Raw genomic sequence first — 115343 nt, 5'->3', positions numbered from 1 at the left:
TATCACGTCAAAACCGTGTTTTTCCATACCTGGAAGGGCTTTGCGTCCCACCTCGAACACCAAGGCGAAGACCAACGCCAGAATCAGTACCACCCCTATTCGCGAAAGCGCGCGGAAAGTGCGATCAACCAGAAAGTCCTTCGCAGAGGGCGGTTGGCAGGCAGAGTCCGGGTTAACCGGTACGACAAATGGTGTGTTCATTGGCTAATTCCGGAGCAGGGGGGAAACTCACTCGGCATGGCTGAGCGCACATGCCGAGAGAGGCCTCACGAGCGTTACTGGATGTTGGCGGAAGCTTTGCGAACTTGTTCAACAACCGATTTCGGCAGTGGGATGTAGCCCATCGAGTCAGCAATTTTCTGACCTTCAGTCAGGCTGTACTCGACCATCTCACGCATGGCCTTGGCTTTAGCAGGGTTGTCGTTGTGCTTGCGGAAGATCATCCAGGTGTAGGAAGTGATCGGGTAGGACTTGGCGCCATCCGGATCTGGCAGCCAGGACACCAGGCTTTCCGGCATCTTCACAGCAGCCAGTGCTTCGGCACCGCTTTCGGCGTTAGGCACGACGTAGTGGCCGGCCTTGTTTTGCAGTTGAGCGAAATCAACTTTAGCCAGTTTGGCGAAGCCGTATTCGATGTAGCCAATCGCGCCTGGAGTCTGGCGTACGGTGGCGGTCACGCCATCGTTCTTCGGCGATTTGATGAACTTGTCGCTGGCTGGCCAGTTAACTGTGTTGCCTTCGCCCAGTTCCTTCTGGAACTCTGGGTTGATGGAGGCCAAGTGCTTGGTGAATACAGCGGTAGTGCCGCTGGAGTCAGCGCGCACAACTACAGTGATCGGCATATCCGGCAGTTTCAGGCCTGGGTTAGCGGCAGCGATCTGTGGATCGTTCCAGTTGGTGATCTTGCCCAAGAAGATGTTTGAGTACACATCACGTGGCAATTTCAGCTCTTTAGGATTGCCCGGCAGGTTAAAAGCCAGAACGATCTCACCGGCGGTCATTGGCAGCAGTTGCACGCCTTCTGCAACCTTGGCGATGTCTTCGTCTTTCATGGCCGAGTCACTGGCGGCGAAATCAACGGTTTTGTTCAAAAAGTCTTGTACACCCGCACCGCTGCCCTTGGACTGATAGTCCACGGTGACGCCAGGGGTTTTCTTGCTGAAATCCTTGAACCAAGTCAGGTAAATCGGAGCCGGGAAGCTGGCGCCGGAACCTGTCAAACGTACACTTTCAGCAGCAAAAGACATTGAGGTTGCACAAAGAGAAACCGCAACGGCCAGTGCAGCAGACTTCATTAAACTTTTCATCGAAGGAGTTCCGTGTGAGATCGGGCCCGAGAACTTTGCAACAATGATGTGACACTTTTATGAATGGCGAATATTCCTACAGGATCATCAGCGCCATGAATGGCCCTCGATCAGGGGCTTTCGCTCACTCAAACGAGCGGTTTACCTCACTCCTGTGCCTAATCCTAATGGTGGAATCTGCTGCTTTGATCGACGCCAGGGCGCCTTGGTGGGGCAGAGTCGAGTGACGGGGGAAGGGTGTAAAACCTAGGTCGGACAATTTACTAGGGGCTGTCGATGTCTTTTTGAGGGTTATGGGGTCATTTCCACTCAATTAATTCGATTGATCCGGCGCTCGCACAGTGACCGCTTGTATGACGTCAGATGCATGCCTAGCAGGGGTTGGTACGAAGCATATCAATCGGCTATTAGCCCATTTGTGTTAGTTATCCCGTACTTTTGCAATGATAGAGTCAGGCTTTAAGTGTGGCGCGGAGAAGTATTTATGTTTAGCAAACTGAGTCGGTTGTGTCTGGTTATAGCGATAGTTCCCGTTATTTTGGTTGTTAATGGGTGTCGTGTTATTGCTCAGGAACGATGGATGGGGAGATCTGATCAAGAGGCCTTGAATTTGTTTGGTAAGCCGTCTTCGGTCAAGAAGACGACGGGCATAAACGGAGAGGAACTTGTTGTTTTAACATGGGAAAAATCTTCAAGCTGGACAAACACAGAAGCGGCAGGCACTTCCATGGCGCATACGGGGAATGGGATGGTTTACACGGAATATTATCAAACGGTTGGTCATAGTTCTGACTGTACGATTGAAGCAGTCGTCAATAAGGCTGGATCTATTGTGGATTTCAAGATTGATAACGGACGTATTGTCAGTAATAAATGTAAGAACATACCGTATGTGCCGGGGTACATACCTCCGGGGTTTTAGGGGCGAAGGCGTCAGAAGCAGTAAGCCAGCGATTACGCCATCATCATCGTCGACTATGAAGTGGGCAACCACGCAACGGGCATCGCATACACCCCGATATTGTGGTTGGGCGGTGCCAGACTTGACACTCAGCGGGCATGACACCTATAAAAGCCGAGCGCCGTTACGAGAAAACCAGATCGCTATCCCCTCCTAACCTGTCGTATTACGCACCTAGGCCCATACCCATGGCGCCGAGAGCACCGTTAGGGCCTCCGTTGCAGGCCGTACATCCCACCATGAATATGACTAATGTTTCAGTGAAATCAATTCATTGTCCCTCATGCAATGGCTCAGCATAGAATGCGTCTTAACGAAAGACACTATCAATGCAGCTAATTAAAAAATAAAAAAATGCAGTAGGTAGTGTAAGTAAGGCCAGGGCTGGATCAGGCTATCTCAAAATTAAGGTGTCGGATAATCATGAGCGAAGATTTTACATTTACGATTAAGAGTATTTGTTTTGATGAGAATTATCAGCCCTCGGACAATACGCGGACTACCACCAACTTTGCCAATCTGGCGCGGGGGGAGAGTCGCCAAGAGAATTTGCGCAACACACTGACGATGATTGATAACCGTTTTAATGCGTTGGCGCACTGGGATAATCCTGAGGGCGATCGTTATGCTGTCGAACTTAACATTATTTCTGTCGAGATGGATGTTGCTGTCGAGAACAGTGGTGATGCCATCCCTTTGATTGAAATACTAAAGGCGACTATTGTTGATCGTAAAACCAATGAGCGCATTGACGGTGTTGTGGGGAACAATTTCTCCTCTTACGTCCGTGACTATGACTTTAGTGTTCTGTTGTTAGGTCACAACAAAGGCCGGGCTGAATTTAGCATTCCAGACGACTTTGGCGATCTGCACGGGAAACTGTTTAAGTGTTTTGTGAACTCAAGTGCCTACAAAGAGCATTTTAATAAACCGCCGGTGATATGCCTCAGCGTTTCGAGCGCGAAGGTCTATCAGCGCACTGAAAACCTGCATCCTGTATTGGGTGTTGAATACCAGCAAGATGAATACTCGTTGACGGATGACTATTTCGAGAAGATGGGCCTGAAGGTTCGTTATTTCATGCCTCCCAACAGTGTCGCGCCTTTGGCATTCTATTTTGCCGGTGATCTACTGGGCGATTACACCAATCTTGAACTCATTAGCACCATTAGCACGATGGATACGTTTCAAAAAATCTACCGGCCTGAAATTTACAATGCGAACTCTGCCGCTGGGAAATTTTATAAGCCAAGCTTGAAGCATCAGGATTATTCATTAACTCGAATTGTTTATGATCGAGAAGAGCGCAGCCAACTGGCTATCGAACAGGGACGGTTTGTTGAAGAGCACTTTATCAAGCCCTACCAAACGACGCTTGAACAGTGGTCCGCTAGTTACGCTCTCTGATTTATTAAAAATACCAGGCTATCTATTATGAAAAAGTTGTTACCGACCTCCACTGCTGGCAGCTTGCCTAAACCTTCTTGGCTAGCACAACCTGAGACACTTTGGTCGCCTTGGAAGTTGGAAGGCGAGGCGTTGATTGAGGGTAAGCACGATGCCTTGCTGTTGGCACTGCAAGAACAACAACACGCTGGGATTGATATTGTCAGTGACGGTGAGCAAACACGACAGCACTTCGTGACGACGTTTATTGAGCACCTTAGCGGCGTTGATTTTGAGAAACGAGAAACCGTTAGAATCCGTGATCGCTATGATGCGAGCGTACCGACGGTCGTGGGTGCTGTTACTCGGCAAAAGCCGGTGTTTGTTGACGATGCCAAATTTCTGCGTCAGCAAACCCAGCAACCCATTAAATGGGCTTTGCCAGGCCCTATGACGATGATCGATACGCTTTATGACAGCCATTATAAGAGTCGCGAAAAGCTGGCCTGGGAGTTCGCTAAAATCCTCAATCAGGAAGCCCTCGAGTTAGAAGCTGCCGGTGTAGATATTATTCAGTTTGATGAACCCGCCTTTAATGTGTTCTTTGATGAAGTGAATGATTGGGGAGTGGCAACCTTAGAAAGAGCCGTTCAAGGCCTTAAGTGTGAAACGGCTGTGCACATCTGCTATGGCTATGGCATCAAGGCCAATACCGATTGGAAAAAAACGCTGGGGTCAGAGTGGCGACAATATGAAGAAGCGTTCCCCAAGCTGCAAAAATCCAGTATCGATATCATCTCGCTGGAATGTCATAACTCTCATGTCCCCATGGACCTTATTGAACTGATCCGTGGTAAGAAAGTGATGGTCGGCGCTATTGATGTGGCATCGCATACCATCGAAACGCCCGAGGAAGTCGCTAACACTCTGCGCAAAGCACTTCAGTTTGTGGACGCTGACAAGCTCTATCCTTGCACCAACTGCGGCATGGCTCCACTGCCTCGCCGAGTGGCGAGAGGCAAGTTAAATGCGTTAAGTGCTGGTGCAGAAATCGTCCGCAGAGAACTGTTGAGTTAGTACCCAGTTGACGTCGTAAGAGGTGTCTAGGGAGCTGAAGCGGTCGGTGCACAATTATCGGGCTGCTTCAGGCCTTCCTTAGCCCTTTCGAGTTGCATCCCATGGTTAGGATTTCCTATGTCACATCTCAGTACGGCAATCGAGCCATTGAGCTTTCGCGAAGCGCTCGGGCATTACGCATCCGGTATCACGGTGATTACGTCACACCATGATGACGAGCCGATTGGTTTCACTTGCCAGTCGTTTTACAGCGTGTCGATGAGCCCGCCACTGGTGTCATTCAGTGTCATGTCCAGTTCCGCCAGTTATCCCAAAATTCGTCAGGCAGGTCGATTCGCGGTCAATATTCTGTCAGGTGAGCAGGTCAGTATTTCCAACCAGTTCGCCCGGCGAGGCGCGGACAAGTGGCACGGCGTCGAATGGCAGGCATCGCCGCTGGGTAATCCGATCATTGCCGGCAGTTTGCACTGGCTTGATTGCGAGATTCACGCCGAACACGCGGCAGGTGATCACCTGATCGTGATTGGAGAAGTGAAAGCGCTAAACCTGCAAGAAGCGGCTGCGACACAGCCATTGCTGTATTTCAAAGGGCAATATTGCAACCTCGCGGCACACTGCGCGGTGTGAGCGTTTACCTGCGCTGTCCTCTTTTACGCGTCAATCAATCGAGAGCTTTAGCCTGGCCGGGCGTCGATTTTTGCGGTTCGAACCATGCAGGCCAGGAACTGCGGTGCCTGTTATCTGCTTCTATGGCAGGAATCAACGTTTGCGCCAGTACGGGCAGCTGATGGGCAGATTTGGCAACCCGGTATTTGACACTGTGCACGCATTCCCGGTCGCCAAACTCGCAACGATTGAGCCGGGTACCGCCGCAAGGGCCGTTCGCCAAGCCTTTGGGGCATGTTTCGGGGCAGATGTAGAGAGTGTCCTGCAGGCGGCAAGTGCCGCAGGTATCACAACCGACCAGCGGCCGTTTTATCGCCCGCTCGACAGTATGCAGCGCATTCGCCGCCGCGCCGGTCTTCCAGATCGGCCGCGTCACGCTCCAGCCAAACGCTTGACTGAGCCATCCCGTGCGACTGAAAAACTGGCCATGCACCTTAGAGAGCAACGTGTATCGCAGGCGTTCGCGCCGGGTGGCGGTGACATTGGATTGCCCCATTTCCCAGGCATCGATTTGGGGAGCGAAGCCTACCTGGGGTGCCCCAGGCATCTGCCAACTTGCCTGCCATCGGTCGAGCCAATCGGTCATCGAGCTCGTACTGTCACGTTGCTCGGTAATCGCTTGCTCCAACGACAGCAGTTCGTCCAGCGTATGCAACCCGGACACATGAACACCGGCATAGCCCATCAATTGCAGGCCGACTATCTGTAACGCCAGACGCTCAAGGCTTCGCGCACTGGCGTAGGCCTTAGAAACCTGCTGCTCCCGTTCCAACAACGCACGCATGGACTCGGTAATCACAATACCGGGCACGCCCTGCAAAACGGCGGCGCGTTTGTCGGTCAATTCCATTACGCACGCTAGCATGGGTTTAACTCGCGACTGAGCGCGCATCCACGTCTGGGCCTCAATATGCTTGGCCGCGTCAAAACCCAGTTGCAGAGTCAGGAAGTCAGCACCCGCCAGAAGCTTTTTCTGCGCTTTCAAATACTGTGCACCGCCTTCTTCTTCGCGGTACTTAAATGGGTTCAAGGCAGCGCCCAACAGCCAGTCCGGGCAATGCTCACGGGCAATTTGCAGCGCGGGCACCGACTCCAGATAACGCACGGGTGCCTGACCAGGGTGATGGCCTGGCAAACGATCACCACTGAGCATCAACAATTGCTCCAAACCATGGGCCTTCATCACGTTCATCTGAAGCAGCAAATCTGCGCGCGAGCGATCCTTGCCTGAAAAATGCAGCAAGGATGAAGCCGGGTACCCCAATGCCCCAGCGCCTTCCAAAGGGCTCAAGTCCGAATGCAGGCCGACACGATCGGCGAAGGCGGGCAGCAACGGCCAGCCAGCCAAGTGCCCGCGTTGCACGATGTGCTCAAGCGCGGCCAAACGCGAAGGTGACTGTTGAGGAACGACCTCGAGCACACAGACGAAACGTCCATCGTTGAGTGCCTGTTTCATTGAACTCAAGACAGCTCGATTCCTTATCAATCAAAGGGGCACTGTTGTTGCGGACTCTTGGTGAGCGTGCGGAGCAACGACGGTGCGCTTGGCTGCGGTCAGGGTCGGGGCAGCATTACAGATGAACGCCTGATACCACGGGTTCGCGTGGCGCACAGGATAGCTTTGAGGGGGCAGCGTGTACATCGTTGGGGGCGAGCCGGCTGAGAGGTGGAGCGTTGGAGCACTTTTTGGGATGGGGGTATTTACGCTCCAATCCACGGCTGAAGCTGCGCACTGGGCTGTCCAATCCGTTGCGCAAGAGTTGAACGCTCGATGGCTAAGCCGGCTCGGCCAAAGATTTTCTCCTGCGGGTAAAGCAGCAAGTGGTCGGCGGACTTCGCTGCCCTCACACAACCCCGCAGGTCCCTTCTGATCGAGACTATTGGTATTCACACCCACTCCAGCTCCCGGCTCAGGCAGGACCGCTTGCCCGTGAGTGACGCATTCACAATTGCTGCAATGGATGGTCTTTAGCGTTTCCTTAGCGCCAACACGGGTTAGATCGAGAGGCTGCGGTCAAGCCAAGGTTTTAAAAATTGTTGAATACGTGGGGTGGCCGACTTCCCAAACAACCTCGCGGGGGGGCCAGCCTCGACGATTCGTCCCGCCTCCATAAACACGACATGGTCTGAGATTTTCGCTGCAAAGCTCATTTCATGAGTGACCATGACCATGGTCATTCCTTCGTGTGCAAGTTCACGAATCACGCTGAGTACTTCCTCGACCAGCTCGGGGTCCAGCGCCGAGGTGGGTTCGTCGAGGAGCATAACTTCTGGCTCGATAGCCAGTGCTCTGGCAATGCCGACTCGTTGCTGTTGGCCGCCACTCAGTTGCGCCGGATAGGCATCAACCTTGGCCGCCAAGCCAACGCGTTCCAAAGCAAGACCCGCCAGACGGTGCGCCTCGGTCTTGTTGATTTTTTTGGCCAACACCAGAGGGGCGGCGACATTTCCCAGCACGGTCATGTGGGGCCATAAGTTGAACTGTTGAAAGACCATAGAGACCGGGCGACGCACTTCTGCGATCACCGCTTCACTGTCTCGGTCCTGCGGGGTGCGGCCCTTGGAGTGATAACCCAGTAACTGGCCCTTGATCCAGACTTCACCTTCATCATAAGCCTCCAGAAAGTTGATGCAGCGCAGCAGGGTGGTTTTTCCGGAGCCGGAGGGGCCTATGAGTGAAACGATTTCGCCGCGCTTGACGTCTAGGTCAACACCTTTGAGGACGCGGACGGTGCCATATGACTTGCCGACGGCGCGCAACTGCAGAATGGGTAGGGTCATAGGGTTCTCTGGGGTGAGGTCAAAAGGGTTGCGCAGCCGCGTACTGCCAATGCAATAGTCTGGGCAAGTAGCCAATAGCACAGGATCAGCAGTGCGTAGGGGCCGACGTAGTCGTAGGTGGCAGACACGATTTCACCAGTGGTCATGGTTAGCTCAGGCAGCGTGATGACAGACGCCACGGCGCTTTCCTTGATAACCAGGACCGTCTGATTGCCTAACAGCGGCAGCGCGAAAATCAGCGCCTGGGGCATTTCGATATGACGCAGTGATTGCCAGCGGTTAATACCGAAGGCTTGCGCGGCTTCCAGATGCCCCGGCGCGATGCTGTTCCAGCCAGAACGAAAAATTTCCGCGAAATAGACCGACGAGTACAGCGCCAGGGATGCGACCGTTGCTTGAGTGGCACTCAGGGTGAGCCCAATCACTGGCAAACCGAAATAGACAATCATCAGTTGTGAAAAGTAGGGGGTTCCACGTATGAGCCATACCAGCAATCGATAGGGAATGCTCAACTGGCGGGGGTAGCAAATGCGCAAGACATTCAGGAGGAAGCCGATGGCCATACCAATGAATGCGGCGAGCAAGCTGACGCCAAGGGTCACCAACATCGCGTTGATATACCGCCAGAGCAATTCGATGTGTTCGGGGCTGACATTCATGACGGGGCTCCTTTACGACGCATCATGCGTTGTTCGAAGCAGTACCCGGCCAGCGATAATAACGAGGTAATGGCCAGGTAGAAGAGGGCCGTCAGGGTATAAACCTCCAGTGGCCGATAGCTGGACGAGGACAGTTGCTGGCCGACCCTCATTAGGTCGGTCACCGCGATCACCGAGACCACTGCGGAGGCTTTTACGATGTCGATCATCTCGCTGATGAGCGCCGGGAGCGTCAAGGCGACAACTTGCGGAATTTCAATGTGCCAAAGTCGCTGGCGGCGCGTCAGGTTGAAGGTTTGGGCCGCTTCGATTTGACCTTGCGGAATTGACTTGAAACCGGCGCGTAATATTTGCGACTGATAGGCCGCCGTATTCAGTGTCAAGCCGACGACAGCGACAACGATGCCGGGAAGGCTTAAACCCAGCGCCGACGGCAGGTAGTAGAGCACCAACAGTTGCGCGAGCACCGGTGTGCCTCGAAACACACTGATATAGGCTTTTATCGCCCAAACGATCGGACGACTGCCATGGGTCGATAGGGTATGAATCAGGATGCCGGCAAAGAACCCGCAGACAACGGCCACCCCCGATAACATTAGCGTTGTAAGTGCACCCTCATACAGTTGCGGTGCATAGGCCACGCATCGGGCGATAAGATCAGTCAGATTCATGTCGGCTACCTGATGGATGGAATGTGGGCTCAGGGCGTTACGCTGGCGGGAATGTCCATGGTGGTACCGAACCATTTCGTCTGCAGTTGCGTGAGCGTGCCATTGGCCGCTGCGCGAGCAATGCCGTCGTTGAACAACTTAACGAGGGTTTCACTGTCGGCATCCTTGCGGGCCGCCCAAGCGAAGTAGCTTTGTTCGCCGATTGAGCCAGGGAGCACTTTGAATAGACCTGGGCGCGACTTGAGCAGTGGGCCGAGGTTGGCTATAGATTGCGCGACTGCGTCGAGTCGCCCAGAGGCAAGGTCGGCATAGGCTTCGTCGAAGCTTACGTATTGCTTGATGGCTTTGAAGCCCGGCGTGCCGCTGTCCTTCAGTTGCTTGTCGAGTGCGATCAAGGCTTGCAACTGCACCGAACCGCTTTGCGAGCCCACGGTTTTATTGTTGAGGTCGGCTATTGCGTTAAGCGCGCCATCTCGCTCCTTGACGAGTAACCCAGTCATGGAAATGGCCACCGGCGAGGTAAATGAAAAGTGGCTGGCACGTTCCTTATTGATGGTGATGGCAGTCACCACGATATCGAAAGCCTTGGTGTCCAGGCCGGGCAACAAGCCCTGGAACGGCAGGTCCAGTTGCCGAACATTGACATCCGGTAACTGCGTCATGACGAGGCGCATCAGGTCGGCGTTGTAGCCGACAATTTTGCCGTTTTCAATGAATTCGAACGGGGCGTAACGGGCTTCTGTGGCGATCACAATTTCTTTCTTGGCTTTGATGCGATCAAGCAGGTCGGGTGTTTGTGCATAGCTTTGGATGCTGAGGCCCAGGCCAATGGCGCCCACCAAAGAGAGAGCGGTTACACGAAGGAAAGTTTTCATAAATGCTCCATGAGTAATGTAAAAACACGTAGTTGCTAACGTCATAGCAATGAATGCGTTACGCCATGCTTGGGCGCCGTTTAGCGCGCGCTCCGGGAGGCGAGGCTGTCAGCGAGCACACACAAAATTTCGAACAATAATGTGGCGGCGACCAGGGCGGTATTGCCGCTGGTGTCGAACGGCGGGGAGACCTCGACAACATCACCACCAATCAGGTTCAGGCCCCTGAGCCCGCGAATAAGGTGTTGTGCTTGCAGGGTTGTCAGCCCTCCGATTTCGGGGGTTCCAGTACCGGGGGCGTAGACAGGATCTAAGGCGTCAACATCGAATGACACATAGGTCTGACCGTCTCCGACGACTCTTCGGGCTTCTTTGATTACGTTCTCGACGCCCATGCTCTGGAACTCATCGATGTCGATGATGCGGATACCTTGCCGAGCCCCCCAGTCGTTATCGGCATCGCTGTACAGCGCGCCGCGAATACCGATTTGCACCGTTCGCTTAGGGTCCAGCAAGCCTTCTTCAATTGCTCTTCTGAACGGGGTGCCATGGGTGTATTTGCAGTCACCGAAATAGCGGTCCCAAGTATCAGTGTGGGCATCGAAGTGCACCATGCCGATGGGGCCGTCCTTTGCGAGGGCTCTCATAATTGGCAAGGTGACAAGGTGGTCGCCACCTACGGACAGAGGCGCAATGCCGGCTTTCACGACTTGGTCGTAGAAACTGGCAATGCGATTAAGTGAGTCCACCAGGTCAATCGGGTTAACCGGGGTGTCACCCAAGTCAGCACAGGCACACAGCGAGAACGGGTTGATCCCGCTGGCCCGGTTGATATTGCGCACCATGGTCGAAATGTCTCGGACTTGCCGTGGGCCATGTCGAGCACCGGGGCGGTTGGTGGTCCCGCCATCCCACGGCACACCGATCAAACCGATGTCAACTTCGTGGATGCGAGGGTCCGTCAACTCTGTATAGGGTAAGCGCATCAATGTGGCGATACCGGCGTAGCGGGGGATCACAGTCCCGGTTGCGGGTGCAAATGGCTTCTCTTGCATGGAAACTCCTAGGCGATGTCTTCAAGCGCTGAGGGAGCCGGTGCCCCACTCGTGGTGAGCAACAATGCAAGTTGTCGACCAAGCTGTGGTGCCAGATGAGAGTTTCGATAGAGCCAGTGCATGGGCCAGCAGTACTGTGGGTTTGGCGTAGATGAGGTAATGACAGCCCGATGTGTAGGCCTGTAGACGTCATGTTTATGCGCCCGTTCGAGGGTGGGGCTAGAGGTGCGGCGCACCAATGCGGGGCGTCAACAGGTCCATCAGGAGGCGTTCCCGGAAAGGGCGGCCGGTTGCAGTCCGAGTAACGCGAGTGGCTGACGATTAAACAGACGCCTATGGTCAACCATTCGCTGTTTATTTCGGTCAGCAACCAGATACCGCAGGGCACACCACAAGCGGCGGCAATCAACAGGCGTTTGAGTTGCGGGTAGTTGGCTTGTGGCAGGCGCCGCGCAAGAGCATCAGGCTATATGCGGCACACTTGGTTACTGCCTAAGGCTGCGATCTGCTTTGATGGACAGTCGCAGTCTTTTGGCAGTGTTTACAGATTCGCGGTGGACTCAACCTGCACGTTGCATTTCATCTCTCGCCAAGCATCTCCCAGCGCCGAAATTCCCGGCTCGATCAACGCCTCTGCAATCGCTCCAAACCCCAGCCTGAAATGGTATTGCGGGCGTTCGCGTCCTAAGAAATGGATATCCCCCGGCTCGATCAATACGCCGCGTTTGGCCACCAAACGTTGTAACACCCACGCATCCAGTTCTGCTGGGCAGGTCACCCACACAGACGAGCCGCCGGCCATGCCACTGGCGTGAAAATCAGGCAAATACTCGGCCAGTGCACGGCTTATCAATCGCCACTTGCGCGCTAAACTATCCCGCTGCCGACGGGCATGGGCATCGTAGTGTCCCATCGACAGGAACAGCGCCAGCGTGCGCTGATTGTTAGACGGGGGATGACGGTAGATGTAACGCCGTAACGCCCGCAGTTCGTGAATCAGCACCGGATCTGCCGCAATAAATCCCAGACGCAGCCCAGGCAGTAAGGTTTTGGTCAGGCTGCCTAGGTAGATGACTCGACCGCTGTCATCGAAACTCTTCAACGAGGGGTGGTTGTTCCCCAAATAGTTTTGTTCACTTTCGTAATCGTCCTCGATCACTAAGAAGTCCCGCTCTCGTGCGCAGGCTAGCAATTCCAAGCGGCGATACACCGGCATCGTCACACCCGTAGGCGATTGATGGCTAGGCGTGCAAAACAACATTTCACAGCCATTGAGTTGCTCGTCCACGACGAGACCTTGACCGTCGATGCGCAAGGGCCTTAACTCGCAACCAATCAAGTCGAAAATGTTGCGAGCGTCTACGTAGCCAGGGTCTTCCAGACCCACGATGAGCCCGGGTCGTCCCAACAGTTGTGCGAGCATGTATAGCGAGTTTTGTGTTCCGATGGTCACCAGAATTTCTTCCGGCCTAGCCTTTATTCCGCGCTTGGGCAGCACACGTTGAATGATCTGTTCCACTAGCAGCGGATCATCCAGCGTCACCTGATCGTCGACCCAAGAACGCATGTGCGCCCCCATGGCCGCGATGCGTGCGCAGTCGCGCCATCGCGCTGCGGTTTGTTCGTCTGCTTCAATTTGCCCATATATAAATGGATAACGGTACTCACGCCAATTGCGCGGTTTGACTATCGCGAGCATCTGCGCCGATTCCGTTTGCATTCGACTTTCCCAGTTCGGGGCATGATCCGGCCGGTCGAACAGCTTCTGACTGGAAGGACGCAGACTGATGTTCAGTTGCTGACGCAGGAATTTCTCGTTGATGAAGTAACCCCGTCGTTCGGATGGAGTCAGATAACCGTCCTGCGCAAGCTGCTCATAAACCAGAACCACGGTGTTACGCGATACCTTCAGCAATTTGCTGAGTTTGCGCGATGACGGCATCACCTCGCTGGGCAGCATCGCGCCATCAAAAATCGCGTTGAGCAGTCGCTCGCGCAATTGTTCCTGCAAGCCCCTGCCTGCTTCGAAAGGATGAAAATAGCGCTCCAACATAGTCCGGGCTCCAGCTTTGGCGCACCCTAATGACGCACCGAAAACGCTACGGGCCTTGTTGCGCAAGGGGGTGAAACCCGCTGGCACTAAAGGCCGTAGCAACTGGATCTCAAGCAAGCTTCGAGCCGACGTTTAGGTCGCATCGCGGGGCGCTATATCAAAGAGTTCAGCAGCGAAAACGCTGCCTCGTCGATTGCGAGCTAATGGCGACTCAAACGCCTCACAAAGACAGGACGTTGGTCTTCCAACTCATTGACGAGTCGCTTTAGTCCAGGGTAATACCCCCATTTCTAATACACGTCAGAAATAGAGGTCAGGCCACTAGGGCCAGCTTCTGTTTAGGGGTGATGCCGCTGAAGGCCATATTCGGGCGTTCGTGATTACATGTCCAGATCCAGTGCGTGCCGTAATCCTGAACCTCCGCTATTGATTCAAACAGATAATGATCCAGCCAGTCGTAACGCATCGTGCGGTTGTAGCGTTCGATATAGGTGTTTTGCTGCGGGTTACCCGGTTGAAGATATTCCAAACGGATACCCATTTTCTCGGCCCAGCCAGTAAGTTTGGCACTGATGAATTCGGGGTCGTTATTACTGCGGATTACTTGCGGTTTCCCGTGCCATTCCATGACCTGATCCAGTGCCTGTACTACACGCTCAGCCGGAAGCGACAAATCAATATCCATGCTCAAGGCTTCCCGGTTGAAGTCATCAATCAGATTGAAAACCCGAAAGCTGCGTCCGTCCGACAACTGGTCGTGCATAAAGTCCATCGACCAGCACTGGTTGCTGGCTTGCGGAACAGCCAGTGGCTCGGGCTTATCGCGCACGATACGCTTGCGCGGCTTGATCCTCAGGTTTAGCTCCAGCTCGCGGTATATCCGGTACACGCGCTTGTGGTTCCAGCGGTAGCTTTTGACGTTGCGCAGGTACAGAAAGCATAAGTCGAAGCCCCAGTTTCGCTGGTTATGTGTCAGGCGAATTAAATGATCGGCAATCTCGGCGTTTTCAGACGCCTGGCGTGGCTGATAGCGATAGCTGTTGATGCTGACCACGAAGGCCAGGCATGCCAGCCTGATGCTACACCGACCGTAACGAACCACTTCCTGCGCCATCTCTTGTAGTAGAGATGGCGTCACCACTTTTTTGCCATGGCTTCCTAGATAATTTTGGCTTTGAGGCGCTCTTCGGCGTACATTTTTTAAGCCGTCGGTTCTCTTCCTCTAGCTCGCGCAAACGGGCCATCAGCGAGGCGTCCATGCTACTGAACTTGATGCGCCACTTATAGAACGTGTCCGAACTGATGCCATGCTCACGACATAGCTCTGGCGCAGGTATTCCAGCCTCAGCTTGCTTGGGGATGGCCATGATTTGACTGTCTGAAAAACGCGATGTTTTCACGCAAAATTTCCTTGATCTGGTCAGGAGAAATTCTACTTGTGATGCATACTTTTTCAGGAAGGATTACCGCATCTCATGGGCGCTCTGGCTGTGCGAGGCGAGCGTACCGATTCACGATGATATCTGTGCAATTCTGCACGAAGTGCTATGAGGATCGTCAGCGAGGCTTCGGCAGCATTAGGGGAGTCGCGAAGCGGCACGACCTGTAGATACGCGTAGAGCTGCACTGTGTGTATGCCGCTGTTAGACTTCAGTCGACTTTAAACGACTATGGCAGCTTGAGCGTAACTACCATGAATACTGAGCCTTGGGTCACTGGCGAGCAGGTCACACTTCATGTGGGTGTGGCTAAGGATACGGTCTATCGCTGGTGTGAGCGGCGGGGCATACCGGCTCAGCGCATTGGTAGGCTCTGGAAATTCAAGCTGTCAGAAGTAGATGGCTGGGTTTGTACTGGAGAGGCCGACTCATTGGCTTCTCTGTCAGGCCCTTCCGCTGCCTACAAGGAATGATTGATGAACATCCAGCAACTTGAAAATGAACTGTGGGAAGCAGCAGATCAACTGCGTGCTAATTCCAAGCTCACAGCATCTGAATATTCAATGCCTGTGCTCGGGCTGATTTTTCTGCGCCATGCGGATAACCGCTTCAAGGCCTATCTTCCTGAAATTGAGGATGGCATTCACCCAAAGATGCCTCCAACCCAACGTGAGAAACTTATCAAGTTGGGCTTCCAAGGAAAGGCGGCTATTTATCTGCCAGAGGAGGCACGATTTGATCGTATCGTCAGTTTGCCTCAGGGGGCTAACGTAGGCGAAGCCATCGATATTGCAATGGATGTCATCGAGGCTGAGTATGAAGTGCTCAAAGGGGCATTGCCGCGTGGCTACACTGCTTTTGAACCAGACCTGTTAGCGGATTTGGTCAAAATCTTTGACCGTCCTGCGATTAAGTCGGCTAGGGGGGATGTGTTTGGCCGTATCTACGAGTATTTCCTCAACAAGTTCGCGATGAGCGGTGCGCAGGAAGGTGGTGAGTTTTTCACGCCACCGTCACTGGTGCGGATGATCGTTAACGTGATCGAGCCTGATCATGGCTTGGTGCTGGATCCGGCATGTGGATCTGCTGGCATGTTTGTGCAGAGCGGCCACTTCATCGAAGACGTGCGCCATGAAGTGGTCAACGACGCCGTTACGTTCCACGGTCAGGAAAAGAGTGAGACCAACACCAAGCTGGCGCGTATGAACTTGGTGGTGCACGGGCTGGATGCTTCCAACATCCGTCAAGGCAACACCTTTTATGATCAGGCAGAACACTTAGTTGGACAGTGCAACTTCGTGATGGCCAATCCGCCATTCAACGTGGATGGTGTTGATACCAAGAAAGTAGCCGCCCAGGACGACCCCCTAGGTCGTCTGCCTTTTGGCCTGCCCGGTACTAATGCCAAGACGGGAGCCATTAGTAACGCCAACAGTTTATGGATTCAGTACTTTTACTCCTATTTGAACAAAACAGGACGCGCCGGTTTCGTCATGGCATCCAGTGCATCGGATGCGGGAAACAAGGATAGGGAGATCCGAGAGAAACTGGTTAAGACCGGTCATGTCGACGTGATGATGGCTATCGGCAACAAGTTCTTCTACACCCGTAGTTTGCCATGCACCTTGTGGTTCTTCGATAAGGGGAAGCCTCAACACCTGCAAGATCAGGTATTGATGATCGACGCACGCAATGTGTACCACGTTGTCTCTGCGCGTTCGCATGTGTTTACCGAAGAGCAACTGGCCAATCTCAATGCCATTGTCTGGCTGTATCGTGGTGAGCAAGAGAAGTTTGTTGCGCAGGTAGGGCGCTATCAGCGTCAGGTGGACGACTGGTTGGCGTCATTGCCCGAGCGCATTCTTGCCGATAACGCTGCTGTGAAGGATCTGGCGGCTAAGCTTTCTGTTTTTGCTGAAGATGCAACTTTGGTAGAGCTGAATGCTAACCAACGGGAAGACGACCAGATCACACAGGCGGCGTTAGACTCATTAAGGTCCGAGCTTACGACAGCGTGTGCTGATAAGGCAGCAGATGAGGCTATCGTTGTAACACTGGAGGCATGCTTGCAGGCCCGTAGTGCTATCGCTACAGCAGATATGACCGAGCACGATAGCCAGGTAGTGTTGCAATCTAAGTTGGATGCGTTGGCCCCCTTGCTTAAGGCAACGGCCAAGGTACTGGAAGTCCGGCATAAACAGTGGCTCAAATTGCTAGATACGGTTGAGAAGTCTTTTCGTGGCCGACTCTCGAATGTCTTTGATGGCAAAGCCAATCGTGAAGCTAAGCGTGCGTTATTGGCTGCTGACACTAAAAAGAACGAAGCTCCTACTGTTCGTGATGCGTTGCTAGAGGCGCTGAAGCAGGCTGTGTACTTTATCCACCAGGGGCATTGGCTGCATAGCCGCTTTCCAGACGGTACGTTTGAGAACGTGCCCGGTTTGTGCAGGGCGGTACCTATAGATGGTGAAAATAGCATTGCTGCCAATGACTACTCGCTGACTCCTGTACGCTATGTGGGTGTGGCTCCGGGCAGTGCGGAAGACGATGAGAACTTTGCGGAGATGCTGCGTGAGATTCACGAAGAGCTCACAGAGCTGAATGAAAAGGCGGAAGTGTTGGCTAATCGGATCGCAAGCAATTTTGGGGAGTTGATGGGATGACGGTCGGTTCTACTAGTTGGATCACCATCTCTGCGGAGGAGTTTTGTTTGTCCGTACGAGACGGCACTCATGATTCGCCAAAGTTTGTAGAGCAGGGTCATCCGCTTGTCACCTCGAAGAATATTAAACGCGGAAAAATTGATCTGAGCACAGCGTCTCTGATCTCAGTAACGGATTTCGACGAAATTAATCGACGAAGCAAAGTGGATCGGTGGGATGTCTTGTTCTCGATGATTGGCACGGTCGGAGAGGTGTGTCTTGTTGATACGCCTAATATCAATTTCGCGATCAAGAATGTTGGGCTCTTTAAGTGTGCGAGTGAAGAAGATGGTCGTTGGCTTTCGCTGTGGCTCAGATCGCCAGCCGCTAAAGCTCAAGTGGCCGAGCGTCTCCGAGGCTCAAGCCAACAATACATCCCGCTCGGAGAGCTGCGGAAACTACCGATTCCCGCTCCCGCAGATCGAATTGAAAAGCTACAAATAGTTACGGCGGCCCAGGTCTACGATGATCTGATCACCACCAACCAGAGGCGCATAGCGCTGCTAGAGCATTCTGCTCATCTCCTCTACCGAGAGTGGTTCAGGTACCTCCGATATCCCGGCCATGAGTCTGTGCCTGTGAAGGATGGGGTTCCAGAGGGGTGGAAACTGCAACCATTGAGCGACATTTTAACGCTCAATTACGGTAAGTCATTGAAAGCTACCGATCGTAAAGATGGGCGTGTGCCCGTTTATGGGTCCAGCGGAATCATTGGGAGCCATAATCAAGCTTTGGTGGGCGCAGGTGCAATAATTGTCGGACGCAAAGGGAATGTGGGAAGTTTGTATTTTTCGCATGAGCCGTGCTTCCCCATCGATACGGTATTTTTCATCTCGCCAGAGAAGTCGTCGTATCGCTTGTTTCTGGCTTTGCATCAACTGAACTTCATTAGTAGTGATGCTGCTGTTCCTGGGCTCAATCGAGCTTACGCCCATTCGCAACCAATACTATTGCCGAGTGAGGATTTGCAGGCGAGATTCGAGGATTTAGCTGCACCATTCTTCGAGCAGATTCATGGGTTATCTAGGTACAACAGCCAGCTTACTCAAGCACGTGATCTTCTGATCCCCAGGCTGATGTCTGGACAACTTGACGTCAGCAGGATCCCATTGCCTGAGGAGGAGATCGCATGATCTGCCACGGTGCGTGTGCTGCGCCCGGTGTGCGCGTTTGTGCGACGAGGATTTAGCTGCACGCTTTAGGGCTGCGACTCATGATGGCTTACGGAATTTTGAGAGTCGAGAAAGCAAAAAATTTGTGCTTGGGCAGTGAAGTAACGCTCTTCCAAATTTGACAGCGAGCAAGCCTTGTCGCTTCCGGCTTACAACAGCCGTATTGCTGACGGCTTTATAAGAGGAGCCCAGAGTGCAGGTACTTGCCGCTGGGGTGTAGGGGAGGGAAACCGATGGCCAAGAAAGACTACTCCGAAGATTTGCTGATTCAGGCTCCGACAGCTGAGTTCCTAGAAAATGAGCTGGGTTGGATAAGTGTCTTCGCGCAAGATGAAGGTGGCTTTGGGCCGAATAGCCTTCTTGGCCGCTCATCGGACAATGAGGTGGTGTTGACCCGAGAGGTTTTGGCTGCGCTCGAACGTTTGAATCCTGGTTTGCCGGGGGAAGCCTATCGCCAGGCGCTAACGCGGATCGTCCAGGACGATGTCACCAAAACTCTGATCGCTCACAACGAAGAAAAGTACAAACTGCTACGCGATGGCGTGCCAGTGAACTATCGTGACGCAACTGGCCGCTTGGTTGATAAGCGTTTGCGGCTGATTGACTTCAATGAAACAACCAACAACCGCTATCTCGCTGTACGCGAGCTCTGGGTACGGGGCAAACTATGGCTGCGTCGTCCGGACATCATTGGCTTTGTGAACGGGCTGCCCTTGGTATTCATCGAGCTCAAACGTTTTGAGGCGCACATCGATAGCGCCTACAAGAAGAACTATGCCGACTACCTAGACACGATCCCACACCTATTCCATTGGAATGCGTTGGTAGTCATCTCTAATGGCCACGATGCGCAGTACGGCTCAATCACCTCAACCAAAGAGCACTTCTATCGCTGGAAGCGTCTTGATGAGGATGATCCGGAGCCCAATAAAGATCAGCCCCTGCTGCCCATTCTTCTGGCCGGCATGCTGCATCAGCAGCGCCTCATGGACATCGTCGAAAACTTTGTGTTGTTCGATTCCAGTGAGGGCAGCACGAACAAGATAGTGGCCCGTAATCACCAATACCTCGGTGTGAATTGTGTTATTGATCGGCTGACTTCCACCGATCCTCAAGTCCAGACCGAAGTCATAGCTGGGCAACTTGGTGTGTTCTGGCACACACAAGGATCAGGAAAGTCGTATTCAATGGTGTTTCTAACCGAGAAGATTCACCGCAAGATTTCCAGCAGTTACACCTTTGTGATCATCACTGATCGTACTGAGTTGGACGACCAGATTGCATCGACCTATACCAACTGCGGACGAGCCAACAGCAAGACCGACCAGGCTAAAAATGGCGAAGCCCTGCGCAAAATGTTGCGTGATCAGAACCGCCGCTATGTATTCAGCCTGATCCAGAAATATCGGGAGCGGATCATCGAGGCTTACTCGGAACGTGATGACATCATTGTCATCAGTGACGAGGCGCACCGGAGTCAGTACGGGCGTTTGGCATTGAATATGCGCAAGGGGCTACCGCGTGCCAAGTTCCTCGGCTTTACCGGTACGCCGCTGATTGACTCGGGCGAGACGCAGCTGACTCGCGAGGTGTTCGGTGAGTACGTGTCGATCTACGACTTTCAACGTGCCGTGGCCGATGGCGCGACCTTACCTCTGTTTTACGAGAACGCTGGCGAGAAGTTGAAGATCATCGACCCTACGGTAAGTGAACGTATTGCTGACCACATTGAAGCTGCCAAGCAGGCTGCAACAATCGATGACCCGTGGAGCGACGAGAAAGAAGAAAAACTTTATCGTGAGTTGGCGCGGGACTACCCAATCCTGACTTCTCCTACGCGGTTGGATAAGGTTGCGCAGGATTTCGTAGATCATTTCCATCAGCGCTGGCGCGTTGTGGAAAACGGCGGCGGCAAAGCCATGATGGTGTGCCTCGACAAAATTACCTGCGTAAAGATGCACGATCTGGTTGTTGCTAAGTGGCAGAAGAAAGCTTCGCAACTAGACGCTGCGGTGGCTGCCGAAGAGGCCTTGTTTGCAGCCAAGGGCAAGACACCTACTAACCTGCTCAAGCAACGGCGTGAGCAGGTAGAGTGGATGAAGGCAACCGAGTGCTGCGTAGTAGTGTCCCAGGAGCAGGGTGAGGTAGCTCAGTTCGCTAAGTGGAAGAACTTCTGCGACCAGCCTTTGGACATCACGCCGCACCGCGAGAAAATGGTCAAGCGCGATCTGGAAAAAGAATTCAAGAAGGCCGATAACCCGTTCCGTATTGCTATCGTTTGCGCCATGTGGCTGACCGGTTTCGATGTGAAGTGTCTAGCCACGTTGTATCTGGATAAACCGATGCAGGGTCACACGTTGATGCAAGCTATTGCTCGCGTCAATCGCGTGGGAGGCGGTAAGAAGCACGGGCTTATTATCGATTACAACGGCATGATCAAGAGCCTGCGCCGTGCGTTGGCCACCTTTGCGCAAGGAGACCGGGTCGGAACGGGGAAGGGCGAAGGTGAGGAGGATACGGTGCGCGACGATACCGTCGCTCTGGCTGAATACGCCAACAGCCTAAAGGCCGCACGTGATTTCTTGACTGATCTGGGTTTTGATCTCGATGAGTTGATCCAGGCACGCGGATTCGACAAGCAACAGCAAATTTTGGTGGCAGTGAATCAGCTTTGTGAGAGCGACGAGCGTCGCAAGACCTATCAGGTTATCGTCGAAGATGCTCAGGCTCGACACCGGGCCTTATTCCCACACCCTGGGTTATTCGGCTTCGATGCTGAGGAAAGTGCGCTTACAGCTATATATAACAAGCTGCAGGATGCTCGTGTTACACCAGACGTGAGTACTCTACTGCAGGATTTATATGATGTGGTAGATGTAGCTGTTGCCACTGAGGTGCTAGCCGTCAAGGAGTCACGATCTCGCTACGACCTCTCGAATGTGGATTTTTCGCGGCTGCGTGCTGAGTTTGAGAAAACACCATTCAAGAACATTGTTGCGATGAACCTGATGGAGAAAATTGAAGAGCGCCTTGCAGCCATGGTGGCGCGGAATCCAACTCGGGTGGATCTATACGAGCGATATCAGGAAATCGTGCTGGCGTACAATAAAGACAAGGATTCCGCTGAAATCCAGAAGGTGATGGATGATCTTTTTTCCTTCAACGACACATGCTCTGACGAGGAAAAGCGCTATCTGCGTGAGGAATTGGAAAGTGAGGATCAGTTGGCGGTATTCGATCTGCTGCAGAAAGAGTCGCTCAGCAAGGGCGATCGCTATGCCATAAAAAAAGCTGCAAAGGAGTTGCTGGATAAATTGACTGGCGGGAAACTGCAGATCGACCGCTGGCGAGAGAAGGCTGCCGCTCAGGCACAAGTCAAAGCCGAGATTATTAGGCATCTGTGGGCGAACCTTCCCTTGGATACTTATGATGCGGATGAGATTGATCTCAAGGCGAGTGCAGTTTTTTCACATATCTACACCTCCGCTATCGGAGACGAGACCAAGGTGTATCACTGACCGTTATTTGATTAGGTATGCCCAAGAAAATTAAGCCGTAGATAGTCAAGAGGGAGGCTTAGCCTCTCTCTTGACTTATAAGATCACCTCTTACAATCGAAGATCTTGCCGATCTGCTCGCAGAACTGCGATCAGAAGCTGATGGACATGCGGGAGAGTTGGCGGCAGCGCTTACAGCAAGTCGTCGGGCCGGATTTGCCCTGGACCTGCCCCCCGTATTCACTGGATTCCAGGCACAAAAAAAGACGTCCGTGGACGTCTTTAGATGTTGAAGTGGTGGGCCGGGGCCGTTTGAACCTGATCATTAACTATCTGTATTTATTGGTTTTTTTGTTTGATCGTTTTTTGGGGGATACACCAGGGGATACATCGTGCTTGCTGCTGGGCCATTTTTGCCCGCTTTTCGCCCTTGGCGAGCAGCCCAAAAATCACGACGCCGGTTCAACCCCACAGTTAGGGATTCCAACCAGATTGTCTTGGGGCGCGTTGCATAGGCGCCATTGTTTGGGCTGCCACTTATAGAACTTTCGCCCTGCAGAGTGGCTAGAATGAGTAGAGCCATGAGCCGAACCGATGCCCGAAAGCATTCACTAGCGCGCCCACTATCGACACCACAATACCGACTGCAACATTGCTGCCGAGGCGAGGCTCCTCAGGGGTAGTCGTTACCGGCCGATCCGAGATAGTTTCTTTTGCTTGGTCGGTTCGTGAGAAATGAAGACCCCAGCCCGAATGTTGCCAAGTTCGCCCTGCGGCGGTATGGTTCGCCCGTCGCTGCAAATTCAGCGATTCGGGTTTGGTCACTCGATAAAGCAAAAGGCGCACAAGCGCCCCATAAGAACGCAGGCGCTTTTTTTGTGCCCGTCGTTTCGAGTTATGGCGGCTGTGTGTGGGAGGCGTACGCGCCTGCCGGGTTCCTTTTGCCCCGGTTGACCAACCTGCATACAGTCCGCCTCCATTCGTTTGGTCACGAAGGTGGCGGCTCCCCAGCAAAAGGAGCTGTACCCATGCAACATGACGCCCGCCCAATCATTGACAGTTTTGTCAGGCAATCCCAGGAGCCAACTATGAGCAAGAAAACGTTAATCAGTGCGGTTCTACTGGAGACGGATCGTGCCTGGGGGGACGATGGCTTTGGGGGCGAGCCTGATGAGTATGCTTGGCTTGCTGTGACGTTTGGCATCACTTATGACCAAGATGTGCAATGGCAGCTCATTCTGGATCACGCTTGCGATTGTCTGGAGGATGATGACCTCGAGGACGAAGAGTTGATGTCATTTCTAGCGAATGACGACGCTGTGATGCGTTTTCTCAATACATTCCTTGAAATGTACCAACGCTCATCAGCGGTATTTCCTCGTTCAGCATATTGATGACCTATCCCAGCCACACGGGTGGCAAAGTCGACGCGGTGGACGTTGTGATCCGCGAGAAAAAAGACAGGTGCCATTACTGGCACCATTTCAAATTGCGCGACAAAACTTAGCGCTAGAAACACAAAACCCCAGCAAGGCCGGGGTCTGTGGGGGTTGTTAAAGGTGCCTTCTGACGCCGATACCAGCCCCACTCAGCCGGCGTTAAGCAGTCAAACCTACTTTTCGCAACGACTTCAATTTACGCCTGATCAGAAAACTTGTCGAATGACTGCTGATTTATCGAGCACCGCCCTTACAGCAAAGCTGCCAGAAGGCGCTCGTTATCGCCTGCGCCTATGCGTTAGCACCTGCTCTAAAGGTATTGTCTCTGAGCGACCGGCCCGAATATCAGCCAGGCGCCGCTCAGCAATACTCAAATCTTCAATATCGTCGAGATGCAGCTCAATGGCTTGGGTGACGTAAAAGGCTGCGGACCTGCCAGTGGCTTGAGCGAGTTTTTGAAGGCGTTCTTCAAGATCAGGTGGCAATTGAACCGTAAGCATTGATGAGCTCCTGAGCTAACCATTACGCGAGTGTAGCAAAAGGCTGATTCCTCTCGGTCTATTTACGGTTGTCTCGGTGCTCGGGGTGAGTCGCCTCATGCAGATTATCGGCGCGGAATCGATGTCCTCTCCACTAGCTCCAGCAGCCCTGACAAGCCCATCCTGCCAATCTCCAACTGCAAACTGTAACTCTCCACGATTTTGCCACCCAGCTTGTTGAGCGCATGTTCAAGCAGCTGATAATGATGGTTGTGCTGATCCTCGTTTTGCCATTCACTGAGCATGTCTCGAGGAATAGGAGCAGAGGTAGAGACTGCTTGGGGGATGAAATATGGATAGAAAGTTTCGCTATCGATATCTAGGCCTGCTTCAGCAGCCACGGAAGCAAAGTTCATGGACATCGAGCGAGGCCGGTGCACAATCCATTTTGGAGCGTGTAGGACGTTTGCATCGATGAGCAGTTTGACTGGAGAAGCCTCGATATAGCTCTCTAGGTTAACAGGAATGAGATAGAGGTCGGGGCGGAAGCGGCCTAAGAAGCCCTTAGGATCTGGCTTGGGGGGCGCGTTGGTATCAGGCGCGGAGGGCCATATGAATGAGTCCTTTGCGAGCCTGTTGGACACGTCCACAAACACAATTTCCCCACGCGATGGGCGATATCCAAGGATCTTTTCTGGGCTCAAATCGGGACATTCAATCCGCAGTGGTTCGAGAAGCATTGGGACTATCTCAGCACCGTGCCGAGCTTCTTCATATTCAGCGTGAAGGTACTTTGTCTTCATGTGCAGTGACTTTGCGGTTGCGGCCAAATTCATGCATAGACTGGTCACGCCAGTGCCACCTTTCGGGTTGACCACTGCGATGATGAGCCCGTCCTTGGGCAGTTCAACCATCGGCTCGATGTTCTTGATGACCTTCGAACGTACTAGTTCTGTGATCCATCCCATTAGGAAAGGATCAACAGGGTTTGTACCGTTTAACCAACGACTGATCGTTTCAGGTGCAGTCCGCTTTTCATCTTCTCGCAACGCAGTGACCCGTTCTGCTAACGCCACGCCTGTCAGGTCGAGGTATTGCATCGCTTGTTTTAGAAGAGCCGCATTTGTCATGACATGATTCTCGGTCAATTGATGGCGCTGATAGATTGACCATAGATCAAGCTCCGTAGAGCGCAAGCTGATATGCCGGAGGGTTACGGAAAGATGACCCAGGGTAGTGTTGCAATCCAACAAAACTCGCTAAACCCGTGGGTTCGGGCAAGCAATAATAGAAGGACGTGCTTCGGGACCTCTTGGTTCGCGCAAGTAACTTGAAAAACGCCGTTGGAAAGCGCACCAGAAGTAAGCGTCTGGCGAACTCACCTTCCGAACTCCAGCTTTAAGGGCGATGGTGTCCGCGTATTTTTAAGCGGACGCGATTACCCTTATCGCCAGGATTCCCAAGCGCTGCACACGATCAGCGGCTTGTACGAGGTCGAACGCCAAGCGCGGGACATGAATGATGAAGATCGCTGGCGAATACGTCTGGAAATGGCGGTACCGATCATCAAAACACTGCATGACTGGATGTTGGCCCAGCGCGACTTGGTGCCCAACGGATCAGCCACAGCTAGAGCCCTCGATTACAGCCTGAAACGCTGGGTAGCGCTGACGCGCTACCTGGACGATGGGGCTGTGCCCATCGACAACAATCAGGTTGAGAACCAGATACGGCCATGGGCACTCGGACGCTCGAACTGGTTGTTTGCCGGGTCGCTGCGCAGTGGCAAACGGGCGGCTGCAATCATGAGTTTGATTCAATCGGCGCGCATGAATGGGCATGATCCGTATGCCTATCTTAAAGATGTGCTGACGCGGCTGCCGACGCAGCGGGCTAGTGATATCGGGCAATTGCTGCCGCATCAGTGGGTACCGGCCTGACTTACGCAAGGTGAGTTGGGCGGACGCTTACGCTCTTTCCGCGCCATCTGCTTCAAGCACGATGCCGGGTATAAACCAGCGATCCTCGGGGAGGACAAATCGAACGTTGGCATCGACTTCCGGATTCAGTAGCAAAGTGAGCGCCCAGCGAGGAATCGACAGGCTGGTGGAGATGTCCTCCAGAATATCTGTGCTGCTATAGGACACCCTATAGCGGGTCGACCAACGATACTCCTCTGGCGGAGCATCCATTAGAATTTGGCGTCCGTCGAGGGAAATCGATGTCAGTTTTCTTCGCTTACCGGCGTCGAGAACGTCTTGAGTTTCGACTGGTTCCGACTGAACGGCCACCGTATGCTGTTGGTCGTCACCAGGGGAGAAGAAGAGGTGCGCACCAGCGAGCTCCAGCTTTGATCTGATAAATGCGCGTACATCCGGATAGTCAGCTTTGGCGAGAAGGGACAACGGTTTGGCTATGTAGCCAGCTTTTGGCGAATCGCGCAGCGCGCCTTTGCTGTCGAAATAAATTTCGAAAACTATACCTGCTAGTACGTATTTCGAGATGGGGTCAGGGAACTGCTTAAGGCGAGTATCCAGGTTAGATATGAAATCCATAGCCTTCTGTGCGTTCCCACACGCGGCCTGATAGATGTTGCGACCTAAAACAAACCAAGAAGTGGGGGGGAAGTCTTCTCGGATGATCGTTCCTAGCTTTTCTATAGCAGGGTTCTGAATATACCAATTGTGTGATTGGAGAGAGCTGATTATGTCGTTGAGCTCACCAGGGGCATCCGCCTGATAGGTTGAATCTCGATAACCTTCCAACTGGATGGCGCCAGCTATCTCATCTCCAGGATCGGGAGCCGCATGGTCGGCCGGGGCTGCCTGGACAGGCGGCTCTGGGGCTACATCAGGAACCCTGACTGCATCGACCCCATGATCACCGGCTGCATGCTCCGCTGGAGGATCAACTTCAGGTATCGCTTCAGGAGCCGGTTCGATTTCCACTTCTGCATTTGCCTGTTCCAGCACGGACGTATTGATTTCAGCCGCTAGCCCTTCGCTTGCTACCAATTCGATCTGGATTGCAGCGGCGAGCTGGGCGACAGTCGTAGGGTCAGTTTTGGATAGACCCTGCACCAGGGTAGATAGGGTGCAAATCGAGACCTGCGGATGGCCGATTACCTGCTTGAATTCAGAAACCAGACGGGGATCGATAATCTTTAGATGAGGATTATTGTTTGGAATCGGTTTTAAGCCGGTACGCGTCATATCAAGTCGTTTTGCCGGCACGTAAACCCAGTCCGACTTCTCATCATTAGTCAAAAAGAGCACGTGAGCAAAGTCGTCTTTTCGCACAAGGCTATATTCAAGAATCTCCAACCAAATGATCAAATCGCCTAAGCGGTTTTCAGGTTTCGCTTCATCCCGAAAGCCAGGAGGCAACCGATGTTCAATCCGTGAAGGACCCTCTTTGGCCGCTCGGTCGCAGAGTTTGGCGATGGGCGATTCAAGCACAGCCGGCCCCAGATGCTCCTCAATTTCAGCGTGGATTTTGTCCGGGTCAAATTGGTGTTTGAACGCCTGCGTGTATTGTTTGAGGCCGTCTATAGCTTCACGGAAGCCCGCTAAATATTCAGTTCGGGTGCCGGAATAGGTGGTTGACCTGAGTACTGCGTCATCTACAAACAATGAGGCAGTATCGAGCATAGCCTCAAGGGCCTTCCTCGGCTGGTCGTCCCCTTTACTTTTTGGGGTGTAAGTATGAAGCAGGTTTTCTCTAACTCTTGCCAGATATTCACCTGCGCACCACGCTGGTAGATAAAGACGCTGCTCGCTAATTGCCACCACCGCCCAGTCAAAAAACTCTTGCCTCGCAGCGGAGTGGAGCTTGAAGAGGTATGACAGGATGTTGGTATCAATGAATATCAGGGTGTCTTTCGCTTTGGCCAGATTGGCAAGATCTGTGAGAAATTCGTCCTTGGTTTTCTTTAGAAGATTGAGCCCGAGCAGCATCGCTAATTCCTTGGCGTATTAATGTCCGCCCGAGCTTAACCCCACTCCCTACCCATATCCATACAGAATCGCTGCAAAACCTCACCCTAGAGGTACGACTTCATAGGCGACACGCCTTTAATGTCGGGGTCAGGAAGGTGCGTTGGCCGGACGCATACACTCATCGGCCTGGCTCGGAAGGTGTGTTCGCAGGCCCCTTACGGCGAAATTCGGAAAGCGTCCGGCGAACACGTCTTGCGTAGTTAAACGGGCGCCCACTTATGCGGCAGCAACTCCGTAATCTCACTTGCCCGCCGCGTCGGAAGGCGAGCCAGAATATCCTTCAGATAGGTGACTTCGCCGGACGCTTACCACCAGAAGCCTCTCTGGGTCGGTGAAACATTAGGTTTTATGTCTAGAGCACCGCTTAAAGTGGTCACCAAATTTGGTTATGGTCCCGGTTACTCGCCACAAAATGTCCCTAAAGGGCGAATGTATTACTGGTGTTGGTCATTGCTGGTCTGCGGCGTAGCCTCCTACGCTACTGGGCCTCCATCGTTTTGCTGTCGTAGCTAGCGCGCAGCTGGGAGCCAACCGTGCAATGGCGTCCGGTGGGCGCGTAACAGGAACGGCAAACCATGATGTGGTTGAGGTATTGATCGCGTGCGTTGCGCCACTCAGGCGTGGCACTGGCAGCGCTGGTGTGCGTGATAGCAACGAACGGGAGTAGACGCTCGACAGGTTTGGTCAGCACTAAGTGCGGGCGAGACTGAGGGCAACTCACCAGCTTCTGGGAGGTAGTCCCTGCAATGGTCGGTGGCACATGATCGAGCAGGCCGGATAGGAGGCTCATTACGCCGCCTCGCCTGATTCGCCATACATCCAAAATGTGTCTGTGAAAATAAGTTGGGGGAACGGGGGAACGGGGGGAACATCCGGTGTTTCCAAGGCTTTCAGAGGGGGTTTAAGTTCCCCATGTTTTTTTGTGGGGAACAGTGATAACCAGATGCTCATGAATGCAGAGTCTCTTATCTTCAAAAACATGTTTGTGTTCCCCCTGTTCCCCATACATCCAATAAGGGGGAACGGCTACAGGCCACGGATTTACTTGCCGTTCCCCCGTTCCCCCGGTTCCCCACAAAACTAGGTTCCTGTGAATTTGGGCATTGGCGTTTGGTGGTCATACACTGCCCCCTTCGGCGTCCATGACCTCGGGATCAATCACGTACAGCCGGAGCGAGCCGCCACCGGGAACGCGGTATTTCTTGGTCTTACGGCTATCCCGGTCGGTGTCGCGTTTAGCCAGGGCGCCAGCACCGTCGAGCGCCTTAATCACTCGGCTTAGGCCGTACCCGTGCGCGGCCTCGACCAGTGCCGACCTGTTGAACAGGTAGAAGCGCTTACCCATTGATAACTCCCAGTACCCGGCCCGGCTGAACACCTTGGTGTCATCTTCTGATGCGTTTACGTCGGAGAAGCGGCTGCTGCTGTGCTTGTCGAGGAAGTCGTGGATGCCGGATAGGATCTGGCGGTCTTCAGCATTGCCACTGCCCACGCGACTCAGCCACTCGCTATATAGCAACTGGCAATCGGCCAGGGAGCTGCCTTGCGTCCAAGGCAGCAGGCCGTAGTTGATGGCCATTTCTCCGGCCAGGGCAATGACGGCGAAGCGATCCGCTACACGTCCTGCTTGAGCGTTGTCCTCGGTGAACTTGGCGCGGATATCGGCGAAGTCTTCCAGCAATCCGGGGCGGTCATAACTAGCGAGTAGAGTCTCCACGAATGCTGGCCCGATATGCCCATGGTGGGCGCCGACAGCAACGGTCAGCAGGCGATGAAAGTCCGCTCCCATAAGACCGTGCAATTCATCGAAGGCGCGGTGGGTGCGAGTACCGGCGTTCACATCTACCATGCGCAATTCAGCGCCAGCGTGGGCCGCATTGCCGCCGATGGCCGCGTGTTCGGATAATGATCGTTCGCCGCTGGATAGAGTCAGCAGGCGCCAACTCAGCTTGGCCCGCCCCTCGCGCTCACGGGTCATGGTGCCTTTGCCCTGGCCGTTCGCCAGTGAGTAGGCCATTTCCTGCACGCGCTTGGGATCGGCGCGCTTGATCTCGTCCAGGGGTAACAGGGTGTCATTGCGTCCCGAAGCCTCGATCTCCAGCCCGCCCTTGGTCATATCCCATGACGCGGCAAAAATGCCGGGATCACCCCATACCGACGAGCCGATTAATTGTGCCAGCGACTTTCCGCTAGAGCTGTCGCCCACCAAGTGAACGCCACCGCCCAGCACGCCCACCAAACTCAGCAGTGGGCCAGCCAGCGCGCATCCCACCGCTAGGGTGAGTACCGGGTTGCCCTCGCATTTGGCCGCGACTTCGGTTTTCCAGCTCTCTAGGTCACCGCGCAGGCTGAATAGGTTCTGACCTTTGCCGCTGGCTTGATAGCGCACCTTGTCGCTGCCGATGGTGCGACCTGGCAGTACAAAGGCGCCCGACTCATGCCAGCCCGGTCGGCATGTAGTGGCGAATACCTCGGCGGGGCTCTGCTCCAACAAGTACTCCATGAACGCGCCACGTTTCTTGAGCGCAATGATTACGCCCATACCGAACAGTTGGCGCCTGGCGTCCTCGCCGCTACCGCCGAACACCTCCATGGGAATGATCCATTCCTTGATGCCGCTCTCGGTCACCAAGCGCAGCAGGCGTCCCTCGCTGCCGTCGTCGCTGTTGGTGGTGCGAGCGGTCACAGTCACGGGGGTGGAGATCCATTCGTCAGTGATCGGGCGGTCTGTCTTGTCTTCGTCGGCATCATCGGCGGCGGTGCGCTTAAAGCCATGCCAGTACACACCGGGTTTCAGCCTGCGGCCTTTCTCGCTGCTCACCCAATTCTCGTAAACGGCCCAGCATGGCCTGTCGGGAGCAACTCTCACTGTCCGATCAACGTCAAGTTCTGCGAGCTGATCATTGATCTCTCGCTCTCGTCCTACGGCAGTTTGTAACTGCTCCAGATCGATGGCGCTCAGAGCCTCTCCACGGTCTAGTTGAGCGGCAGCAATGGTCTGGATCAGTCTTGCCTGATTGCGGGCGCTCTCCAAAGACTTTCGCTTGTAGTCGAGTCGTGCTGTGTCGCTCAGATTTCCCGCAAACAAGTCCTTGAGTTCAAGGCCGACAGCGGTGAGGACATCAGAGGTAGCGCAGCCGCCGAAGCAATGAATCAGTACGCGACCGTCAACGCCAGACGCCACGCTTAACGATGGTGACTTGTCCTGGTGTGCAGGACATTTGGCCATGTAGTTATTCGTTGCTGACCGTCTCACTCCATCCAGTCTGGGAAGTACGAGACTATGAAGCGGATCGTCACCCATGGTTGGCGCTCCCGACGAAGGCTCGATAGCCCCGGCCATTGTTCACCGCATGCCAATAGGTCAGCTCGTCGATTGAGTCGACCAGGCAGGCCGTCGCCTGAGCGTCAGCGCTCCGCATAGCTACGTGCCCGCAATCAGCGTCGATCTCGGTCATAAATGGCTCCGGTAGCGCCTTGGGCGCCTTCGGTTTGGTGACGTAGAACAGTTCGGTGGCTTTCTTCGGGCAAGCCGATCCCGCCAGCGCATCAGCGCCGTTTTGAATTTTCATGGTTTACACCCTCAGGTCTTGGGCGTTGAGCGTGTTTTCTACAGTTTCTTTGGCAATGGTTGATTGCGTGCTCATTGGGCGTACCCAACAGACTCCAGGGTGCGTACCTGTTCCATGTGGTTGTTGTAGCGAGCGAGACGGACGGACAGGGATGAGTTTGCCCGGAGGGCGCTCAGGGCCATGCTGCGGTGAGCAAGTGCGCGGATTTTGTACGGATTGAGGCGGAGGATGTGTTGCATGGGTACAGCTCCTTTTGCTGGGGAGCCGCCACCTTCGTGACCAAACGAATGGAGGCGGACTGTATGCAGGTTGGTCAACCGGGGCAAAAGGAACCCGGCAGGCGCGTACGCCTCCCACACACAGCCGCCATAACTCGAAACGACGGGCACAAAAAAAGCGCCTGCGTTCTTATGGGGCGCTTGTGCGCCTTTTGCTTTATCGAGTGACCAAACCCAAATCGCTGAATTTGCAGCGACGGGCGAACCATACCGTCGCTGAGCGAACTTGGCAACACTCGGGAATGATTGAACGGGCGTCATACGGCAAACTTCCGTAGGTGTTTGTTCTGCAGGTTACGGACGTATTGATGCAATGCCGCCTTGCGCTCAGCAAAGTCCTTGCCCTGACCTATCAGGAGCGCATCACGGTTTTCTACCAGCATTATCAGCTCAAGCTCAGCCTGGCACAGCTGGTCACGGTCGCGCCCAGTGAAGGTCCCGGTAATGACCTCGTTGATAAGCCTGGCCTCGTTCATGTAATGGTGCGGCTTAGTGATCTTGCCTATGGCCTCATGGGTCAATGACAGGGCGTCACACAAGCTCCGGTATCCGATAGCGGCCTGGCGGCGAGCCATAGACCGCGAGTTGAGTTCGCCGCGTACCAAGGCGTCTACCTGTTCGTCGCACCAGATTTCAAAGTCTACTGAAAGCCATCGGGCAAACTTCACCGCCAGTTTTGGATGGAGCCAAGTGCCGCTGGTTGAGGTATTGCCACGCCGTGTGGTCACCAGTGTAATGTCGGATTCCCCGATATTACTTTCCGCCATCCGCTCGGAAAGCCTCTCGATATATTCCTTGGTCGAGTGGAGTTCTAGCCAGTGCGCTGGTTTCCTACCGAAGCGTTCCGCGATCTCGGTCGCATGAAGCCAGCCATCTGCGTTGAACCGCACGGCTTGACCCTCGTAGTCGAAGGGGATGATTCGAGCGCTCATACCCTAACCTCGGCTGGCGGGTTGGTACAGGGGAAGTAAAGAGCCATTCCTCGATGCGTGCGGCCTTGATCGTCAGTCAATGCAAGGGTGTGTTTCAGTATCTTGTGGCCCAGGCCGAGCAGCTCTTTGATGCGGGTACCAGGGCGGAAAATGTTCAACTCACGAATGGCGGTGAAGGTGTCGATAGGACCGGCTTGCAGGCGCTCTAAAAGACGAGCGCGCTTTACCGTTCCGCCGGTATTCTCTACGTGAGTATTTTCGAGGCTGGCCTGTTGGTCGGCCATTTTTTTGGCTTTCATTTATGCCGCCTCCCCTCGCAGGGCGATGCGCTGGCGCACCCAGGCCTGAACCTCGGCCAGCACGAAGCCAACCGGCGAACCGCGTGACTTGCTGTTGCTCAGCGGTACTGGGCGAGGGAAGGTCGGGTCATCTTTGAGGCGCTTGTACACGGTGGGGCGGGCGAGGCCGGTGATGGCCTCCAGATCTGGCATACGAATGAGTGTGTTGGCTGGGTCGAAGTGTTGCGTCGCTGCGACAGAGAACTGAGTAGGGGTATGAACTGTGTGCATTTTTTTATCCCGCTTTATGTTTGACGGGATAAGCATGTACAGGTCTAGATTCTAGATCGCCGCAATTGCGGTAACTTCTTCCGCAATTACGGTGCCGCCTGAATTACTCGCGGATCTTTCCGGCCTTGTTCGCCGCCGAGAAAATACTATCTAGGGTGCGTTTGCTAAGTCCTCGGCCCTCCCACCTTTCAAGGATTGCATCCTTTATCCCCGACTGCTTCAAGCCATTTGGTCTAGCGTTTTTCACGGGCTCCTCGAGCATCCCAAGAAGGGCCGAGATCGTCAGGAAATGTGAGGGTTTCGGGTCGTTTGGCGATATAGGGGCGGACACAGACTCATCCTTCAACAGTTGATCCTCCAGTTGCCTAATCGCTTCATTTCGCACAACAAGTCTGCAGTCTGATGGTAAGCGGGAAGCTGGATAGTAGTTATCTATCTTCTTGTTTGCTTTCATCCTTTCAGAAAACTGAACGCGTTGATTGCTATGCCACTCGCGTATTTTTTTCGCCTTTTCGGGCTCAATACCCTCGGCGGCAATATGATCTTCAAGGCTTCTCAGGTGTGCGAGAGAGCCAGAAGAATGTTCGTTTTGGTCGAAGCTTTCTAAAAGCTGATAGATCTGGCCATCATCCCCGCGCAGGAATGGCCCCTCCAAATTCATTAAGGCAATATCAGGGCCGTCTGTAAGTTTTTGATAAAAGTGCTCAATATCCAACTCTTCAGCGCCCCACATGGTCAGGTCAAAGACTCCGTGCATGACAAGTGGCTCTTGGTCGCCGTATTGCACAACCGGTTGGAGAACCTCTTCCTCATTAAGCAGCACGCCGATCAATACAGTGTAGGGTTGGCTGTCAGGAAAATGGCTTCCATCAGAAGTGAATGTCCGCGCAGACTCCAGCGGCACACGCTCCCAAAGCTTGCCTCTGGCGTGATTTACGAAGTCCGCTGAAATTGTCAGATGGCCATCCAAGGCGAGCCGTAACACGTCAGCCGGAGATACCTCCTCATCAGCAACGCTGGATAGGCGCCTTGCGGTCTCCTCAAGCGTAAGCCACTTCTTTAGTTTGAATAACTTCTTCATGCCCGCCCCCTGTCGTCGACGCATTGATTTGCCTCATCGAAGGGCAACCTTGAATAAATTTAGCTGTTCATTTGCACAGTAATATTTTCAATCTATATCTGTCTATGCGGACAATGGAAGGGCCGCATCAGGCCCTCTTGATCGACACGACATTGCCCTTGGCTAGGGTGTCCTGATAGTCGGCGTACCACTGCATCATGATCGTGCGCTGAGCCAGGTACTGGGCTTTGTTGTAAACACCGGCCACCCCCTCTTTGATGTGCGATAGCTGCGCCTCGATGTGGTTTTCGTCGAAGCCGTGTTCGTTGAGGATCGTTGAGGCGATGTGTCGGAAACCATGCCCGGTTTGGCGCCCTTCATAGCCCAGACGGCGCAGGGCCATCAGAAACACGGTGTTGCTGCGGGGCTTGGTAGTGTCGCTGCGACCAGGGAACAGCAGTGGATAACCTCCAGTGAGATTGCGCAGGCCACACAGCAATTCGACAGCCTGATGGGGCAGGGGCACAAGATGTTCGCGGCGGCGCTTCATTCGCTCGGCAGGGATGGTCCATAGCGCTTTGCCCAGGTCGAACTCATCCCACTGTGCCTCTCTCAGTTCAGATGGACGACAGGCGAGCATGGAAAGCAGTTGTAGGCCGATACGAACGTCAATTGCGCTCGGGTAGGCCCGGATGGCTCTCAACAGCGGAGGCAACTCATCAAGGGATACATGGGCGTAGTTCTCGACCGGCTTGGTTAGCAGGAACTTATGCAACCCCTCAAGCGGGTTATGAGTGGCGCGACCGGTGACACGCGCTAGGTCATAGATTTCTCGGCACATACCACGTACGCGGCTGGTCTGCTCGACGATGCCGGTTTGCTCCATGCCACGCAGAAGCCCCATCCATTCCATTGGGAGAATGGCGGTATAAGGGCGCTTGCCTAACACGGGAAATACATGAAGCTCCAGCGCGCCGATGGTTCTGACTGCCGTTCCATCCGTCCAGCTTTTACGCTTGTTGGCGTACCACTCACGGGCCAGATGCTCGAAGGTATTGTTGGCGGCTTCAGCTTCGGCAGCCTTTCTGGCGAGCTTGGTTGCCATGGGGTTACCGCCTTGCGCTGCATCAGCTTGTAGCTCTGCCGCTTTTTGGCGGGCTTGGGCGCCTGTCAGTTGGTGGTCACATTTGCCGTAACCGCCAAGGCCAAGCCATGACCATTTGCCGTCTGGTTTCTTATAGCGTAATTGCCAGGCCTTATTGCCGTCGGGACGGACGCGCAGGTATAGGCCGCTACCGTCGAGTTCGCGGTATTCCTTGGCTTCGGGTTCCAGGGTGGCGAGCACAGTATCTGCCATTGGCCGCCGCTTGATCTCAGAGCGCTTCATTCCCTTGTATCCCTCAGTTTCAACTTGTATCAAAGGGTACATGAGGGGATACACGAAGAGAAGAGATAGGGGGAGATAAGGAAATACAGCCAGAAACAAGAAAGCCCGCACGGGGCGGGCTTCTTGGGGTGTTTCGTAGACTGTCTGAGACAGGTCTAAACTGCTATTTGGTGGAGCCGGGGGGATTTGAACCCCCGTCCGCCAGTACTCCGCTGTCGGTACTACATGCTTAGCCGTATCTATTAAGTTAACCCTCAGCGACCCGAAGGGCAGGGTGCTTTGGGCGAGTTGTGTAAGTTTTAGCCGATTCGTCCACAACGTACTGCACGGCGATCCTGTTCTATATGACAATCACTTCAGGTTTACAGGCATCCCCTAGTGATTGCTGGACCCGAAGGTACCAGGAGGATGGCTAAGGCAGCTTACGCTGCGAGAGCTTGACCCTCGTAGGTTTCGTCATTGGCAACTATAAGTAGTTGCAACAGTGGATTTACGAGTTCTGTTACCAACTCGGCATGCACCTAGAGTTTCGCAACCGGCGTCGAATCCTAAACGGCCCCGATGCTTGCTGGCCGTAACCAGCAAGCTGCGCAGTCTACGCCAATTCGGCGCAGAAGGCCAACCTCGACGGCTTACTTATCGTCGCCGCCTTTGGTGAGGTTTTGCAGTCGTTGCAGTGCGAGGGTTGATGTCGCAATGCAGTCTTCGGTTTTGCCAGCAGCCTGTTCATCTTTGGCCTTGGTGACCAAATCGTGGATATCCTTTTTGGTGTTCTCACTGGTCGCGTTGAGGGTCGCGACCGCATCGTCGATTTTCTGAAGGTTGATCTGGCACAGATCTTCAGCCGCAAACACCGGGGAGGCCAACATTGCAGCGCTAACAAAAAGACCAGCAAGCACGGTACGTTTCATAGGGGAAAGCTCCTTGTGCACAGTTAGGCCCGGTGTCTCCGGGCTCGGTTATATGCCCTAAACATTAGGGCCTTAAGCCAATTGACTATAGCCACACTCAGGAGTTCTGCTTTTATTTAGCCACTATTCGATGATTTTTTTTGTGCCCGATAATGGGGCGCTATTAGTGCTTTCGTAGGCCCGATCTCTTTCAATCTGGCGAAACTTCCTAGAAACTCCCGTTCGCTTGCGCCTGTTCATTTCGGGGAATAGTCTCGGCCCATCGCTGCTTTTCAGCGGTCGGGTTTAGTCGCCCGGCTTGTAAACTTGGCGCAAGGCGCCACCTCCGCGAGGCGCTTTTTTTCGGCCTCTCGTTTTATGGTGGCCGTGCGCAGGGCACTTTCGAGTGCGCCGGTTTCCAAGTTTGCCGGTCGACTAACCTGCGTACGGCTGCCACCCCATCGTTTAGTCGCGACTAATGGCAGCTCCACAAATTTGGAGAACGCTATGAATAAAATTGTTCCTGATCCGCCAGCGCTTGTCTCGCAAGCTGCTGCTCAGTGCGATGCACTGTCGTTAGACCGCGCAGCCACTGATCGCGCCCTCAATTACTACCTGCAGGACCATAAGCCTCCACGGCACGTGGATCAGGCCACGTATGCCATCTCGCAAAGCGTCAATTTAGAAGCGGCTTTGGCCCAGGCGTCAGACTTGTTGCGCTGTGTGGGTGCTTCGGCAAGTGAGGCGGGGAATGGTTTGAGCGGGCATTCGCGAGATCTGGTGCTGTCGGTTTTACACTTGGCGGAGCTGGCCAAGGCGTATGTCGATAAATCGCTGGATGGTTTAACGACGCACTAAAGCAGCACGCGTCTGTTTGGCGACAGACGCGTCATAGTAAAAACCGCTCGTTCAGAACAGTCCGGACGTTGGGAGTTGAGTGCCCTTGAGGTGGCTGGCGCCGACTGCCGCAGCCTTCCAGTGACGTGGATTGTGATTGGCCACTGTTCGCGCGTTTCGCCAATGCCGGTCCAAGTTGTAGCTGCGGCCGGTAGCAGATGCGCCTCCTACATCGAAGACTAATTCGGCAGCCTTGAGCGCTGATTCGGCGGCGATGTATTGAGCTTGCGCCACTTCGATGGCGGCCTCTTCGATTGAGTCGACATCTAGGCCGTTGCTCCAGGCACGGTCTATCGCTTGGGCTGCACGTAAGACCACAGCTTCCGCTGCGTAGGCGCGCGCACTAATATCGCCGACACTGAGTTCCACGTAGGGGTCATCTACTGAGCGTTTTGCGCTGCTGTGCACGATGGGTCGTGCATGATGTTGGGCAAAATCTTTCGCGTCATTTAGGGCGTTTCGGGCGATGCCGGCTTCCACTGCGCCGAGGAACAATTGCACGAATGGGGTGATGATACTGCGCTTGCCGTCTACGGCACGCGGCGGGCGAAGTTCTTCGGGGTAGACCACTACATTGTTAAGGTGCGTTGTGCCACTGGCCGTCAGGCGCTGGCCCATTGCGTCGAAGTCATCAATGAGTTCCAGCCCTTCGCGGTCACGTGGCAATACAAATGAAAGCGGTTGGTCGTTTTCATCCAGTGCAATCGCCAATACCCAATCCGCGTATAGCGCGCCGGTGCTGTAGTACTTACTGCCATTGACCCGGTAGTGATCGCCTTCGCGCACAAGCCGTGCACTGACCGAACCATTGGCGCCGCCCACTTCCCAGCCTGCGTTGCCGACGACTGTTCCCTGCAAGTAACGATCAAACCACAGCGCGCGATCCTGCTCTGCGTTGTCGCTTTGAGAGGCGAGCAGCCCTTCGAGAAATCCGAAGCCTGGGCGCAAGGCTTGGGCTGCATTTGAGTCAACCGCAGCGATGCGTATCAGCAATCCGATGACGTCTTCCACAGTGCCGCCGGGACCTCCGTATGCGTTGGGTATCCGGCATGTGAGCACCCCTGCGGCGGCCAGACTGCTCAGTGCGGCATAAGGCAGTTGGCGATTACGTTCGCGTTCGATCACGCCCTCGGCAATTTCCGGCAACAGTTTGTCCACCCGGGCGATGAGTTCATCAACAGACGCGGGCGGGGTCGAGTACGTGGAAGACGGGGCGGACGATCTGTAAGTAGGTAATGACATGGGCTAAACAGCTTTGAATGCGGGTGGATCTGTGCCGTTGCAGAATCTGTGCCGATATTATTTTCTTTTAAAATCAGTTGTTTGGAGTTTTTCGTGGGGTGCAGATAACAACAGTTTGTTTATGAACTGTTGCTTGGCAGACAGTTACTGACTTTTTATCCGGGTACTGAGGAAACGGCCGAAGGCTGCGATGTTTAAAGATCAAAAGATCGCAGCCTGCGGTACTTCCTACAGGGTTATCGGCGTGCTGACGCGGTCTACCAAGTAGACCAGCCCGTGGTAGTCGATTCCGCCATGTTGTGTCAGGCCAATTTCACACGTGCGGCTGGTCGAAATGCCTTCGCTGCAATGTTGCACCGCGTTTTTCAGGGTGCGCAGTGAGTGGGCATTCAACTCGGGGGTGGTGAAGCCTTTGTCGCCTGCAAACCCGCAGCAATGAATCCCTTCCGGTATCACTACGTTCGTGCTGCACAGTCGCGCGATGTCGATCAGCGCTTGGCTTTCGCCTAGGTGCTGGGTGCTGCACGTAACATGCACGGCAATCGGTGCGGTTTGCGGGATGAAGTTCAACTTATCCACAAGGTGGGTGCGGATGAAGCGCACCGGGTCGTAGAGGTCGAGGCGGCTTTCACCCAGGTCTTGCACCAGACGCAGAGTGCACGGGCTGGTGTCGCAGTAGATGGGGTCGACGCCGCCACGGCTGGCGTGCAGCAAGGCGCCGATCAGTTCCTGGCGTTTGTGCTCGGCTTGTTCAGCGTAGCCCTTGGACGCGAACGGCTGGCCGCAACAGAGGCTGTCCATGTTGTCGGGGAAGATCACTTGGTAGCCGGCTTTTTCCAGTAGGCCACGGGTTTTGTCCAGCAGTGACATTTGTTCCTTGTCGCCCGCCGCCGGGCCCATGACCCGCGACACGCAGGCCGCCAGATACACCACGCGGGGCCGTGCATCGAGAACCTGCGGGCTATGGCGAATCGCCCGCTCGGGCTGCGGCATGGCGTTGGTCCATAACGGTACGCGACCCTTGCTGGTTTTGGTCAGCGCGGCCGAGATTTTGCCCAGGCGCGGGGCGCCCAGCAGCATGCGCGCACCATTGGCCACGTGCAGGGTGAAGCGCGCGCCTTGCAGCGTGGTTGCAAAGTGATTGCCCAGCCAGTCGGCGGTTTTCACGCTGTTGGCGCTGCGGGCGCGCAGCTTTTTCACCAGCTCGCCGGTATTAATGCCTACCGGGCAGCGCTGGGCGCACAAGCCGGTAGCGGCGCAGGTGTCGATGCCTTGGTAGGCGTAGGCTTCTTCCAGCTCACGGGTGTCGACCCCAGCGCGCTTTTTGGCCTGGATGTCGCGCCAGATGACAATCCGCTGGCGTGGGCTGAGGGTCAGGCCTTTTGAGGGGCACACCGGCTCACAAAAACCGCACTCGATGCACTTATCCACAATCTCGTCGGCCGCAGGCATTGGCTTGAGGTGTTTAAGGTGGATGTGCGGGTCTTCGCTGAGCACCACATCGGGGTTGAGGATGCCTTGTGGGTCAAGCAAACGCTTGAGTTTCCACATGAGTTGGTAGGCGTCGCTGCCCCATTCCAGTTCAACAAACGGCGCCATGTTGCGCCCGGTGCCGTGTTCGGCTTTGAGCGAACCGCCGAACTCCACGGCCACCAATTGCGCTACGTCGTCCATAAATGCTTGGTAGCGCGCCACTTCTTCAGGGTTGTTAAAGCCCTGAGTGAACACAAAGTGCAAGTTGCCTTCGAGGGCGTGGCCGAACAGGATCGCTTCGTCGTAATGGTGTTTGTCGAACAGTTCAATGAGGCGGTTTACGCCGATGGCCAGTTGCTCGACCGGAAAGGTGACGTCTTCGATGATGACGGTGGTGCCGGTTTTGCGCACCGCGCCGACGGCTGGGAACGTGTCCTTGCGAATCGCCCAGAGCTTGGCGTTTTCGGCCGGATTTTCGGTGAAGTCGACTTGCTTCTCAACAGGGAAACCCGCCAGCGACGCCATGATGTGCGCCAATTGTTCGTGCAGTAAGGTCTGCGTTGCTGCGCGGGACTCGATCAGCAGGGCGCAGGCGTTGTCCGACAGTTGTTGTACGAAAGCTGGCATGCCGGGTTTGTCTTGCACCGAGCGCAGGCTGCGGCGGTCTAGCAGTTCAACGGCCGACACGGGCTGGCTTTTGAGCACGGTCACGGCGTTACAGCAGGTTTCAACGTCGGGGAAGACGATCAGCGCCGAGGCTTTATTGGGGTGGTCGATGACGGTGTCGTAGGTGACCGAGCTGATGAAGCCCAGCGTGCCCTCGCTGCCTACCAGCAAGTGGCTGAGAATATCCAGCGGATCATCAAAGTCGACTAAGGCGTTAAGTGACAAGCCGGTGGTGTTTTTCAGGCGGTATTTGTGGCGAATTTTTGCAGCCAGTTCGGCGTTGGCGCGGGTCTCGCGGGCCAACGTTCCTAACTGGTCGAGCAGCGCGGCGTGGCTTTGCCTAAAGGCGGCGATGTTGACCTTGTCTTCAGTGTCGACTCGGGTGCCGTCGGCCAGTACCACACGGATGCCGGCCAGGGTGTGGTAGGTGTTTTGCGCGGTGCCGCAGCACATGCCGCTGGCGTTGTTGGCAACGATGCCGCCAATTTTGCAGGCGTTGATCGAGGCCGGATCAGGGCCAATTTTGCGTCCGAACGGGGCCAGCCAGGCGTTAGCTTGAGCGCCGATCACGCCGGGTTGCAGGCGGATTTGCAAACCCTGTTCGCGAATGACTTTGCCGTTCCAGTTGTCGCCGAGCACGATCAGCACTGAGTCGCTAATAGCCTGGCCCGACAGGCTGGTGCCTGCCGCGCGGAAGGTCACGGGCACTTGATCGCGACGGGCCAAACGCAGTAACTCGACCACTTCGTCTTCGGATTCGACGCGGATCACCAGTTTTGGGATCAGCCGGTAAAAGCTCGCGTCGGTGCCAAAGGCCAAGGTGGAAAGCGGGTCGGTGAAGCGGCGGTCTTGGGGGATCAACCGTTCGGCATCACGTGCAAACGTAACGGGCAGACTCATGCGTCCTCCAGAATCAACACCACCAGGTCTTTCGGGCCGTGGGCACCGTAGGCCAGTACTTGTTCAATGTCCGCGGTTTTCGACGGGCCAGACACCAGCAATGCGTTGGTCGGCATGCCCGCAGTCCAGTTCATTTCGCGCTGCACTTGGTAGAAGTTGTCGCGGATTTCACTGGCCTTGAGCAACGCAAAATGCACCGGTGGCACCAGGCTCATCAGGCGCGGTTCTTGCGGGGTGGGCCACATGATCAAACTGCCGGTCGCGGCAATTGCGCCCAAGGTGGTGGTGAAGCTGGCCGGGGTGTCGTTAAACAGTTCGGCTTTCCATTCTTCTACCGGGCGGTCGTAGGCTTTAAGTGTTGGCAACGTAGGGTTCAGCGCCCAATGGGCTGTCACTTTTTGGCCGTGTGGCGTGGTCGGTGCGATCAGCAGGCTTGGCAATTGACGGTTGGTGACCAATTGCGCCAACAGGGCGGGCCACCCTTGCTCGGTGCTGAGGTGGATTTCGGTGTGTACCGCTTCCATCAACTTGCGCAGTTGTGGGATGCGTTGCTCCGGGGTGTAGGTCCAGGGCTCTGTCACCAGCACTTCGTCGAAGTTGTCGGGCACAGGTGTCGTGCCGGTCAGGCTGTTGCGCAGTTTGTTAAGGATGTTGTGCTTGGCGCTCATCGCGATTCTCCCGACTTTTTGGCCAAATGCTCGCGGGCCATGTCGTGCAGCGAACGGGCGGCGGGTTTGGGGGCGCTGTGGTTTTGGGTCCACGGCCCGACATTGTTTGGCGTCAACCCGCGCAGGCGTGTAGCAGCCTTGAGGAACACGCGATACAGGGCGGGCGAGCTGTTGAGCTTGGCCCACATGTTCCAGATGAGGCGTTCTTTGCGCGAGTACTTGCTGCCCTGGCCGCGCATGATGCGAGGCGAGGCGTCTGGCGATTTAACGTTCTCTTCGCGTAGGCGACGCAGCAAGGCCGGGATCGGAATTTTTACCGGACACACTTCGCCACAGGCGCCGCACAGCGACGAGGCGCTCGGGTGATCCGGGACTTTAGCCAGGCCGACCATGTGCGGGGTGATGATCGCGCCAATCGGGCCGGGATAGACTTCGCCGTAGGCGTGACCGCCGATGCGGGTGTACACCGGGCAGTGGTTCATGCAGGCGCCGCAACGAATGCAGTTGAGGGTCTGGCGCAGTTCGCTGTCGGCAAAGGCCTGGCTGCGGCCATTGTCGAGCAAGACCAGATGCACTTCTTCGGGGCCGTCGAGTTCGCCGGGTTTGCGTGGGCCGGAGATCATGTTGACGTAGGTGGTGATCGGCTGGCCAAGGGCTGAGCGGGTCAGTAATGACAGCAGCGGGACAACGTCGCGCAGGTTTTCGACGACTTTCTCTATCCCGGTCACGGCAATGTGCACGGGCGGCACGGTGGTCGACATGCGGCCGTTGCCTTCGTTTTCGACCAGCAGCAGGGTGCCGGTTTCAGCCACGGCGAAGTTGACGCCGGACACGCCGATGTCGGCTTCGAAGAACTTTTGACGCAGTACGCGGCGACCGATCTGGATCAGTTGGTCGACGTCTTTGGTGTATTCCACGCCGAGCTTTTCATGAAACAAGTCGGCTACTTGCCCGGCGTTCTTGTGGATCGCGGGCATGATGATGTGGGACGGCTTCTCGTTGTCGAGCTGAACAATGTACTCGCCCATGTCGGACTCAAGGCATTCAATGCCTTGGGCGCCGAGCACGTGGTTCATCTCCATCTCTTCGCTGACCATCGACTTGCCTTTGATCACTTGCGTGGCGGCACGGCGGCGGGCAATCGACATCACGATTTCGTTGGCTTCTTCGACGGTTTCAGCCCAGTGCACCTGTACACCGTTGCGGGTCAGGTTGGCCTCTAATCGTTCCAGCAGGTCGGGCAGTTTGGACAGGGCACGGGCTTTGACCGCATTACCCAAGGCGCGCAAATGTTCGCGCTCATGGGCATCGCTGAAGGACACCGCACGTTTGGTCATCAGGGAATCCATGGCACTGCGAAAGTTGTTTCGCAGTTGCTTGTCGCCCAATGCCTCATGGGCGCGCTCGCGAAAGTCTTCTTCTACGGCGACGGTCCGAATCAGTGTGCTGGTGCTCATTGTCCACCTCCGGTGCGCTGCCACAGGAAACTGGCCAAGTGCTGGCCGCGTAGGGCTTGTTTCTGTTTTTCGAGCGAACCGTTGATGTTCATCAGGCAGCCACAGTCGGCGGTCAGCACTTGGTGCGCGCCGGTTTCAATCAGGGCTCGGGTTTTGTCGGCGACCATGGCGCCGGAAATATCGGGCATGCGAACGCTAAATGTCCCACCAAAGCCGCAGCATTCACTTTCATGGCTATGGTCGATGCGCTCCACGTTGCTCAGTTGAGCGAGCATTTCGCGGCCGTGCAGGTGGGTGTTCATTTCGCGGCGGGCAGAACATGAGGTGTGCAGTGCGACTTTGACAGGCGCGCCGCTGTCCTTGAATTGCACTTTGCACACGAACAGCAGGAATTCGGTGAGTTCAAAGGTGCGTTCGGCTAAGGCATGAACCTTTTTCAAGGCCTCGGGCTCGTCTTTGAACAGGTCTTCGTAGTGCTCGCGCAGCATGCCGGCGCAGGAGCCGGAGGGCACGATCACAGGGTAATCTTCGGCAAACAGGGCTAGCTGGGCGCGGGCAACTTCGCGGGCTTGGTCGGTGTAACCCGAGGTGTAGGCCGGTTGTCCGCAGCAGCTTTGGCCTTGCGGGTAATCAACTTCGATACCTTCGCGTTCGATCAGGTGAATCGCGTCCATCCCGGCTTCAGGGAAGAACAGGTCGACGACACAGGTGCCGAACAGGTAGACCTTGCGGGGTTTGTGCGCAGGGTATCGGCGAGGGGTAGGAAGGGGTGGGGCGACACGGGTCGCGTTTGGCACGGCGTTGTAAAAAAGCTCGCTCATCAGGCGTCTCCGGGTGGTCCCGGTTATGTGTCCACGGTCGCGGCTGAAAACCCTCTTCAGCCGCAAGGCGGACCGGGTAGTGAATTATTGGCGCCGGGTATAACCCCGGCGCTTTTAACGTGCAGTAACCATAGCGCTATTTATTAGTGCACCAACATGCCGGTGAACCAGTACGCCTGGGCTAGGGTGATCAGGCCGACGATTGTTGCGAAGAACAGGCTGTGTTTCAGGGTGAAGCGGAACAGGTCCGACTCTTTACCTACCAGGCCAGTTGCCGCACAGGCCACGGCGATTGATTGCGGGGAGATCATTTTGCCGGTCACGCCGCCGCTGGTGTTGGCGGCCACCATGAGGGTGTCGCTCACGCCGATCTGGTGTGCAGTGGTGGCTTGTAGCGAGCTGAACAGGGCGTTCGACGAGGTGTCGGAGCCGGTCAGGAATACACCCAGCCAGCCAAGGAACGGCGAGAAGAATGGGAATGCCGCGCCGGTACCCGCCAACACCAATGCCATGGTGGAGGACATGCCTGAGTAGTTGGTGACGAAGGCAAACGCCAACACCATGCCGATGGACAGGATCGGCCAGCGCAGATCGTATAGGGTCTCTTTGAAAGTGGTCAGACCAGTTTTGACGTTGATTTTCAGGATCAGCATCGAGATCAAGGCCGAGAAGAAAATGGCCGTGCCGGTGGCTGAGATCGGGTCCAGTTTGAACACGGCTGCAATCGCCGTTGGGGCGGTAACGATTGGCGCGGTCTTGATGACCAGTTGATCAAGGTGCGGGATTGCAAAGTTGAACACCCAGCCATACATCGAACCGCCTGCCGAGAACATGGCCTTGAACGGTTTGAGGGTCCAGATAGTGACCAGTACGGTGAGGATCAGGAACGGTGACCAAGCTTTCAAAATCTGCATCAGGCTGTAAGGCGAAACCATGAGGTTGGTTGGTTTGCCGAAGCCGCCTGTGCTGCCGGTAACGATGACGTCAGAGGTAACGCCCGCAATCTGCGCGCCTGCGGTACGTTTTGGCTGCCAGACTTTCAGGAACAGAGTCAGGCTGACGAGGCTGGCCAGTGCGGAGGTGATGTCCGGCAGTTCTGGGCCAATGTAGTTGGAGGTGTAGTACTGGGTGATGGCGAAGCTCAGGCCGGCAACCAGTGCAGCAGGCCAGGTTTCACGCACGCCGCGCAGGCCGTCCATCATGAATACCAGCCAGAACGGTACGAACAGCGACAGCAGAGGCAGTTGGCGACCGGCCATGGCGCCGATTTTGAACGCGTCGATGCCGGTGACCTGGCCTGCCACGATGATTGGGATGCCGAGTGCGCCAAACGCTACGGGCGCGGTGTTGGCGATCAGGCACAGGCCGGCGGCGTACAGTGGGTTGAAACCCAGGCCTACTAGCAAGGCGGCGGTAATCGCGACCGGAGCACCAAAACCGGCAGCGCCTTCAAGGAACGCGCCAAAGCAGAAACCGATCAGCAGCACTTGCAGACGCTGGTCGTCTGTAATCGAGAGTACCGAGCTGCGGATGATTTCGAACTGGCCGCTTTTGACGGTCAGTTTGTAGAGGAACACCGCGGCGACGATGATCCAGGCGATGGGCCAGAGGCCGTAGGCAAATCCATAACCCGCTGCGGCGAAAGCCATGTCGACAGGCATCTGGAAGGCGAAGATCGCGACCAGAATCGATAATGCCAAGGTGATGCTGCCAGCGACGTGCCCTTTGAGACGGAACACGGCCAAGGCCATAAAGAAGAACACGATGGGAATAACGGCCGCGAGAGCGGACAGGCCGAGGCTGCCGAGCGGATTGTAGAGCTGTTGCCAAGTTTGCATATGGGGTGGCCCCTAATTGTTATTGGTCGATGCAGTGGAGTGTACTTGGGTAATTGGTATTACCAATTTACAATCACTGTTGGCTAGGTTAAAAGCCTTATGTGGTATGTGTCAATTTGCCGCCCTTAAATCTTTAGTCGCGCTATTTGTCGTCAGGGCAACTGATGGGGTCAAAGGCGTCTTCTCTGATAGGTGTCTGGCGAGCGTGAATCGGCGAGAATAGAGGGCCCGGCGTGTGGTCGGGAGCGTGGAGAGCAGTTATGGGGTTTGATCAAATTCGTCAGCGCCGTTTGTCGGACGATATTGTCGAGCAGCTCGAGGGCATGATTCTCGAGGGCACGTTAAAGGCCGGTGAGCGTTTGCCGGCAGAGCGTGCGCTGGCGGAGCAATTTGGTGTGTCGCGCCCATCGTTGCGTGAAGCGATTCAAAAGCTGGCAGCCAAAGGTTTGTTGGTCAGTCGTCAGGGCGGCGGCAATTACGTGGCGACATCGTTGGGCTCGACGTTCAGTGATCCACTGCTGCAACTGCTGGAGAGCAACCCCGAGGCGCAGCGCGATTTGTTGGAGTTTCGTCATACGCTTGAGGCGTCTTGCGCGTATTACGCGGCGTTGCGGGCCACTGATATGGACCGCGAGCGATTGCGGATGGCGTTTGAGCGCTTGCAGGACTGCTATGCGCGGGTCGACGAGGTGGAGCGCGCCGAGGAAGGCGAAGCGGATGCCAGCTTCCACTTGGCCATCGCCGAAGCGAGCCATAACGCGGTGTTGTTGCATACGATTCGCGGCTTGTTCGATTTGCTTAAGCGCAATGTGGTGACCAACATTGGCGGCATGTACAAGCAGCGCAGCGAAACGCGCGACATGCTGATTGGTCAGCATCGCGAGTTGTATCTGGCGATTATCGAAGGCAGGGCAGAGGATGCGCGGGAAGTTGCGAGCCGCCATCTGATGTATGTGCAGGAAGTACTGGAGGAAGTGCGTCAGGAAGTTCAGCGCGTAGCGCGTGCAGAACGACGTAATGGGTTGTGAATGACGAGTAGGGGCGAGCTTGCCTCGCGATCTTTTAAGTATCAAAAGATCGCGAGGCAAGCTCGCTCCTACTCGTTAGGGAGGAGGAACTAGTCTTCCTTGCCCTTATTGCGCACCGCGCGCTGCAGTTCGCGATCAGAATCGCGCTCACGCTCGGTATGACGCTTGTCGTATTCCTTCTTGCCTTTACCCAGGGCAATTTCGCACTTGATCAAGTGCTTGCTCCAGTAAAGCGAGAGGCAGACGCAGGCGTAACCCTTCTGCTGCACTGAGGCAAACAGCTTTTCCAGCTCGCGCTGGTTAAGCAGCAGTTTGCGGCTGCGCGTCGGGTCGGCAATAACGTGGGTGCTGGCGGTCGTCAGGGGAGAAATGTGGCTGCCAAGCAACCATGCTTCACCATCCTTGAGTAGCACGTAGCTGTCGACCAGCTGTGCTTTGCCTGCACGCAGACTTTTTACTTCCCAGCCGGCCAGGACCAGACCAGCCTCGAACCGATGTTCGATGAAGTAATCGTGTCGCGCCTTTTTATTTTGCGCGATGGTCCCTGTAGGGTGCTTCTTCTGTTTAGCCATAGGGGCGGCATTATAGGGAGTTGCGAGCGAGTCGGCTACGGTCAACCTGTGCGCTTGAGCACGTAGATTGATTCCTGGACAATACGCGCTCTTTTTTGGGTGGTTGGGCGTAATTTTCTAACCTCGCGTATCATGCTGCCCTTGTTTGCTCTGACTCTTTTATTGATGCGCTATGTGGCGCCACTCGGCATTCTGATTGTGTTTGCCGCCCAGCTGTGGAAATAACGCTGACATGACTACCCATATCCAACGTTCCGCCTTGCTGCCCTATCCGGCGCAGGCACTGTATGACCTAGTCAACGATGTGGCGCACTACCCGGAGTTTTTGCCGTGGTGCTCATCGGCCGAGATTATTGAAAGCACTGAGGTGCTGATGCGCGCCAGCCTGGGTGTGGCTAAAGGTAGCTTGAGCCAGCACTTTGTCACACGTAATACGTTGGTGCCGGGCCAATCAATTGAGATGAACCTCGAAAAGGGTCCATTTACCAAGCTGCACGGGCTTTGGGTGTTTAAGCCATTGGGTGAGAAAGCCTGCAAAATCAGCCTCGACATGACCTTCGATTACGCAGGGGCCATTGTTAAAGCGACCCTGGGGCCTTTGTTTAATCAGGCCGCCAACACCTTGGTTGATGCCTTCTGTCAGCGGGCCAAGCAGTTGTATGGCTGAGCCGGTGATAGACATTGAGGTGGTATATGCGGCCATCGATCGCCAGCAGTTGTTGGCATTGACGGTGCCCGCGGGCACAACACTGCGTGCTGCGGTGTTGGCGTCTGGGATCGGGCAGGCGTTTCCTGAAGTGGACCTGGCAGATTGTCCGCTGGGTATCTTTGGCAGGCAGGTGATGGACCCGCAGGTTCGCGTGGTACAGGCAGGTGACCGGATCGAGATCTACCGACCTCTGCTGGCTGATCCTAAGGAGATCAGGCGTCAGCGTGCCGCTAAAGCGGCTGAGGCCAAGCGATTGAGCGAGTTGTAAGCAGCTCTTTTAGTGCAGACAACAAAAAGCCCGGCACGCCGGGCTTTTTTGCAACGAGCGTTTATTGCTCGTTGGTATCCAGAGGCGTTGGCGTCGGGACAGGTACTGTTTTAACCCCGTCGACGTCCTTCTGGATTTGATCGAGCAATGATCCCGGTTTGGCAGGAACATCACTCTTCTCGGCAGGGGCCGGTACCGGATCTGTAGGTGTGATCACCTCGGATGGACCTTCTTTACCTAGAATTGCTTCGTCGCGGCTTACACCAGGTTTGAAATCACCTGACAAGCTGACGAGTTGGTCGTTTTGGTTGAAGAACACACTGATGCGTTCTTGTTGGCGTTCACCGCCGCCGGGCTGCAGGCTATACAAATAATCCCAGCGATCAGGGTGGAATGTATCGGTCAGCAGGGCGTTGCCCATAATAAACCGCACTTGCCGGCGGGTCATTCCCGGGCGCAACTGGTTTATCATGTCCTGCGTGACGACATTGCCCTGTTGGATGTCGATTTTGTAAACCCCGGGGAATGAACAACCGGCGAGTGCGAGCAGTCCCACAAAGGTGAAACTGGTTAGCAAGAGCTTGGTGTTTTGCATCGGTGGGCGACTTCCACTATCTTGGCTGGGACAACGTAAACGCCGATCATACCCGTATTAAGAGAAGCTGCGAAGCGGCTTCCGCGAGAAAGCTAACCATGGTTGAAAATAGCGAACTACGTAAGGCTGGACTTAAGGTGACTCTGCCACGAGTCAAGATTCTACAAATGCTTGACTCTGCCGAGCAGCGTCACATGAGTGCCGAGGATGTCTATAAGGCGCTGATGCAGGCTGGCGAAGACGTCGGTCTGGCCACGGTTTACCGTGTGCTGACTCAGTTTGAGTCAGCTGGGCTGGTGATCCGCCACAACTTTGATGGCGGTCATGCGGTCTTTGAGCTGGCTGATGCTGATGGCGGCCACCACGACCATATGGTCAATGTGGACAGCGGTGAAGTGATTGAGTTTTTCGACGAAGACATCGAAAAATTGCAGCACGCTATCGCGGCCAAGCACGGCGTTGAGTTGGTGGATCACAACTTGGTGCTGTACGTACGCAAGAAAATTAAGTAAGCATGTCGCGCGAATTTCGGTTCGCGAAACGAACGAAGGCGACCTCTGAGTCGCCTTCGTGCTGTCTGGAAAATGATTTTCCGTGACCGTTCGTCGCTAAGCCGCGAGATTTTTTGCGGTGACGACCATTTTCTTTGCGTGAGCTAGCGACTCTTTGGTCAGGTCAATGCCGCCGAGCATGCGGGCCACTTCTTCTACACGTTCTTTTTTGCTCAGTTTTGAGACGGCCGTGCGTGTTGTCTCGCTTTCGCGAACCTTGTGCACAAAGAGGTGCTGGTGACATTGAGCGGCTACTTGCGGCAGGTGAGTAACCGTCAGTACTTGCCCACGCTCGCCCAGGCGGCGCAGTAGTTGGCCGACAATTTCGGCTGTTGGGCCACCAATGCCCACGTCCACTTCGTCGAATACCAGGGTTGGTACGCGCGAGGTTTGTGCCGTGATGACCTGAATGGCAAGGCTGATACGCGACAACTCGCCCCCAGACGCTACTTTGGCTAACGCTTTGAGTGGTTGGCCGGGGTTGGCACTGACCAGAAGCTCGACATGTTCCAGGCCGTGAGGCATTGGGTCGCTGCTGCTCTGCGGGCGCAACTCAATCACAAAGCGACCGCCGGGCATGCCCAAGCGCTGGATTTCTTCTTCTACGGCACTGCTCAAGCGGGTCGCGGCATGTCCGCGTAGGTTGCTCAGTTCGCGCGCGCACTCTTGATAGTGGCGAGTGTAAGAAGCCAATTCATGGGTCAGGCGCTCGATGTTTTCATCGTTCGCGTTGAGTGTTTCCAGTTCATCGAGCAGGTTTTGTTGCAGGGCGGCAACGTCAGCCGGTTGCACGCGGTGTTTGCGTGCGAGGCTATAGATGGTGTCAAGCCGTTCTTCGAGGTACTGAAGACGGCCCGGGTCGGCATCGAAATGATCGAGGAAGCGATTGAGTTCGCCTACGGCTTCTTCGACCTGAATTTGCGCACTGGCCAGCAGGTCGGCTGCTTCGCTTAATGAACCGGAGTTGTTATTGATGCTCGACAAGCGATTCAGGCTTACCGTGAGTGCATTGAGGACGTTACCAGAGTCGTTCTCGCTGCACTGTTCGACAACTTGACGGCAAATAGTCAGCAAGGTTTCGGCGTTGGTCAGGTTTTTGTGTTCCTGCTCCAGTTCTTCCAGCTCGTTTTCACCCAGTGACAAGGTTTCGAGCTCTTCGAGCTGATAGCTCAGCAGTTGATGACGTGCGCGCTGTTCGTCCCCCGAATTGGACAGGTGCTCAAGTTCTTGGCGGGTCTGGCGCCAGCGTTGTGCGGCCATTTGCACCTGGCGGGCCAGGTCGGAGGCCCCTGCATATTCGTCGAGCAGTCGGCGATGAGTGTCGGGCTTTAGAAGTGACTGGTGCTCGTGCTGGCTGTGAATGTCTATCAACAATTCGCCCAAGGCTTTCAAGTCGCCTTGCGGGCTAGGGGTGCCGTTGATGTAGCCCCGTGAGCGGCCTTCGGCGGTGATGACGCGACGTAAGATGCACGGGCCCTCGCTCTCTAGGTCGCGTTCGGCAAGCCAAGCCCGGGCTTCGGGAATGTCTTGCAGGTCGAAGGTGGCCAGAATGTCGGCTTTGTCGGCTCCGGGGCGAACCACGCCACTGTCTGCACGGTCACCTAATGTGAGACCGAGCGCATCCAGCATGATCGATTTACCGGCGCCGGTCTCACCAGTGATTACACTCATCCCGCGATCGAGTTCAAGATCGAGATGTTCAACGATGGCGTAGTTGTGTACGGACAGGTGCACCAGCATGGGAGCCGCTCCAAAACGTAATGTCTGGTTATTTATACAGTGTTTTGTTTCGTGCTGACAATGGTTGTGCTTAGTTCTATTTGCTTGGTTTTTAGGCTTTTTTAGGCCGTTTTTAATACACGGGTGGTGCATTTAAGGGGGAGGGAGGCTTTTCTTAGTCGTTTTTGGCTCTTGAACCTGAAAATTGCGACCCCATATACCTTGGCAGAAGCGCGAGTTGAGCTCGCGGACGATGTTTGAAAGGAGAAATCTATGGCAGACGAACAGACTATGGATACGCAGAACCAAGATGCTAATCAGGCCGCCGATGTTGCAGGTCAAGATCTGGTGGCCCGTGTACAGGTGCTCGAGGAGCAACTGGCTGCTGCTAATGATCAAGCTCTGCGTGTAGCTGCTGATTTGCAGAACGTTCGCCGTCGTGCCGAACAGGATGTTGAAAAAGCACACAAATTTGCATTGGAAAAGTTCGCTGGCGATCTATTGCCGGTGATCGACAGTCTGGAGCGCGGCCTTGAGCTGTCTAATCCAGATGACGAGAACATTCGTCCAATGCGTGAAGGGATCGAGCTGACCCTGAAAATGTTCCAGGACACCCTGAAGCGTTATCAGTTGGAAGCCATTGATCCTCACGGCGAACCCTTCAATGCCGGGCTTCACCAAGCGATGGCAATGCAGGAAAGCGCAGACTTGGAGCCAAACAGTGTGCTCAAGGTGTTTCAAAAGGGCTATCAGCTCAATGGTCGCTTACTTCGCCCGGCTATGGTCTTAGTCAGCAAAGCGCCAGCGCCGGTTTCGCCATCGATTGACGAGCAGGCTTGAAATCGGTCGCAAGGCCCCCATTTAGAAGTCAAGCGTTTAAGTAATGCCGCAGTTGGTCATCACTGCTGCGGCAACAAAATCTAAGTTTAGGGAGAGTTAGCATGGGCAGAATTATCGGTATTGACCTCGGAACCACCAACTCGTGTGTTTCGGTTCTGGAAAACGGTAAAGCAAAAGTTATCGAAAACGCAGAAGGCGCGCGTACTACGCCGTCGATCGTTGCGTACGCTAACGATGGTGAAATTCTGGTTGGTCAGTCGGCCAAGCGCCAGGCAGTGACTAATCCGCATAACACTCTGTACGCGGTGAAGCGTCTGATCGGTCGTCGTTTTGACGAAGAAGTTGTGCAGAAAGACATCCAGATGGTGCCTTACAAGATCGCCAAGGCTGATAACGGCGACGCGTGGGTTGAAGTGAACGGCCAGAAAATGGCGCCGCCACAAATCTCGGCTGAAATTCTGAAGAAAATGAAGAAGACCGCCGAAGACTATCTCGGCGAGCCAGTGACTGAAGCGGTGATTACCGTTCCGGCCTACTTCAACGATAGCCAGCGTCAGGCGACCAAAGACGCCGGCCGTATCGCGGGTCTCGACGTAAAACGCATCATCAACGAACCTACCGCAGCTGCTCTGGCTTACGGTATGGATAAAGCGAAAGGCGACCACACTGTCATCGTTTATGACTTGGGTGGCGGTACTTTCGACGTATCGGTTATTGAGATTGCTGAAGTTGATGGCGAGCACCAGTTTGAAGTGCTGGCGACCAACGGTGACACGTTCCTGGGTGGTGAAGACTTTGACATCCGTCTGATCGACTACCTGGTGGACGAGTTCAAGAAAGAAAGCGGCATGAACCTTAAAGGTGATCCGCTGGCGATGCAGCGTCTGAAAGAAGCCGCTGAAAAAGCCAAAATCGAACTGTCTTCGAGCCAGTCGACAGACGTGAATCTGCCGTACATCACTGCAGACGCCACCGGTCCTAAGCACTTGAACGTGAAAATTTCGCGCGCCAAGCTGGAATCGCTGGTTGAAGATTTGGTTCAGCGCACCATCGAGCCTTGCCGTCTGGCTCTGAAAGATGCTGGCATCGATGTTGGCGCGATCAACGACGTGATTCTGGTCGGTGGTCAGACTCGTATGCCGCTGGTACAGAAGCTGGTAACTGAGTTCTTCGGCAAAGAAGCACGTAAAGACGTGAACCCGGACGAAGCGGTTGCAATGGGTGCTGCTATCCAGGGCGCGGTATTGGCCGGTGATGTTAAAGACGTTCTGCTGCTGGACGTAAGCCCGCTGACGCTGGGTATCGAAACCATGGGCGGCGTAATGACTGCTCTGATCGAGAAAAACACCACGATTCCTACCAAGAAATCGCAAGTGTTCTCGACTGCTGACGACAACCAGGGCGCTGTGACCATTCACGTGCTGCAAGGTGAGCGTAAGCAAGCGGCTCAGAACAAGTCGTTGGGCAAGTTCGACCTGGCTGACATTCCACCGGCTCCACGTGGCGTGCCTCAGATCGAAGTAACCTTCGATATCGATGCCAACGGCATCCTGCACGTAAGTGCAAAAGACAAGGCGACTGGCAAGTCTCAGTCCATCGTGATCAAGGCGAACTCGGGTCTGTCCGAGGAAGAAATTGCTCAGATGGTCCGTGACGCTGAAGTCAACGCTGAGGAAGACCGTAAGTTCGAAGAGCTGGCGGCAGCGCGTAACCAGGGCGACGCACTGGTTCACTCGACTCGTAAAATGGTTGCTGATGCTGGCGACAAAGTTACCGAGGAAGAGAAGACTGCAATTGAAGCTGCAGTAGTTGCTCTGGAAGCCGCTGTTAAAGGCGACGACAAGGCGACTATCGAAGCCAAGGTTGAAGAGCTGTCCAAGGTGTCTGCTCCAGTCGCACAGAAAATGTACGCAGAGCAGGCGAACCCGGCAGACGCAGCGGCTAAGCCAGCTGATTCGGCTGAAAAAGCGGATGACGTTGTCGACGCTGAGTTCGAAGAAGTTAAAGACCACAAGTAATTAGCTTGTTGGTCGGCCGGTTGACCGCGCATAAGCGGTGACTGGTAGGATGTCGCCGCGCGGGAGCTTGCTCCCGCGTTGGCGTGTCTGGAGTAGAGGAATTTATACAGCATGCGACAAGGTCGAATGCTGGCGGTTGGGGCAGGCGTTTTATGTGCATCTGTCTGAAGTAACCGCTCCTGCCAGCCAATGCATTGGCTGTTAATTAAAAACCAATATCGTTGAAAAGACGTGAGTTGAGCCTTGTTTGTTCAGGCTCAGCGGGTTTGGTGAGGCTCGGGAGGGTTTTTCCAAACGTCCTTGAGAGTGCAAAGAATTATGGCAAAGCGCGACTATTACGAAATATTGGGTGTCGAACGGACCACCACTGAGGTGGAGCTGAAAAAAGCATATCGTCGTCTCGCAATGAAGCATCACCCGGACCGGAATCCGGATGACAAGGCCTCTGAAGAGCTGTTTAAAGAGGCGAACGAGGCTTACGAAGTGCTGTCGGACTCCAGCAAGCGTGCTGCTTACGACCAGTACGGCCATGCGGGTGTTGATCCGCAAATGGGCGGCGGCGGTGCTGGTTTTGGTGGGCAGAACTTCTCCGATATCTTCGGCGATGTATTCAGTGATTTCTTTGGCGGTGGCCGTGGCGGCTCCCGGGGTGGCGCTCAGCGCGGTAGCGATTTGCGCTACACGCTGGAGCTGAACCTGGAAGAGGCTGTGCGCGGTACCACGGTCAATATTCGTGTGCCGACGTTAGTTAATTGCAAGCCATGCGACGGTTCTGGCGCGAAGAAAGGTTCTTCGCCGGTGACCTGTACGACCTGTGGCGGTATTGGTCAGGTGCGTATGCAGCAGGGCTTCTTCTCTGTTCAGCAGACGTGCCCGCGTTGTCATGGTCAGGGCAAGATTATTTCCGATCCGTGCGAAAGTTGCCGGGGCGAAGGTCGCGTAGAAGAGTACAAAACCCTTTCCGTTAAAGTGCCAGCGGGTGTCGATACGGGTGATCGTATTCGTCTGTCTGGTGAGGGCGAGGCGGGTGTACAAGGCGGCCCGGCGGGAGATCTGTACGTTGTGATCGATGTGCGCGAGCACGCGATTTTCCAGCGCGATGGCAAGGATCTGTTCTGTGAGGTGCCAATCAGTTTTGCTGATGCTGCACTGGGTGCCGAGCTTGAAGTGCCGACGCTGGACGGTCGCGTCAAGTTGAAAGTCCCTGAAGGTACGCAAACCGGTAAGCAGTTCCGTCTGCGCGGTAAAGGTGTTGCTCCGGTTCGTGGCGGTGGTGTTGGCGACTTGATGTGCCGTGTTGTGGTTGAGACGCCTGTGAAACTGAGCCGTCGTCAGCGTGAGTTGATGGAAGAGTTCCGTTCGACGCTGGAAGGCGATAGCTGTCATTCGCCGAACGCAACCGGTTGGTTCGAAGGTGTGAAGCGTTTCTTCGGCGACTTATAAGGGGTTGGGCATGCGACGTATAGCTGTGATGGGCGCTGCCGGGCGCATGGGCAAAACCCTGATTGATGCGGTGCAGCAGCGCTCACCGCTGTGTGGTCTGACCGCGGCGGTTGTCCGTCCGGGCAGTTCGCTGGTGGGTGCTGATGCGGGTGAGCTCGTGTCTCTTGGGGGCATAGGTGTGCCGCTGTCAGCAAGCCTTGAGGGTGTTGCTGATGAATTCGATGTGCTGATCGATTTCACGCTGCCTGACGTGATGCTGAATAACCTGGCTTTTTGCCGCGGGGCGGGTAAATCCATGGTGATCGGTACCACGGGGTTGAGCGCTGCGCAGAAGCAGTTGCTGGTTGAAGCGGCTAAAGACATTCCGATTGTGTTTGCGGCGAATTTCAGTGTCGGCGTCAACTTATCGCTCAAGTTGCTCGATATGGCGGCGCGAGTGATGGGTGATGATGCGGATATTGAAATCATCGAAGCCCATCACCGGCACAAAGTTGATGCGCCGTCGGGCACGGCCATGCGTATGGGTGAGGTGATAGCTGATGCGCTGGGTCGTGACCTGCAAAAGGTTGCGGTTTACGGCCGTGAAGGCCATACCGGCGCCCGTGAGCGCGAGACCATTGGTTTTGCAACCGTTCGCGGCGGCGATGTGGTTGGCGATCATACGGTTCTGTTTGCTACTGAGGGTGAACGTCTTGAAATCACCCACAAGGCATCCAGTCGCATGACCTTCGCTAAGGGCGCTGTTCGTGCTGCCTTGTGGCTCGACGGGCGTGAGCCTGGTTTGTACGACATGCAAGATGTGCTCGACCTGCGTTGAGTTGACTCTGTAAAATCGGGCTGTTGCGCAATCAACAGCCCGATTTTTAACCGCTAAGCGATGACCTGTCGCATTCCTCTGCCTTTTCGGCTCTTTAGCGGTAGACCAAAAAAGCCTTTTTCTGTAAGCTACAGCTTTAGTGTGTCCACTAAAAGCGCGCAGATATTCGATGAAGAAGCGGGGTGACGTGTCTATACGTCACTCCGCTTTTTTACAACCTGCGATCGCCCTTTCAGGCTTTATTTACGGGAGGTCTTCTTGACTAAGCAAGCCATACTCGCCCTCGCTGATGGCAGCATTTTTCGCGGCGAAGCCATTGGGGCCGACGGTCAGACCGTTGGTGAGGTGGTGTTCAACACCGCAATGACTGGCTACCAGGAGATCCTGACGGATCCTTCCTACGCTCAGCAAATCGTGACCCTGACTTACCCGCATGTTGGCAATACCGGCACTACTCCGGAAGATGCCGAGTCTGATCGTGTCTGGTCCGCAGGTTTGGTCATTCGTGATCTGCCGCTGGTTGCAAGCAACTGGCGTAACACAATGTCGCTGTCTGACTACCTGAAAGCCAACAACGTTGTGGCAATCGCCGGTATCGACACTCGTCGTCTGACTCGCATCTTGCGCGAGAAGGGCGCACAGAACGGCTGCATCATGGCCGGCGAGAACATCTCTGATGAAGCGGCAATTGCAGCTGCTCGCGGCTTTCCTGGCCTGAAAGGCATGGATCTGGCGAAAGTCGTCAGCACCGAAAAAGCCTACGAGTGGCGTTCGAGCGTCTGGAACCTGGCAACTGACAGTCACCCGACGATTGAAGCCAGCGAGCTGCCTTACCACGTAGTGGCTTATGACTACGGCGTAAAGTGGAACATCCTGCGTATGTTGGTTGAGCGTGGCTGCCGCGTGACGGTAGTACCTGCTCAAACGCCGGCCAGTGATGTTTTGGCGCTTAACCCTGATGGCGTGTTCCTGTCCAACGGCCCAGGCGATCCTGAGCCTTGCGACTACGCGATCACGGCTATTCAAGAAGTGTTGAAAACCGAGATCCCGGTATTCGGCATCTGCTTGGGCCACCAGTTGCTGGCACTGGCGTCTGGCGCCAAGACCGTGAAAATGGGTCATGGCCACCACGGCGCGAACCACCCGGTTCAAGACCTGGACACCGGTGTTGTGATGATCACCAGCCAAAACCACGGCTTTGCGGTTGATGAGGCGACTTTGCCAGCCAACGTACGTGCCATCCACAAGTCGCTGTTCGACGGTACCTTGCAGGGTATCGAGCTGACCGACAAGAGCGCTTTCAGCTTCCAGGGCCACCCTGAAGCAAGCCCGGGCCCGAACGACGTTGCACCGCTGTTCGATCGCTTCATCAATGAGATGGCCAAGCGCCGCTGATCAGCCCTTTGCAATGAGTAGCCTAAGGGCGGCCCCTATATCTGGCGGCCCCTTGGGTGGCTCAGGAAACTGATCGACGGCTTGCCGACAGACCTGCGGATTTGAGTGACAAACCCATGCCAAAACGTACAGACATTAAAAGCATCCTGATTCTCGGCGCTGGCCCGATTGTTATCGGCCAGGCCTGCGAGTTCGACTATTCCGGCGCCCAGGCCTGTAAGGCTCTGCGTGAGGAGGGTTACCGCGTTATCCTGGTGAACTCTAACCCAGCCACCATCATGACCGACCCGGACATGGCCGATGCAACTTACATCGAGCCGATCAAGTGGCAGACAGTTGCCAAGATCATCGAAAAAGAGCGTCCTGACGCGCTGCTGCCAACCATGGGTGGCCAAACGGCTCTGAACTGCGCGCTGGACCTGGAGCGCGAAGGCGTTCTGGAGAAATTCGGCGTAGAGATGATCGGTGCTAACGCCGATACCATCGACAAAGCAGAAGACCGTTCGCGTTTCGACAAGGCGATGAAATCCATCGGCCTAGATTGCCCGCGTTCCGGTATCGCTCACAGCATGGAAGAGGCCAACGCGGTTCTCGAAAAGCTGGGCTTCCCGTGCATCATTCGTCCGTCCTTCACCATGGGCGGCACCGGTGGCGGTATTGCTTACAACCGTGAAGAGTTCGAAGAGATCTGTGCGCGTGGCCTAGACCTGTCGCCTACCAAAGAGCTGTTGATCGACGAATCGCTGATTGGCTGGAAAGAGTACGAAATGGAGGTTGTCCGCGATAAGAAGGACAACTGCATCATCGTTTGCTCGATCGAAAACTTTGACCCGATGGGCGTGCACACTGGCGACTCGATCACCGTTGCTCCGGCGCAAACCCTGACCGACAAAGAATATCAAATCATGCGTAACGCCTCGTTGGCGGTACTGCGTGAGATCGGCGTTGAAACCGGCGGTTCCAACGTTCAGTTCGGTATCTGCCCGGACACTGGCCGTATGGTCGTGATCGAGATGAACCCGCGTGTATCCCGCTCTTCGGCGTTGGCTTCCAAAGCCACTGGCTTCCCGATTGCGCGTATCGCTGCCAAGCTGGCGATCGGTTACACCCTGGACGAGCTGCAAAACGAAATCACTGGCGGCGCGACACCTGCGTCCTTCGAGCCGTCCATCGACTACGTTGTGACCAAGCTGCCACGCTTTGCATTCGAGAAATTTGCAAAAGCCGATGCGCGTTTGACCACGCAGATGAAGTCTGTAGGTGAAGTTATGGCCATTGGCCGGACTTTCCAGGAATCGCTGCAGAAAGCCCTTCGCGGTCTGGAAGTGGGTGTTAGCGGCCTTGATCCAAAGCTCGACCTGAGCAACCCGGAAAGCATGGCCGTGCTTAAGCGCGAGCTTACTGTGCCGGGCGCTGAGCGTATCTGGTACGTGGCTGACGCGTTCCGCGCTGGCATGACTGTTGAAGATATCTTCGGCATGAACATGATTGACCCTTGGTTCCTGGTACAGATCGAAGATCTGATCAAGGACGAAGAGAAGATCAAGACTCAAGGCCTGTCTTCGATCGATCGCGACACCATGTACCGTCTCAAGCGCAAAGGTTTCTCTGATGCGCGCCTGGCTGTACTGCTGGGTGTGACCGAGAAAAACCTGCGTCGCCACCGTCACAAGCTGGAAGTGTTTCCGGTCTACAAGCGTGTTGACACCTGTGCGGCTGAGTTCGCGACAGACACCGCTTATATGTACTCGACCTACGAGGAAGAGTGCGAAGCCAACCCGTCGGACCGTGACAAGATCATGATTCTGGGTGGTGGTCCGAACCGTATCGGTCAAGGTATCGAGTTCGACTATTGCTGCGTTCACGCGGCTCTGGCGCTGCGTGCTGATGGTTACGAAACCATCATGGTCAACTGCAACCCGGAAACTGTTTCCACTGACTACGACACCTCGGATCGCTTGTACTTTGAATCCGTAACCTTGGAAGACGTGCTGGAAATCGTCCGTGTTGAGAAGCCTAAAGGTGTGATTGTTCAGTACGGCGGTCAAACCCCGCTGAAACTGGCTCGCGCTCTGGAAGAGGCTGGCGTACCGATCATCGGCACCAGCCCTGACGCCATCGACCGTGCGGAAGACCGTGAGCGCTTCCAGCAAATGGTTGAGCGCCTGAACCTGCGTCAGCCGCCTAACGCCACTGTGCGTAGCGAAGACGAAGCCATCCGCGCTGCCGGCAAGATCGGTTACCCGCTGGTTGTTCGTCCTTCTTACGTGTTGGGCGGTCGTGCGATGGAAATCGTTTACGAAGAAGAGGAACTTAAGCGTTACCTGCGCGATGCGGTGAAAGTGTCCAATGACAGCCCTGTGCTGCTGGATCACTTCCTGAACTGTGCAATCGAAATGGACGTTGATGCTGTCTGTGATGGTACCGATGTTGTGATCGGCGCGATCATGCAGCACATCGAACAGGCTGGTGTTCACTCAGGTGACTCCGCCTGTTCGCTGCCGCCGTACTCGCTACCGCTGCACATCCAAGACGAGATGCGTGAGCAGGTCAAGAAAATGGCCCTTGAGTTGGGCGTTGTAGGTCTGATGAACGTGCAGTTGGCGCTGCAAGGTGAAGACATCTACGTGATCGAAGTGAACCCGCGTGCATCGCGTACCGTTCCTTTCGTGTCCAAGTGCATCGGTGTCTCGCTGGCAATGATCGCTGCTCGCGTAATGGCTGGTAAAACCCTGAAGGAGATTGGTTTCACTAAAGAGATCATTCCTAACTTCTATAGCGTGAAAGAGGCGGTCTTCCCATTCGCCAAATTCCCGGGTGTTGACCCGATCCTCGGCCCAGAGATGAAGTCGACGGGCGAAGTGATGGGCGTGGGTGACACCTTTGGTGAAGCGTTCGCCAAGGCGCAGATGGGCGCAAGCGAGGTTCTGCCAACTGGCGGTACTGCGTTTATCAGTGTGCGTGACGACGACAAGCCTTTGGTGGCGGGTGTTGCGCGCGACCTGATCAGCCTCGGCTTTGAGATCGTTTCGACTGCGGGCACTGCCAAGTTCATCGAAGCCGCTGGCTTGAAAGTGCGCCGCGTGAACAAGGTGACCGAAGGTCGTCCGCACGTTGTCGATATGATCAAAAATGACGAAGTCACTTTGATCATCAACACAACTGAAGGTCGTCAGTCGATTGCTGACTCTTATTCCATTCGCCGCAACGCTTTGCAGCACAAGATTTACTGCACCACGACTATTGCTGCTGGCGAAGCGATCTGCGAAGCGCTTAAGTTCGGTCCTGAAAAAACCGTCCGTCGCTTGCAGGATCTACACGCAGGATTGAAGGCATGATCAAATACCCAATGACCGTCCAGGGCGCGAAAGCCCTGGAAGAAGAGCACGCACACCTGACCAAGGTTGTTCGGCCCAAGCTGAGCCAAGACATCGGCACGGCACGTGAGCTTGGCGACCTGAAAGAAAACGCTGAATACCATGCTGCTCGTGAGCAGCAAGGTATGGTTGAGGCGCGTATTCGTGATATCGAAGGCCGCATGCAGAACGCGGTCATCATTGATGTCACGACTATCCCTCATACCGGTAAAGTGATTTTCGGCACCACGGTTGAGATCGCTAACGTTGAAACTGACGAAAGCGTGACTTATCAGATCGTGGGTGAAGATGAGGCTGACTTCAAGCTCGGAAAAATCTCAGTGGGTTCGCCACTTGCTCGCGCCTTGATTGCCAAGGAAGAGGGTGATGTGGTGGCGGTGAAAACACCGGGCGGCGTCATTGAGTACGAGATTATCGAAGTACGTCACATCTAAGTAAAAGCGCCCGCTTCGTGCGGGCGCTCTGCTTTGGCCGCCGGCTCGGTGTTGTGGGTTAGCAGCTTGCGGTTGCTTTACACAGAATTTGAGCGGTGCTGGTCTGAATAGAGTGGCGCGGTTGTTTTTCAAGACATCGCATGGCGCGCTTTAAATGTAGCGCTTGCCGCGTGATGTTTTTTGCTTTCGGGATGTAGGGCGTTGGGCGGTTCTGGCTGCCGATGCATTGCGCGGGCAGTTGTTGGAAGGTGTCAGGGCGCGCAGGCGCGCCCTTGACCCCTGTCGGCATCACTTGAAGCGATGGATGTTCGACAGATGCTTGTTAACATTGACGTTCTTGCGGTACAGAAGCGCCATTTTGCCGATAACCTGTACCAATTCCGCTTTGCCGGACTTGCACAGTTCTGCAATAGCCTCCAGGCGGGATTCGCGATCCAGGATGTTGACTTTGATTTTAATCAGCTCGTGATCGCCCAATGCGCGTTCGAGTTCGGCTAAAACACCTTCAGTCAAACCATTATCAGCCACAGTCAATACTGGTTTCAGATGGTGGCCAATGGATTTGTACTGTTTCTTCTGCTCTTGAGTGAGCGGCATAATCTGACCCCTGTGTCTGATCTTGTAAAAAGCGGCGGCCAGTTTACCCGAGCGAGTCCGGGACCGCCCAGTTAATCACGACCCGTTTATATTTTTGAGGTGGCCCGTGGCCCGTTCCAAGACTAGCCTTAACTGGCTGAAAGAGCATTTCAACGACCCATACGTCAAAATGGCGCAAAAAGACGGGTATCGTTCGCGTGCAAGTTACAAGCTTCTGGAGATCCAGGAACGTGATCGTTTGATTCGTCCGGGCATGACGGTGATTGACCTGGGCGCAGCCCCGGGTGGCTGGTCGCAGGTGACTAGCCGTCTGATCGGTGGCCAAGGGCGACTGATCGCTTCGGACATTCTGGACATGGACAGCATCCCGGACGTGACCTTCATTAAGGGTGACTTTACCGAGGACGCTGTATTGGCTCAGATTCTAGAGGCGGTCGGAAATACACAAGTAGACCTTGTGATTTCAGATATGGCCCCCAATATGAGTGGATTGGCAGCTGTAGATATGCCGCGGGCAATGTTCCTCTGCGAATTGGCACTGGATCTAGCCGGGCGAGTTCTGCGTCCAGGTGGTGATTTTTTGATTAAAGTCTTCCAAGGAGAAGGCTTCGATCAATACCACAAAGACATCCGCAAGCTTTTTGATAAGGTGCAGATGCGCAAGCCAACCTCGTCACGAGACCGTTCCCGCGAGCAGTATTTGCTGGGGCGTGGCTTCCGTGGCATAGAGGGTTCTGCCAGTGATGAACGTCTCTGACAGGGGCGATAAGTTTTTTTGTATCGCTTTACAGTGCTGTCATAACGAATATTGTGTAGTCAAAGTTTCACAAAGGGTTACAGACGGAGCCTGCAAGGGTTGTAGGCAATGTAGTAAGTTATGCCGGTGAATATCATGCGAAGCACGCTTCAGTAGCGGGGCTTGCTTCAGAGGGTAGCTAATTGAACGATATGGCAAAGAATCTGATCCTGTGGTTGATCATCGCAGCTGTCTTGGTGACAGTGATGAACAACTTCTCCAGTCCAAACGAGCCACAAACCCTCAACTATTCCGACTTCATCCAGCAAGTTAAGGATGGCAAGGTCGAGCGCGTTGCCGTGGATGGCTACGTGATTACCGGCAAACGAAGCGATGGCGATACCTTCAAGACCATTCGTCCGGCTATTCAGGACAACGGTTTGATCGGTGACTTGGTTGATAACCATGTGACTGTTGAGGGCAAATTGCCTGAGCAGCAAAGCATCTGGACTCAACTGTTGGTTGCGAGCTTCCCGATTCTGGTAATCATCGCTGTCTTCATGTTCTTTATGCGTCAAATGCAGGGCGGTGCCGGCGGTAAAGGCGGCCCGATGAGCTTTGGCAAGAGCAAGGCGCGTCTGTTGTCCGAAGACCAAGTCAAAACGACCTTGGCTGACGTCGCAGGCTGTGATGAAGCCAAAGAAGAAGTGGGTGAGCTAGTTGAGTTCCTCCGTGATCCAGGAAAATTCCAGCGCCTAGGCGGTCGTATTCCTCGTGGCGTGCTGATGGTTGGCCCGCCAGGTACCGGTAAAACGTTGCTCGCCAAGGCGATTGCTGGCGAAGCTAAGGTTCCGTTTTTCACGATTTCCGGTTCCGATTTCGTTGAGATGTTTGTGGGTGTCGGTGCAAGCCGCGTTCGTGACATGTTTGAACAAGCTAAAAAGCATGCGCCTTGCATCATCTTCATCGACGAAATCGACGCAGTCGGTCGTCACCGTGGTGCTGGTATGGGCGGCGGTCATGATGAGCGTGAGCAAACCCTCAACCAATTGCTGGTTGAGATGGACGGCTTTGAAATGAACGACGGCATCATTGTAATCGCCGCCACTAACCGTCCTGACGTGCTTGACCCTGCGCTGTTGCGACCGGGCCGTTTTGACCGTCAGGTAGTGGTTGGTTTGCCAGACATTCGTGGTCGTGAGCAAATCCTCAAAGTGCACATGCGGAAAGTGCCGATGGGTGATGACGTTCAGGCGGGTGTGATTGCACGTGGTACTCCGGGGTTCTCCGGTGCTGACCTCGCTAACCTGGTGAACGAAGCGTCCTTGTTCGCAGCGCGTACCGGTAAGCGCGTTGTTGAAATGAAAGAATTTGAGCTGGCCAAAGACAAAATCATGATGGGCGCCGAACGCAAATCGATGGTGATGTCGGATAAAGAAAAGCGTAATACGGCTTACCACGAAGCGGGTCACGCAATTGTTGGTCGCGTCGTGCCTGAGCATGACCCGGTTTACAAAGTGTCGATCATTCCGCGGGGTCGTGCGTTGGGCGTCACTATGTTCCTGCCGGAAGAGGATCGTTACAGCCTCTCCAAGCGCGCGTTGATCAGCCAGATTTGCTCGCTTTACGGCGGTCGTATCGCTGAAGAGATGACCTTGGGTTTTGACGGTGTGACCACCGGTGCATCCAACGACATCATGCGTGCGAGCCAGATTGCGCGGAACATGGTCACCAAATGGGGCTTGTCCGAGAAGCTGGGTCCGCTGATGTATGCCGAAGATGACGAGTCTTACCTAGGGCGCGGTGGTGGCGGTCAAGGTGCTAGCGTTTCGGGCGAGACAGCCAAGCTGATCGATTCTGAAGTGCGCAGCATCATCGATGAGTGCTACGGCACGGCCAAGCAGATCCTGACGGACAACCGTGACAAGCTGGAAGCGATGGCTGATGCATTGATGAAATACGAGACGATCGATGCTGATCAGATCGATGACATCATGGCTGGTCGCCCTCCACGCGAGCCGCGTGACTGGGAAGGCGGTGGCACAGGTACACCAACTGCGCCGCCTCTGGATAAAACCGAGCGTCCTGAAGCACCTATCGGCGGCCCTGCTGCTGATCACTAAGGCTTGAAATGACTTCTGCTCAGTCCCTGACCCGGTTGCCTTGCGGCAACCGGGTTCTTGATTTAACCCGTACGCATGTTATGGGTATTCTTAATGTCACCCCTGATTCGTTCTCTGATGGCGGTCGCTTTGCTCCGGCAGATGCGGCTTTGCGCCATGCCGAGGCTATGGTGTTGGCGGGTGCAAGTTTGATTGATGTGGGTGGTGAATCAACGCGCCCAGGTGCTCGCGTGGTGTTGCCACAAGAAGAGCTTGATCGGGTTGCCCCTGTTGTCGAGCGCATCAGTCGTGAACTTGATGTGATTATCTCGGTCGATACCTCCGCGCCAATCGTGATGACTGAGGTTGCGCGCTTGGGGGCTGGTCTCATCAATGATGTGCGTTCGCTGCGCCGAGAAGGTGCCGTGCAGGCTGCTGCTGCCACGGGTTTGCCGATATGTCTGATGCATATGCTGGGTGAGCCCGGTGATATGCAGGATAATCCGCATTACGCCGATTTGGTGGGTGAGGTTTCGGCATTTCTAGTTGAGCGCATGGAGTACTGTGCGGCTGCCGGAATTGCAACTGAACGTATCGTCCTTGATCCGGGATTTGGCTTTGCAAAAACACTGCAACACAACCTGAGTCTCTTTAAGCACATGGAGGCCCTGCATGCTTTAGGGCGGCCGTTGCTGGTGGGTGTGTCGCGCAAAAGTATGATTGGGCAGGCGTTGAATCGGCCAGTGGGTGAGCGTCTTTATGGCAGTCTTGCGCTGGCAGCACTTGCTGTGACTAAAGGGGCGCGTATTCTTCGCGTCCATGACGTTGCTGAAACGGTTGATGTGGTACGGATGATCGCAGCGGTAGAGTCCGCCGACTAAGAACAATGGAGCACTTATGACGAAGAAATATTTTGGCACCGACGGTATTCGCGGTCGCGTCGGCGTTTATCCGATTACCCCAGATTTTATGCTCAAGTTGGGTTGGGCTGCGGGGATGGCGTTTCGTAGCATGGGCGCTTGTCGAATCTTGGTCGGCAAAGACACGCGCATTTCGGGCTATATGTTTGAGTCAGCTCTGGAAGCCGGTTTGTCAGCAGCTGGGGCAGATGTAATGCTCCTGGGGCCAATGCCTACGCCGGCGATTGCGTATCTCACGCGCACTTTTCATGCGGAAGCGGGTATCGTGATCAGTGCATCGCACAATCCTCATGACGATAACGGTATTAAGTTCTTTTCGGGTGAGGGGACCAAGCTCCCTGACGAGGTTGAGTTGATGATCGAGGAGCTGCTGGATGCTCCGATGACGGTCGTGGACTCTGACAAGCTGGGCAAGGTGTCGCGTATCAATGATGCCTCCGGCCGCTATATCGAATTTTGCAAAAGCAGCGTACCGACCAGTACGAACTTCAGTGGTCTGAAGATCGTTATCGATTGCGCGCATGGTGCAACGTATAAAGTTGCGCCGAGCGTGTTCAAAGAGTTGGGTGCGAACGTCACTGTTTTGTCGGCTCAACCTAATGGCCTGAATATCAATGACAACTGTGGCTCGACCCATATGGGCTCGTTGCAGGCAGCGGTTTTGTCTGAGAAGGCTGACTTGGGTATTGCCTTTGATGGCGATGGCGACCGAGTACTGATGGTTGATCACACCGGTGCCATTGTCGACGGTGATGAGCTGTTGTTCATCATTGCGCGTGATTTGCATGAGCGCGGAAAATTGCAGGGCGGTGTTGTCGGAACGCTGATGAGTAATCTAGGGCTTGAACTGGCGCTAGCCGACCTTGGCATTCCGTTTGTACGGGCCAATGTTGGAGACCGTTATGTTATTGCTAGCCTGCAAGAGCATGATTGGCAGGTTGGTGGTGAAAACTCCGGGCATATCGTTTGCTTTCAGCACACCACGACGGGCGACGCGATCATTGCGGCTCTGCAAGTTTTGTTGGCGCTACGTCGACGTGGTGAAGGGCTGGCTCAGTCCCGTCAGGCGTTGCGAAAATGTCCGCAGGTGCTGCTGAATGTACGCTTCGCGGGTGGCGTGAATCCTGTTGAGCATCCCGCCATTAAAGAAGCGTGTGCGCGTGTTACAGAGGCGATGAAAGGCCGTGGACGCGTATTGTTGCGCAAGTCGGGTACCGAGCCGTTAGTGCGTGTCATGGTGGAAGGTGACGACGAAAAAATGGTTCGTGGCTACGCAGAAGAGCTGGCAAAGCTGGTAAGTGAAGTTTGTGCCTGAATTCGGCTTGCCAGCGCTGGTGTGGTTGGGTAACATCTGCGCCCACTTTGACCGACGAGGTAAAGCATGCGTCGCACTATGGTAGCTGGTAACTGGAAGATGCACGGTACCCGCGCCAGCGTCGCTGAGCTGATCGACGGTCTGCGTAATCTGGCCTTGCCTAGCGGTGTTGAGATTGCGGTATTCCCATCTGACTTGTTTATTGATCGTGTAATCAATGGCTTGAAAGGTACGCCAATTTCGGTTGGTGCTCAGGATGCCGCGATCGACGAAAAGCAAGGTGCGCTGACTGGGGAGATTTCTCCGAGTCAGTTGGTGGATGCGGGTTGCAAATTGGTGCTTGTGGGTCACTCTGAGCGTCGCCTGATTTTGGGTGAGCAGGATGAGACACTTAATCGCAAGTTTGCAGCAGCTCAAGCTTCTGGCCTAACGCCAGTGTTGTGCATAGGGGAGACCCTTGAGCAGCGTGAAGCGGGGCAAACGCTTGAGGTTGTAAAGCGTCAGTTGAACGTTGTCATTGATGAGTTCGGTATTGATGCTTTTACAAATGCAGTGATTGCATATGAGCCGGTCTGGGCTATCGGTACCGGGCTGACTGCAACACCGCAGCAAGCGCAAGATGTGCATGCGGCCATTCGCGCACAACTGGCGCAGAAGAATTCTGAGGTTGCACAAGGTGTGCGACTTCTATACGGCGGCAGCGTGAAGGCGGCCAATGCGGTCGAACTGTTCAGCATGCCGGATATCGATGGGGGGCTCATTGGTGGGGCTTCCCTGAATGCAGATGAGTTCGGTGCGATTTGTCGCGCCGCGGGAAACTGAGAAAATGCTGGAAACAGTCGTAGTCGTTTTTCATCTGTTGGGTGCATTGGGCGTAATTGCCCTGGTATTGCTGCAACAGGGTAAAGGTGCGGATGCTGGAGCATCTTTCGGAGCAGGCGCATCAAATACTGTGTTCGGAAGCCAAGGTTCCTCTACCTTTCTTAGTAAGTTTACTGCTATACTTGCCGCAGGTTTTTTCATAACCAGCCTAGGGTTAGGTTACTTTGCTAAAGAGAAAGCTCATGAGCTGACTCAAGTAGGTTTGCCAGATCCAGCGGTGTTAGAAGCGCCAAAGCAAAAACCGGCTTCAGATGATGTGCCGGTGCTTAATGAGCAAAAGTCGGCTACTCCAGCGACTGACGTGCCTCCAGCTCAAGAGCAAAAGTAAAACGGGTTTCATGATGTAACTGTAGTATTGCCGAGGTGGTGGAATTGGTAGACACGCAACCTTGAGGTGGTTGTGCCCATAGGGTGTAGGGGTTCGAGTCCCCTTCTCGGTACCAATTATCAAGAATGCCCGCAGTAGCGGGCTTTCTTGTATGTGGAAGGCTACATTGACCCTGAAAGGGATCAAACGTATACTTCCGCTCCAGCTTTGTCGCGGGATGGAGCAGTCTGGTAGCTCGTCGGGCTCATAACCCGAAGGTCGTCGGTTCAAATCCGGCTCCCGCAACCAGTTTTAGCGGAGCCCCTTATTAGGGGCTTTTTGTTAACTGGACACTTTATAGCGTCGGTATTCAACGACGTTTCAGAGATGGGCGCTTCGCCCATTTTTTTATTTTGCACAGCATGCACAAACATGCACTAGGGGGTTCAGGTGTCGAGCAAGCTAGAAGAGTTGCAGGCCTTGTTGGCCCCGGTGGTCGTGGCCCTTGGCTATGAATGCTGGGGTATTGAATTTTCGGCTCAGGGCCGCCATTCAATGTTGCGTGTGTATATCGACAAGGAAGGCGGCGTTTTGGTGGATGACTGCGCAATTGTCAGTCGCCAAATCAGCGGCGTTCTGGATGTCGAAGATCCTATTTCTGTTGAATACACCCTTGAAGTTTCTTCTCCTGGCATGGAGCGCCCGCTGTTCACTCTTGAGCAGTTTGGCCAATTCACCGGCGAGCAAGTAAAGATCAAGCTGCGCTCACCCTTTGAGGGGCGACGCAACTTTCAGGGCCTTCTGCGCGGCGTAGAAGAACAGGACGTAGTGGTGCAAGTTGATGACCACGAGTTTCTGTTGCCGATCGATATGATCGACAAGGCCAACATTATTCCCAGTTTTGACTGAGACGCGGATCCCGCGGATCCAATGGCTTGCGAAAGGCGAGGCGTACGATGAGCAAAGAAGTACTGCTGGTTGTTGAGTCGGTGTCCAATGAAAAGGGCGTACCGGCAAACGTAATTTTTGAGGCGCTGGAGCTGGCTCTGGCCACCGCTACCAAAAAGCGTTTTGAAGACGAAGTCGATCTGCGTGTGGAAATCAATCGCCACACCGGTAACTATGAGACTTTCCGTCGTTGGACTGTGGTCGAAGACGAAGATCTGGATGATCCAGCAATCGAGTTGGCGGTAGACCAGGCCCAAGCGAAACAGCCAGGCGCTGTAGCTGGCGATATTATCGAAGAGAAGATCGATTCTATCGAGTTCGGTCGGATTGCTGCACAAACTGCCAAGCAGGTTATTGTGCAAAAAGTCCGCGAAGCTGAGCGTGCTCAAGTCGTCGATGCTTATCGCGAGCGTTTGGGCGAAATCATTTCTGGCACCGTTAAAAAAGTGACACGTGACAACGTGATCGTCGATCTGGGCAACAACGCTGAAGCGTTGCTGGCCCGTGAAGACATCATCTCGCGTGAAACTTTCCGTGTTGGCGTACGCCTTCGCGCATTGTTAAAAGAAATTCGCACTGAGAACCGCGGTCCTCAACTGATTTTGTCGCGCACAGCGCCAGAGATGTTGATCGAGCTGTTCCGAATTGAAGTTCCAGAAATCTCTGAAGGCCTGATCGAAGTGATGGCGGCCTCCCGAGATCCAGGATCACGCGCTAAAATAGCCGTTCGCTCCAAAGACAAACGCATTGATCCGCAAGGTGCTTGCATTGGTATGCGCGGTTCGCGCGTCCAGGCAGTGTCCGGCGAATTGGGTGGGGAGCGAGTGGATATCGTCCTTTGGGATGACAACCCGGCGCAGTTCGTGATCAACGCAATGTCGCCAGCAGAAGTAGCGGCAATTATTGTCGACGAAGATGCCCATGCAATGGACATCGCCGTTGGCGCAGACAATCTGGCCCAGGCGATTGGTCGCGGCGGTCAGAACGTACGTTTGGCTAGCCAGTTGACTGGCTGGACCTTGAACGTGATGACCGAATCGGACATCCAGGCTAAGCAGCAAGCAGAAACCGGCGACATCCTGCGCAACTTCATCGAAGAGTTGGAAGTTGATGAAGAGTTGGCGCAGGTGCTGGTTGATGAAGGCTTCACCAGCCTGGAAGAGATTGCCTACGTACCGGTGGAAGAAATGCTCAACATCGACGGCTTTGACGAAGATATCGTCAACGAGCTTCGCGCTCGGGCCAAGGATCGTTTGTTGACTAAAGCCATCGCTACTGAGGAAAAGCTGGCAGACGCCCATCCGGCCGAAGACCTGCTCTCGCTTGAGGGTATGGACAAGGATTTGGCGATGGAACTGGCGGTGCGCGGCGTAATTACCCGCGAAGACCTGGCCGAGCAGTCTATTGACGACCTGCTCGACATCGACGGCATTGACGATGATCGTGCCGGCAAGTTGATCATGGCCGCCCGAGCCCATTGGTTCGAGTAATTAGGCGCGGCCTGAGGAGAGAAATGCATGACGCAAGTCACGGTGAAACAACTGGCCGATGAGGTCAAAACACCGGTTGAGCGCCTGTTGCAGCAGATGCGTGAGGCAGGTCTGCCGCACACCGCCGCCGAGCAGAATGTGACCGACAGTGAGAAGCAAGCTCTGCTGACTCACCTGAAAAGCAGCCACAAGGCGAAAGTGGAAGAACCGCGCAAAATCACTTTGCAGCGTAAAACCACCAGTACCCTGCGTGTTGCTGGAAGCAAAAGCATCAGCGTTGAAGTACGTAAGAAGAAAGTCTTCGTACAGCAAAGCCCGGAAGAAATTGAAGCCGAGCGCAAACGTGAGATGGATGAACGCCGTGCAGTAGAAAATGCTGCACGTCAAAAGGCTGAAGAGGAATCCAAGCGTCGCGCCGAAGAAGAAGCGCGACGCCAGCCTGCAGCTCCGACTGCTGCGCCAGCTGTTGCTGCTCCTGCACCTGTGCACACTGCACCGGTAGCAGCGCCAGCACCGGCTGCTGCACCTGCTCCAGCAGCAGATGCTCGCAAGCGGGATGAGCAGCGTCGTCCAGACAAACCACGTGCTGACGATAACAATCGTCGCGGGAGTGGCGATGGTGAGCGCAAAAACGCTCCGCATCGTGCTTCTGTTAAAGAAAAAGCGCCAACTCCACGCGTTGCACCGCGCACCTCCGACGAAGAAAGCGACAGCTTCCGTCGCGGTGGTCGTGGCAAGAGCAAGCTGAAGAAGCGTAACGCTCACGGTTTCCAGAGCCCAACCGGCCCTGTGGTTCGTGACGTACAGATTGGCGAGACCATCACTGTTGGCGATTTGGCCGCACAGATGTCGGTCAAGGCTGCCGAAGTCATCAAGTTCATGTTCAAGCTGGGTACTCCAGCGACCATCAACCAGGTACTGGATCAGGAAACTGCCCAACTGGTTGCTGAAGAACTGGGCCACAAAGTGACTCTGGTCAGCGACAACGCCTTGGAAGATTCCTTGGCTGAGTCCCTGAAGTTTGAAGGCGAGTCGTTCTCCCGTGCACCAGTTGTGACCGTAATGGGCCACGTTGACCACGGTAAAACGTCCCTGCTCGACTACATCCGTCGTGCCAAGGTAGCTGCTGGCGAAGCCGGTGGTATTACACAGCACATCGGTGCATACCACGTTGAAACCGAACGCGGCATGGTCACTTTCCTCGACACCCCGGGTCACGCTGCGTTTACCGCAATGCGTGCACGTGGTGCCAAGGCTACTGACATCGTGATTCTGGTTGTGGCTGCAGACGACGGTGTAATGCCGCAAACCATCGAAGCTGTTCAGCATGCGAAAGCAGCTGGCGTGCCGCTGGTGGTTGCAGTGAACAAGATCGACAAGCCAGGTGCTGACCTCGATCGCATCCGTAGCGAACTGTCCGTTCACGGCGTGACGTCGGAAGAGTGGGGTGGTGACACTCCGTTTGTTTCGGTCTCGGCGAAAATGGGTACTGGCGTTGACGAGTTGCTCGAAGCCGTGTTGCTGCAAGCTGAAGTTCTGGAACTCAAAGCAACTCCATCGGCTCCTGGTCGTGGCGTAGTGGTTGAGTCCCGCCTGGACAAAGGCCGTGGCCCTGTTGCGACTGTTCTGGTTCAAGACGGTACCCTGCGCCAAGGCGACATGGTTCTGGTTGGTTCCAACTACGGCCGCATCCGCGCCATGCTCGACGAGAACGGCAAGCCAATCAAGGAAGCCGGTCCATCCATCCCTGTCGAGATTCTCGGCTTGGACGGAACGCCAGATGCTGGCGACGAGATGAGCGTAATGACCGACGAGAAGAAGGCGCGTGAAGTTGCCCTGTTCCGTCAAGGCAAGTTCCGCGAAGTGAAACTGGCGCGTGCTCACGCAGGCAAGCTGGAAAACATCTTCGAGAACATGGGCCAGGAAGAGAAGAAGACGCTTAACATCGTCCTCAAATCTGACGTCCGTGGTTCGTTGGAAGCTCTGCAGGGCGCTCTGAGCGGCCTGGGTAACGACGAAGTGCAAGTGCGCGTAGTGGGCGGCGGTGTCGGTGGTATTACCGAGAGCGATGCTAACTTGGCACTGGCCTCCAACGCTGTATTGTTCGGCTTTAACGTGCGTGCTGATGCTGGCGCTCGCAAGATTGTCGAGCAAGAAGGCTTGGACATGCGTTACTACAACGTCATCTACGACATCATCGAAGACGTCAAGAAAGCCCTTACCGGTATGCTTGGCAGCGACGTTCGGGAGAACATCCTGGGTATCGCTGAAGTCCGCGACGTATTCCGTTCGCCTAAGTTCGGTGCGATTGCCGGTTGTATGGTGCTGGAAGGTGTTGTTCACCGTAACCGTCCAATCCGTGTACTGCGCGAAGACATCGTTATCTTCGAAGGCGAGCTGGAATCCCTGCGCCGCTTCAAAGATGACGCGTCCGAAGTGCGTGCTGGCATGGAATGCGGTATCGGCGTTAAGAGCTACAACGACGTTAAAGTCGGCGACAAAATCGAAGTGTTCGAGAAGGTCCAGGTTGCTCGCAGCCTCTAAATCGCGAGCCTCAAGAGCGAGGATGAGCACGGGCATGCAAATGCAACGTGCTCGGCCTGGACTCTAAACGCAACGCCCGGTCCGGCTTATGTCTGGCCGGGCGTTTGCCGCTTTCAGAACGCATGGGTTTCCCATGGGTGAGTAACAGGTAACAAGACATGGCAAAAGAATATAGCCGTACCCAACGTATCGGCGATCAGATGCAGCGCGAGCTGGCCCAACTGATCCGTCGTGAAGTCAAAGACCCGCGCGTGGGTCTGGTCACCATTACTGCCGTTGAAGTCAGCCGTGACGTGGGTCACGCCAAGATCTTCATCACCGTAATGGGGCAGGACAACGCAGAAGATATTGCTCAGACCATTAAAGTTCTGAACTCCGCAGCTGGCTTCCTTCGCATGCAATTGGCGCGCGAAATGAAACTGCGCAGCGTGCCTCAATTGCACTTTCACTACGACGAAAGCGTCGTGCGCGGTGCCCATCTGTCCGCTTTGATCGAGCGTGCAGTGGCTGAGGACAATCAGCACCCTGACGCTTTCGCTCCTGAAGACACCAAGGAGTAACCGGTGGCTCAGGTCAAGCGTATCCGTCGTAACGTCAGCGGCATCATCCTGCTCGATAAACCGCTAGGATTTACCTCCAACGCGGCCCTGCAGAAAGTTCGCTGGCTGCTCAATGCCGAGAAGGCAGGGCACACCGGTAGCCTCGACCCACTGGCCAGCGGCGTCTTGCCGTTGTGCTTTGGCGAGGCCACCAAGTTTTCGCAATACCTGCTCGATTCCGACAAGGGTTATGAAACCCTGATGCAATTAGGCAAGACCACGACCACTGCGGACGCCGAAGGTGAGGTTTTGCTCACGCGTCCAGTGACCGTTGGTCGCACCGATATCGAAGCTGTTTTGCCTAAATTTCGTGGGCAAATCAGTCAGATACCGCCGATGTACTCGGCACTTAAACGTGACGGTCAGCCGCTTTACAAGTTGGCTCGTGCAGGTGAAGTGGTGGAGCGCGAACCGCGTTCTGTTACTATTACCCGCCTCGAATTACTGGCCAGCGAAGGCGACACTGCGCGCTTGTCCGTTGACTGCACCAAAGGCACCTATATCCGTACCCTCGTGGAAGATATTGGTGAAGAGTTGGGGTGTGGTGCATACGTTGCAGAGCTTCGCCGTACGCACGCCGGACCTTTCAGCTTGGCCCAAACAGTCACGCTCGAAGAGCTGGAAGCTGTACACGCCGAAGGCGGCAATGAAGCAGTTGATCGCTTCTTGATGCCATCGGACAGCGGTTTGCTGGACTGGCCGTTGCTGCATTTTTCGGAGGCCAGCGCGTTCTATTGGCTCAATGGCCAACCGGTACGTGCTCCTGATGCCCCGAAGTTCGGCATGGTGCGGGTACAAGATCACAACGGTCGCTTTATCGGTATCGGTGAAGTGAGCGAAGACGGGCGTATCGCGCCGCGTCGACTGATTCGGTCAGAATGACCGGAGCAGAACGAGTTGGGGTGTAATGTCCCGGTTCGAACTGGAAAGAGGGTGGCTGTTATTAGGCACGGTCACATCTCACATTTAAATACGAGGATTTGTCCTCGGCCTATTGGATCTGTCTTGCTCGCAAGCAGACCCCTAATGAAAGGAAATGCCTCATGGCACTGACAGTTGAACACAAAGCAGAAATCGTAAAAGACTACCAGCAAGCTCCAGGTGATACAGGTTCTCCAGAAGTGCAAGTTGCACTGCTGACCTTTAACATCAACACGCTGCAAGGTCACTTCAAAGCAAACAGCAAAGACCACCACTCCCGTCGTGGTCTGATCCGCATGGTAAACCAGCGTCGTAAGCTGCTGGACTACCTGAAAGGCAAGAACGTTGAGCGTTACAAAGCGCTGATCGCTCGCCTGGGTCTGCGTCGCTAATAGCGATGTTGCTAGAGGCTGGTCGTCTGTCGTGCGTTTGTGGGTTTCCCACAGGCGCACGGCAGGCTTCCAGCCTCAAGTTTTATCTGGACAGCCGGATTCTTACGAAAGCTCGCCCTACCGGCGGTTTTCGTAAGCATCTTGAATCGGGTATGACCCGGTAGTGCACCCGTATTTCGCAAGAAACCCGTTCCCCAAGAGCCACAAAGAAGGTAGGACACCGTGAACCCGGTTATCAAAAAATTCCAGTTCGGTCAGTCGACCGTTACCCTCGAGACTGGCCGTATCGCCCGTCAGGCCTCCGGCGCAGTATTGGTCACCGTTGACGATGACGTCAGCGTATTGGTGACTGTAGTCGGTGCCAAACAAGCCGATCCAGGCAAGGGCTTTTTCCCTCTGTCTGTTCACTACCAAGAAAAAACCTACGCCGCGGGTAAAATCCCAGGTGGATTCTTCAAGCGTGAAGGTCGTCCTTCCGAAAAAGAAACCCTGACCTCGCGTCTGATCGACCGTCCGATCCGTCCACTGTTCCCGGAAGGCTTCATGAACGAAGTGCAGGTTGTCTGCACCGTTCTGTCCACCAGCAAAAAAACCGATCCGGACGTCGCTGCGATGATCGGTACTTCGGCTGCGTTGGCAATCTCCGGTATTCCTTTTGATGGCCCAATCGGCGCTGCCCGCGTTGCTTACCACGAAAGCACTGGCTACCTGCTGAACCCGACTTACGAGCAACTGGCCGCTTCAAGCCTAGACATGGTTGTTGCCGGTACATCGGAAGCCGTATTGATGGTTGAATCGGAAGCCAAAGAGCTGACCGAAGACCAAATGCTGGGCGCTGTACTGTTCGCCCACGACGAATTCCAAGTTGTGATTCAGGCTGTTAAAGAGCTGGCTGCTGAAGCTGCAAAACCAACGTGGGACTGGGCTGCTGCCCCAGAAGCTACCGCACTGCTGGGCGCTATCCGTGCCGAGTTCGGCGAAGCGATCTCCCAGGCTTACACCATCACCATCAAGGCCGACCGTTACGCTCGTCTGGGCGAACTGAAAGACCAAGTGGTTGCCAAGTTGTCCGGTGAAGAAGGTCAGCCTTCGTCCAGCGAAGTTAAAGCTGCATTCGGCGAAATCGAATACCGCACCGTTCGTGAAAACATCGTAAACGGCAAGCCGCGTATCGATGGTCGTGACACCAAGACTGTTCGCCCTCTGAACATCGAAGTGGGCGTTCTGCCAAAAACCCACGGTTCTGCTCTGTTCACCCGTGGCGAAACTCAGGCGCTGGTCGTTGCAACACTGGGTACTGCCCGTGATGCACAACTGCTGGATACCTTGGAAGGCGAGAAAAAAGACCCGTTCATGCTGCACTACAACTTCCCTCCGTTCTCGGTAGGTGAGTGTGGTCGTATGGGTGGCGCTGGTCGTCGCGAAATCGGCCACGGCCGTCTGGCCCGTCGTTCGGTTCAGGCCATGCTGCCTGCTGCTGACGTGTTCCCGTACACCATTCGTGTTGTATCGGAAATCACTGAATCTAACGGTTCCAGCTCCATGGCTTCGGTCTGCGGCGCATCCCTGGCACTGATGGACGCTGGTGTTCCGATGAAGGCGCCGGTTGCCGGTATCGCCATGGGTCTGGTTAAGGAAGGCGAGAAATTCGCCGTTCTGACTGACATCCTGGGTGACGAAGATCACCTAGGCGACATGGACTTCAAAGTAGCCGGTACCTCTAAAGGTGTTACCGCGCTGCAGATGGACATCAAGATCAAAGGCATCACCGAAGAAATCATGGAGATCGCTCTGGGCCAAGCCCTGGAAGCTCGCCTGAACATCTTGGGTCAGATGAACCAGATCATCGGTCAGTCGCGTACCGAGCTGTCGGCAAACGCTCCGACCATGATTGCGATGAAAATCGACACCGACAAAATCCGTGATGTTATCGGTAAAGGCGGCGCGACCATCCGTGCAATCTGTGAAGAAACCAAAGCGTCGATCGATATCGAAGACGACGGTTCGATTAAGATCTTCGGCGAGTCCAAAGAAGCAGCAGAAGCGGCTCGTCAGCGCGTTCTGGGCATCACCGCAGAGGCCGAGATCGGCAAGATCTACATCGGTAAGGTTGAGCGTATCGTCGACTTCGGCGCATTCGTAAACATCCTGCCAGGCAAAGACGGCTTGGTTCACATCTCCATGTTGAGCGACGCTCGCGTTGAGAAAGTGACTGACATTCTGAAAGAAGGTCAGGAAGTGGAAGTACTGGTACTGGACGTGGACAACCGCGGCCGTATCAAACTGTCCATCAAAGACGTTGCTGCTGCTAAGGCGTCGCAAGCGTAATCGCTGCCGACACCTGCTTTGAAAAAAGGATCCTTCGGGATCCTTTTTTTATACCTGCGGTAAAGCCAGTGCAAAAGGCCATGATTCAAAAGCCGCAACTTGCATGCAGAATTGAACAGAGTCATGCAATCTGCACGATCACGAGAATTTAATCATTTTCTAAGTTATTGATTTATAAGGGTTTAATTGTTTTAAAAAGTTGGCACAAGCCCTGCAATAGTACTTGTAACCCTGCTGCCGTGAGACGGCGCAGATTTTTAAGAAGACAGGAGTTACTCGTATGAAGAAGTTCGCTATCGCTGCCGCAACTGCCACCGCTCTGACCCTGACTATGGCCAATGCTGCATTTGCTGCTCAAGCAACGACTCAGGCGCCTATGGTCGTAGCTGCTGGCGAAGTCACTAAAGCCAAGGAAGCTACTTCTGATACCTGGATCACGACCAAAGTTAAATCTGACCTGTTGACCGAGAAGGGCATTCCAGGTTCCGACATCAAAGTTGAAACCAACAAAGGCGTAGTTTCGCTTTCCTCTACAGTCGCTATCACTGATGCACAGAAGAAAATTGCTGTCGACATCACTAAAAAGATCAAAGGCGTTCAAGCTGTTTCGGCCGATGGCCTGAAAGCTGAATAACGCTCCCTTTTTCGTAGAACCGGGGGGGGAAGCAGGAGCAGGTGATCTAACCGATTGACCTGCTGGCTTTCGAAAATGGTTCATGCGACGGCCACACGGACGTGGTCATTACAGCCCTCGGCGTTATGCGTCGAGGGCTGTTCTATTTGGAAGAAGGAATAGAGTCTACTTCGGCGGGTGCGTGCAATTTCTCTCGTAGCAGTTGCCTAGCAGGCTATGCAACTGCGGAATCGGATTTACTCGCTATCCAGATGCAATGGCGAGACCACTCGGCCGTCGCTTTCAGGTTCACCGAGTGTGGCATCGACAAAATACACTCGTTCATCGGCCAACCCGCCTTTATCCACCAGGTAGTCCTTGATGCTACTGGCGCGGTCCTGGCCCAGTTGACGCAATAGCACTTCGCTTTTACTCCAGAAGTCGATGAGTGCAGCGCTCATCTTGGCCGCGCGCTCATCACGACTCAGATCACCCCACTCAGCAGGAGGCTGCTGCTTGAGGCGTGTGCGATAGATGCCTTCCAGTAAGGGGCCTTTCTCGTCATCGGGCACTTTAAGCAACGATGCCTGAGCGGGTACTTTGTCGCCACGGCGCTGGAGAATTTTGTAGTAGTTGTACTGGTATTCGCGCTCCAGTCGGTCTTGCGCAATGAGCGGCCCGTCACTTTTTTGTGCAGCAGTGCCTTCAATCTCCAAACGTAAGGCTGGACGTTGCTTCAAGGCCTCTGCCAGTGAGTTCAGGGCTTTTTGTGCATCAGGGCTCAGATCGCTCGATCCAGGAACGAATGACACCGTGCCCAAGTCTTCGGCCCCCCCGCCACTGATCAGCCCGCCAATAAACTTGAACGGCGCTTGTGCGGCACGCATCACCAGATTGCGCAGGGTTTGCCAAACAATTGGCATCACACTGAACTGCGGATTATTTAGATCGCCCGTCACGGGCAATTCAATAGAGATTCTGCCGTCTGTGTCTTTGAGCAGAGCAATAGCCAGTTTCAGTGGCAGGTTCACAGCGTCCGGGCTGTCGACTTTTTCGCCGAGTTGCAATTGCTCAATGACTACCTTGTTCTCGGCCTTAAGCTGGCCTTTGGTGATCAGGTAGTGAACATCTAGGCTCAGACGGCCTTTGCGAATTCGGTAGCCGGCGAATTTTCCGGAGTAGGGCGTCAGTGTAGTGAGCTCGACACGTTTGAAGCTGGTGGCGATATCGAGGCTGGCCATTGGGTCAAAAGGGTTGACACTGCCCTTGATTGTCACGGGGGCGTAACGGTCAACTTTACCTGCGATATTGACACTGGCGGGCTTAGCCTCGCGGCTATTGATGCTGCCGATTTGGCCATTGAGCTGTTGAATGGCCGTGGCGAAGTTTGGCGTCAGGCTGAAGTCGGCAAAGTTTGCGGAGCCATCATTGATGGCAATACCACCGACATAGATACCCAGTGGCTTTTCCTTGGCTGCGGGTTTGGTAGCACTTTTGGCACCGCTGTTGGCAGGTTGAGGAATCAATAAGTCATCGATGTTGGTGGTGCGATCATCGTTGATCATGAACCGCACGTACGGTTGTGTGATGTTGATCTTGGAGATCGACACGTTGTCGTCATGTTGATACTTAATATCTTCAAGCACCAAGCGCTGCCATTTAAGGAAGTCGCGATTTTTCATCGTGTCCAAAGTGTGCAACTGATCAATTTGGGCTCGCCCCTCTACCGTAAAAGCCAATGGCTCAACGCTTTTTAGGTTGACCTCCAAATCACTGTCGAGCATACCGCTGCGCAGTTCTAGACGAATAAACGGGTCGATGTAGGCTTGGGCTACTCGCAGGTCGATGTCTTTGGTGGTGACTTTCAGTCGTGCGCCCATCGGGCTCAGGTTGACGTTGCCGCTGGCCGCCAGCTTGCCCTGTTTGCCAATGCCGGTGTCGAGCGTGAGACTAAAGGGCGACTGATTGAGGCTGTCGAAGTTCTTCAGTTTCAGATTGAGCGGGCCGATGTCCAGCGCCACTGGGGTAGTGGGCTCTTTGTCAGCCAGGTGCACGCGGTAATCGCGCAGTTCCACATCCTTAAGCAGCACTTGCCATGGTTTGCTGGGTACAGCAGGCGCGGATGCTGGCTTGGACGCTCCAGCCGCCACCGTCTCGTCAGCTTTTCGCGCAGGCTTGGACGGTTGGCTGGCAAACAGCTTTTGCCAGTCGAGCTGGCCATCCTTCTCCCGCGAGGCCCACGTTTCAAGGTTGTTGCTCTGGATTTTCCCGACAACCACGCGCTGTTTGGCGAGGTCGACCGTGGTGTCGCTGACATTCAAACGCTCTAGGCGTACGAGTGGCCGACCGTCCGGGGCATTGATCTTGAATGGAGCAAGGCTGGCGGAAACGTTGCTCAAGACCATTTCAGTGTCTTTGGCCAAGTTCAACGTGTAGTCCGTGCTGAAATTCAACACGCCGTCTTCGAGTGCCAGCGGTAGCGCATCCCGGACATATGGCCACCAGACCTTCATCTGGCCATCGGTGACCTTAAGTTTGCCTTCGGAGGCAATGGGCACCAGGCTCAGCGTACCGCTCCAATCGATCCGTCCGCCGGCCGGACCCATTGCCACGAGCGTCATATCAGCGTTGTCTTTGGGCAGAGTGCTGAGGTTTTTCAGTTCAAGGTTCATCGAGTCGTACAAAAACTCGATCGGTTCACTCGGCCGCATATCTGTGAAATGCAGGTAGCCGTCAGCCAGCTTGATATTGTCGATGCGGACAGGGAAAGGTTTGCTCTCAGGCTGTTCGGGCGTGGGTTCACTGGCTGGCAGTTTGAACAACTGAACCAGGTTGAGTGAGCCATCTTTGTTAAACAGCAGCTCAGTCTTTGGCTTGTCCAACTGCAGGTCGGTCAAGTGCAAGGCTTTGGTCCACAGGCTGTCGACCTGCACATTGGTGTAAAGGCGCTCGAAGCCGATTTGCTCCTTGCCAGGTTCGCCGACGCGAAAGCCCCACAATGTGAGTTCTAGGCTAAACGGGTTGAACTCTAACCGGTCGAGTTTGGCGGGAACCGTTGCGTAATTGGCCAACTGCTGGTTGATAACACGCAAGCCAATGCCGGGCAAAATAAAGAAGCCCAGCACGCTATAAATTGCGATAGCAGTTAGCACTGCGCCAATGGCGCGGATCAATCCTTTGAGCATGTGGGGCGTCGTCTTTACGTTCAGGAGTGCCTTTGAGTATGGCACGCGTTTCCGGTTCCGATATGGGCGCCTTATTTAGGGTAGGACTTTTCCCTTTGTTGCGAGTTTTTTAGAACTGCAAGATCAGCGTTTTCAATGGAGGCTGTTGATCTTGCGACGGGAAGTCCGTTGCGGGTGTCAGTACTTGCCAGTCGCGTACTGGACGACCTGCTTTTTCGGCGCAACGCAGTACCTGTTCGCGCCAGTCGTCCATGCCGACTTTTGCCAGGTTGTTGCAGCAGATCAGCACACCATTCGCTGCTGTGGCGAGCACTGCAGGCTTGAGCAGGCTTTGGTAATCGCGCAGCAGGTCAACCGTGCCGAAAGCACTCTTGGCCCAGGCTGGCGGGTCGAGCAATACCACATCATATTCGCGTTGCTCCAGGCGCGGATAAGCTGGCAATTTGTGGCGACGTTGAATAATCGGCAGCCCGGCCAATTGGCGGATGGCGGCGAAATAGTCAGATTGCACAAAATTCATCTTCTTCAGCTGTGGGTTCAGCAGGCCATTCTCACGGCCTACTGCCAGATTGCCTTCGGCAAAATCCAGGTTACAGACTTCGCTGGCACCACCGGCGGCTGCGCTCAAGCCTACGCCACAGGTGTAGGCAAACAGGTTGAGCACGCTTTTACCGGCGCTGTGCTGTTTGACCCAGCCGCGCGCATTGCGTAAGTCGAGGAATAGCAGCGGATCTTGGCCAGCATGACGCCCGCGCACGCGGTATTTAAGGCCCCATTCATGGCCGACCATGTCAGCCAGCGCGGCGTCTTCAGCTTTGTACACCGTGTCTTCACGATCAATGCGCGAGTTACCTTGCGAACGATCGTTGTAGACCAGCAGTAATTCCAGGCCTAAGTGGCGATTGATGGCGTCATGCAATTGCAGCAGATCATCGCGCTCAAGGCGCTGGTGGAAACTTTGCACCAACAGTTGCGGGCCGTAGCGGTCGATGGTTAAACCGCCGGCACCTTCTTGGCTGCCGTGGAACAGGCGATAGCAGTCAGTGCCCTGAGCGTGCAGCTCGGCCAGCAAATCCTGACGATTATCGAGAGCGGCGCGCAGCGCCTGGTTCAAGGAAGACATGCGATGCGCCTTGGGATAGATAAGGCGCGGCAGTTTAACAGAATAGGGTGATCGTACGTCTCAAACCTGTGGCAGCGGGCTTGCCTACGATTCAGACACCCAGCCCCATGCGCCGCCGTGCGCGTTGCACAGAACCGTTGCGCACGGCCCAACGCAAGATCGGCGCGGTGCTGTTAACACACGAGCGCACTAGCTGTCGTGTGACAGGACGTTGCTCAAGCTCAAGCTGATCGCTGGCCCAATCGGGTAGCAAATCAATCCCGGCCTGCATCATCAGTGCCCCAAACGGTTTGGCCAGCAGGCTAGGGGCGGGTGCATTGAGCAGCAGGCGAATCACTTCATGGCTGCGTTCATCGCACCGTAACTGTGGGCGAATCTGGTCGAGGTACTCGGCGATTTGCTGGCGTGAGCGCGGCACCTGCGTGGCGCCCAGTCGTTCAGCGACCAAGGCGATTTCATCGTAGTAACGGTCCTGATCTTCGGCGGACAAGTGCGGATTGCGGTAGCGAAGATGAGCCGCGAGAAAGTTGCTGACTTCTGCCACATGCACCCACGTGAGCAACTCAGGGTCGCTGGCGGCATAAGGTTTGCCATCAAGCCCGGTGCCAATGACTTGCAGGTGAATAGTGCGGACTTTATCGATCAACCAGTTGGCGTCTGCGGTAGAGCCAAATGTAGTGCCGGAAATGAACTGCCCGGTGCGGCGTAACCGGCCCAGCATGTCTTGGCGGAAATTGGAGTGATCCCACACCCCGGCCAAGGCCAGCGGGTGCAAGGCTTGCAGCATCAAGGCGCTGATGCCGCCAATCAGCATGCTGGTGAAGTCACCGTGCACACGCCAACTGATAGAGTCCGGGCCAAACAGTCCGGGGTCGCCTTTGGGGGTTTCGAGGTCGAGCTGGCCGAGCGAAAGCCCGGTCAGGCTCATGATTTGGCGTTCGATGGGACGACGGATAAATTCCATGAAGCCTCAATGCCAGCCAGTCGGGGAGACTGGCTGGCCATCAATCAACCGCGATGACGTCCGCGGAAGTAGTTGATCAGACCTTGGGTCGATGCATCGTCGGCAGGCTCTTCGAGGCTGCCGGTCAGGCGATTGTAAACGCCCTTGCCCAGCTCTTTGCCCAGCTCCACGCCCCATTGGTCGAAGGCGTTGGTGCCCCAGATTACGCTTTGCACGAAGACTTTATGCTCGTACAACGCAACCAATGCACCCAGACGGCGCGGGCTGATGCGCTCAACCACCAGCGTATTGCTCGGGCGGTTGCCTGGAATCACCTTGTGCGGCGCCAGTTTTTGCACCTCTTCTTCGCTCATGCCTTTGTCGCGCAATTCAGCTTCGGCTTCTTCGCGGGTTTTACCCAGCATCAGCGCTTGGCTTTGCGACAGGCAGTTGGCGTACAACCACTGGTGGTGATCGGACACCGGGTTGAAGCTGACGATTGGCACGATGAAGTCGGCCGGAATCAGTTGGGTGCCTTGATGCAGCAATTGGTGATACGCGTGCTGACCGTTGCAACCCACGCCGCCCCAGATGACCGGGCCTGTGTCGGTGGTCACAGGAGTGCCATCCTGACGCACACTCTTGCCGTTGGACTCCATGTCCAGCTGTTGCAAGTGCTTGGTGATGTTGCGCAGGTAGTGGTCGTACGGCAGGATCGCGTGACTTTGCGCACCCCAGAAGTTGCCGTACCAAACACCGAGAGAGGCCATCAAGACCGGCATGTTTTGTTCAAATGGCGCGTTCTGGAAGTGCTGGTCCATGCTGTAGGCACCGGACAGCAGCTCTTTGAAGTTGGACATGCCGATGGCCAATGCAATCGGCAAACCAATAGCCGACCACAGCGAATAACGACCGCCCACCCAGTCCCACATTGGGAAGATGTTTTCTTCGCGAATCCCGAATGCGACGGCGGCCGCGTTGTTGCTCGACACCGCGATAAAGTGGCGATGCAACTCGGCTTCCGAGCCACCTTGAGCCAAGTACCAGGCACGCGAAGCTTGGGCGTTTTTCAGGGTTTCGAGGGTGTTGAAGGATTTCGACGACACGATAAACAGCGTGGTTTCAGCGCGCAGTTTTGCAGTCAGTTCGTGGAACTCACTGCCGTCGATGTTTGCCAGATAGTGGCAGCGGACGCCTTTTTGGGCGTAGGACAGCAGTGCTTCGGACACCAACTCTGGGCCGAGGAACGAGCCGCCAATACCAATGTTGACCACATCAGTAATCGGCTTTTCGGTGTAGCCACGCCACAGACCGTCGTGAATCCGGCCGACCAGTTCGGTCATTTGGTTCAGGACTTTGTGTACCTGCGGCATGATATTTACGCCGTTCACCGACAGCTTGTCGGCCACTGGGCGGCGCAATGCGGTATGCAGGGCAGGACGGCCTTCGGAGGCGTTGACGATTTCGCCTTCAAACAGCGACTTGATTGCACCCTTGAGGTCGGCCTCGTTCGCTAGATTTACCAACAAACTACGGGTCTTATCGGTGATCAGGTTTTTCGAGTAATCCAGAAACAAGCCACAACTGCTCAGAGTGAAATCTTCAAAGCGTTTAGGGTTGTTGTTGAATGCATCGCGCATGCTGAAATGCTGCATGTCGGCACGGTGGAGTTTCAACGCTTGCCAAGCGGGCAGAGCGGTAACGTCATGAGGAGTGCGGTAGTACGCCATCGCTGCGAATATCCTTTTGCTTGAACTGCCTTTTGGACACTGAAAACACCGAAACCTTCGTTCTTATATCGATATTTCGGTCGGTCTGCTTCTGCGCTTCATTCAGAAGCAGGGCGATTACAGTAAACCTCGCGCCTGCTTCTGTCTCGGCTTTGTCTGACACTACTGAGTAACTTTTGTCACAAGCATGTTACTCGGGACCTACACGATTTTCAGTGTTGGATCATGGGGGAGGTTAATCCGCTGTTCCGAGTAGCCTGTCTCTTACAGTGAGCTGTCGAGATTCAGGTGTATGTTGTCGATCAGGCGAGTTGCGCCCAAGAACGCTGCGACGAGAATCACGATGTCACGATCATTGGCTTGCGCTGGCAGCAAGGTCAGCGCATGACGGATTTCCAAGTAGTCGGGGCGAAACCCTTCTGCTTCGATACGTTGCAGGTGCTGGCTAACCAAGTGCGGGTAATCACGCTCGCCAGTTTTTATGGCCTGAACGATCTCGTTCAGATGCCGATACAGCGCGGGCGCAACATGACGCTGCTCTTCGGTCAAATAGCCGTTACGCGACGACAAGGCCAAGCCATCTTCGGCACGTACCGTCGGCTCACCAATGATCTGCACCGGGATGTTCAGGTCATTAACCATGGCGCGAATAACGGCCAATTGCTGGTAGTCCTTTTGCCCAAAGATCGCCAGATCGGGCTGAACCATATTGAACAATTTGCCAACGACCGTCGTGACCCCGTCGAAATGCCCAGGTCGGCGGCTGCCGCACAGTTCATTGCTGAGTTGTGCCGCCGTCACGCGGGTCAGGCCAGCCATGCCGTGGGGGTACATTTCTTCTACCGTCGGGGCGAACAACAGGTTGCAACCTGCTTGCAGGAGTTTTTCCTGATCGGCCGCGAGGGTGCGCGGATAGGTATCTAGGTCTTCGTTGGCGCCGAACTGCAACGGGTTGACGAAAATGCTCGCCACCACAAAGTCTGCTTGCTGAGCCGCGGTGGTCACTAACGCTGCGTGGCCACTGTGCAGATTACCCATGGTGGGTACGAGGCCAATTTGTTTACCTTCGCTGCGGGCGCGGGCGACTGCGGCGCGCAACTCGCGAACGGTTTTTACTGTGTTCATGCAGAGAATCCGTGTTCGGTACCAGGAAAACTGACGGCTTTGACTTCAGCCACGTAAGCGCTGAGTGCCGATTGAATGTCGGGTTGACCCGCCATGTAATTCTTTACGAATTTTGGGACGCGCCCAGTCAAGGAAAGGCCGAGCATGTCGTGAAGCACCAAAACCTGGCCGTCAGTATCGCTGCCAGCGCCAATGCCGATTACCGGGATTTTAACCGCAAGGGTGATTTCACGGGCCAACTCGCTCGGCACACATTCCAGCAGCAACATAGCCGCACCTGCTTGTTCCAGAGCAATAGCATCGGCGCGCATTTGGCGGGCCTGAGCTTCGTTGCGGCCCTGGACTTTGTAACCACCCAACACGTTCACAGTTTGTGGGGTCAGGCCCATGTGCGCGCACACGGGAATGCCGCGCTCGGTCAGCAAGCGGATGGATTCTGAGAGCCAGACGGCGCCTTCTACCTTGACCATGTGCGCGCCGGCTTTCATCAACTGGGCACTGTTGTTCAAGGTTTGCTCGAGTGTCGCGTTGGCCATGAAGGGCAGGTCGGCGAGAATCAGTGCGTCCTGGTTGCCGCGTTTTACGCTGGCCACGTGATACGCCATTTCTGCGGTAGTGACTGGCAGCGTGCTGTCATGCCCTTGCAGGACCATGCCCAAGGAGTCGCCCACCAGTAACACTTCCACACCGGCCTGATTACAGACGTGAGAAAAGGTGGCGTCATAGCACGTCAGCATGGTGATTTTTTCACCTTTTTGCTTAAGGCTTTGCAGGGTGGTCAGGGTGATAGCCGGCATGAAAAAGGATCCTCGTCAGGCAGTGTGATAACCACAGCGCGTTACGCACGTGATTGATCGTATAGGCAGGAACACCTTTATGGACGGTGCTTACAACGCCTGCTTTTCACAGTGCGCCGTCCAATGGACGGCAGCGGGACGCCTATAGTCGTGACGGGAACACTGGAAGTCAATTAGAGGTGTTACCGCGGGGGTGTTACCGGGATTATTGATTCGTTTCAGCTTAACGTTCAAGGCGCTCGAGGCCGACAAACGGGCAGTCTGCCAGCAACTGTTCGAGGCTACGCCCATCGGCGAGCGTCAGTGAGGCAGGGGCCAGTTCGGCCAACGGATACAAAACGAAGGGGCGGGCGTGCATGTGGTAATGCGGAACCTTGAGTCTAGGCTCCTCGATCAGTCGATCGCCGAATAGCAGGATGTCTAGATCAAGCGTGCGCGGCCCCCAACGTTCATGGCGTTCGCGACCTTGATCCAGCTCGATGGCTTGCAGCGCATCCAGCAAGTCCAGAGGTGCCAGCGTGCTGTCGATGGCGGCTACGGCATTGGTGTAACGCGGTTGGCCGGGTAACAGTGAGTCGCTTTGGTAGAACGCCGACACTGCGACGAAGCGGGAGTCAGGCAGTTGCGTCAGCGCCTGTACGGCGCTGCGCAACTGGTCTGCCGGGTCAGCCAGATTGCTGCCCATGCCGATGTAGATCCGCTCCATCGCTTACTCGTCCGCGCCGGTGCCGCGTTTGCGTTTACTGCTGCTGGTGCGGCGGCGTTTGCGCGGGGCGGTCCCGGTGCCGTCATCTTTGTTGTTGCTCAAGTCGCGGATCATATCGCGACGGCCGCTGTCATTGGCGTCCTGGTAATCAGTCCACCATTCGCCCAAGCCATGGGTCTGTTCGCCGGCGCTTTCACGCAACAGCAAGAAGTCATAGCCAGCACGGAAGCGCGGGTTGTCCAGCAACATGTCAGCGCGTTTGCCGCTCCGACGCGGCAGGCGTTCTTGCATGTCCCAAATCTCGCGAATCGGCATGGTGAAACGCTTGGGAATGGCAATCCGTTGGCACTGCTCAGCGATCAGTTCGTGGGCGGCTTCCTGCATGGCTGGAATAGGCGGCATGCCACGGTCTTGCAGACGCAACACGCGAGCAGGCAGAGCAGGCCACAGCAGCGCAGCAAATAGGAAGGCCGGGGTTACTGGCTTGCCCTGCTTGATGCGCAGATCGGTGTTGCGCAAGGCTTCGCTGATTAGCGTGTGGGTGTACGTCGGGTTGTGCTCCAGTGCTTCGGCGCTGGCCGGGAACAATGGATCGAACAACTCAAGGTCGACCAGCATTTCGAACGTGTCGCAGGCATTGCCAGAGAGGAACAGCTTCAACACTTCTTCGAATAGCCGTGCTGCCGGGATCTCACGCAGCATGGGCGCCAGATCTCGGATCGGTGCTGCTGTGTGTTTTTCGATACCAAAGTCGAGCTTGGCAGCGAAACGCACAGCTCGCAGCATGCGCACCGGATCTTCCTGGTAACGCTGTTGCGGATCACCGATCAGGCGCAGCAAGCGGTTACGGATGTCGTGTACGCCGTTTGCGTAATCGAGAATGCGTTCGCTGACCGGGTCGTAGTAGAGGGCATTGATCGTGAAGTCACGACGCTGAGCGTCTTCTTCAAGGGTGCCGTAAACGTTGTCGCGCAAAATGCGCCCGCTTTCGTTGCGAGAGGATTGGTTGCTGTCTTCCTCTTCGTCGTTTTGCGGGTGATTGGCACGGAAGGTTGCGACCTCAATGATTTCGCGACCAAAGTGGATGTGCACTAACTTGAACCGCCGACCGATGATTCGCGCGTTGCGAAATTCGGCACGCACCTGTTCAGGGGTTGCGCTGGTGGCGACGTCGAAGTCTTTAGGGGTGATGTTGAGCAGCATGTCGCGTACACAACCACCGACCAGGTAGGCCTGGTAACCGGCGTTCTGCAGGCGCTCGACAATATTGACCGCGTAACGGCTGAACTGGGCGCGTTGCAGCGAGTGTTGGCTGCTGTTGAGCACTTCAGGGGTGCTACGCAGTTGTTGCGTACGACGCTTGGGAGAACGGAGTGACTGGAACAGCTTCTTCAGCATGGGATGCACTGTTTGAAGGAATGTTCGGCCAAAACGAAGAATGACCGCATGATGGGCCGGGATTCTAGCATTTAGTCAGGGGATGGTGTAGGACGCTGAGCCGCTCTTGCGAGCGAAGCTACAAGCGGCACGCTAAAACAGTTGCAAGAGGGTTGAGTTAGAGCGTGTAAGCGGTTTTTGCTGAATCGCAGGAAGCACAAGGGGAGCCGAAGCTCCCCCAGAATTAGTTGCATGCTCTATTTTTATTATGTTTTTCGGGCTTTTTGTTTTTATTAAGTGCCCTGACTACAGAGGTTATTCCTGCGTAGCCCTCTCAAATTGAGAGATAAGAGCAAACGGATTGCTTTGGTCGCTGTGTTGATGTGATCAATGATCCAACTAGTTCAGGCTCTGCTTTAAGTGCAGTTTTTGTTGTTCTCTGCCTAGTCGTGGGGTAACCCCCATTTACAACGCCTCTCCAAAACAATCAGTTAGCTGCGCCTCCGCCGTGTTGTTTTTGTTATGCGTGAGCCGATACGTCTTATTTTTATTGTGTGTTGCTGTGATTCTTATTGTTCTTGTACGAATACATATAGCAGGGGTCGTGCCAACTTTTGCACAGCCCAGCAAAATAGGGGGGTTTGACGGTTTTGACTTTTTAAAGGGCCAAAAAAAGCCGGGGTTTCGTTACCGTAAACCCCGGCTTTTGTTACGTGAATCGTCAGCGGTAACAGTTTTTTCACCGCTGCGCGTGTTACCGGACTCAGTTTTCGCTCGCGACCCCAGTTTTTCTACGGGGGATACCTAGGCGTTGGCGACGCTCCCACAGGCATTTACGGCTTACCCCGAGTTTGCGGGCCAGTTCGGTCTCGGTCATGTGGTCTTGATGTTCCAGAACAAAGTGCTGGAAGTAGTCTTCCAGTGACAGGTCTTCGGTTGGGTCCAGGCTAGTGTTACCGCTACTGATGCTCTGCTGCGGGGCCAGGCCCATGAAGTCGTCGTCTTGCAAATCGCTGAGTTCAATGTCGATGCCCAGCAGTTCAGCCGAAATTTCCGGGCTTTCGCACAAGATGACGGCGCGCTCGACTGCGTTCTCCAGTTCGCGAACGTTACCTGGCCACGTGTAATGGCTAATGGCGCGTTCTGCGTCGGGGGCGAACTTCAAGTCAGTGCGTCCAACGCGGGCGCTTTGGCGGGCGAGGAAGGCGTGGGCAATTTCGTTGACGTCAGCGCCTCGTTCACGCAAAGCAGGCAGCTTGAGTGCGATGACGTGCAGGCGGTAGTACAAGTCTTCGCGGAACTGGCCGACCTTGGCTAGGTTCTTGAGGTCTCTGTGGGTTGCCGCAATAAGCCGCACATCGACTTTTTGCGATTGCACCGAGCCGACGCGGCGAATTTCGCCCTCTTGCAGAACGCGTAACAGGCGCGCCTGAGCTTCGAGTGGCAATTCACCGATTTCATCGAGGAACAAGGTGCCGCCATCGGCCGCTTCTACCAACCCTGCACGCCCTGCACTGGCGCCGGTAAATGCACCTTTTTCGTGGCCGAACAGTTCGGACTCGATCAGCGATTCGGGAATGGCCGCACAGTTGACCGAAATCATTGGCGCTTTGGCGCGTTTGGACAGGTTGTGTAGGGCGCGTGCGACCAACTCTTTACCTGTACCGGATTCGCCTTGAATCAATACATTGGAGTCAGTCGGGGCCACTTTGCGGATTTTGCTGTACATGTCGAGCATCGGCGGGCACGAGCCAATGATGCCAATTTCACCGTTGCTGTTGTCCACGGTGCTTTTGTCGGCACCGCCGGCCTTGGTCGCTGGGCGTTCAACGGCCACGCTCTGCGGGTGTTGACGGTCTCGCAGAATGCGCGCGACGGCTTGCAACATTTCGTCGTGATCAAAGGGTTTGGCGATGTAGTCGACCGCGCCCATTTTCATCGAGTCTACGGCTGAGCGAAGGCTTGCGTAGCTGGTCATGATCAGCACCGGCTTGCCTTGCCCCAACTTGATCAGCTCGGTGCCTGGCGCTCCTGGCAGGCGCAAATCGCTGACAATCAAGTCGAACGAGGGAATGCTGAAACGCTCTTGTGCTTCCTGTACCGAACCAGCTTCGCTGACTTGGTACTGATTACGCTCCAACAGACGGCGCAACGCGGAGCGGATGATTGTTTCGTCTTCGACGATCAAAATATGCGGCATTGATTCGGTTCTCTCGACGGTCTCAGTTCACAGCGGACGTCGCTTCGACATGACGCGGTAATGTCACCCGGATACGGGTTCCGCGTTGGCTTTGAATGTCAGCCGGGCTGTCGATGGTGATTTGTCCATAATGCTCTTCAACGATGGAATAGACCAGTGCAAGGCCCAGACCGGTGCCTTCGCCAGGGTCCTTGGTGGTGAAGAAAGGTTCGAACAATCGGTCCATGATGTTCTTCGGAATACCGCTGCCTTCGTCTTCCACGATCAGATCGACCGTGTGTTCGCTGGCCTCGCTTTTGACGCGCACTGCACTGCCGGCAGGGGAGGCATCACGGGCGTTTGATAGCAAGTTGATCAGCACCTGAGCCAACCGTTGCGGGTCGCCGTCGACCCAGTGGTCGGGATCGCACAGGTTGTAGAACTGGACTTCAAAATTGCGCCGGTTCAGGGCCAGCAGACCAATGGCATCCTGTGCGACTTCGGCCAGACATACGGGCTCGTCGTTGTGCTGGTGGCTGCCGGCGTGGGCGAAGCTCATCAACGACTGCACAATGCGCGATATGCGTTTGGTCTGTTCGAGAATCTGGCTGCTGATTTCGGTCAGCTCGCTGTCGTCTTCGCGCTCTTCACGTAGGTTTTGCGCTAAGCAGGCGATGCCGGTCACTGGGTTGCCGATCTCATGGGCCACGCCCGCCGCCAGTCGGCCGATACTGGCCAAACGCTCGGAGTGAACCAATTTGTCTTCGAGCATTTGTGTTTCAGTTAAATCTTCGACCAGCAACACCAGGCCGCTGTTGCCCGGTGCCAGAGGCTCATCAATGGCTGCCTTGTGCAGGTTTAACCAGCGAGTCTGACCGTCGAGGGCCAAGTGCTGTTTGTGCAAGTGTTCGTCGGGCAGGTCGATAAAGCCTTGTAGCAGTTCACGCCACGGGTTTCCCAAGGTGCTCAGGCGAGAGCCCACGACACGTTGCGCAGGAATGCCGGTCAGCTCTTCCATGGCTTTGTTCCACATCAGGATCTCTTGATCCTTGGCCAAGGAGCACACGCCCATTGGCAGTTCTTGCAACGTTTGGCGGTGATAGCGGCGCAGGGCATCGAGTTCGGCGGCCAGACCGGTCAGGCGCGAGTGATAGTCCTCAAGCCGGCTTTCGATGAAGTGAATGTCTTCGGTAACGTAGTTATCGCCGCCTGATTTATAAGGCAGGAAAGTCTCGACCATGTCTTGGGCAACGCTTGGGCCCATGAGGCCTGACAGGTTGGCTTCGATTCGGTCGCGCAGACGGCGCAAGGCATAAGGACGGCGCTCGTCGAACGGCAAGTACAGGTCGCGCAAGGCTTGCTCGACTTCTTTTTGCGCCGCTTTGGCGCCCAAAGGCTTGGCCAGTTGGGTGGCGAATTCTTGAGGGGAGGCGGCATGCAATTCGCGGCGCTGTGGGCGGCGAACGTTATCCACAGCGCAGGCTTCGGCGGCACTGGCTTCTTCGGGGCTGGCATTGGTGAACAAGGAGATCAGGGTAAACATCAGCACGTTGGCGGCGAGCGAGGCGATGGCTGCCATGTGCCAACTGGTGTCGTCCAGCACGTAGATCATGTCTAGCCACGGGATGTAGAAACCTTGGAAGTTGCCGACCAGCGGGAACAGCATGCTAACCATCCACACCACGATCCCGGCCAGCAAACCGGCGATAAAGCCGCGTCGGTTTGCGGTGGGCCAGTACAGGACCGAGAGCACACCCGGCAAAAACTGCAACGTGGCGACAAAGGCCACGATGCCGAGGTTGGCCAGATCCTGCTCTGCGCCTAACAGCAGGTAGAACCCGTAGCCGGCCATGATGATGGCCACAATCAGTGCGCGGCGGGTCCACTTCAGCCAGCGGTAGATGTTGCCTTCGGCGGGTGGCTGGTAAAGCGGTAGCACCAGATGGTTCAACGCCATGCCCGACAGCGCCAGCGTGGTCACGATGATCAACCCGCTGGAGGCCGATAGTCCGCCTACATACGCCAGTAACGCCAAGGATTTGCTATTGGCTGCGATGCCGATACCCAGGGTGAAGTATTCGGGATTGGTGGTGGCGCCCAGTTTGAGCCCAGCCCACAAGATGAGCGGTACCGCGAGGCTCATCAACAGCAAGAACAGCGGCAAGCCCCAGCTTGCGCTGACCAGCCCGCGAGGGTTGAGGTTCTCGGTAAAGGTCATGTGATACATGTGCGGCATCACAATGGCCGAGGCAAAAAACACCAGCAGCAAGGTGCGCCATGGCCCTTCTTGCAACGGGGTGTGCAGGGCCGCGAGAGCCGTCTGGTTTTGTAGTAACCACACTTCCAGTTGCTGTGGGCCATCAAATACGCCGTACAGCGCGTAGAGGCCCACTCCGCCAATGGCCGCTAGCTTGATCACTGATTCAAAGGCTATCGCAAACACCAGCCCTTCGTGTTTTTCACGGGTGGCAATGTGCCGAGATCCGAAGAAAATCGTGAACAGGGTGATCATCGCGCAAAAGCTCAGGGCCACGCGGTGCTGGACCGGCTCGCGGGTCAGGATGCTGATGGAGTCCGCCACGGCCTGGATTTGCAGGGCCAGCAGCGGTAACACGCCGATCAGCATGAAAATGGTGGTCAGTGCCCCCGCCCAGGAGCTGCGAAAACGAAAGGCAAAGAGGTCGGCCAGCGATGAGAGCTGGTAGGTGCGGGTAATTTTTAAAATGGGATAGAGCAGGACGGGGGCCAGTAGAAACGCGCCAGAAACCCCGAGGTAGCTGGACAAAAAGCCGTAGCCGTATTCATAAGCCAGGCCTACGGTGCCATAGAAAGCCCAAGCGCTGGCATACACACCCAGTGACAAGGTGTAGGTCAGCGGGTGACGAATGATGGCACGCGGGATCATGCCGCGTTCACTGATCCACGCCACGCCAAACAGCACCAGCAAGTAGGCGGCGCTGACCAGCACCATCTGGGTCAGGCTAAAGCTCATCGGCATCTTTTTGGCTCTGAAGAATAAAGGTCACAACGATCAGAATCAGCCAAAGCAGATACGGCCTGTACCAGGCGCCCGTCGCGTCAATCCACCAATCCATGATGGCGGGGGAAAACAGGTAAATCCCGACAACCAGCAACAGGACCAAACGATAGATATACATTCTGCCCTCACTTTTGCTGGCCGCATGCCCTAAAAACGTGCGGCGATGGTAACGGATGGCTGGCAACCTGCAAGGGGTGTCAGCGTAATTGCGCTTCTGCCAGGGTGAGCGCACGCGGTATTAGTTCGGCATTCCAGTGTGCGATGCCCCATTCGAGGATTTCTCGCGGGCTGGCGCTATTCAGATGCTGGTCGGGCGCTTGGCCCAATGTGCGTAAGGCGCGAAGTAGCAAGGGGCTGGCCTGTTCGGCTGTTAGCGGCGGCGAACGGTACGATTTGCCGAGTTTGTGGCCATCCGGCTGTACGATCAACGGCACGTGCAGGTAGCGAGGTTGCGACAAGCCGAGCAGTTCTTGCAGGTAGAGTTGGCGCGGCGTGGAATCCAGCAGGTCAGCGCCACGCACAATATCGGTCACGCCTTGCGAGGCATCGTCGAGCACCACGGCTAATTGATAGGCGTACAGCCCGTCGCGGCGACGAATCACAAAGTCGCCCACGTCCCGTCCCAAATGCTGGTGGAATACGCCTTGCACGCGGTCTTCAAACGCATATTCCAGCTCGGGCACACGTACGCGTATGGCGGCGTTGTCCATCGAGTGACCCGCATTGCGGCAAAGCCCCGGATAAATCCCGTTATAGCCTTCGAGTTGTTTGCGTGAGCAGGTGCAAGCATAGGCCAAGCCTTGGCTAAACAATCGGTCCAGCACCTGCGCGTAGGCGTCGTTGCGTTCGCTTTGGCGAACCAGTTCGCCGTCCCACTCAAAGCCATAGCGTTGCAGCGCATCCAGAATCGCGGCCTGGGCGCCGGGCATTTCGCGCGGAGGATCGAGATCTTCCATACGCAACAGCCAGCGCCCGCCTACAGAGCGTGCATCAAGATACGAGGCGAGGGCGGCAACCAGCGAGCCAAAGTGCAGATGGCCGCTGGGCGTTGGGGCGAAACGCCCGATGTAGGAGGGGTTTGAAACAGCCGTCATGGCATAAATCCTGTAGCCGCTGCCAAAGGCTGCGATGGGGTGCGTAGCAGTCTTGGTGCTTTGAAGGCCCTTTGGTCCTTATCGCAGCCTGCGGCAGCGGCTACAGGGCTGGGTGGCCAAATTACAAAAACAAAAATGGGGCGTTCGCACGCCCCATTAGTTCAAACCGACGATTACTTGCCGACTTGTTTTTCCTTGATTTCAGCCAAGGTTTTGCAGTCTACACACATGTCCGCAGTGGGGCGTGCTTCGAGCCGGCGGATACCGATTTCGACGCCGCAAGACTCGCACCAACCGTATTCTTCGTCTTCGATCAGTTGCAAGGTCTTGTCAATTTTCTTGATTAGCTTGCGCTCGCGATCGCGGGCACGCAGTTCCAGGCTGAACTCTTCTTCCTGGCTTGCGCGGTCAGCTGGATCAGGAAAGTTTGCCGCTTCGTCTTTCATGTGATCAACGGTGCGGTCGACTTCCTGCATCAAGTCCTGTTTCCACTTTTGCAGAATCTTGGTGAAGTGCTTACGCATGGGCTCGCCCATGTACTCTTCACCCTTCTGTTCAACGTAGGGTTCGAAGCCGCTAAGTTGACTATTCTGTTGCTTTGCTTGTGTGGGCATGAAATGGACCGCCTCTCATTCTTCTAATCCATTGCGCAGGATTGCAACATCACCGACACCTGCCGGCCCTGCGGCTGCAAGCGGGCGAACTTACCAGATCAAATCGGACCGCGCTACTCCCGGTTGTCTAGCCCATTGTCAGTTGCTGTGTACAGAGCCTGTGATGCTTGAGATTAGTGGCTAATTAATAACTTTAGTCGACCTATGACCGATGCTTGCGCCGTTTGGTTCTAGTCATGCGCAGTCTAAGACTCTATTTCGCTCTCCCTTGTGACAGTGCTTGGGTAGAATCGGGCTTTTGCTTACCCAGGAAGGCAGGCTCATGGCTCAGTCTTACAGTGCGCGCAGTCGCGCGATCGAACCGTTCCACGTGATGGCGTTGTTGGCGCGTGCCAACGAACTGCAAGCGGCGGGGCACGATGTGATTCACTTGGAGATCGGTGAGCCGGACTTCACCACGGCTGAGCCGATTATTGCAGCGGGCCAGGCGGCGTTGGCTGCTGGCAAGACGCGTTACACCGCCGCGCGAGGCTTGCCTGAGTTGCGTGAAGCTATTTCCGGGTTTTACCAGCAACGTTACGGCCTGAATATTGATCCTTCACGCATTCTGATCACTCCAGGAGGCTCCGGTGCTTTGCTTTTAGCCAGCAGCCTACTGGTAGACCCCGGCAAACACTGGTTACTTGCAGATCCCGGCTACCCATGTAATCGACATTTCCTGCGCTTGGTCGAAGGTGCCGCGCAGTTGGTGCCGGTCGGTCCCGACGTTCGGTACCAACTGACTGCCGATTTGGTCGAGCGATACTGGGATCAAGACAGCGTAGGGGCGTTGGTTGCATCGCCTGCCAATCCGACGGGCACGATTTTAAGCCGCGATGAGCTGGCCTCGTTGTCGGCGGCGATCAAGGCGCGCAACGGTCATTTGGTGGTGGACGAGATCTATCACGGCCTGACATATGGTTGCGAGGCGGCCAGCGTGCTGGAGGTTGATGACAGTGCGTTTGTGCTCAACAGCTTCTCCAAATATTTCGGCATGACGGGCTGGCGCCTGGGCTGGCTGGTGGCGCCCCCTGAGGCGGTGGCCGATTTGGAAAAGCTTGCGCAGAACCTCTACATCAGCGCCCCGAGCATGGCGCAGTACGCAGCACTGGCCTGTTTCGAGCCGCAAACACTGGCCATTTTGGAAGAGCGCCGCGCCGAGTTTGGGCGTCGCCGCGATTTTCTGTTGCCGGCCTTGCGTGAGCTTGGGTTCGGGATTGCGGTTGAACCCGAAGGTGCGTTCTATCTGTACGCCGATATCAGCGCGTTTGGTGATGATGCATTTGCATTTTGCCGGCACTTCTTGGAAACGGAGCACGTAGCGTTCACTCCGGGCCTGGACTTTGGTCGGTTTCAGGCCGGGCATCATGTGCGCTTTGCCTACACTCAAAGCCTGCCGCGTTTGCAAGAAGCCGTAGAGCGGATCGCTCGTGGTTTGCGGACCTGGACACACTGATGCAGTTCTTCCCCGCGTTAGAAGAAGGACGTCTGCTCAAGCGCTACAAGCGTTTTTTAGCGGACATTGAGACAGCCTCGGGCGAGTTGCTGACCATCCATTGTCCGAATACCGGCTCGATGCTCAATTGCATGGTGGAGGGCGGGCAGGTCTGGTTCAGTCGCTCCAATGACCCCAAACGCAAGTTGCCGGGCACGTGGGAAATCAGCACAACCCCGCAAGGACGGCTGGCATGCGTGAACACCGGGCGCGCCAATCGTTTGATCGAGGAAGCGTTGCTGGCAGGCGTCATCACGGAGTTGAACGGCTTTACCGCGCTCAAGCGTGAAGTGGCTTACGGACAGGAAAACAGCCGGATTGATTTTCGTCTGGAGTACCCAGACGGTTTTGCCTTCGTTGAGGTTAAAAGCGTGACGTTGGGGTTTGATGGCACTCGGGTAGCGGCTTTTCCGGATGCCGTCACCCAGCGTGGCGCCAAACACTTGCGTGAGCTGGCCAGTCTGGCCCGTGAAGGTGTGCGGGCCGTGCAACTGTACTGCGTCAATCTCACCGGCATCGACGCTGTGCGACCGGCGCAGGAAATCGATCCCGGTTACGCCGCAGCCTTGCGCGAGGCGGTCGCCGCCGGGGTGCACGTGCTGGCGTATGGCGTGAGTCTTACCTCTGACTCCGTGGTGGTTGATCGCCGATTAGACGTCATCCTCTGATTCTTCTGGTGTCATCCAGATTCCTTGATTGTCTTCGTGGCAATCGAGGGCTGTCAGAAACTGCCCGGCACAAGGCCCGGCAACGCACTCCCCGGTTTCAATCAAAAACAGCGCCGCGTGCGTTGCGCACTGAATCAGGCTGGCGCTGGGGTCGAGGAACTGATTGGGTTGCCACTCCAGCGGCACACCGCGATGCGGGCAGCGGTTTTTGTAGGCATACACCTGACCGCCTCGGCGAACTGCGAACACACGCGCGCCGTCCTGTTCGAAACCCAGGCTGGCGCCTTCGGCCAGCGTTGCAGAGGGGCATAAAAACTTCATTGCAATCCTTAACCTACCCTGATGTTTGGGTAGATAGCGCGTTTGAGCCGGGTTAAGAGGTTGACGTGCAAATGCAAACAATTATCAAATGGCCGCTTGCTTTGCAGTGTGCTGTTTTGACTGCGCGGCAAAACCGTTGTCCTGTTGAGCCCTCTTATCAAGGAACGCCCTGTATGCGCTTGAGTACCCGCCTAATAATGCTTTGTGCAGGCCTTATGATCAGTCATGCCTGCTTGGCTGGCGAGTTGCCGCAACGTTGGGTCAGCGCTGGAGGGGCGCTTTCGGAGTGGGTCAGCGCATTTGGCGCAGAGTCTAAATTGGTTGGGGTCGATACCACCAGTCAACATCCTCAATCACTTAAATCCCTGCCCAGCATTGGCTATCAGCGTCAGCTCTCGGCGGAAGGGATTTTAAGCTTGAAACCGGATGTGTTGATCGGCACAGACGAAATCGGCCCGCCGCCTGTTCTGGCGCAGATTCGCAATGCGGGTGTCCCGGTCGAAATGTTCTCAGCAGAGGCCAACCTGGAAAGTCTGCAGGGCACGCTCACGCATTTGGGGCGTCTGCTGGGTGATGAGGCGCAGGCTGTGCAGTTGTTTAAGGCTTATCAACAACAGTTGGACGAGCACCAGCAGCAGGTCAAACAGGTGCAGGCCAACCACTCGTCACCCGGTGTGCTGCTACTGCTCGGGCATGCGGGCGGCAAGCCGTTAATCGCCGGCAAAGACACCGCCGCAGACTGGCTACTGACTCAGGCAGGCGGGCACAACCTGGCGACTCACACCGGCTATAAACCTTTTTCTGTCGAAGCGCTGGCAGGTCTGAACCCTGAAGTGCTGGTGTTTGCAGACCGCAGCCTGACAGGGGAGGCGGCACGTAAAGCACTGATTAAAGAGAACCCGATTCTGGCCTCGATTCGCGCCGCCAAAGACGGACGTATTTATGAGTTGGACCCAACGCTTTTGGTGGGCGGCCTAGGCCCTCGTTTGCCGGCCAGTTTGAAGCAACTGACCGCTGAGTTTTACCCTGCGGCGTCGGCCAACCCATGAGGACGCTGGTTAAGCCGCGTTCTTTATTTATTGGGCTGAGTGCGTTGTGTTTGCTGGCAATTTGGTTATCGCTGGCATTGGGCCCGGTTAGCTTGCCGCTTTTTGACACCTTGCGTGCGGCACTGCGTTTGATCGGCGTACCGATTCAGGCCGAAGGGTTGGAGCAAGCCGAGTTGATTCTGGGGCAGATTCGTTTGCCCCGGACCCTGCTCGGGCTGGCGGTTGGTGGCGTGCTGGCGCTGTCTGGCGTGGCGATGCAAGGACTGTTTCGTAACCCTCTGGCCGACCCGGGTTTGGTGGGCGTGTCCAGTGGTGCTGCGCTAGGGGCGGCGATTGCGATTGTTGGCGGTGCGGCATTTGGCGGGCTGCCAGACGTTATGGGGCCGTATTTGCTGTCGCTCTGTGCGTTTCTCGGCGGGTTGGGTGTGACCGCGTTGGTGTACCGGCTTGGGCGACGCAACGGTCAGACCAATGTCGCAGTGATGTTGCTAGCGGGTATCGCGTTGACGGCGTTGGCCGGCTCGGCCGTCGGGCTGTTTACTTACCTGGCCGATGACGCGACGTTGCGCACACTCACGTTCTGGAACTTAGGGAGCCTGAACGGCGCCAGTTATTCACGTCTGTGGCCTCTGCTGATTGTCACGGTGGGGGTTGCTTTGTGGTTGCCACGTCGCGCAAGTGCGCTGAATGCGTTGTTATTGGGTGAATCTGAAGCCAATCATTTAGGCGTCAATGTTGAAGGTCTGAAGCGTGAGTTGGTGTTCTGCACTGCGTTGGGCGTGGGTGCGGCGGTAGCCGCGGCAGGCATGATCGGTTTTGTCGGGTTGGTGGTGCCGCATTTGGTACGACTGCTGGCGGGCCCTGATCATCGGGTGTTGTTACCTGCGTCTGTACTGGCTGGCGCCGCTTTGCTGCTGTTTGCTGATCTGATTGCGCGTCTGGTCTTGGCCCCGGCAGAGCTGCCGATTGGTATTGTGACTGCGTTATTGGGCGCGCCGTTTTTCCTTTACTTACTGTTGCGAGGCCGCCACTGATGCTACGCACAGAACATTTACAGATTCGCCGTGGCTCAAAAGTGGTGCTGACTGATGTCACCCTTGATGTTCGTCCGGGCGAGGTATTGGGCGTGCTTGGCCCCAATGGCGCGGGCAAAAGCACGCTTTTGGCTGCGTTGTGCGGGGAGTTGGCGCCGACAGACGGGCAGGTCTGGCTAGACGACCAGGTTTTGAGTCAATGGAAAGGCAGCGAGCGGGCGCAACGTCTAGCTGTGTTGCCGCAAACCTCGACCCTCGACTTCGGATTTCGTGTTGAAGAAGTGGTTGGCATGGGCCGCTTGCCGCATCAGACCGGGAGTGTGCGTGACGCTGAAATTATCTGTGCGGCCTTGCAAGCGGCGGATGTCGAGTATTTGACAGGTCGCAGTTATCTGGCTTTGTCGGGGGGGGAACGTCAGCGGGTTCATCTGGCGCGGGTGCTGGCGCAATTATGGCCGGGGCAAAATGGGCAAACGTTGTTGCTTGATGAACCAACTTCGATGCTTGACCCTTTGCATCAGCACACCACCTTGAAAGCCATTCGTGCGTTCGCTGATCGTGGTGCAGCGGTATTGATCATCCTGCACGACTTGAACCTGGCGGCGCGTTATTGCGATCGCTTGTTACTGCTTGAAGACGGTTGCCCGCGTGCGCTGGATTGCCCGCAACACGTGTTGGAGCCGCACGTGTTGAAAGCTGTGTTTGGTCTGGATGTGTTGGTGCAGTCGCACCCGGAGCTAGGGCATCCGGTGATTCTTGCGCGCTAGCAGGCGGCGTTTAGTAGACAGCTTTCAATCGTAAAAAAAAGACCCGGCAAGAGCCGGGTCAAATAACCGTGATTAGCCTGATGAGGAGATTTTCTGAGAGTCCGAACCAAGGGCCTTCCAGAAGATCGACTGGTCTCGCGACCAGATGGCGTAATAATAACAATTCTCATTTTCAAGTCAATACCTGTTTTTGAGCTTTTTTTGCAGGCCCGATAAACGGTGCACGCTAGCTTTTTTTCAGTGTCGATAAGCTCTCCACCTGCTTGTTCAGAAACACTTTTCGCTCCGTCGGTATATCGTTCCAGTGAACGTCCAGCAGGGCGCCTTCAATGGCATACAGCAGCACTTTCGATGCTCGGAAGCCTCGAGCCTTAACCGCGCGGTAGGCATCCACTGCCCCAAGGCGCCTTAAGTCTGAGGCACTGTGAATACCGACTGCGTGCAGCCACTGTGCTGACGTTTTTCCGAGGTTTTTTAGATGCTGGAGTTCATCGTGCATCAGCCCTCCTTGCGACGGCGTGAGCTCAGCGTTTACGAGATGAAACGGATCTGTATGAGTGTAGCGGCTGATAGGAAAGTCGCCGGGCGTTAGTCGGTTTTGGAACAAGCAAGGGGAATAGATGAAGAAGTTGGCGTTAGGCCAATATGAGCCTCTCGTTGAGAGGCCAAGGCTAGAGCGTCTGCCATACGTTTAAAGTCCAAGCTCAACGCCGCTCTGGTGTTGGGGCGGGTGTCGTATTTGCTTTATTTAGTGCGGTAGCGCAAACGCGTGCCGAAATTAACCGACATCAGAATTTCATCAGCCGTCAGTTCAACCGGGAAATACGCGCCTGAGATTTGCGCGTGGGCGAGGCTGGCGCCTTCGATACAGGTATTACGCAAGTCCACGCCGCGCAGGTCCGCAGAGCGAAAGTAGCCATCGGTAAAGTCGACCCCATCGGCATTTAGCGTTCGTAAGTCGAGCCCGCGAAAGTCTCCGCCGCGCATATCGACGTGTCCAGATGGGCGCTGTTGGTTAAACCCGCTGATATCGTCTTTATGCAGTAACGAGTAGAGCGCCGATTCAAGCAAGACTGGGCGGCTCATGGAGCGTCTCCTGATGGATGTGCACGATGATATTATAGCGCCACTATCGGTACGCCGCGAAACCATTGCGGTTTCACGGCGCATACCAGCTCTTATAGACCAGGCAGACGTTGGCGGATATCGCTAATCAGTGTATCGAGGCTTTTGCTGTTGTTGGTTTCGACGCGCTTGCTGCGCAGGATTTCATCCGCGCCGAGTGGTTCGCGGCTTGCTTGTTGTGCCTTGACGACTTCGATGGTTGCGTCGGACGGATCGCTGCCAATGCTTTTGCGATGGGCCAGCCAGCCTTCGATTACGGCGTCGGGTGCGGTGCAATCGAGGATCAAGCACGGTACGCCCGTGGCCTCTGCGACGTTGGCAGCGGCATCGCGTTGTTCGCGATTGAGGTAGGTCGCGTCAATGACCACGGGGAAACCTGCGCGCAGAACAATGCCTGCCAACTCATGCAGTTTGTTGTAGGTCGTAGCGCTGGCGTCGGCGCTGTAAATGCCTTGGCCGATGGTGTTGTCAGTAGTCTGTTCGCCGAACAATCGTTTGCGCACAACGTCGGAGCGCAAACGAATGGCCCCCAAGGATTCAACCAGACGCATGGCAACGGAGCTTTTACCGACAGCCGAAACGCCGTGGGTAATGGTCAGGAAGCGTGAAGGAATCGTGCTGTAGCTTTCAGCCAAATTGGCGTAGTTGCGGTATTGGCGCAGCGTGGCGGCGCGCTGAACGGCGCCGGCCTCGGCTGGCATGCTGAACAGACTGACTTTGGCGCGAACCAAAGCGCGGTAGGCTTTATAGAAGTTCAGCAGTTCAAGGCCCTTATAGTCGCCGGTCAGCTCTAGGTACTGGCTGACAAAACGTCGTGCGAGCGATTTGAGGCCACGGTCCTCAAGGTCCATGGCAAGGAACCCTGCGTCGGCGTACACGTCTGTAAAGCGGAAAGGCTCGTTGAATTCGATGCAGTCGAAAATCACTACCTTGCCGTCGATCATTGTCGCGTTGCCCAAGTGAATATCACCGTGGCATTCGCGGATAAAGCCTTCTGCCTTGCGTTGCTCCAGAAGCGGCTTGAGGCGGGTGAAGCTGGCCTCAGCCCAAGCCTGAAGTGCGTCGAGTTGCTGCAAGTCGGCCTTGTCCGAAAGGAAAGGGCGAATTTGCTCGAAGTTCTGACGCACCGGCTCCATGACCGCTTCGGGCGTGCCTTGGTGATGTTCAAGCGGAACATGCGGGGCATTAGTATGAAAATGGGCGATTTGCTGGGCCATATCGTCGATGTGCGCGGCAGTCAGCTCGCCATTGGCTTGCAGTGTGCTTAGCAGTTGGCTTTGCGGGAACTGGCGCATTTTTAGCGCGTATTCGATGACAGGGCCATCACCGCCTAGTTGGGGTGCTTCAATGGTGCCGGTAATAGGCAATACGTCGAGGTACAGACCTTCGGTTAGGCGTTGGTTGAGGCGCAGTTCTTCGTTGCAAAAGAATTCGCGGCCGCTGAGTTCAGTGAAGTCAAGAAAGCCGAAGTTAACCGGTTTTTTGAGTTTGTAGGCGTAGGGCCCAGTGAGGATGACCCAAGATATGTGGGTCTCGATAACCTGAAACCCGTCGACTTTATGCGGGTATAAGCTCGGATTTTGTAACGCGGCAATCAGGTTCTGGCTCACGGTCGGTCCTTCTAAGGCGGGAAAATTCGATGCGCCATTATGGCTGTTGACAGCGGTCGTGCAAACCGCCGGACGCGCATGATGAACATGAGCAAAGTGCGTATAATCTCGCGCCATGACTCGAACTCGATCCCCCCGCACTCGCTCCAAACGTCCTTCTGGCGGCCTTCGGCCCTGGCTGGGCTGGGCCCTGAAGCTCAGCCTCGTCGGCCTGGTTGTGCTGGCAGGTTTTGCTGTTTACCTCGATGCCATCGTTCAGGAGAAGTTCTCCGGCAAGCGCTGGAGCATCCCTGCCAAGGTCTACGCGCGGCCGCTGGAGCTTTTTGTCGGCCAAAAGCTGAGCAAGAACGACTTCCTGACGGAGCTCGATGCGCTGGGCTATCGCCGCGAAAGTGTGGTCAATGGCCCCGGCGCGGCGTCGGTAAATGGCAACACGGTTGACCTCAACACGCGAGGCTTCCAGTTTTATGAAGGCGCTGAGCAGGCGCAGCCTGTGCGTGTGCGTTTTTCTGGCGATTATGTATCAGAGCTTTCCGCGTCCAACGGCGCCAAGTTACCCGTAGTACGGCTTGAGCCGCTGTTGATTGGCGGTATTTATCCGAAAAACCTTGAAGACCGCATTCTGATCAATATCGATCAAGCACCGCCGTACCTGCTTGATACGCTGGTAGCGGTGGAAGACCGCGATTTTTATCATCACTTTGGTGTGTCGCCCAAGTCGATCATTCGGGCCATGTGGGTCAATACGTCGTCCGGGCAAATGCGCCAGGGCGGCAGTACGTTGACGCAACAGTTGGTCAAGAACTTTTACCTGACCAACGAACGCAGCCTGACCCGCAAACTGACAGAAGCGATGATGGCGCTGCTGTTGGAGATGCACTACGACAAGCGCGAGATTCTTGAGGCGTACCTCAACGAGGTGTTTGTCGGCCAAGACGGCCAGCGTGCCGTGCACGGTTTTGGTTTGGCCAGTCAGTTCTTCTTCAGTCAGCCTTTGTCTGAGCTAAAGCTGCACCAAGTGGCGTTGCTGGTAGGGATGGTTAAAGGACCTTCTGCCTATAATCCGCGTCGCTACCCTGAGCGGGCGCTTGAGCGCCGTAACTTGGTGCTCGATTTGCTCGAGCAACAGGGTGTTGCGACTGCAGAGCAGGTGGCCGCTGCCAAGAAGATGCCGCTCGGTGTGACTAAACGAGGCAGCTTGGCGGACAGCTCATTCCCGGGCTTCCTGGACCTGGTCAAACGCCAACTGCGTGAAGATTATCGCGACGAAGACTTGACCGAAGAAGGGCTGCGAATTTTCACCAGTTTCGACCCCATTCTGCAGATGAAATCTGAAGCAGCTGTTGGCGATACGTTTAAACGTCTGGCCGGGCGCAAAGGTTCGGATGAAGTCGAAGCGGCGATGGTGGTGACCAACCCGGAAACCGGTGAAGTTCAAGCGTTGATCGGCAGCCGCTTACCAGGCTACGCGGGTTTCAACCGGGCGCTGGACGCGGTGCGTCCCATTGGTTCGTTGATCAAACCGGCGGTCTATCTGACTGCACTTGAACGGCCGAGCCAGTTCACGCTGACGAGTTGGTTGTCGGATGAACCGATATCGATCAAAGGAGCCGATGGCCAGGTCTGGACGCCTCAGAATTATGACCGTCGCTCGCACGGCACGATTTTCCTGTATCAGTCGATGATGAACTCCTACAACCTCGGTACCGTTCGGTTGGGGCAGCAAGTCGGTGTACCTAATGTGCTCAAGACGCTGGCGCGGCTGGGTGTAGAGCGCGAATTCCCGGCATTCCCTTCAATGTTGCTCGGCGCTGGGGCGCTGAGCCCGATGGAAGTGGCGACGATGTATCAGACATTGGCCAACGGCGGCTTTAATACACCAATGCGCGGAATTCGCAGTGTGTTGACGGCTGAAGGCCAGCCGCTGAAACGTTATCCGTTCCAGATCCAGCAGCGCTTCGACCCTGCGTCTATTTACCTGATTCAGACCGCGATGCAGCACGTGATGCGCGAAGGTACGGGGCGTTCGGTCTATAACGTGTTGCCGAAAAATCTCACGTTAGCGGGTAAAACCGGTACCAGTAACGATTCGCGTGACAGCTGGTTCGCAGGTTTCAGTCAGGACTTGCTGGCGGTGGTGTGGCTGGGCCGTGATGACAACGGCAAAACGCCATTTACTGGCGCGAGTGGCGCCTTGCAGGTGTGGACCAGCTTTATGAGCAAGGCTGACCCATTGCCGCTTGATATGCCGCAGCCGGACAACATTGTTCAGGCCTGGATTGACCCGCATACCGGGCAAGGCTCTGCCGCTGACTGCCCGGGCGCGGTGCAGATGCCGTATATTCGCGGCAGTGAGCCACCTGCGGGGGCCGGTTGTGGCGCGCAGGCGCCCGCGACAGGCGAAGCCGTGATGGATTGGGTCAAGGGCTGGTTGAATTAAGCAAAGAGGGTTTGACGTGAATAAGTGGTGGATTCCGGCTGTTTCAGCCCTAGCTTTGCTCAATGGTTGCGCCAGCGTGCCACAGGGGTCGATCCCTGTGGTCGACTCCGGCGTTCCGGTGTCGAACAGCGAACGCATTTCGTCGCAGCGCACGACAAATAGTTACCCACAGGCTGCTGCGCCGCGTGCAACGCAGGCCCAGGCGATTCCTCAGGATTCGGGTGTAGTGGTGATGATCCCAGGTGGCGGCGCGGCCGTTTCAACGCCGATCAGCAGCCAGCCGTTCACGCCAGGGCCGATTACCCCAGGCCCGGCAGCCGTTGCGCCGCTCAGCACTGGCAGCTACACGCCGTCAACGACGTACAGTGCTCCGGCGCCTATTACGCCGAGCGGCATTCCGTCCAGCAGCAGTGGCCTTGCCGCTGATGAGCAGCTAGATGGGCCGGTATTGGCGTTGCTGACTACGGCTCAGCAGCAACAGGCGAGTGGCGACTTGAACGGTGCTTCGTCGAGCCTTGAGCGGGCGCAGCGCGTGGCGCCCCGAGAACCGCAAGTGCTTTACCGTCTGGCGCAAGTGCGTATGGCCCAAGGCGATGCCGCCCAGGCTGAGCAGTTTGCTCGTCGTGGCTTGACCTTTGCCAGTGGCCGTCCGGATTTGCAGGCGAGCTTGTGGGGTTTGATCGCCCAAGCGCGTGACAAACAAGGTGATGCGGCGGGCGCTGCACTGGCACGTCAAAAAGCCAAGGTCAGTCTCTGATGGATGTCCGATTTCCAGCGATTGCCGAACAATTATTGCTGATTGAACGTGAGTTGCGCGTGCAGGGCTGGTGGGACGAGGTGTCTCCCAGCGCTGAAGCGCTGAGCAGTGTTGAGCCATTCTCTGTCGACACGTTGGACTTCCATCAGTGGTTGCAATGGATCTTTCTGATAAGGATGAAGCAGATACTTGAGCAGGATCTTCCTCTGCCCAATGCGTCGGGGATTCTTGAGATGGCTGAGATGGTCTATGCCGATCGGCCACAAGAGAGTCTTGGATTGCGGACTGCGCTGAAAAAATTCGACCAATTGATCGTCGACGCTCGTTAATTGCCTGGCTGCCGTTTTTTTCGGCAGTCTTGCGCATATTTCTACCGCTTTGCGCCATTTACGCGAGTTTTATCCCTCATCAACTCGGTTTCTTCTATGTTCTCATGCGCTTAGTTGGAAAAAAGCGCAATTATTGCTTGACTTGGAGAGGCTGAAACAGAAGAATCCAAAGACCGCTGTACAGGGACTGCCAGAAGCAGACCCTCTCAGCAGATCATGAGGCGCATACCCGCGCCGACCTGTTACACCCGCAACGCGTTACCTCGCGCTGGGTGGGAAAACCCCGCAATATTTGGGGGGCTCCCAATACTTGCTCAGTCAGTGCTGACGTAGTCGGCGACCACCGTCGCTCATGCTCTGCTGAGAAGTAAACCTATTAAGACCCGTTCGTATTTTTGTGAACGGTATTCTGGCGTTTTAGAGGTGAACAACGTGGAGCTTTTATCTGGCGGTGAGATGCTCGTCCGCTTTTTGCGTGACGAAGGTGTCAAATATATCTATGGGTACCCTGGTGGTGCTCTCTTGCATGTCTACGATGCATTGTTCAAGGAACCGGACGTCACCCACATCCTGGTTCGTCACGAACAAGCTGCAACCCATATGGCTGATGGCTATGCCCGTGCCACCGGTAAAGCCGGTGTGGTATTGGTAACATCCGGGCCGGGTGCTACCAACGCCATCACCGGTATTGCGACTGCCTACATGGACTCCATTCCGATGGTGATCATTTCTGGTCAGGTGCCTAGCACTATGGTCGGGACTGATGCCTTCCAGGAAACCGACATGATCGGTATCTCGCGGCCTATCGTGAAGCACAGCTTTATGATCAAGCATGCGTCCGAAATCCCGGAAGTCATGAAAAAGGCGTTCTACCTCGCGCAGTCCGGCCGTCCGGGTCCGGTGGTGGTAGATATTCCGAAAGACATGACCAATCCGGCTGAAAAATTCGAATACGTTTTCCCGAAAAAAGCCAAGTTGCGCTCTTACAGCCCGGCTGTGCGTGGTCACTCTGGGCAAATCCGCAAAGCGGTTGAAATGCTTTTGGCGGCCAAGCGCCCGGTTCTTTACGCAGGCGGCGGCGTTATCTTGGGTGGCGGTGCAGCACCGTTAACCGAGCTGGCGAAAATGCTCGACGTTCCCGTGACCAATACGCTGATGGGCTTGGGTGCATACCCGGGCACAGACCGCCAGTTCATTGGCATGCTGGGTATGCACGGCAGCTTCACAGCCAACATGACTATGCATAATGCTGACGTCATCCTGGCGGTGGGTGCACGTTTTGATGACCGAGTCATCAACGGAGCTTCCAAGTTCTGCCCGAACGCCAAGATTATTCATGTTGATATCGACCCTGCGTCCATCTCCAAGACCATCAAGGCAGACGTGCCAATTGTCGGTCCGGTTGATAGCGTTATGACCGAAATGGTTGCGATCCTCAAGGACATCGGCGAGAAGCCAAACCCTGCAGCGGTTGCAAGCTGGTGGAAGCAGATCGATGAGTGGCGCGGTGATCGCGGCCTGTTCCCTTACGACAAAGGTGACGGTAGCAAGATCAAGCCACAAGCTGTGATTGAGATGCTCTGTGAAGTCACTAAGGGCGATGCTTTTGTGACGTCCGATGTGGGTCAGCACCAGATGTTTGCTGCCCAGTATTACCGTTTCAACAAGCCTAATCGCTGGATCAACTCGGGCGGTCTGGGCACGATGGGCTTCGGTTTCCCGGCTGCGATGGGTGTAAAACTGAGCTTCCCTGATGCTGACGTCGCATGTGTGACGGGCGAGGGCAGTATTCAGATGAACATTCAAGAGTTGTCGACGTGCTTGCAGTATGGCCTGCCGGTAAAAATCATCACCCTGAACAACGGTGTTCTCGGCATGGTGCGCCAATGGCAGGACATGAATTACGGCAGCCGTCACTCGCACTCTTACATGGAGTCGCTGCCTGACTTCGTCAAGTTGGCCGAGGCCTATGGGCATGTGGGTATTCGGGTCACCGATCTCAAAGACCTGAAGCCTAAGATGGAAGAAGCCTTCGCCATGAAAGATCGCCTGGTGTTCCTGGATATTCAGGTTGATACCAGTGAGCACGTTTACCCGATGCAGATCAAAGATGGCTCCATGCGCGACATGTGGCTGAGCAAGACGGAGCGTACTTAATCATGCGGCACATTATTTCTTTGCTTCTTGAAAACGAACCCGGTGCTCTGTCTCGCGTTGTTGGGCTGTTCTCGCAACGTAACTACAACATCGAAAGCCTGACGGTGGCGCCCACGGAAGACCCGACTTTGTCGCGTCTGACGTTGACGACCGTGGGGCATGATGAGGTGATTGAGCAGATCACCAAAAACCTGAACAAGCTGATCGAAGTGGTCAAACTGGTTGATTTGTCGGAGAGTGCTCACATCGAGCGCGAGCTGATGTTGGTTAAGGTCAAGGCTACTGGTGCTCAGCGCGCAGAGATCAAACGCACTACGGATATTTTCCGAGGGCAGATCGTTGATGTCAGCGCCAGCGTGTACACCGTGCAGTTGACAGGCACCAGCGACAAGCTCGACAGTTTCATCCAGTCGATTGGTACCGCTTCGATCCTGGAAACAGTTCGCAGTGGCGTGACGGGTATTGCCCGTGGCGACAAAGTACTCAGCATCTAAAATCTAACAAGTGCTAATGGCCTGAATGGCCTGGATACATAAAGGAAAATCATGAAAGTTTATTACGACAAAGACTGCGACCTTTCGATCATCCAGGGCAAAAAAGTAGCCATCATCGGTTACGGCTCTCAGGGTCACGCTCAAGCGTGCAACCTTAAAGATTCCGGCGTGGACGTTACCGTTGGTCTGCGTAAAGGTTCGGCTACTGTCGCCAAAGCTGAAGCTCACGGTCTGAAAGTTACTGACGTTGCCAGCGCTGTTGCCGCTGCTGACCTGGTTATGATTCTGACCCCGGACGAGTTCCAGTCGTCTCTGTACAAGAACGAAATCGAGCCGAACATCAAGAAAGGCGCAACTCTGGCCTTCTCCCACGGTTTCGCGATTCACTACAACCAGGTTGTTCCGCGTGCTGACCTTGACGTCATCATGATCGCGCCAAAAGCGCCGGGTCACACTGTGCGTTCGGAATTCGTTAAAGGCGGCGGCATCCCTGATCTGATCGCGATCTATCAGGACGCTTCGGGCAACGCTAAAAACGTAGCCCTGTCGTATGCGGCAGGCGTGGGTGGCGGTCGTACCGGCATCATCGAAACCACGTTTAAAGACGAAACCGAAACTGACCTGTTCGGTGAACAAGCCGTTCTGTGCGGCGGCACTGTTGAGCTGGTTAAAGCTGGTTTTGAAACGTTGGTTGAAGCTGGCTACGCGCCAGAAATGGCTTACTTCGAGTGCTTGCACGAGCTGAAGTTGATCGTTGACCTCATGTACGAAGGCGGTATCGCCAACATGAACTATTCGATCTCCAACAACGCTGAGTACGGCGAGTACGTAACCGGTCCTGAAGTGATCAACGCTGAGTCCCGTCAAGCAATGCGCAATGCTCTGAAGCGCATTCAAGATGGTGAGTACGCGAAGATGTTCATCAGCGAAGGTGCTACCGGCTACCCATCGATGACCGCCAAGCGTCGTAACAACGCTGCTCACGGCATCGAAGTTATCGGCGAGCAACTGCGCTCGATGATGCCTTGGATCGGCGCGAACAAGATCGTCGACAAAGCAAAAAACTAAGTCAGTACGATTCAGAGAAAACGCGGCCTAGGCCGCGTTTTTTCGTTTACGCGGCGGCTTCTGGTATAAAGCAGGATCGTTTGCGGGTGTTTGTTGATCTGCAAGCCTCTATTGAAACTTTCCATATCGTTGCAAGGTAATGTCCATGAGCGAACGTCCCGAAGAGCCAAAACAGGCTCCTGACGCCGATAGCCTGCTACCTATCGATGAACATGTCGAAGAAGGGCATGACGCTGAAGGTCGCAAAGTCCGGCATCGTGGTATCTATCTGCTGCCGAACCTTTTCACGACGGCGAACCTGTTCGCCGGTTTTTATTCGATCATCAGCTCTATGAGTGCTCAAAGCGCCATGAGTGCCGGCGATGCCGCGGGTGCGAGCAAGTATTTTGCGTTTGCGGCCATCGCGATCTTTGTAGCCATGGTCTTGGACGGCCTTGATGGTCGTGTTGCCCGTATGACTCATACCGAAAGCGCTTTTGGCGCTGAATATGATTCATTGTCGGACATGGTTGCGTTTGGCGTGGCGCCTGCGCTGCTTGCATTTGGATGGGCGCTGGGGGACATGGGCAAGGTTGGCTGGATGGTTGCCTTCATTTATGTTGCGGGCGCTGCTTTGCGTTTGGCCCGTTTCAATACGCAGGTCGGAACTGCTGACAAACGTTACTTTATTGGTTTGGCCAGCCCGGCCGCCGCCGGCGTTGTAGCAGGTATTGTCTGGGCGTTCAGTGATTACGGCATCCAGGGTTCGAAAATGTCGTTCCTGGTTGCCTTGTTGGTGGCTGCTGCGGGCATGCTGATGGTCAGCAACATTAAGTACAGCAGCTTTAAAGAGCTGGACTTGAAGGGGCGTGTGCCATTTGTGGCGATCTTGGCGGTAGTGCTGGTGTTTGCAGTGGTATTCAGTGATCCACCGCGCATTCTGCTACTGGCCTTCTTGGTGTATGCCGCATCGGGGCCGATTCAGTATTTATTGCACCTGCGCCGTAACAAAACCGGCCAATGATGTAATTTCTCCCATACTCCGTAGTCTATTGGGGCATCAGTCCTCCAATACTGCGGAGTTGCCATGCTCATCAAGTTACCAAAAGCGTCCGATTGCAAAGAGTCGGACGTCACGCCTGAGTCCTTCTATTTATCCCGTCGTGCTTTGCTGGGCAGTTCGCTTGCAGGACTAGCCGTTAGCGCCCTGCCGCGTTGGGCGAGTGCCACTGACGATTCGCGCTACGCGGATGTTGATCCGGGTAAGGCGCCGGGCTGGTTTACCGAGAAACTCCCGCAGACCCAGTGGCAGGCAGTGACAGTCAAAGGGGAGGCCGTCACACCCTTTAAGGATGCCACGCACTACAACAACTTCTATGAGTTTGGTACTGATAAAGGTGATCCGGCGCAATACGCCGGCGCCTTGAAAACCGAGCCGTGGACGGTGGTCGTGGATGGCGAGGTGGGTAAGCCGGGGCGTTATGCCCTTGAGGACTTTATGAAGCCTTACCAATTAGAGGAGCGGATATATCGGTTGCGCTGTGTAGAAGCGTGGTCAATGGTCATTCCCTGGATGGGGTTTCCCTTGTCAGCGTTGCTTAAGCAGGTTGAGCCCACATCGAAAGCTAAATTCATACGCTTTGAAACCTTGAAGGACCCGAAAATCATGCCGGGCCAGCGCTCAGACTTTGCGTTGATTGATTGGCCCTATGTAGAAGGCTTGCGTCTGGATGAGGCGATGAACCCGCTGGCCATATTGGCGGTGGGGATGTATGGCCGTGAGTTGGCGAATCAGAACGGTGCGCCTCTTCGTTTGGTTGCGCCGTGGAAGTATGGCTTCAAGAGTGTGAAGTCGATTGTGCGAATCAGCCTGGTTGAGGAGCAGCCGAAAACCACTTGGCAGAGTATTGCGGCTAATGAATACGGCTTCTATGCCAATGTGAACCCACAAGTCGATCACCCTCGCTGGACGCAAGCGCGTGAGCGACGTCTGCCGAGCAACTTGTTTAGCCCTAATGTGCGGGATACGCAGATGTTCAATGGCTATGCGGATGAAGTCGCTTCTTTATATACCGGATTGGATCTGCGGAAGAATTACTGATGAAATTTCCACTGTGGCGTTTCGGCGTATTCATGGCGGCTGCTATCTGGCCTTTGTACTGGCTCTATGCGGCGTGGAGCTTTGCTTTGGGGCCGGATCCTGGAAAGGTGTTGGTTGATCGTCTGGGGCTCGGGACTCTGGTCTTGTTGCTGGTGACGCTGTGCATGACGCCCATGCAAAAGCTGACGGGCTGGCCGGGGTGGATTGCGGTCCGCCGGCAGATCGGGTTGTGGTGTTTTGCCTACGTGATGTTGCACCTGTGTGCCTACTTGTTCTTTGTGCTTGGGCTCGACTGGTCTCAGTTGGGGGTAGAACTAAGTAAGCGGCCTTACATTATTGTCGGCAGCTTGGGGGCACTTTGTTTGTTGGCTCTGGCGGTGACCTCCAATCGTTACAGTCAAAGGCGAATGGGTGCTAGTTGGAAGAAGCTGCATCGCTTGGTGTACGTGGTTGTTGGGCTGGGTCTGTTGCATATGTTGTGGATTGTACGTGCAGACCTGAAAGAGTGGTCGATCTATGCCTTTATAGGAGCGTGCCTTTTGCTGCTGCGGATCCCGCCGGTGATGCGTCGAATCCCTCGCCTATATAAGAAGAAGACAGTACTGGCCACTTAATTCAAATTAAGGCTTGACTCAGATTTTCAACGGCCTATAATTCGCCCCACTTCCGG

98 protein-coding genes, 2 tRNA genes, 1 other RNA gene and 3 pseudogenes (1 of these 104 running past the window's edge) are annotated in these 115343 nt (G+C 55.2%); 52 read left to right on the top strand and 52 right to left on the bottom strand.

From position 1 onward, the window contains the following. Positions 1 to 201, bottom strand: the start of a protein-coding gene (pstC, locus tag B347_RS0114740) for a phosphate ABC transporter permease subunit PstC (RefSeq protein ID WP_019410460.1). Its footprint begins 765 nt before the window's first position; 201 of the gene's 966 nt are visible here — the first part of the coding sequence; the start codon lies at positions 199 to 201; the stop codon falls past the left edge of the window. 74 nt (positions 202 to 275) lie between these two features. After that, positions 276 to 1307, bottom strand: coding sequence for a phosphate ABC transporter substrate-binding protein PstS (gene pstS, locus B347_RS0114735; RefSeq protein WP_019410459.1), 1032 nt, complete (start codon positions 1305 to 1307; stop codon positions 276 to 278). A 484-nt stretch (positions 1308 to 1791) separates the two neighbouring features. Between pstS and B347_RS0114730 the strand changes: the two genes are divergently transcribed. The 4 genes from B347_RS0114730 (at position 1792) to B347_RS0114715 (ending at position 5358) form a co-directional block, all read left to right on the top strand. Continuing rightward, positions 1792 to 2229, top strand: a complete 438-nt coding sequence (locus tag B347_RS0114730) for a hypothetical protein (protein ID WP_033387793.1) — start codon at positions 1792 to 1794, stop codon at positions 2227 to 2229. Positions 2230 to 2691: 462 nt separating this feature from the next. Beyond that, on the top strand, positions 2692 to 3675 hold the full coding sequence (locus tag B347_RS0114725) for a DUF1852 domain-containing protein (protein ID WP_019410457.1): 984 nt from the start codon (positions 2692 to 2694) through the stop codon (positions 3673 to 3675). A gap of 27 nt (positions 3676 to 3702) precedes the next feature. Further along, positions 3703 to 4731, top strand: coding sequence for a methionine synthase (locus B347_RS0114720; RefSeq protein ID WP_019410456.1), 1029 nt, complete (start codon positions 3703 to 3705; stop codon positions 4729 to 4731). Positions 4732 to 4848: 117 nt separating this feature from the next. Next, positions 4849 to 5358 (top strand): flavin reductase family protein, encoded by a 510-nt coding sequence (locus tag B347_RS0114715; RefSeq protein ID WP_019410455.1) that lies wholly within the window; start codon positions 4849 to 4851, stop codon positions 5356 to 5358. Between the two features lie 34 nt (positions 5359 to 5392). Here B347_RS0114715 and B347_RS0114710 read toward each other — a convergent pair whose 3' ends face one another. The 9 genes and pseudogenes from B347_RS0114710 to B347_RS0114675 form a co-directional block, all read right to left on the bottom strand. Then, a complete protein-coding gene (locus B347_RS0114710) occupies positions 5393 to 6862 on the bottom strand; it encodes a methylenetetrahydrofolate reductase C-terminal domain-containing protein (RefSeq protein WP_026014206.1) in 1470 nt (489 codons plus the stop codon). Positions 6863 to 7101: 239 nt separating this feature from the next. After that, positions 7102 to 7245 (bottom strand): annotated as a pseudogene (locus B347_RS26585) (IS66 family transposase); the annotation flags it as partial. 147 nt (positions 7246 to 7392) lie between these two features. Next, positions 7393 to 8178 carry an amino acid ABC transporter ATP-binding protein gene (locus B347_RS0114705; protein WP_019410453.1) on the bottom strand — a complete coding sequence of 262 codons (786 nt, stop codon included), beginning with the start codon at positions 8176 to 8178 and terminating at the stop codon, positions 7393 to 7395. Then, the gene (locus B347_RS0114700; protein WP_019410452.1) at positions 8175 to 8837 is read right to left on the bottom strand and encodes an amino acid ABC transporter permease; all 663 of its coding nucleotides are present in this window, start codon (positions 8835 to 8837) and stop codon (positions 8175 to 8177) included. Before B347_RS0114700 ends, B347_RS0114705 begins: the two co-directional genes overlap by 4 nt. After that, on the bottom strand, positions 8834 to 9508 hold the full coding sequence (locus tag B347_RS0114695) for an amino acid ABC transporter permease (RefSeq protein WP_019410451.1): 675 nt from the start codon (positions 9506 to 9508) through the stop codon (positions 8834 to 8836). The genes B347_RS0114700 and B347_RS0114695 overlap by 4 nt, the downstream gene beginning before the upstream one ends. Before the next feature lie 29 nt (positions 9509 to 9537). Beyond that, complete coding sequence (locus B347_RS0114690) at positions 9538 to 10383, bottom strand: transporter substrate-binding domain-containing protein (protein WP_019410450.1); 846 nt, start codon at positions 10381 to 10383, stop codon at positions 9538 to 9540. 80 nt (positions 10384 to 10463) lie between these two features. After that, positions 10464 to 11438, bottom strand: a complete 975-nt coding sequence (gene speB / locus B347_RS0114685; RefSeq protein ID WP_019410449.1) for an agmatinase — start codon at positions 11436 to 11438, stop codon at positions 10464 to 10466. A gap of 541 nt (positions 11439 to 11979) precedes the next feature. Beyond that, on the bottom strand, positions 11980 to 13491 hold the full coding sequence (locus tag B347_RS0114680; protein WP_019410448.1) for a PLP-dependent aminotransferase family protein: 1512 nt from the start codon (positions 13489 to 13491) through the stop codon (positions 11980 to 11982). A gap of 313 nt (positions 13492 to 13804) precedes the next feature. Continuing rightward, a pseudogene (locus tag B347_RS0114675) lies at positions 13805 to 14891 on the bottom strand (IS3 family transposase). A 293-nt stretch (positions 14892 to 15184) separates the two neighbouring features. Between B347_RS0114675 and B347_RS25995 the strand changes: the two are divergent. The 5 genes from B347_RS25995 (at position 15185) to B347_RS0114655 (ending at position 23695) form a co-directional block, all read left to right on the top strand. After that, positions 15185 to 15403 (top strand): helix-turn-helix domain-containing protein, encoded by a 219-nt coding sequence (locus B347_RS25995; RefSeq protein WP_081498299.1) that lies wholly within the window; start codon positions 15185 to 15187, stop codon positions 15401 to 15403. A gap of 3 nt (positions 15404 to 15406) precedes the next feature. After that, complete coding sequence (locus B347_RS0114670; protein WP_019410446.1) at positions 15407 to 17593, top strand: type I restriction-modification system subunit M; 2187 nt, start codon at positions 15407 to 15409, stop codon at positions 17591 to 17593. Then, positions 17590 to 18765 carry a restriction endonuclease subunit S gene (locus B347_RS25600; RefSeq protein WP_019410445.1) on the top strand — a complete coding sequence of 392 codons (1176 nt, stop codon included), beginning with the start codon at positions 17590 to 17592 and terminating at the stop codon, positions 18763 to 18765. Before B347_RS0114670 ends, B347_RS25600 begins: the two co-directional genes overlap by 4 nt. A gap of 272 nt (positions 18766 to 19037) precedes the next feature. Further along, positions 19038 to 22322 (top strand): type I restriction endonuclease subunit R, encoded by a 3285-nt coding sequence (locus tag B347_RS0114660; RefSeq protein ID WP_019410444.1) that lies wholly within the window; start codon positions 19038 to 19040, stop codon positions 22320 to 22322. A gap of 1067 nt (positions 22323 to 23389) precedes the next feature. Then, positions 23390 to 23695, top strand: coding sequence for a hypothetical protein (locus B347_RS0114655; RefSeq protein WP_033387797.1), 306 nt, complete (start codon positions 23390 to 23392; stop codon positions 23693 to 23695). A 323-nt stretch (positions 23696 to 24018) separates the two neighbouring features. On the opposite strand, the gene relB is transcribed toward B347_RS0114655, so the two are convergent. Beyond that, complete coding sequence (relB, locus tag B347_RS0114650; RefSeq protein WP_019410442.1) at positions 24019 to 24240, bottom strand: type II toxin-antitoxin system RelB family antitoxin; 222 nt, start codon at positions 24238 to 24240, stop codon at positions 24019 to 24021. Positions 24241 to 24344: 104 nt separating this feature from the next. Then, positions 24345 to 25349, bottom strand: coding sequence for a hypothetical protein (locus B347_RS0114645; protein ID WP_019410441.1), 1005 nt, complete (start codon positions 25347 to 25349; stop codon positions 24345 to 24347). 330 nt (positions 25350 to 25679) lie between these two features. Between B347_RS0114645 and B347_RS0114640 the strand changes: the two are divergent. Next, positions 25680 to 26159 (top strand): annotated as a pseudogene (locus B347_RS0114640) (IS66 family transposase); the annotation flags it as partial. 27 nt (positions 26160 to 26186) lie between these two features. Here the strand turns inward: B347_RS0114640 and B347_RS0114635 are convergent. The 12 genes from B347_RS0114635 to B347_RS0114580 form a co-directional block, all read right to left on the bottom strand. After that, positions 26187 to 28175 (bottom strand): PIN-like domain-containing protein, encoded by a 1989-nt coding sequence (locus B347_RS0114635; protein WP_019410439.1) that lies wholly within the window; start codon positions 28173 to 28175, stop codon positions 26187 to 26189. A 520-nt stretch (positions 28176 to 28695) separates the two neighbouring features. Continuing rightward, entirely contained in the window at positions 28696 to 29007 is a 312-nt protein-coding gene (locus tag B347_RS0114630; RefSeq protein ID WP_019410438.1) for a hypothetical protein, read from the bottom strand. A gap of 327 nt (positions 29008 to 29334) precedes the next feature. Next, positions 29335 to 31521: a DUF927 domain-containing protein gene (locus B347_RS0114620; RefSeq protein WP_033387787.1), complete on the bottom strand. Its 2187-nt coding sequence runs from the start codon at positions 31519 to 31521 to the stop codon at positions 29335 to 29337. Beyond that, positions 31514 to 31789, bottom strand: coding sequence for a hypothetical protein (locus tag B347_RS0114615; protein ID WP_019410435.1), 276 nt, complete (start codon positions 31787 to 31789; stop codon positions 31514 to 31516). Before B347_RS0114615 ends, B347_RS0114620 begins: the two co-directional genes overlap by 8 nt. 71 nt (positions 31790 to 31860) lie before the next feature. Further along, entirely contained in the window at positions 31861 to 32028 is a 168-nt protein-coding gene (locus B347_RS26580) for a hypothetical protein (RefSeq protein WP_157786889.1), read from the bottom strand. A 296-nt stretch (positions 32029 to 32324) separates the two neighbouring features. Continuing rightward, complete coding sequence (locus B347_RS0114605; protein WP_019410433.1) at positions 32325 to 32999, bottom strand: KilA-N domain-containing protein; 675 nt, start codon at positions 32997 to 32999, stop codon at positions 32325 to 32327. Then, on the bottom strand, positions 32996 to 33298 hold the full coding sequence (locus B347_RS0114600) for a helix-turn-helix domain-containing protein (RefSeq protein ID WP_019410432.1): 303 nt from the start codon (positions 33296 to 33298) through the stop codon (positions 32996 to 32998). Before B347_RS0114600 ends, B347_RS0114605 begins: the two co-directional genes overlap by 4 nt. Further along, positions 33299 to 33568, bottom strand: coding sequence for a helix-turn-helix transcriptional regulator (locus tag B347_RS0114595; protein ID WP_019410431.1), 270 nt, complete (start codon positions 33566 to 33568; stop codon positions 33299 to 33301). It lies immediately after the preceding gene. A gap of 103 nt (positions 33569 to 33671) precedes the next feature. Beyond that, entirely contained in the window at positions 33672 to 34649 is a 978-nt protein-coding gene (locus tag B347_RS0114590; protein ID WP_157786888.1) for a hypothetical protein, read from the bottom strand. A gap of 127 nt (positions 34650 to 34776) precedes the next feature. Next, positions 34777 to 36015: a tyrosine-type recombinase/integrase gene (locus B347_RS0114585; protein ID WP_019410429.1), complete on the bottom strand. Its 1239-nt coding sequence runs from the start codon at positions 36013 to 36015 to the stop codon at positions 34777 to 34779. Positions 36016 to 36183: 168 nt separating this feature from the next. Beyond that, positions 36184 to 36575: a transfer-messenger RNA gene (gene ssrA, locus B347_RS25990) on the bottom strand. A gap of 72 nt (positions 36576 to 36647) precedes the next feature. After that, complete coding sequence (locus tag B347_RS0114580) at positions 36648 to 36926, bottom strand: hypothetical protein (protein ID WP_019410428.1); 279 nt, start codon at positions 36924 to 36926, stop codon at positions 36648 to 36650. Between the two features lie 486 nt (positions 36927 to 37412). Between B347_RS0114580 and B347_RS0114575 the strand changes: the two genes are divergently transcribed. After that, positions 37413 to 37763: a DUF6124 family protein gene (locus tag B347_RS0114575; protein ID WP_019410427.1), complete on the top strand. Its 351-nt coding sequence runs from the start codon at positions 37413 to 37415 to the stop codon at positions 37761 to 37763. Positions 37764 to 37814: 51 nt separating this feature from the next. Here B347_RS0114575 and B347_RS0114570 read toward each other — a convergent pair whose 3' ends face one another. The 6 genes from B347_RS0114570 to B347_RS0114545 all read right to left on the bottom strand — a co-directional run bounded on the left by B347_RS0114570 (position 37815) and on the right by B347_RS0114545 (position 46867). Continuing rightward, positions 37815 to 39044 (bottom strand): acyl-CoA dehydrogenase family protein, encoded by a 1230-nt coding sequence (locus B347_RS0114570; protein WP_033387785.1) that lies wholly within the window; start codon positions 39042 to 39044, stop codon positions 37815 to 37817. A gap of 228 nt (positions 39045 to 39272) precedes the next feature. Then, a complete protein-coding gene (locus B347_RS0114565; RefSeq protein WP_019410425.1) occupies positions 39273 to 42083 on the bottom strand; it encodes an FAD-binding and (Fe-S)-binding domain-containing protein in 2811 nt (936 codons plus the stop codon). After that, the gene (locus B347_RS0114560) at positions 42080 to 42751 is read right to left on the bottom strand and encodes a LutC/YkgG family protein (RefSeq protein ID WP_019410424.1); all 672 of its coding nucleotides are present in this window, start codon (positions 42749 to 42751) and stop codon (positions 42080 to 42082) included. The genes B347_RS0114565 and B347_RS0114560 overlap by 4 nt, the downstream gene beginning before the upstream one ends. Further along, positions 42748 to 44208: a LutB/LldF family L-lactate oxidation iron-sulfur protein gene (locus B347_RS0114555; RefSeq protein ID WP_019410423.1), complete on the bottom strand. Its 1461-nt coding sequence runs from the start codon at positions 44206 to 44208 to the stop codon at positions 42748 to 42750. The genes B347_RS0114560 and B347_RS0114555 overlap by 4 nt, the downstream gene beginning before the upstream one ends. Further along, positions 44205 to 45029: a (Fe-S)-binding protein gene (locus B347_RS0114550; protein ID WP_019410422.1), complete on the bottom strand. Its 825-nt coding sequence runs from the start codon at positions 45027 to 45029 to the stop codon at positions 44205 to 44207. The genes B347_RS0114555 and B347_RS0114550 overlap by 4 nt, the downstream gene beginning before the upstream one ends. 143 nt (positions 45030 to 45172) lie before the next feature. Continuing rightward, positions 45173 to 46867 (bottom strand): lactate permease LctP family transporter, encoded by a 1695-nt coding sequence (locus tag B347_RS0114545; RefSeq protein WP_019410421.1) that lies wholly within the window; start codon positions 46865 to 46867, stop codon positions 45173 to 45175. Positions 46868 to 47127: 260 nt separating this feature from the next. Here B347_RS0114545 and B347_RS0114540 point away from each other — a divergent pair, with 260 nt between their 5' ends. Beyond that, positions 47128 to 47895 carry a GntR family transcriptional regulator gene (locus tag B347_RS0114540; RefSeq protein ID WP_019410420.1) on the top strand — a complete coding sequence of 256 codons (768 nt, stop codon included), beginning with the start codon at positions 47128 to 47130 and terminating at the stop codon, positions 47893 to 47895. Positions 47896 to 47984: 89 nt separating this feature from the next. On the opposite strand, the gene smpB is transcribed toward B347_RS0114540, so the two are convergent. Then, on the bottom strand, positions 47985 to 48467 hold the full coding sequence (smpB, locus tag B347_RS0114535; protein WP_019410419.1) for an SsrA-binding protein SmpB: 483 nt from the start codon (positions 48465 to 48467) through the stop codon (positions 47985 to 47987). Positions 48468 to 48699: 232 nt separating this feature from the next. Here smpB and B347_RS0114525 point away from each other — a divergent pair, with 232 nt between their 5' ends. Continuing rightward, entirely contained in the window at positions 48700 to 49134 is a 435-nt protein-coding gene (locus B347_RS0114525; RefSeq protein WP_019410417.1) for a type II toxin-antitoxin system RatA family toxin, read from the top strand. Continuing rightward, a complete protein-coding gene (locus B347_RS0114520) occupies positions 49127 to 49444 on the top strand; it encodes an RnfH family protein (RefSeq protein ID WP_019410416.1) in 318 nt (105 codons plus the stop codon). Before B347_RS0114525 ends, B347_RS0114520 begins: the two co-directional genes overlap by 8 nt. 61 nt (positions 49445 to 49505) lie before the next feature. Here B347_RS0114520 and B347_RS0114515 read toward each other — a convergent pair whose 3' ends face one another. Further along, entirely contained in the window at positions 49506 to 50039 is a 534-nt protein-coding gene (locus B347_RS0114515; RefSeq protein WP_019410415.1) for an outer membrane protein assembly factor BamE, read from the bottom strand. 98 nt (positions 50040 to 50137) lie between these two features. Between B347_RS0114515 and fur the strand changes: the two genes are divergently transcribed. Then, on the top strand, positions 50138 to 50551 hold the full coding sequence (fur, locus tag B347_RS0114510; RefSeq protein WP_026014202.1) for a ferric iron uptake transcriptional regulator: 414 nt from the start codon (positions 50138 to 50140) through the stop codon (positions 50549 to 50551). A gap of 96 nt (positions 50552 to 50647) precedes the next feature. Here the strand turns inward: fur and recN are convergent, their stop codons facing one another. After that, on the bottom strand, positions 50648 to 52330 hold the full coding sequence (gene recN / locus B347_RS0114505; protein WP_019410413.1) for a DNA repair protein RecN: 1683 nt from the start codon (positions 52328 to 52330) through the stop codon (positions 50648 to 50650). A 252-nt stretch (positions 52331 to 52582) separates the two neighbouring features. Here recN and grpE point away from each other — a divergent pair, with 252 nt between their 5' ends. The 7 genes from grpE to greA all read left to right on the top strand — a co-directional run bounded on the left by grpE (position 52583) and on the right by greA (position 62633). Continuing rightward, the gene (gene grpE / locus B347_RS0114500) at positions 52583 to 53149 is read left to right on the top strand and encodes a nucleotide exchange factor GrpE (protein ID WP_019410412.1); all 567 of its coding nucleotides are present in this window, start codon (positions 52583 to 52585) and stop codon (positions 53147 to 53149) included. A gap of 101 nt (positions 53150 to 53250) precedes the next feature. Continuing rightward, positions 53251 to 55167: a molecular chaperone DnaK gene (gene dnaK / locus B347_RS0114495; protein WP_019410411.1), complete on the top strand. Its 1917-nt coding sequence runs from the start codon at positions 53251 to 53253 to the stop codon at positions 55165 to 55167. Positions 55168 to 55485: 318 nt separating this feature from the next. Next, entirely contained in the window at positions 55486 to 56610 is a 1125-nt protein-coding gene (gene dnaJ / locus B347_RS0114490; RefSeq protein ID WP_019410410.1) for a molecular chaperone DnaJ, read from the top strand. A gap of 10 nt (positions 56611 to 56620) precedes the next feature. Next, positions 56621 to 57427 carry a 4-hydroxy-tetrahydrodipicolinate reductase gene (gene dapB / locus B347_RS0114485; RefSeq protein ID WP_019410409.1) on the top strand — a complete coding sequence of 269 codons (807 nt, stop codon included), beginning with the start codon at positions 56621 to 56623 and terminating at the stop codon, positions 57425 to 57427. A 258-nt stretch (positions 57428 to 57685) separates the two neighbouring features. Beyond that, complete coding sequence (gene carA, locus B347_RS0114480) at positions 57686 to 58822, top strand: glutamine-hydrolyzing carbamoyl-phosphate synthase small subunit (RefSeq protein WP_019410408.1); 1137 nt, start codon at positions 57686 to 57688, stop codon at positions 58820 to 58822. Between the two features lie 116 nt (positions 58823 to 58938). After that, positions 58939 to 62160, top strand: a complete 3222-nt coding sequence (gene carB, locus B347_RS0114475) for a carbamoyl-phosphate synthase large subunit (protein ID WP_019410407.1) — start codon at positions 58939 to 58941, stop codon at positions 62158 to 62160. Beyond that, positions 62157 to 62633: a transcription elongation factor GreA gene (greA, locus tag B347_RS0114470; protein WP_019410406.1), complete on the top strand. Its 477-nt coding sequence runs from the start codon at positions 62157 to 62159 to the stop codon at positions 62631 to 62633. Before carB ends, greA begins: the two co-directional genes overlap by 4 nt. A gap of 288 nt (positions 62634 to 62921) precedes the next feature. On the opposite strand, the gene yhbY is transcribed toward greA, so the two are convergent. Then, a complete protein-coding gene (yhbY, locus tag B347_RS0114460) occupies positions 62922 to 63230 on the bottom strand; it encodes a ribosome assembly RNA-binding protein YhbY (protein ID WP_019410405.1) in 309 nt (102 codons plus the stop codon). 106 nt (positions 63231 to 63336) lie between these two features. Here yhbY and rlmE point away from each other — a divergent pair, with 106 nt between their 5' ends. The 16 genes from rlmE (at position 63337) to B347_RS0114380 (ending at position 79348) form a co-directional block, all read left to right on the top strand. Next, positions 63337 to 63987, top strand: a complete 651-nt coding sequence (gene rlmE / locus B347_RS0114455) for a 23S rRNA (uridine(2552)-2'-O)-methyltransferase RlmE (RefSeq protein ID WP_019410404.1) — start codon at positions 63337 to 63339, stop codon at positions 63985 to 63987. 191 nt (positions 63988 to 64178) lie between these two features. Then, the gene (gene ftsH, locus B347_RS0114450; protein WP_019410403.1) at positions 64179 to 66089 is read left to right on the top strand and encodes an ATP-dependent zinc metalloprotease FtsH; all 1911 of its coding nucleotides are present in this window, start codon (positions 64179 to 64181) and stop codon (positions 66087 to 66089) included. Positions 66090 to 66097: 8 nt separating this feature from the next. Then, positions 66098 to 66949 (top strand): dihydropteroate synthase, encoded by an 852-nt coding sequence (gene folP, locus B347_RS0114445; protein WP_026014199.1) that lies wholly within the window; start codon positions 66098 to 66100, stop codon positions 66947 to 66949. Between the two features lie 16 nt (positions 66950 to 66965). Further along, complete coding sequence (gene glmM / locus B347_RS0114440; protein WP_019410401.1) at positions 66966 to 68303, top strand: phosphoglucosamine mutase; 1338 nt, start codon at positions 66966 to 66968, stop codon at positions 68301 to 68303. A 66-nt stretch (positions 68304 to 68369) separates the two neighbouring features. After that, positions 68370 to 69125 (top strand): triose-phosphate isomerase, encoded by a 756-nt coding sequence (tpiA, locus tag B347_RS0114435; RefSeq protein ID WP_026014198.1) that lies wholly within the window; start codon positions 68370 to 68372, stop codon positions 69123 to 69125. 4 nt (positions 69126 to 69129) lie between these two features. Further along, positions 69130 to 69513, top strand: coding sequence for a preprotein translocase subunit SecG (gene secG, locus B347_RS0114430; protein WP_019410399.1), 384 nt, complete (start codon positions 69130 to 69132; stop codon positions 69511 to 69513). 29 nt (positions 69514 to 69542) lie between these two features. Continuing rightward, positions 69543 to 69628 (top strand) — tRNA-Leu (locus B347_RS0114425). A 96-nt stretch (positions 69629 to 69724) separates the two neighbouring features. Then, a tRNA-Met gene (locus tag B347_RS0114420) sits at positions 69725 to 69801 on the top strand. A 141-nt stretch (positions 69802 to 69942) separates the two neighbouring features. Further along, positions 69943 to 70401, top strand: coding sequence for a ribosome maturation factor RimP (rimP, locus tag B347_RS0114415; RefSeq protein WP_019410398.1), 459 nt, complete (start codon positions 69943 to 69945; stop codon positions 70399 to 70401). Positions 70402 to 70448: 47 nt separating this feature from the next. Next, positions 70449 to 71930 (top strand): transcription termination factor NusA, encoded by a 1482-nt coding sequence (gene nusA / locus B347_RS0114410; RefSeq protein WP_019410397.1) that lies wholly within the window; start codon positions 70449 to 70451, stop codon positions 71928 to 71930. A gap of 27 nt (positions 71931 to 71957) precedes the next feature. Beyond that, the gene (infB, locus tag B347_RS0114405; RefSeq protein WP_019410396.1) at positions 71958 to 74474 is read left to right on the top strand and encodes a translation initiation factor IF-2; all 2517 of its coding nucleotides are present in this window, start codon (positions 71958 to 71960) and stop codon (positions 74472 to 74474) included. A 158-nt stretch (positions 74475 to 74632) separates the two neighbouring features. Continuing rightward, positions 74633 to 75034 (top strand): 30S ribosome-binding factor RbfA, encoded by a 402-nt coding sequence (gene rbfA / locus B347_RS0114400; protein WP_019410395.1) that lies wholly within the window; start codon positions 74633 to 74635, stop codon positions 75032 to 75034. 3 nt (positions 75035 to 75037) lie between these two features. Further along, positions 75038 to 75955, top strand: coding sequence for a tRNA pseudouridine(55) synthase TruB (truB, locus tag B347_RS0114395; protein ID WP_019410394.1), 918 nt, complete (start codon positions 75038 to 75040; stop codon positions 75953 to 75955). 161 nt (positions 75956 to 76116) lie between these two features. Further along, positions 76117 to 76386, top strand: a complete 270-nt coding sequence (gene rpsO, locus B347_RS0114390; RefSeq protein ID WP_016783433.1) for a 30S ribosomal protein S15 — start codon at positions 76117 to 76119, stop codon at positions 76384 to 76386. Between the two features lie 222 nt (positions 76387 to 76608). Further along, positions 76609 to 78714 carry a polyribonucleotide nucleotidyltransferase gene (gene pnp / locus B347_RS0114385; protein WP_019410393.1) on the top strand — a complete coding sequence of 702 codons (2106 nt, stop codon included), beginning with the start codon at positions 76609 to 76611 and terminating at the stop codon, positions 78712 to 78714. Between the two features lie 280 nt (positions 78715 to 78994). After that, positions 78995 to 79348 carry a BON domain-containing protein gene (locus B347_RS0114380; protein ID WP_019410392.1) on the top strand — a complete coding sequence of 118 codons (354 nt, stop codon included), beginning with the start codon at positions 78995 to 78997 and terminating at the stop codon, positions 79346 to 79348. Positions 79349 to 79584: 236 nt separating this feature from the next. Here the strand turns inward: B347_RS0114380 and B347_RS0114375 are convergent, their stop codons facing one another. The 13 genes from B347_RS0114375 to dksA form a co-directional block, all read right to left on the bottom strand. Further along, entirely contained in the window at positions 79585 to 82512 is a 2928-nt protein-coding gene (locus tag B347_RS0114375; protein WP_019410391.1) for a DUF748 domain-containing protein, read from the bottom strand. 109 nt (positions 82513 to 82621) lie between these two features. Then, the gene (locus tag B347_RS0114370) at positions 82622 to 83635 is read right to left on the bottom strand and encodes a class I SAM-dependent rRNA methyltransferase (protein WP_019410390.1); all 1014 of its coding nucleotides are present in this window, start codon (positions 83633 to 83635) and stop codon (positions 82622 to 82624) included. A gap of 91 nt (positions 83636 to 83726) precedes the next feature. Then, positions 83727 to 84599 (bottom strand): oxygenase MpaB family protein, encoded by an 873-nt coding sequence (locus tag B347_RS0114365; protein WP_019410389.1) that lies wholly within the window; start codon positions 84597 to 84599, stop codon positions 83727 to 83729. A gap of 44 nt (positions 84600 to 84643) precedes the next feature. Beyond that, entirely contained in the window at positions 84644 to 86308 is a 1665-nt protein-coding gene (gene pgi / locus B347_RS0114360; protein ID WP_019410388.1) for a glucose-6-phosphate isomerase, read from the bottom strand. A gap of 264 nt (positions 86309 to 86572) precedes the next feature. After that, the gene (gene panC, locus B347_RS0114355; protein WP_019410387.1) at positions 86573 to 87433 is read right to left on the bottom strand and encodes a pantoate--beta-alanine ligase; all 861 of its coding nucleotides are present in this window, start codon (positions 87431 to 87433) and stop codon (positions 86573 to 86575) included. Then, positions 87430 to 88230, bottom strand: a complete 801-nt coding sequence (gene panB, locus B347_RS0114350; protein ID WP_019410386.1) for a 3-methyl-2-oxobutanoate hydroxymethyltransferase — start codon at positions 88228 to 88230, stop codon at positions 87430 to 87432. The genes panC and panB overlap by 4 nt, the downstream gene beginning before the upstream one ends. A gap of 223 nt (positions 88231 to 88453) precedes the next feature. Continuing rightward, a complete protein-coding gene (folK, locus tag B347_RS0114345) occupies positions 88454 to 88936 on the bottom strand; it encodes a 2-amino-4-hydroxy-6-hydroxymethyldihydropteridine diphosphokinase (RefSeq protein WP_019410385.1) in 483 nt (160 codons plus the stop codon). Positions 88937 to 88939: 3 nt separating this feature from the next. Continuing rightward, positions 88940 to 90334 (bottom strand): polynucleotide adenylyltransferase PcnB, encoded by a 1395-nt coding sequence (locus B347_RS0114340; RefSeq protein WP_019410384.1) that lies wholly within the window; start codon positions 90332 to 90334, stop codon positions 88940 to 88942. 742 nt (positions 90335 to 91076) lie between these two features. Next, entirely contained in the window at positions 91077 to 92513 is a 1437-nt protein-coding gene (locus tag B347_RS0114335) for a sigma-54-dependent transcriptional regulator (RefSeq protein WP_019410383.1), read from the bottom strand. A 22-nt stretch (positions 92514 to 92535) separates the two neighbouring features. After that, positions 92536 to 95490: a sensor histidine kinase gene (locus B347_RS0114330; protein WP_026014197.1), complete on the bottom strand. Its 2955-nt coding sequence runs from the start codon at positions 95488 to 95490 to the stop codon at positions 92536 to 92538. After that, positions 95474 to 95650, bottom strand: coding sequence for a hypothetical protein (locus B347_RS26285; protein WP_003176118.1), 177 nt, complete (start codon positions 95648 to 95650; stop codon positions 95474 to 95476). The genes B347_RS0114330 and B347_RS26285 overlap by 17 nt, the downstream gene beginning before the upstream one ends. Positions 95651 to 95729: 79 nt before the next feature. Then, complete coding sequence (gene gluQRS / locus B347_RS0114320) at positions 95730 to 96626, bottom strand: tRNA glutamyl-Q(34) synthetase GluQRS (RefSeq protein ID WP_019410381.1); 897 nt, start codon at positions 96624 to 96626, stop codon at positions 95730 to 95732. A gap of 173 nt (positions 96627 to 96799) precedes the next feature. Next, on the bottom strand, positions 96800 to 97240 hold the full coding sequence (dksA, locus tag B347_RS0114315; RefSeq protein ID WP_019410380.1) for an RNA polymerase-binding protein DksA: 441 nt from the start codon (positions 97238 to 97240) through the stop codon (positions 96800 to 96802). Positions 97241 to 97562: 322 nt separating this feature from the next. On the opposite strand from dksA, the gene B347_RS0114310 reads away from it, so the two are divergent. Together B347_RS0114310 and sfsA are read left to right on the top strand one after the other, a co-directional pair. Further along, positions 97563 to 98735: a pyridoxal phosphate-dependent aminotransferase gene (locus B347_RS0114310; protein WP_019410379.1), complete on the top strand. Its 1173-nt coding sequence runs from the start codon at positions 97563 to 97565 to the stop codon at positions 98733 to 98735. Next, positions 98735 to 99442, top strand: coding sequence for a DNA/RNA nuclease SfsA (gene sfsA / locus B347_RS0114305; RefSeq protein ID WP_019410378.1), 708 nt, complete (start codon positions 98735 to 98737; stop codon positions 99440 to 99442). Before B347_RS0114310 ends, sfsA begins: the two co-directional genes overlap by 1 nt. Here the strand turns inward: sfsA and B347_RS0114300 are convergent. Further along, positions 99425 to 99763: a Rieske (2Fe-2S) protein gene (locus B347_RS0114300; RefSeq protein WP_019410377.1), complete on the bottom strand. Its 339-nt coding sequence runs from the start codon at positions 99761 to 99763 to the stop codon at positions 99425 to 99427. The genes sfsA and B347_RS0114300 overlap by 18 nt on opposite strands. A gap of 173 nt (positions 99764 to 99936) precedes the next feature. On the opposite strand from B347_RS0114300, the gene B347_RS0114295 reads away from it, so the two are divergent. Genes B347_RS0114295 through B347_RS0114285 form a run of 3 tightly spaced genes read left to right on the top strand, consistent with a single transcriptional unit; the run spans position 99937 to position 102613 of the window. After that, positions 99937 to 100812 carry a heme/hemin ABC transporter substrate-binding protein gene (locus B347_RS0114295; RefSeq protein ID WP_026014196.1) on the top strand — a complete coding sequence of 292 codons (876 nt, stop codon included), beginning with the start codon at positions 99937 to 99939 and terminating at the stop codon, positions 100810 to 100812. Between the two features lie 50 nt (positions 100813 to 100862). After that, complete coding sequence (locus B347_RS0114290) at positions 100863 to 101846, top strand: FecCD family ABC transporter permease (protein WP_192812380.1); 984 nt, start codon at positions 100863 to 100865, stop codon at positions 101844 to 101846. Continuing rightward, the gene (locus B347_RS0114285; RefSeq protein ID WP_423812783.1) at positions 101798 to 102613 is read left to right on the top strand and encodes a heme ABC transporter ATP-binding protein; all 816 of its coding nucleotides are present in this window, start codon (positions 101798 to 101800) and stop codon (positions 102611 to 102613) included. The genes B347_RS0114290 and B347_RS0114285 overlap by 49 nt, the downstream gene beginning before the upstream one ends. Positions 102614 to 102839: 226 nt before the next feature. On the opposite strand, the gene B347_RS0114280 is transcribed toward B347_RS0114285, so the two are convergent. The 3 genes from B347_RS0114280 to B347_RS0114270 all read right to left on the bottom strand — a co-directional run bounded on the left by B347_RS0114280 (position 102840) and on the right by B347_RS0114270 (position 105348). Continuing rightward, the gene (locus B347_RS0114280; RefSeq protein ID WP_019410373.1) at positions 102840 to 103112 is read right to left on the bottom strand and encodes a TfoX/Sxy family protein; all 273 of its coding nucleotides are present in this window, start codon (positions 103110 to 103112) and stop codon (positions 102840 to 102842) included. Positions 103113 to 103357: 245 nt separating this feature from the next. Beyond that, on the bottom strand, positions 103358 to 103699 hold the full coding sequence (locus tag B347_RS0114275) for a pentapeptide repeat-containing protein (protein WP_019410372.1): 342 nt from the start codon (positions 103697 to 103699) through the stop codon (positions 103358 to 103360). 92 nt (positions 103700 to 103791) lie between these two features. Beyond that, positions 103792 to 105348 carry an AAA family ATPase gene (locus B347_RS0114270; RefSeq protein ID WP_026014195.1) on the bottom strand — a complete coding sequence of 519 codons (1557 nt, stop codon included), beginning with the start codon at positions 105346 to 105348 and terminating at the stop codon, positions 103792 to 103794. Positions 105349 to 105463: 115 nt separating this feature from the next. Here B347_RS0114270 and mrcB point away from each other — a divergent pair, with 115 nt between their 5' ends. The 9 genes from mrcB (at position 105464) to msrQ (ending at position 115287) form a co-directional block, all read left to right on the top strand. Further along, a complete protein-coding gene (gene mrcB, locus B347_RS0114265; protein WP_019410370.1) occupies positions 105464 to 107788 on the top strand; it encodes a penicillin-binding protein 1B in 2325 nt (774 codons plus the stop codon). A 16-nt stretch (positions 107789 to 107804) separates the two neighbouring features. Beyond that, entirely contained in the window at positions 107805 to 108545 is a 741-nt protein-coding gene (locus B347_RS0114260; RefSeq protein WP_019410369.1) for a tetratricopeptide repeat protein, read from the top strand. Beyond that, the gene (locus B347_RS0114255; protein ID WP_019410368.1) at positions 108545 to 108874 is read left to right on the top strand and encodes a YqcC family protein; all 330 of its coding nucleotides are present in this window, start codon (positions 108545 to 108547) and stop codon (positions 108872 to 108874) included. Before B347_RS0114260 ends, B347_RS0114255 begins: the two co-directional genes overlap by 1 nt. 432 nt (positions 108875 to 109306) lie before the next feature. Further along, positions 109307 to 111031: an acetolactate synthase 3 large subunit gene (locus tag B347_RS0114250; RefSeq protein ID WP_026014194.1), complete on the top strand. Its 1725-nt coding sequence runs from the start codon at positions 109307 to 109309 to the stop codon at positions 111029 to 111031. Between the two features lie 2 nt (positions 111032 to 111033). Next, positions 111034 to 111525 (top strand): acetolactate synthase small subunit, encoded by a 492-nt coding sequence (ilvN, locus tag B347_RS0114245; RefSeq protein ID WP_019410366.1) that lies wholly within the window; start codon positions 111034 to 111036, stop codon positions 111523 to 111525. Between the two features lie 51 nt (positions 111526 to 111576). Next, positions 111577 to 112593, top strand: coding sequence for a ketol-acid reductoisomerase (gene ilvC / locus B347_RS0114240; protein ID WP_003194132.1), 1017 nt, complete (start codon positions 111577 to 111579; stop codon positions 112591 to 112593). Between the two features lie 145 nt (positions 112594 to 112738). Beyond that, the gene (gene pssA, locus B347_RS0114235) at positions 112739 to 113596 is read left to right on the top strand and encodes a CDP-diacylglycerol--serine O-phosphatidyltransferase (RefSeq protein WP_019410365.1); all 858 of its coding nucleotides are present in this window, start codon (positions 112739 to 112741) and stop codon (positions 113594 to 113596) included. Between the two features lie 63 nt (positions 113597 to 113659). Continuing rightward, positions 113660 to 114673, top strand: a complete 1014-nt coding sequence (msrP, locus tag B347_RS0114230; RefSeq protein ID WP_019410364.1) for a protein-methionine-sulfoxide reductase catalytic subunit MsrP — start codon at positions 113660 to 113662, stop codon at positions 114671 to 114673. Next, on the top strand, positions 114673 to 115287 hold the full coding sequence (msrQ, locus tag B347_RS0114225) for a protein-methionine-sulfoxide reductase heme-binding subunit MsrQ (protein WP_019410363.1): 615 nt from the start codon (positions 114673 to 114675) through the stop codon (positions 115285 to 115287). Before msrP ends, msrQ begins: the two co-directional genes overlap by 1 nt. The last annotated feature ends 56 nt before the right edge of the window (positions 115288 to 115343 follow it).

The sequence above is a fragment of the Pseudomonas psychrophila HA-4 genome, assembly GCF_000282975.1.
In the GTDB taxonomy this organism is placed as follows: Bacteria; Pseudomonadota; Gammaproteobacteria; order Pseudomonadales; family Pseudomonadaceae; genus Aquipseudomonas; species Aquipseudomonas psychrophila_A.
The sequence above is the reverse complement of the archived record's forward strand: the minus strand, read 5'-3'. Positions and strand labels throughout refer to the sequence as shown.

What these genes read in the sequence shown, in the direction of transcription:
- pstS (WP_019410459.1), bottom strand. Translation starts at nt 1,307, where the DNA reads ATGAAAAGTTTAATGAAGTCTGCTGCACTGGCCGTTGCGGTTTCTCTT.
- B347_RS0114730 (WP_033387793.1), top strand. Translation starts at nt 1,792, where the DNA reads ATGTTTAGCAAACTGAGTCGGTTGTGTCTGGTTATAGCGATAGTTCCC.
- B347_RS0114725 (WP_019410457.1), top strand. Translation starts at nt 2,692, where the DNA reads ATGAGCGAAGATTTTACATTTACGATTAAGAGTATTTGTTTTGATGAG.
- B347_RS0114720 (WP_019410456.1), top strand. Translation starts at nt 3,703, where the DNA reads ATGAAAAAGTTGTTACCGACCTCCACTGCTGGCAGCTTGCCTAAACCT.
- B347_RS0114715 (WP_019410455.1), top strand. Translation starts at nt 4,849, where the DNA reads ATGTCACATCTCAGTACGGCAATCGAGCCATTGAGCTTTCGCGAAGCG.
- B347_RS0114705 (WP_019410453.1), bottom strand. Translation starts at nt 8,178, where the DNA reads ATGACCCTACCCATTCTGCAGTTGCGCGCCGTCGGCAAGTCATATGGC.
- B347_RS0114700 (WP_019410452.1), bottom strand. Translation starts at nt 8,837, where the DNA reads ATGAATGTCAGCCCCGAACACATCGAATTGCTCTGGCGGTATATCAAC.
- B347_RS0114695 (WP_019410451.1), bottom strand. Translation starts at nt 9,508, where the DNA reads ATGAATCTGACTGATCTTATCGCCCGATGCGTGGCCTATGCACCGCAA.
- B347_RS0114690 (WP_019410450.1), bottom strand. Translation starts at nt 10,383, where the DNA reads ATGAAAACTTTCCTTCGTGTAACCGCTCTCTCTTTGGTGGGCGCCATT.
- speB (WP_019410449.1), bottom strand. Translation starts at nt 11,438, where the DNA reads ATGCAAGAGAAGCCATTTGCACCCGCAACCGGGACTGTGATCCCCCGC.
- B347_RS0114680 (WP_019410448.1), bottom strand. Translation starts at nt 13,491, where the DNA reads ATGTTGGAGCGCTATTTTCATCCTTTCGAAGCAGGCAGGGGCTTGCAG.
- B347_RS25995 (WP_081498299.1), top strand. Translation starts at nt 15,185, where the DNA reads ATGAATACTGAGCCTTGGGTCACTGGCGAGCAGGTCACACTTCATGTG.
- B347_RS0114670 (WP_019410446.1), top strand. Translation starts at nt 15,407, where the DNA reads ATGAACATCCAGCAACTTGAAAATGAACTGTGGGAAGCAGCAGATCAA.
- B347_RS25600 (WP_019410445.1), top strand. Translation starts at nt 17,590, where the DNA reads ATGACGGTCGGTTCTACTAGTTGGATCACCATCTCTGCGGAGGAGTTT.
- B347_RS0114660 (WP_019410444.1), top strand. Translation starts at nt 19,038, where the DNA reads ATGGCCAAGAAAGACTACTCCGAAGATTTGCTGATTCAGGCTCCGACA.
- B347_RS0114655 (WP_033387797.1), top strand. Translation starts at nt 23,390, where the DNA reads ATGAGCAAGAAAACGTTAATCAGTGCGGTTCTACTGGAGACGGATCGT.
- relB (WP_019410442.1), bottom strand. Translation starts at nt 24,240, where the DNA reads ATGCTTACGGTTCAATTGCCACCTGATCTTGAAGAACGCCTTCAAAAA.
- B347_RS0114645 (WP_019410441.1), bottom strand. Translation starts at nt 25,349, where the DNA reads ATGACAAATGCGGCTCTTCTAAAACAAGCGATGCAATACCTCGACCTG.
- B347_RS0114635 (WP_019410439.1), bottom strand. Translation starts at nt 28,175, where the DNA reads ATGCTGCTCGGGCTCAATCTTCTAAAGAAAACCAAGGACGAATTTCTC.
- B347_RS0114630 (WP_019410438.1), bottom strand. Translation starts at nt 29,007, where the DNA reads ATGAGCCTCCTATCCGGCCTGCTCGATCATGTGCCACCGACCATTGCA.
- B347_RS0114620 (WP_033387787.1), bottom strand. Translation starts at nt 31,521, where the DNA reads ATGGGTGACGATCCGCTTCATAGTCTCGTACTTCCCAGACTGGATGGA.
- B347_RS0114615 (WP_019410435.1), bottom strand. Translation starts at nt 31,789, where the DNA reads ATGAAAATTCAAAACGGCGCTGATGCGCTGGCGGGATCGGCTTGCCCG.
- B347_RS26580 (WP_157786889.1), bottom strand. Translation starts at nt 32,028, where the DNA reads ATGCAACACATCCTCCGCCTCAATCCGTACAAAATCCGCGCACTTGCT.
- B347_RS0114605 (WP_019410433.1), bottom strand. Translation starts at nt 32,999, where the DNA reads ATGAGCGCTCGAATCATCCCCTTCGACTACGAGGGTCAAGCCGTGCGG.
- B347_RS0114600 (WP_019410432.1), bottom strand. Translation starts at nt 33,298, where the DNA reads ATGAAAGCCAAAAAAATGGCCGACCAACAGGCCAGCCTCGAAAATACT.
- B347_RS0114595 (WP_019410431.1), bottom strand. Translation starts at nt 33,568, where the DNA reads ATGCACACAGTTCATACCCCTACTCAGTTCTCTGTCGCAGCGACGCAA.
- B347_RS0114590 (WP_157786888.1), bottom strand. Translation starts at nt 34,649, where the DNA reads ATGAAGAAGTTATTCAAACTAAAGAAGTGGCTTACGCTTGAGGAGACC.
- B347_RS0114585 (WP_019410429.1), bottom strand. Translation starts at nt 36,015, where the DNA reads ATGAAGCGCTCTGAGATCAAGCGGCGGCCAATGGCAGATACTGTGCTC.
- B347_RS0114580 (WP_019410428.1), bottom strand. Translation starts at nt 36,926, where the DNA reads ATGAAACGTACCGTGCTTGCTGGTCTTTTTGTTAGCGCTGCAATGTTG.
- B347_RS0114575 (WP_019410427.1), top strand. Translation starts at nt 37,413, where the DNA reads ATGAATAAAATTGTTCCTGATCCGCCAGCGCTTGTCTCGCAAGCTGCT.
- B347_RS0114570 (WP_033387785.1), bottom strand. Translation starts at nt 39,044, where the DNA reads ATGTCATTACCTACTTACAGATCGTCCGCCCCGTCTTCCACGTACTCG.
- B347_RS0114565 (WP_019410425.1), bottom strand. Translation starts at nt 42,083, where the DNA reads ATGAGTCTGCCCGTTACGTTTGCACGTGATGCCGAACGGTTGATCCCC.
- B347_RS0114560 (WP_019410424.1), bottom strand. Translation starts at nt 42,751, where the DNA reads ATGAGCGCCAAGCACAACATCCTTAACAAACTGCGCAACAGCCTGACC.
- B347_RS0114555 (WP_019410423.1), bottom strand. Translation starts at nt 44,208, where the DNA reads ATGAGCACCAGCACACTGATTCGGACCGTCGCCGTAGAAGAAGACTTT.
- B347_RS0114550 (WP_019410422.1), bottom strand. Translation starts at nt 45,029, where the DNA reads ATGAGCGAGCTTTTTTACAACGCCGTGCCAAACGCGACCCGTGTCGCC.
- B347_RS0114545 (WP_019410421.1), bottom strand. Translation starts at nt 46,867, where the DNA reads ATGCAAACTTGGCAACAGCTCTACAATCCGCTCGGCAGCCTCGGCCTG.
- B347_RS0114540 (WP_019410420.1), top strand. Translation starts at nt 47,128, where the DNA reads ATGGGGTTTGATCAAATTCGTCAGCGCCGTTTGTCGGACGATATTGTC.
- smpB (WP_019410419.1), bottom strand. Translation starts at nt 48,467, where the DNA reads ATGGCTAAACAGAAGAAGCACCCTACAGGGACCATCGCGCAAAATAAA.
- B347_RS0114525 (WP_019410417.1), top strand. Translation starts at nt 48,700, where the DNA reads ATGACTACCCATATCCAACGTTCCGCCTTGCTGCCCTATCCGGCGCAG.
- B347_RS0114520 (WP_019410416.1), top strand. Translation starts at nt 49,127, where the DNA reads ATGGCTGAGCCGGTGATAGACATTGAGGTGGTATATGCGGCCATCGAT.
- B347_RS0114515 (WP_019410415.1), bottom strand. Translation starts at nt 50,039, where the DNA reads ATGCAAAACACCAAGCTCTTGCTAACCAGTTTCACCTTTGTGGGACTG.
- fur (WP_026014202.1), top strand. Translation starts at nt 50,138, where the DNA reads ATGGTTGAAAATAGCGAACTACGTAAGGCTGGACTTAAGGTGACTCTG.
- recN (WP_019410413.1), bottom strand. Translation starts at nt 52,330, where the DNA reads ATGCTGGTGCACCTGTCCGTACACAACTACGCCATCGTTGAACATCTC.
- grpE (WP_019410412.1), top strand. Translation starts at nt 52,583, where the DNA reads ATGGCAGACGAACAGACTATGGATACGCAGAACCAAGATGCTAATCAG.
- dnaK (WP_019410411.1), top strand. Translation starts at nt 53,251, where the DNA reads ATGGGCAGAATTATCGGTATTGACCTCGGAACCACCAACTCGTGTGTT.
- dnaJ (WP_019410410.1), top strand. Translation starts at nt 55,486, where the DNA reads ATGGCAAAGCGCGACTATTACGAAATATTGGGTGTCGAACGGACCACC.
- dapB (WP_019410409.1), top strand. Translation starts at nt 56,621, where the DNA reads ATGCGACGTATAGCTGTGATGGGCGCTGCCGGGCGCATGGGCAAAACC.
- carB (WP_019410407.1), top strand. Translation starts at nt 58,939, where the DNA reads ATGCCAAAACGTACAGACATTAAAAGCATCCTGATTCTCGGCGCTGGC.
- greA (WP_019410406.1), top strand. Translation starts at nt 62,157, where the DNA reads ATGATCAAATACCCAATGACCGTCCAGGGCGCGAAAGCCCTGGAAGAA.
- yhbY (WP_019410405.1), bottom strand. Translation starts at nt 63,230, where the DNA reads ATGCCGCTCACTCAAGAGCAGAAGAAACAGTACAAATCCATTGGCCAC.
- ftsH (WP_019410403.1), top strand. Translation starts at nt 64,179, where the DNA reads ATGGCAAAGAATCTGATCCTGTGGTTGATCATCGCAGCTGTCTTGGTG.
- folP (WP_026014199.1), top strand. Translation starts at nt 66,098, where the DNA reads ATGACTTCTGCTCAGTCCCTGACCCGGTTGCCTTGCGGCAACCGGGTT.
- glmM (WP_019410401.1), top strand. Translation starts at nt 66,966, where the DNA reads ATGACGAAGAAATATTTTGGCACCGACGGTATTCGCGGTCGCGTCGGC.
- tpiA (WP_026014198.1), top strand. Translation starts at nt 68,370, where the DNA reads ATGCGTCGCACTATGGTAGCTGGTAACTGGAAGATGCACGGTACCCGC.
- secG (WP_019410399.1), top strand. Translation starts at nt 69,130, where the DNA reads ATGCTGGAAACAGTCGTAGTCGTTTTTCATCTGTTGGGTGCATTGGGC.
- nusA (WP_019410397.1), top strand. Translation starts at nt 70,449, where the DNA reads ATGAGCAAAGAAGTACTGCTGGTTGTTGAGTCGGTGTCCAATGAAAAG.
- infB (WP_019410396.1), top strand. Translation starts at nt 71,958, where the DNA reads ATGACGCAAGTCACGGTGAAACAACTGGCCGATGAGGTCAAAACACCG.
- rbfA (WP_019410395.1), top strand. Translation starts at nt 74,633, where the DNA reads ATGGCAAAAGAATATAGCCGTACCCAACGTATCGGCGATCAGATGCAG.
- rpsO (WP_016783433.1), top strand. Translation starts at nt 76,117, where the DNA reads ATGGCACTGACAGTTGAACACAAAGCAGAAATCGTAAAAGACTACCAG.
- B347_RS0114380 (WP_019410392.1), top strand. Translation starts at nt 78,995, where the DNA reads ATGAAGAAGTTCGCTATCGCTGCCGCAACTGCCACCGCTCTGACCCTG.
- B347_RS0114375 (WP_019410391.1), bottom strand. Translation starts at nt 82,512, where the DNA reads ATGCTCAAAGGATTGATCCGCGCCATTGGCGCAGTGCTAACTGCTATC.
- B347_RS0114370 (WP_019410390.1), bottom strand. Translation starts at nt 83,635, where the DNA reads ATGTCTTCCTTGAACCAGGCGCTGCGCGCCGCTCTCGATAATCGTCAG.
- B347_RS0114365 (WP_019410389.1), bottom strand. Translation starts at nt 84,599, where the DNA reads ATGGAATTTATCCGTCGTCCCATCGAACGCCAAATCATGAGCCTGACC.
- pgi (WP_019410388.1), bottom strand. Translation starts at nt 86,308, where the DNA reads ATGGCGTACTACCGCACTCCTCATGACGTTACCGCTCTGCCCGCTTGG.
- panC (WP_019410387.1), bottom strand. Translation starts at nt 87,433, where the DNA reads ATGAACACAGTAAAAACCGTTCGCGAGTTGCGCGCCGCAGTCGCCCGC.
- panB (WP_019410386.1), bottom strand. Translation starts at nt 88,230, where the DNA reads ATGCCGGCTATCACCCTGACCACCCTGCAAAGCCTTAAGCAAAAAGGT.
- folK (WP_019410385.1), bottom strand. Translation starts at nt 88,936, where the DNA reads ATGGAGCGGATCTACATCGGCATGGGCAGCAATCTGGCTGACCCGGCA.
- B347_RS0114340 (WP_019410384.1), bottom strand. Translation starts at nt 90,334, where the DNA reads ATGCTGAAGAAGCTGTTCCAGTCACTCCGTTCTCCCAAGCGTCGTACG.
- B347_RS0114335 (WP_019410383.1), bottom strand. Translation starts at nt 92,513, where the DNA reads ATGCCGCATATTTTGATCGTCGAAGACGAAACAATCATCCGCTCCGCG.
- B347_RS0114330 (WP_026014197.1), bottom strand. Translation starts at nt 95,490, where the DNA reads ATGCCGATGAGCTTTAGCCTGACCCAGATGGTGCTGGTCAGCGCCGCC.
- B347_RS26285 (WP_003176118.1), bottom strand. Translation starts at nt 95,650, where the DNA reads ATGTATATCTATCGTTTGGTCCTGTTGCTGGTTGTCGGGATTTACCTG.
- gluQRS (WP_019410381.1), bottom strand. Translation starts at nt 96,626, where the DNA reads ATGACGGCTGTTTCAAACCCCTCCTACATCGGGCGTTTCGCCCCAACG.
- dksA (WP_019410380.1), bottom strand. Translation starts at nt 97,240, where the DNA reads ATGCCCACACAAGCAAAGCAACAGAATAGTCAACTTAGCGGCTTCGAA.
- B347_RS0114310 (WP_019410379.1), top strand. Translation starts at nt 97,563, where the DNA reads ATGGCTCAGTCTTACAGTGCGCGCAGTCGCGCGATCGAACCGTTCCAC.
- sfsA (WP_019410378.1), top strand. Translation starts at nt 98,735, where the DNA reads ATGCAGTTCTTCCCCGCGTTAGAAGAAGGACGTCTGCTCAAGCGCTAC.
- B347_RS0114300 (WP_019410377.1), bottom strand. Translation starts at nt 99,763, where the DNA reads ATGAAGTTTTTATGCCCCTCTGCAACGCTGGCCGAAGGCGCCAGCCTG.
- B347_RS0114295 (WP_026014196.1), top strand. Translation starts at nt 99,937, where the DNA reads ATGCGCTTGAGTACCCGCCTAATAATGCTTTGTGCAGGCCTTATGATC.
- B347_RS0114280 (WP_019410373.1), bottom strand. Translation starts at nt 103,112, where the DNA reads ATGCACGATGAACTCCAGCATCTAAAAAACCTCGGAAAAACGTCAGCA.
- B347_RS0114275 (WP_019410372.1), bottom strand. Translation starts at nt 103,699, where the DNA reads ATGAGCCGCCCAGTCTTGCTTGAATCGGCGCTCTACTCGTTACTGCAT.
- mrcB (WP_019410370.1), top strand. Translation starts at nt 105,464, where the DNA reads ATGACTCGAACTCGATCCCCCCGCACTCGCTCCAAACGTCCTTCTGGC.
- B347_RS0114255 (WP_019410368.1), top strand. Translation starts at nt 108,545, where the DNA reads ATGGATGTCCGATTTCCAGCGATTGCCGAACAATTATTGCTGATTGAA.
- ilvN (WP_019410366.1), top strand. Translation starts at nt 111,034, where the DNA reads ATGCGGCACATTATTTCTTTGCTTCTTGAAAACGAACCCGGTGCTCTG.
- ilvC (WP_003194132.1), top strand. Translation starts at nt 111,577, where the DNA reads ATGAAAGTTTATTACGACAAAGACTGCGACCTTTCGATCATCCAGGGC.
- pssA (WP_019410365.1), top strand. Translation starts at nt 112,739, where the DNA reads ATGAGCGAACGTCCCGAAGAGCCAAAACAGGCTCCTGACGCCGATAGC.
- msrP (WP_019410364.1), top strand. Translation starts at nt 113,660, where the DNA reads ATGCTCATCAAGTTACCAAAAGCGTCCGATTGCAAAGAGTCGGACGTC.
- msrQ (WP_019410363.1), top strand. Translation starts at nt 114,673, where the DNA reads ATGAAATTTCCACTGTGGCGTTTCGGCGTATTCATGGCGGCTGCTATC.